Raw genomic sequence first — 115,343 nt, 5'->3', positions numbered from 1 at the left:
GTAATAATAATAGGTTTTAATTATTTTAAACTTGTACATATTGTATTCCGACCTTGCAATTTACTAGGTCCGCCTACCAATTTTGCAAGCGGGCCTTTGTTTTTGATAGGCGAGCCTATTATTTTTGAAGGTCCGCCTACCTGTTTTGTAGGCGAACCTATATTTTTTAGTAAGCCCGCCTATACTTTTCATAGGCCAGGCTACATTTTCAGTAGGCCGGGCTGAGATAACCGCAGGCTGACCTGTTAACTTGATAGGATCTCCTAAAGATTTGAAAGCCGGACTTCTGTTTAAATAACATTAAAGATTAAACTTGAAATAAATAAAACCATTAATTAATCGTTTTATTTAATGGTTTTTTTATTTTTGTCTAAATAATATATTTCCAATGTCAGAAATAGAAAAAACGACCACAGAAAATTCAATCAAAAATAGTCCGAAAATAATGAGGGCCTGGGCATTATATGATTGGGCAAACTCGGTTTATTCACTGGTAATCACCTCCACCATTTTTCCGATTTATTATGCCATCCTTACAACGGCAAGCGAGAAAAAAGAATTTGTAGCAGAAACCAACAGATGGATTGATGTTGCCATACCTCACATGATAACGATTTTTGGAAAGGAATATCATCCTGATACAGTGTATGGTTACTCTCTCACGCTTTCTTTCATCATAGTCGTTCTGCTTTCTCCGATTTTGTCTTCTTTGGCAGACACGATTGGGAATAAGAAATCGTTCCTTCAGTTTTTCTGTTATCTCGGTGCAACATCGTGTATGGGATTGGCAATGTTTACCGGAATGGGGACAGTCTGGCTCGGATTATTGTTCAGTGTGACGGCGAGTGTTGGTTTCTGGGGAAGTCTGGTTTTCTATAATTCCTTTTTACCCGATATTGCAACGCCTGACAAACAGGATGCGTTGTCTGCGAAAGGTTATGTTTACGGCTATATCGGTTCTGTGATTTTGGTTGTGGTCTGCCTGGTATTGATCCAGGTTTGTGCAAAAAACCCTGATCAGGCAAAGATTTATACACGTGTGTCTTTTCTTTTGACAGGAGCGTGGTGGTTTGGGTTTTCTCAGTATACCTTCAAACATTTGCCGCAATTTGGCCAGATTAAAGAGCAACTGCCCAAAGATCTGGTTTTGCTCAATTACAAAAACATCTTCAAAAGCCACTCTCAGCAAGGCGGTTTTCTTGAGGTTTTTAAAGATAACATCAGCTTCTATAAAGATATCGTAAAACAAAGTTTCAAAGAATTATTCAAAGTTGGGAATCACCTTTTCGGAGACAGGAATCTGAAATATTTCCTTTCCAGTTTTTTCTTTTACAGCGTTGGGATGCAGACGATTTTCCTGATGGCAACACTATTCGGAAAGAGAGAGATCAATATGGCTCAGGAAAAACTGATAATGACTCTATTACTGATCCAGATCGAAGCGATTATCGGAGCATTATTCTTCTCATGGTTATCAAAAAAAATAGGGAATAAGAATGTCATCAGCATTACGGTTGCCCTTTGGATTGGTGCATGTCTGTCGGCATATTACCTTAACAAAGAAAATCCGAACGTAGAATACCAGTTTTATGGAATAGCAGGTGTCATTGGTTTAGTAATGGGAGGTTTGCAGGCGATGTCCAGATCAACTTATTCCAAGCTGCTTCCGACTGATTCTATGGATAATACAACGTATTTCAGTTTTTATGATGTTTTGGAAAAAATAGCAATTATTTTGGGAACTTTCATATTTGCCACATTGATCGAGCATTACAACAATATGCGTTACGCAGCTTTGTCTATGACTATTTTCTTTGCAATCGGATTAGTACTGATCCGTTTTATGAAAGTGAAAAATAATACAAGATAATTATTAAAAAATAAATTTCGGTTCGTTTATTGATCATATCAGAGTAGTTTATTTTTTTGTAAATTTGCAACATTAAAACACTATATGAATAACCCTTTATTCTACGCAAAGATTCTTTTGTTCGGTGAGTATGGCATTATTGAGGATTCCCAAGGTCTTACATTGCCTTACAGTTTTTATAAAGGCACACTGAAATTTTCGGAGCTTGACAATGATTTTGAAAAAAAATCAAACCAATCTCTGGAAAAATATTCTGATTATCTTCTTGATTTGGAATTACCAAAAGAATATCAGCTGGATGTAGAATCTTTCAAAATTGATATTGCTAAAGGTTTGTTTTTCGATTCCAATATTCCGCAAGGTTATGGTGTTGGCAGTTCAGGAGCTTTGGTTGCAGCGATTTTCGAAAAATATTCGTTTACAAAAAGAGAACCTGAAACGATTTCAAAAAACGAACTCAAAGATCTTAAAATGATTTTCGGACTGCTGGAAAGTTACTTCCACGGAAAAAGTTCCGGTATCGACCCGCTGATCTGTTTTATGAATCTTCCGATCCTGATAGAAAGCAAGGAAAGTGTGGACAAAGTTGCTATACCAAAAGAAGAACTGGGCAAAGGTGCTATTTTTCTGATTGATTCAGGAATGACCGGTGAAACCGGGCCGATGATCCAGATTTTCTTTGAAAAACTGAAGAATGAAGGTTTTAGAAAAACTCTGAAAGAAGAGTTTATCCGTTACAACAATGCATGCATCGATACTTTTCTGAAAAAAGATATGAATCCGTTTTTTCGTAATCTGAAAAAATTATCAGTCTGGGCCTACGAACATTTCCGTCCGATGATTCCGGAAAATCTCTTCAATGTCTGGAAAAAAGGAATCGATTCCAATGCGTACTATCTGAAACTATGTGGCAGCGGCGGTGGCGGTTATATCCTGGGTTTCACGAAGGATTATGAAAAAGCCGATAAAATGCTTGAGGGATTTCATAAAGAAGTGATCTACAGATTTTAAAAATAAATATTTAAAGTAAAATAAGCCTTTCATCGTCTGACTTTGAAAGGTTTTTTATAAATAAATCGGAAAAATGAACAATGAAGCAAAACCGACTTCCCGAAATGCTCTTTACCGTATTTCTCAGTTGATGGGTTTTCTTTTGGGTGCACGCTTTTTCGTTGCAGTTTTGCTGACTTTTGCACTGTATGTTTCCACTTTTTTCCTGTTTAACAGAGAAGAAAGTTTCAGAAATTTTGTCTTTGATTACAAAGTGCATTTTATCATTGTCTGTTCCGTTTTCAGCATCTTGGCTGGCGGTATTATCAATAGGTTTTATGATAAAGAAAAAGATCAGCTGACACAGCCTTTCCGTTCCAGACTTCAAAGTTTCCTCAAAGAGAAGTACTTTCTTATAGCTTATGTACTTCTTAACACTTTGTCACTGGGAATGGCGTTCTTCGTGTCTCACCGGGTATTCGTTTTTTTCCTGATTTATCAGTTTCTCATGTGGTTTTACAGTCATAAACTGAGTAAAATTATTGTAATTAATAACGTCACTTTTGTGGCATTAACACTCTATCCGTTCTTTGGCATGTTGATTTATTACCAGACTTTTTCTCTTAAGATATTGTTCCTGGCAATTTTCCTTTTTCTGATGTTGTTCATTATAGATGTTATAAAAGATACATTGACGAAAAATGCAGATAGAATGTTCGGTTATGACACGATCGCAAACCGAATCGGATTCCGGAATACAAGATCAATTCTTTTAATCCTTTTGATGATTACTTTGACAATTTCTGTGATTCTGAGTGTCGGGATTGGATTCCGGAATATTATGTCATGGTATTTTTTGATAACGATAATTGTTATTATAACAACTGTTTTTATGCTTTTCCGAAACCAGAAAAATGATAAATTCAAATCGCTTAATCTTTTGAGACTTTGGATTTTCTTCGGGATTTTAGCAATGTTGTTGGATGGGATTTATCATAAATATCCTTGGTTGATTTAATGAAATTTAAGAAATGTCAGTAATTATCAGACAAAATAAATTAGAAGATAACGGGATTCTTGCAAAAATTGTCAGAGCTTCTTTTAATGATTTCAATGTAAAATGTACAGATGGAACGGTATATTCTGATCCGACAACCGATGACTTGTATAACTTATTTCAGACTGAAAAATCAGCTTTGTTTGTAGCCGAAGAAGACGGTTTAATTCTAGGCTGTTGCGGGATTTTCCCAACCGACAATTTACCGGAAGATACAACAGAACTTGTGAAATTCTATCTCTCAAAAGAAGCGAGAGGAAAAGGAATCGGAAGGTTGTTACTCGAGAATTGTCTGGAAAAAGCTGAAGAGATGGGATATAAAAAAGTTTATCTCGAGAGCATTCCGGAGTTTAGCAAAGCGGTTTCCATTTATGAAAAGCAAGGATTTCAATATTTAGAAAAACCATTGGGGAATTCCGGACATTCTGGTTGCAACCTGTGGATGATTAAAATATTGGAGTAGCATTTCACATTCTTATTAATAAATCATTAAAATAAAAAGTCCAATAACCTTCTGAAATTGGACTTTTTAAAGAATTAAAATTCTAATTTATTTTCTGGTTTTCTTATCCAAAAATCTCATTCAAAACCTTTGCTAATCTTAGTCCACCGTAAAGCAACTGTCTTTCCAGTGTAGATTCAAAACGATAATTGTATGCATAGCTCAATTTAGAATCTTTCGGCGTTTGATAATAGATTGAATTCGCAATTTTATGGCTGTCATACAACCAATCTTCCAATGTTCCGCTCTGGATTTGCTTCACTTCATCTTTGGATTTGATATCGAGAAGATTTGCAAATTCGGTGTAAGTATATTTTTGGTCATCCACCAATTTAGAATCCCAAAGCGAATGTAGATTTGTTTTCTGTCCAAAATAAGTAAGGTCAATTTTATTTCCACCCAAATCCTCAGCTCTTCCCACGTGCAAAGGCTGATGAAGGTCTCCAACCAAATGAATCAAGAACATCAAAGCTTCTTTTTTATCTTTCTCAGCAACATTTTTATCCTTGATTTTGGCAGAAAGAATTTTGATTTGAGTATAAAGATTCGGCGCTTTCTGAATGGATAATGAATCTTTGAACTGCTGAAAATTCTTTTGTGGATTCACATTCACATAGTGCCAGGCAGAAGTTTCTTTCCACACGCCGGTCGTATCAGATTTGATGAAATCTGGCCAGTTGGCATAATAAGCCATTTTCTGTTCTCCAAACAATTTTTTTATATTTCTTTGAGCTTTGGAACTCAAGTGATGTTGAGCAATTTCTGCTACAATCCTGTGTCCTGTCAATCCCCAGGCAAAAGAGTAGAATGATGACAAAATACAAACTGTGAACACAAATCTTGATAAAATATTTTTCATTTTTTAATTTATTCAGACTACAAAGATAGTTTTCGCTTAAGTTTTATCCCTTAAAAAACAATGTTAATTATTATTAAACTTGAATAATGTTCTTATCGCAAAGGCGCAATATTAAATCAAAAAACTTGCGCCTTTGCGATGATTAAAAACCAAGTTAATTTACGTAAATTTGCGTTTTCCCAGAATGAGACTTTTTAAATGAAGAATAATCAGGATTTTATCGAAATATATGGCGCCAGAGAACATAATCTCAAGAACATCAACGTCAAAATCCCAAGAAACGAATTGGTCGTTATCACAGGACTTTCAGGAAGTGGAAAATCCTCTTTGGCTTTTGATACGATTTTTGCTGAAGGACAACGCCGTTATATCGAAACGTTCTCGGCTTACGCAAGACAATTTTTGGGTGGATTAGAACGTCCGGATGTCGATAAAATTGAAGGTTTGTCTCCCGTTATTGCCATTGAGCAAAAAACAACAAACAAAAATCCACGTTCAACCGTGGGAACAATTACGGAATTATACGATTTCTTAAGGCTTTTATTTGCAAGAGTTTCTGATGCTTATTCATTGAGCTCAGGAAAACGTTTGGTAAGTTATACCGAAGACCAGATTCTGGAAACGATCAAAGAAAATTTCAAAGGCAAAAAAGTTTATTTGCTGGCACCGGTTGTACGTTCCAGAAAAGGACATTACCACGAGTTGTTCATCCATCTTTCCAAGAAAGGCTATTCACAAGCCAGAATCGATAGTGTTTTGCAGGATATCGAATATGATTTGAAATTAGACCGATACAAAACCCACGATATCGAGGTCGTAATTGACCGTTGGATTATTGGCGAGAATGCTTCTGAAGCCAGAATGCCACAATCTCTGAAAACTGCTTTGGAAATGGGAGAGGGTGTAATTGCGATTCAGGAGATGGGAAGCGACGATATCGATTTTTTCAGTAAAAATCTGATGGACGATTCCACGGGAGATTCTTTGGCTTTGCCGGAGCCGAACACATTTTCCTTCAACTCGCCGAAAGGAAGTTGCGAAACATGCAAAGGTCTGGGAACAGTCAAAAAAGTGAACACTGATTATTTTGTTGAGAATGATAAATTATCCATCAATCAAGGTGCACTTTTGCCTTTGGAACAAATAAAATCCAATAAATGGATTTTGTCTCAAATCAAATCGATTCTTGAAGTTTTTGAATTAAGTCTGACCACACCATTCAAAGATATTCCGAAAGAAGCGTTGGAATATATCTATTATGGTTACAGCAGCGATGTTACTAAGGAATTGAAACATGCCGGAATCTCGAAAAAGATCAAAATCAATTTTGAGGGACTCGTAAAGATCCTTGAAGAAATTGTTGACGAAAGAGAAAATTACGATGCTGTCATTGTAGAAAGAAATTTCACAACCGAAGAAACTTGCCCGACTTGTAGGGGTGCACGTCTTCGTCAGGAAAGTCTGAGTTTCAAAATCGACGGAAAAAATATTGCGGAAGTCAACGCTTTGTCTTTGCTGGATTTTAAAGATTGGTTGGCGGATGTGAAAGATAAATTCAGTGATAAAAATAAAATCATTGCACACGAAATTCTGAAAGAAATCGAAACCAGATTGCAATTCCTTCTGGATGTCGGTTTGGATTATCTGAGTCTCAGCAGAAGCTCAAAAACGCTTTCCGGTGGCGAATCTCAGAGAATACGTTTGGCAACCCAGATTGGTTCTCAGCTGGTTAATGTACTTTATATTCTGGATGAACCTTCCATCGGACTTCACCAGCGTGATAACGAAAGATTGATCACTTCTTTGAAACACCTTCGTGACATTGGGAATTCGGTTTTGGTGGTGGAACACGATAAAGATATGATTCTGGAAGCCGACCACGTTTTGGATATCGGTCCGAGAGCAGGAAAATTCGGTGGAGAAATTCTTTGGCAAGGTCATCCGAAAGACATCAAAAGTGCCAAAACAATTACGGCAGATTACATCACCGGAAAACGGAAAATCGAAATCCCTGCTGAAAGAAGAGCCGGAAACGGAAAATCAATTGTTCTGAAAGGTGCAACTGGGAATAACTTGAAGAATGTTAATCTGACGATTCCTTTAGGAAAACTGGTAGTTGTCTCCGGGATTTCCGGAAGTGGAAAATCATCTTTGATTAACGGAACTTTGTACCCGATTCTGAACCGTCATTTTTACAGAGCCATCCAGGAACCTTTGCCATACAAAAGTATCGAAGGCATTGATAATATCGACAAAATTGTAGATGTTGACCAAAGTCCGATCGGAAGAACGCCACGTTCCAATCCTGCGACTTACACAGGAATGTTCACCGATATCAGAAATCTCTTCGCCGAATTACCGGAAAGTAAAATCCGTGGTTATAAAGCCGGACGGTTTTCTTTCAATGTGAAAGGCGGAAGGTGTGAAACCTGCCAGGGTGGCGGTTTAAAAGTTATTGAAATGAATTTCCTTCCGGATGTTTACGTTCATTGCGAAACCTGCCACGGTAAACGTTTTAACCGCGAAACTCTGGAAGTCCGTTACAAAGGAAAATCGATTTCTGATGTTCTCGATATGACCATTAATGAAGCTGTAGAATTTTTCCAGCCGATTCCGAAAATCTTTAATAAAGTCAAGACTCTGAAAGATGTTGGTTTGGGTTATATCACGATTGGACAACAATCGACAACTTTGAGTGGAGGAGAAGCACAACGTGTAAAATTGGCAACTGAACTATCAAAAAAACAAACCGGAAATACACTTTATATTTTAGACGAACCAACGACAGGGCTTCATTTCGAAGATGTAAAAATTTTGATGGAAGCGATTACACAATTGGTGGAATTAGGAAATTCATTCATCATCATCGAACATAATATGGATGTGATAAAACTTGCTGACCATATTATTGATGTTGGACCAGAAGGTGGAAAACACGGCGGACAAATCATAGCAGAAGGTACGCCAGAAGAGATTATCAAATCTAAAAAGAGTTTGACCGCAAAGTTCTTAAAAAAGGAAATGTAATTGGTATCAGATTTGTGATTGAGTAAAGAAAAATTTTATGAAGTCGTTTAAAATCTATCTGTCAATGCTTGTTTTTTCGATGAGTTTTATGTCCTGCGAAGTCAGAACAACGAATAATGCAAGAGGTGTCGGTTCTAAATCAATACCGCCAGGACAAGCCAAAAAAAATTACGGAACGAAATCAGCAAAGCCTTTTGCTCCAGGACAAAATAAATGAATAGATATCAGGGGATTTTGAAATTTCAAAATCCTTTTTCTTTTCCAATATTAAATTTCCACCACTAATGTTAATTTAATATTAACCAAATGTAAATATTATGTAACTTTGTCGTAACATTAAATAAGTAATAACTTAAAATCAATTGATTATGAACAAGAAAATGCTAGCGTTATCAATATTTTTATTTGGAATTTTAGGAACGCTAAACTTAGCAAAAGCCCAAACGACAGACAACAAGATACAGGAAGTCTTCCTTAATTCAGGAGATGGTTTTGGAGAATTAAGAAAACTATTGAAAGATAATTTCGACTTTACTAATCAGGATTACAAGGAAGGCATCGTGAATTCCGACGTAAGATTCAGTCTTTCTGAAAACGGAAAAATCACGAATGTGCACGCAAAAGGCGACTGCAAAAACGTGAGCAAAGAAATCGAAAACGTTTTGTCACACCTTATCTATAAAGTGGATATGGACAAACTGAGCCAAAAAATGGTAGCAACATCTTACGTAATGCCCGTGAGCGTTACAATAGCCAACCGATAAAAGTTTAAATTGTTAGGAAAAAGTCATACATTTTTGGTGTATGGCTTTTTTTGTGACTAATAATTTGGGGCAGCTTAATCCGCCTTCCGCTCCTTATTTGTCATACTGAGGCTCTCGAAGTGTCCGCTCAAACCTAGCGAAGCGGTTCATCGATTCACATAAAAATAAATGAAAAATTAGAGATAAGTTGGGCTGCGTGCAATTCTCCGTTATAAATTCTATTCTTAAACACTTCGACTCCGCTCAGTGTGACATTTCTAATACTAACGAGGCAGACATTGCTTGAACGGATTGTCAGGCTGAGCGGAGTCGAAGCCTTTTTATAAAAGAGATTTGTTAATTAAGTAATCAATTCTTCTGTGGCTTTTGTGGTTTTTATTTCCAATAATATAGAGTCTCTCATCTTTTCTCTATTTTCTTTCGTCCAATAGACGGATTTTTTTATATTTATCAACCAACAATTGGAACAAAAGAAAACCCAGTTTTATGATTGATAAAAGAGTGAAAAATGCTCAGGAAGCGGTAAAAGATATAGAAAATGGAATGACAATAATGCTTGGCGGATTCGGGCTTTGCGGGATTCCTGAGAATTGTATTTCAGAATTGGTAAAGAAAAATGTCAACAATCTGACCTGCATTTCCAATAATGCCGGAGTTGACGATTTTGGTTTGGGATTATTGCTCCAGAAAAAACAAATCAAGAAAATGGTTTCTTCTTACGTTGGAGAAAACGCAGAATTCGAAAGGCAAATGTTGTCCGGAGAACTGGAAGTTGAACTCACGCCGCAAGGAACATTGGCCGAAAAATGCAGAGCCGCACAAGCCGGGATTCCGGCATTTTACACGCCAGCTGGCTATGGAACAGAAGTGGCGGAAGGTAAAGAAGTGAAGGAATTCAACGGAAAACCTCATATCTTAGAACACGCTTACAACGCAGAATTCTCCATCGTAAAAGCCTGGAAGGGCGATCACGCCGGAAATTTGATTTTCAAAGGTTCTGCTCGTAACTTTAATTTTCCAATGGCCGGAGCCGGAAAAATCACGATTGCAGAAGTGGAAGAATTGGTAGAACCAGGACAACTAGACCCGAACGAAATCCACATTCCCGGAATTATGGTTCAAAGGATTTTCCAAGGCGAGAATTATGAGAAAAGGATAGAGCAGAGGACTGTGAGAAAAAAATAAGAAATAGTTTTCAGTTCAATTTGAATTTTTTAAATTAAAATTGGGAAAAAATATAATCACTGAATTTTTCTACTGTTTTTTAATTCTTCTTTTATCTGTTTAAGCTTTTCTGGTTTGACAAAAATTTCAAAAATAATAATTAAGAATAAATCGTGTAGAGAGTTGACATCATTGCTAGAAAAGTTTTGTAATTCTATATCTTCTTCTGGATGAGCGCCTTGATTTCCAATATCTTTGATGAGTTTAGTGTGTTCGTGAAAGATTTCAGATAAATCAATTTTTAATTTATTTTCATTAATTTTTAACCATTCTAGTTGACCATATAAACTTTTTCCTTGAGCACCAAGAATTTCTTTTGCAATAATTTGAATAGCCCTTCTGAACATTATTGTAGCTGAAATATTTTTATTATGATTCATTGCAAATATAGCTTCAGAAACGCTATCTCTAAGTGATATGTATTTCTGAGGAATGTTTTCCAATGATTCTTCTATTTCAGAAGTTGGGATTGATAATATTTCGAAAATCAAATATTTATATTTTCTAATAAATTCTTCATTTTCATATTCTTCATCGTCAAAATTGATAGTTGATTCCATCAATTCATCTTTCGAATTATATATTTCTTCTAATTTTATTTTAACAGTTTGTTTGATTATAATTCTTAAGCATTTTGGACACTTTAACTGTAATGTATGAAAAATAGGAAATTCGTAAGAATCGTCAAAAATTCCATTCACATATCTTTTTGATATTATTTTAAAGAATACATCTTTTTTGCAATAATCACAAGTTCCATCAAATTCACCACTATATTCATAATCTTTGTAATCATTGTACAATAAATTATGATTGTTTTTTAAATATTGTAAGAAATCTATAGCATTAATATTTTTCATAAGAATTGTTTCAAAATATTGTATTAATATCAAATTTAATCAATTACAATCAAAATCAAATATTATTTTCCACTGACTTTCTTTCCCCAATCTGCTGTCTCCACATCGCATAATACAAACCTTTTTCAGCAATCAGGTTTTCGTGAGAGCCGGTTTCTATGACTTGTCCGCGTTCCAGAACATAAATTCTGTCGGCGTGCATTATGGTGCTTAATCTGTGAGCAATGAGAACGGTGATTTGTTCTTTTTCCTGAGAAATTTCCTTGATGGTTGAAGTGATTTCTTCTTCGGTTATACTGTCCAAAGCAGAAGTGGCTTCGTCAAAAATCAAAAGATGTGGTTTTCTGAGTAAAGCTCTGGCAATGGCAATTCTCTGCTTTTCGCCACCACTTAATTTCAGTCCGCCTTCGCCAATAACTGTTTCAATACCTTTTTCCGCACGTTCCAATAAATTTTTAGTGCTGGATTTTTTCAGGGCGAGTTCGATATCTTCTTCACTGGCGTTAGGATTGACGAAAAGTAGATTTTCTTTGATGGTTCCTGCAAAAAGCTGTGTGTCCTGAGTCACAAATCCGATTTGGTTTCTCAGCTCATCAAAGTCAAATTCTTTTCCGTTGATTTGATTATAGAAAATATCACCTTCCTGAGGTCTGTATAATCCGACAAGTAACTTAACCAAAGTACTTTTCCCGGAACCACTCGGGCCAACAAAGGCAATCGTTTCACCATTTTTGACATCAAATGAAATATTATTCAACGCCTTATATTGCGCCGACTGATGTTTGAAAGAAACGTGCTTGAATTCTAATTTTTCAATAGCCCCGATTTGTTTAGGTGTTTGTGGTTTTTCTTCCACAGGTTTTTTCATCAGATTGTCAAAATTTTTCAAAGATGCTTCGGCTTCACGATAAGAAATAATGATATTCCCGATTTCCTGCATCGGACCAAAAATGAAGAATCCGTAAAACATCAGTGACAGATATTGTCCCGGTGTCACAACATCTCTGAAAATCAAATATAAAAGGGTTAAAGTAATCAATTGCTGAAGAAAATTGACCATCGTTCCCTGAATAAAACTCAGTGAACGGATACTTTTTACCTTTTTCAATTCCAGACCAAGAATTTTGTAAGTATTGTTATTCAGACGTTTGATTTCCTGATTCGTTAGGCCTAAACTTTTTACAATTTCGATATTTCTCAAACTTTCGGTAGTGCTTCCGGCCAAACTGGTGGTTTCTCTAACAATCGTTTTCTGAATGTTTTTAATTTTCTTGCTTAATAAATTCGTCACAAATGCAATCAGGAAAATCCCGACGATATAAACCGGCATTATTGACCAATGCAGTCTTATCGCATAAACTGAAACGAAAATAATGCTTACCAAAATCCCAAAAAAGACATTGATAAAATTCGTAATAAACTTCACCGAATCTTCTCTTACTTTGGTTAGAATTGATAAGGTTTCGCCACTTCTCTGATCTTCAAATTCCTGATAAGGCAACGCCATAGAATGTTTCAGACCATCCGTGAAAATATTTGCCCCGAATTTTTGTGTAATGACATTCACCGCGTAATCCTGAAAAGCTTTTGCAATTCTACTGACCATCGCAGTTCCGATCAGTAAGCCTAAAAAGTAAAAAGCACCGTGATAAATATCGGTTCCGTAGAGAAATTGATTAAGATCTCTGGGCAATGTTTTTTCTTTATCAAAAAAATGCGGATGCGTTACCAATTGATCCAGAATATTTCCGGTGATTGCAGGCGCAAAAAGTGAAAACACCTGATTGACAGCGGCTAAAATGAGCGAAGTGATAATCAGCCATTTGTGAGGCTTGAGATAATTTAATAATGTTTTCATAATTGTGAGTACAAAAATACTGATATATATCCGATAGTCTGAATAATAATTTGTATCAGTAAAAAAGCATTTTTCTATAAGATGAAATAATGATATATTGCAACAACAATTTTTTACGATGCTAACAAAAGAACAAATCGCACAGCGCATATCAAGAGAAGTGAAAGACGGGATGTATGTAAACCTTGGAATCGGGATTCCGACTTTGGTGGCCAATTATGTTCCGGAGGATATTTTGGTAGAATTCCAGAGTGAAAATGGCGTTTTGGGAATGGGACCGTTTCCTTTCGAAGGTGAAGAAGATGCAGACTTGATTAACGCAGGAAAGCAGACGATAACGATTCTTCCCGGCGGTTCTTTTTTTGACTCAGCCTTCAGTTTCGGGATGATCAGAAGTCAAAAAGTGGATTTGACAATTTTAGGTGCAATGGAAGTTTCCGAAAACGGCGATATTGCCAACTGGAAAATCCCGGGGAAAATGGTAAAAGGAATGGGTGGTGCTATGGATTTGGTAGCATCGGCTGAAAATATCATCGTTGCAATGATGCACGTGAACAAAGCCGGAGAATCCAAAATTCTTAAACAATGTACGCTTCCGCTAACAGGTGTAAACTGTGTGAAAAAAGTCGTAACAGAGTTAGCCGTTATGGAAATCACGGATAAAGGTTTCAAACTGCTGGAAAGAGCGCCGGGAATTTCGGTTGAAGATATTATCAAAGCCACCGAAGCGGAATTGATTATTGAAGGAGAGATTCCGGAAATGCTTTTTTAGAGAAGGATTCAAAATTTTACGGTTTATAAGATGATTATTTAAAGTAATAAAACTTTAATGGCGTCTTCCTAAATGTAAAACGTAAAATTTTTAAAAAATGAAAAAAGGAATTTTAGCAATCGCAGGTTTAGCCGCCATTGCAATTATCGCAAAAAAAGCACAAAAAAGAAAAGCATTCGTAAGAGGGATTTTTGATGAGTATGATGTGAAGGAAAGAACACCGTTCGGGTTTGCAGACAGGATTAGAACGATGAGTGATGAAGATTACAATTCCCTGAAAGGCAAAGTAAGATCACACTTTGGACGTGGATGCTGCAAGCCAAGAACTGCGGAATAATTTTAGAAAAAATTAAATTTAATTGTTGAAAACGGGAAGTGTGAGCTTTCCGTTTTTTTATGGGTTTAAAATAACTGCGGTCAATAGTAACTTTTTCATTGTGAATAATTTTATTGATGTAAAGCTATCCAACAATGAAAAGAATCAATTGTAAAAGAATATGATAGTTTTTGTAATATTTTAATCAAATGAAAATCAGGGTTTTGAATTGATTTTACAAGTGATTTACAAGAGTTTTGAATGTTAATTTGTAAAAGGTAAAATGCCGATTATTGTTTCTTTGATTTTTGGAAATAATAATTTGGATGAGGCTAAGGATATTATTCTTTCTTTTCTAAAGAATCCAAATAAATTAAAAAGCTTTCAAATTCAAATTTATTCTTTAATAAATCATCAAACATAACACCAGTTTCTCGCATAAAATTTCGACTATTATAAGGTGATTGCTTTGCAGCAATTATGAAATTATACGGCGTAAGATGTCTTACTCTAAGTTCAGAATTTGATGCGTCAATAATTTTTCCATTGATTATTGCTGCACCATCATCATACTCTTGTCTAGTAATTATCCTTTTTCCCAACAACCCATATTCCTCAGTATAGTATCCCCACATTTCTTTATATAATTCAATATCATCTTTTTTTAAATCATATATTCCTACGGGTTCTTCTGCCTTTGCTTGAATATAAATAAAGGATTTATAGTATGAATCACTAACATAAACAGCCATTTTTTCAATTTCAATTTGTTCAATTCCCAATAAGATTTTAGTTTTACTTAATGGCTTAAATATATCAATAAACATTGCTCTTTGGCCTCTAAACCACCAAATTGGGTCTCCAGTTGCATAATTCCCTTTGGCTCTGAATCTTATAGGTTCTTTTAAAAGAATTTTTAATCTTTTATTTGCTTCTTCAGCATCATACCATCTTAAACCTCTTTGTCCAGGAAATGCTTTAGCTATTCTATAGGAAAAAAATGATGTAGAATGTTCCGTAATTAAAGGTAGATCTTCTTCAAAATTTCTATTATCTTTATTTTTATAAAGGGTAGATTTTAAGTATATTGACTTTGAAAAAAAGAATAATGCAACTAGAATTATTAATATGCATAAGCTAATTAGTGTATTATTAACTTTCGTACTTTCAGTAAAAAATAAAAGTGAATTTGAATACAAATCCCTAAATGGAATATTTAGAATTAAACTTTTACATAGTAAGAATATAGTTGCACAAAAGCTTCCTAAAACTGTAATGATTCCCGCAGATATAACTTTACTCCAAACTGCGTCAGTCCAAATATTTTTATAGAAGTTACTTTCTTTAAATACTTGATAATATTTTGAAATTTTGAAATTCATTAGTTAAAAATATTAATATTCAAATATAAATTATTCTTCTTAGAACATAATAACTATAAAAAAATCCGCAGAAAACTCTGCGGATTCAATATTCTAATGATGCTTAAATTCACTAATAAAATGCAGTTTCACATTCGGGAACTTTTCCTGAGTCATATGGATCGTGAAAGAAGAATCGGCGAGGAAAACCAGTTGGTCATATTTGTCTCTCGCTAAGAAACGTTGTTTCAATCTCGCAAATTCTTTGAACTCCTCAGACTTTTCATCTGCTTCCACCCAACACGCTTTATGGATGCTGATAGGTTCGTAAGAACATTTTGCGCCATATTCATGCTCCAGACGGTATTGGATAACCTCGTACTGAAGTGCACCAACTGTTCCGATGATTTTTCTGTTATTCATCTCCAGCGTAAAGAGCTGAGCAACACCTTCATCCATTAGCTGGTCAACACCTTTCGCCAACTGTTTTGCCTTCAACGGGTCATTGTTATTGATATAACGGAAATGTTCCGGGGAAAAACTTGGGATTCCTTTGAAACTCAATTTTTCGCCGGCTGTCAAAGTATCACCAATCCGGAAACTTCCTGTATCGTGAAGTCCTACGATATCGCCTGGGAAACTCTCGTCTACCACTTCTTTTTTATCTGCAAAGAAAGCGTTAGGAGAGGAGAATTTCATTTTTTTACCTTCTCTTACAAGCAGGTAGTTTTCATTCCTTTTGAATGTTCCGGACACGATTTTCACAAATGCCAGACGGTCTCTGTGTTTCGGATCCATATTGGCGTGGATTTTAAAAACGAATCCGGTGAAATTCTGTTCTTCAGGCTTTACCAATCTCGTTTCACTTTCCTTCGGTTGCGGCATTGGCGCAATGTCGATAAAAGCATTCAGTAACTCACGAACACCAAAATTATTAAGAGCAGAACCAAAGAAAACCGGCTGTAAATCGCCATTCATATAATCTTCTCGGTTAAACTCCGGATAAACCGACTGAATCAGATCCAATTCTTCACGCAGCGTGGTCGCCGCTTTTTCGCCAACCAATTCATCAATTTGAGGATCATTGATGTCATCAATTTTCAGAGATTCTCCAACTTTCTGTTTCTTCTCTTCCAAAAATAATTGGATGTTATTTTCCCAAATATTATAGATCCCCTGGAAGTCGCTTCCCATACCAATTGGCAGAGAAAGCGGGCAAACCGTCAAACCTAATTTCTGTTCCACTTCATCCAGCAAATCGAAAGCATCTTTTCCTTCACGATCCAATTTGTTGATGAAAACAATCATCGGAATGTTTCGCATTCTACAAACCTGAACCAGCTTTTCCGTCTGTTCCTCAACCCCTTTTGCAACATCAATTACCACAATTACGGAATCAACCGCAGTCAGTGTTCGGTAAGTATCTTCCGCAAAATCCTTGTGACCGGGCGTATCGAGAATATTGATTTTGTGGTCTCTGTATTCAAAAGCCAACACCGAAGTTGCCACAGAAATCCCTCTCTGACGCTCGATTTCCATAAAGTCGGAGGTTGCTCCTTTCTTGATTTTGTTAGATTTTACAGCACCGGCTTCCTGAATCGCCCCTCCAAAAAGCAGGAGTTTTTCTGTCAAAGTGGTTTTTCCCGCATCGGGGTGAGAGATGATTCCGAAGGTTTTTCTTTTGCTGATTTCTTGTTCTAAAGACATAATAAAATTTGAGATTGCAAAAATCGTGATTTTTATCGGATTCTGAAAATCGGGTTTGTATAAAAGATTTAGGAGCTTATTGACTTAGTCGAACAGTTGTTATTTACTTATTATTTGGAGCTGTTTCCCGCTTTCCACTCATACTCCTCGCGCCAAAGCTTTTCCATTGCCTGCTGCGGGGTAACCGTTGCAATCGGGGCTAAGGATTTTGTCTTCCAATCAACATAAGTATTTATTAAAAAGCCTTGGTTACAAAACTACCGTTGCGAAACCAAATAACTTTGGCGGAGGTTACAAAACTACCATTGCGAAACCAAATAACTTTGGCGGAGGTTACAAAACAATCGTGGGAAACCAAATAACTTTGACGGAGGTTACAAAACTACCGTTTTGGAACCAAATAACTTTTCCAAAAGTTACAAACGATCTAAAATTAAAATCCTTCCAAATTATTTAGATTGATTCACTTTTAGGTAACAAGCCAAAACTAACCCCAGCATTACAATCCCAATGCTGAAAGGAAAAATATAATTTAATCCGAAAGAATCTGCAACGCCGCCAATAAGTGGGCCGGTAATTCCCAAAGAAATATCGATGAACAACCCGTAACCTGCAAGAGCAGAACCTTGGTTGGAAGATGGTACTGTTTTCATTGCCATCACACCAAGAGCTGGAAATATCAGTGAGAATCCTAAGCCGGTGATGCCGGCCCCGATCAAAGCCAGATATGGATGTGTAGCAAGACAAATGATCGTTAGCCCCAGAGTTTCTACAGCCAGGCTTACTATCGCCACATTCAGTCCGCCATATTTATTGATAGCATGGCTGAACATCAATCTGGATACGACAAATAGAATCCCGAAAACCGAAAGGCATAGTGCGCCGTTTTGCCAGTGATGATAATCGTAATAAAGGGTGATAAATGTAGATATCGTAGCAAATCCAAGTCCTCCCAAAGCCAATCCGAAACCGTAAGGTGCAACCTTCGCAAGTACTTTCCAAAAAGATTTTCGTTCATCTTCACCTTCAGTTTTTTGACAGGATATATTGTCTTTGCCTCGTGCAAAAAGATAACCCAGGATCCCTAAAATGAAAATCAAGGCCCCCAATCCATAAAAATCAAAATGCTTCACAATGGTCACACCGAGCGATGCGCCAAGTGCCAGTGCACTGTAACAGGCCACACCATTATAAGAAATAATCTTGGCCATATGTTGTTTTCCAAGGCTCATAATGGCCCAGTTGATGGGACTTGCACCAATCATTCCTTCTGCAGAGCCAGTGAATAATCTTGTGATAATCAGAAGTCCCAGACTCACGATAGGAGAAAATTTGAAATAATAAGCAGCGATTAAAACAATTCCGGTCATGGAAAAACCAAACATGCTTGCAAGAACTGCAGGTTTGGGACCATGGTTATCAACGATTTTTCCTGAGTAGGCTCTCATCAGAAAAGTCATCACATATTGTAAACTGATGACCATCCCGGCAATCAGCATACTGAATCCCAAATCCTGATGAATGAAAACCGGTAAAACAGAAAGCGACAGCCCGATGATCAGATAGCCGATAAAAGTAAAAATTACATATGAAATAAGAGAAGTGGAACGGCTTTTTGAGTTGTCAATCGTTGCATCCATAGCTTAAAAAATAATATGCAAAAGTACTTCAGATATATTTACCAGTAAAAATTTGATGGTTAATTAAACTGTAATTTTTTATAGACAATATCAATAACCATCAGGAAATATGGTAAAAAAACTGTAACTTCGGCTTCTGATTTATAATAATTTCTACCATCGATGACGAAACTTCAGAAGATAAAAAAGACCATTCAACATATTTTAAAAGAACCGAGTCTGATCAATCTGATTCTGGATCAGAATGACATCAGGAAACAGGATTTCAAAAAAAAATATCCGGATTTTTTGAGTCTCCCTGAGATTTCTCTTGACGATATATCTGGTGGGAAATTTGAAGCGGATGTAGATCTGTTCATCCTTGATGGCGGTTCTCTTCCTACGGATCTAGCTCTTCTGAAAACCTTGGCAAAAGGAAAAAAATCCTATTTTGAGATTGGAACCTGGCGTGGCGAAAGTGTGTGGAACATCGCCAAAGAAATTGATGATTGCACAACGCTCAATCTTTCCAGAGCCGAAATGGAAGCAATGGGATGGAATAAAAAATATGCAGAACTGCATGGGATTTTGTCTAAGAAAAATAAAAAAATCCTGCATCTGGAAGGCAATACGAAAACCTATGATTTTGCAGGACTTGATAAGAAATACGATTTGATTTTCATAGACGGAGATCATTCCTACCAGATGGTAAAACACGATACAGAGTTGGTTTTCAAACATCTTGTTCATGATAATTCCGTTGTGGTCTGGCATGATTATGCTTATAATCCCGAGAAAATCCGTTACGAAGTTTTCCAGGCCATTCTGGATGGAACACCGAAGGAATTTCATAAAAATCTTTATCATCCGCAAAATACGATGTGTGCGGTCTTTACAAAAGAAAATTACAAAACATCAGTTTTTGAAAGTCCGAAAACACCGGGATTTTTGTTTGAAGTTAATTTAAAATCAAATCAGTTCTAATTGAAATTTCTCATCATCATTCCTACGCACAACGAGGAAAAAAATATTTCCCAATGTCTGGATTCTCTTAGAAATCAGACTTTCAGGGATTTTGTATGTGTAATTGTGAATGATGGTTCTACGGATAGAACATCTGAAATTATTAATGAATCTGCAATTCAGGATTCGAGGTTTCATGTTTTAAATCTGGAGACATCAGAACATCAGCCAGGCGCAAAAGTCGTGAGAACCTTTAATAAAGGGCTGTATTCTGTGGATCTAAAAGAATTTGATGTAATTTGTAAATACGATGCAGATATTGTTTTTCCTAAAAATTATCTGGAAAAAGTCAATAAGGTTTTTGAATTAAATCAAAAGGCGGGCATGGTTTCCGGTTTGGTTTATATCAGAAATTATAGGCAAAACCCTGAAATCAGGAATCTCAGAAATCCGAATGAAAATTGGCTGGACTTCAGCAATAAAAACCAAGATTGGGTCTTCGAAAATCTGTCTTCCAAAAATCACGTTCGCGGTCCGGTAAAAGCCTACAGAAAGGAATGTTTCCAGGATATGAACGGTTTACGTGCTGTTTTGGGATGGGACAATCTAGATGTTTTATTGGCTAAGAAAAATGATTGGGAAGTTGTGACAATAAAGGAACTTTGGGTCAAACATCTGCGCCCGACTGCCTACAAATATGCAGATCAAAAGGCAGAAAAACTCGGGCAATATTTTTATAATATCGGATTGAATCTTCCTTTAGCGATGATTTCTTCAGCAAAGTCAAGTTTTAAAAACCGTTCTCCGAAGGAATTTTTCATGACAATCAGTAGTTTTCTCAAGCAGAAAGAACAAAGGGATCTTAGTGATGAAGAAATCAGCTTCATCCGGAATCTGCGTTGGAAAGAAGCTTTGAAGAATATTTTTTAGATTTTACTTAGTACAGCAACAATCTGATCTCCTTTTTTCTGATTATTCAGTTCGATGGATTTCTCTGTGAATTTTTTCAGCTCTTCTTTTGTAAAGACAGCATTTGAGGTCTGATAGGAAAGTTTTCTCCTGTACTTTTCACTACCTGTAAACTGGAATTTATAGCTGTCATAATAATAATCGGATAATTGAAAATTGTTTTTTGCTGTTATGATCTCAAATGACTTTTTGGTTAATAACTGAAAATGTCTGGGCGCATCCCATTGAACCCAGTTTTCTTTATAAAATTCATAAGCGTAGGAATCTTTTACAGGAACTCTAATGATGATCTTGCCATTTTTTTTCAGAAGATCATAGCATGATCTCAAAGTCTCATTGACATTTTCTACATGTTCAAAAACATGGTTAAATGTGATGATGTCAAATTTTTCCGTGATGTCATACAATTGCTTTTTCCGGATAGGGAAAGGTTTTATCTGCTCCTTCAACGCAAAAGGCTCGATGCCGATTATATTTTTAAATCCCAGGTTGTAGATGCTTGTGAGGAATTTGCCTTCTCCACATCCCACGTCCAGTACTTTTACATTTTTTTCAGGCTTCAGTTTTAAGAAGGCTTCCAGGGAAAGATTAGACATTTTTATTTTTAGCTTCCGGACGAGAAAAACGGGAAAATTATAGTAAAAAATAAGATCTCTCAATCGGAAAAGTAATTTCTGACCGAAGCTTAATTTCGATTTTAAGCTGTAATAATTTTCAGGATAAAACCGGGACATATCCCCAGGTACAGAAGATATTTGCAAAGCGTCACAGTGGGTACATTCAAAATATTCAAAACTTTCATTTTCTTGGAACATTTTATCATTGACATAATATAATTTCTGATTATTGTTCTGATGTCCACAAATTCTACATATCATCGGATAGCTGCTATTGATTTTCCAAAATTACTTTATTTTTGCAGATAATAAGGATTAGATGAAAAAAATAGCGGTAATTATTGTAACATATAACGGGGAAAAGTGGATCACAAAATGTATGGACTGTCTCCTCGCATCAACTTATCCTGCTGATGTTTTTGTTGTTGATAATTGTTCCACGGATAGTACACTGTCCTTGCTGAAGGCTTATGATATTTTTGACCTGGAAGTTTCCCGGTCTAATCTGGGTTTTGGTGCTGCTAATAATGTGGCATTGAAAAAAGCATTGAAGTTGAATTATGACTATTTTTTTCTGATCAATCAGGATCTTTATATACAAAAAGACACCATAGAAAAACTAATTGAGTTTTCTGATATTCATCCGGAAGCAGGGATTATTGCTCCGGTTCAGTATGATGGTGACGGCAGGGAGGTTGATGCTAATTTCAAGCAATACATTACGCTTTCTCAGGAAAAAAAAGATGATTATGAAACGTCTTTTGTTAATGCGGCAGCCTGGCTGATATCACGTCAGTGCTTACAGACTACAGGTGGTTTTAGCTCTATGTTTCCTCATTATGGCGAGGACAGGGATTTTTGTAATCGTGTGAAATATCATGGTTTTTATATTTTAATTAAGAAAGACACCCATGTCATGCACGACAGATTGCAGAAAATGTCCCTGGAAAAAGCAATAAAACTATCCAAAATCAAGCTCCTTACCATTTTCCTGAATCCTAATTTTTCTAAAAATAAAAGCATCATGACCGCTCTGGTCAATGTTTTCGGAATGGGTAAGTATTTTATGAAAAAATACTATTCTGCGTCTGCATTCCTGCATTTTGTTCAGGAATTTATCAGGCTTTATAAACAAAGAGATGTTTTGGAAGCCGAAAAACGGAAGAGCCATGCTCTGTTTTGAAAATAGGTTATTTAAATACTTTGGCAAAATTTAATTTTTATTTTTAAATAATCATGTATTTTGTTTCAAGCTTTTCCTTAATGCGATTTTTGACTTTCTAAGATGTTTTACAGAATTGAATCTGACCCGTTCATTATACAGGAACCATCCGCCGATACAGCCGATCGTACTTCCTATCAGGATTTCCAATAGTCTCATTTTTAAAAGATAATCTGGATTAAGTGATGTGGAACTTCCCGTTTCGGCGAGCAGAATTCCCATTGGTGTAAGAAACATTACGGCCAATGCATAATGTCTGGTTATCAGCATTTCTACAATAATCTGAAGACAAATAATAGCGACACAAATCCACAAAATATCATGCACATAAGAAAAAATTATCCAGGCAATCCCTAACCCGATTATAGTTCCGATAATCCTGTGCAATCCGCGTTTCCATATATGATACTGATTCACACCCTGCAAAACCGCAAGACTGGAAATCGGAATCCAATAGGGATAATCCAGCTTGAAAATCTGCCCGACCAAAACCGAAGCAAACATGCAAATCCCGATGATATGAGATTCTACAAGATCAACATAAGGATTGATCCTTAATGCAGTTGAGGTTTTTATGGATTCTTTTTTCGATTTTAAAACACAATATATCAGACAGATTGTGCAGGCATTCAATGTTCCGATTGTAAAGATACCGACTTTTTGCGGTATGCTTTCCGGGTCATGCGGAATTCCAACGGCCATGGATGCAATCATTATAAAGAAAAAACTTCCCGGAGGTTTCAGGTTAAAATATTTCACGATGTAATAAGCTATCCCCGAAAAAATCCCGAAAGCTAAAGGTGCAATCCACATATTAAAACTGAAAACCAATCCGAAGATATAAGAAATAATTATCCCGAATGAGCATACAAACATTTTTGTCATGGTTTCAAAAATATCTTTTGTATTGGGAATATAAAGAATAACCAAGCCGGCCAGGCTGGCTGTGAGTGAAGATTTTACATTTCCGGAACAGTACCCGAATATTAACGGTATCCCTACAGATAGTCCGGCGAGAAACGGAATATGCCAACTTCTTGGCGAAGGTTTCAGTTTAAAAAAAGAGGAAATTTCTTTTTTTATAAAATTGATATTCAACAGATTGATTTTATTTTTATGATTATATCAAAAAAAAATAATGCAGAGATTATTCACAGTACAAAATTACCCATTAATGACCGAAATTCAAATTTTATGCAGCTGAGAAATTGCATAAAAAAAGCTATTTTTGTTATCTTAAAATTTTGAGAAAATAATGGATTATCTGAAAGGATTGAATGAAGCACAGTTTGAGGCAGTTACCACACTACAAGGACCCTTGATGGTTTTGGCAGGCGCAGGCTCCGGCAAAACCAGAGTTCTTACGATGCGGATTGCCCATCTTATCACCAATGGTGTCGACCCTTTCAATATTCTGGCTCTGACATTTACCAACAAAGCGGCAAAAGAAATGAAAGAACGTATTGCAAAAGTTGTAGGCGACAGCGATGCGCGTTCTCTCTGGATGGGGACTTTCCACTCTGTATTTGCAAGAATCCTGAGGAGCGAAGCCCATTATCTGGGTTTTTCTTCCAATTTTACAATTTATGATGCCCAGGATGCGCTGAATGTGATGAAAAAAGTCATCAAAGATCTGAGCATCGATGCGGAAGTTTATAAGCCAAAAAAAGTTCTGGCCAGAATTTCTCAATACAAAAATAATCTCATCACAGTCAATGCATATTTCAATAATCCGGAATTGCTGGAAGCTGATGAAAGAGCCAATATGAAAATGATTGGCGAAATCTACAGAAAGTATGTGGATATGTGTTTCCGGAATGGAGCAATGGATTTTGATGATCTGTTGCTGAAAACGAATGAATTATTAACCCGTTTTCCGGAAGTATTGGCCAAGTATCAGGACAGATTCAGATATATATTGGTAGATGAGTATCAGGATACGAATCATTCCCAGTATCTCATTGTCAAAGCATTGGCTTCCAAGTTTGAAAATATTTGTGTTGTGGGTGATGATGCACAATCGATTTATTCATTTCGGGGCGCTAATATTTATAATATTCTCAATTTCAAAAAAGATTATCCTGATGCGATGACTGTCTCGCTGGAGCAGAATTACCGTTCGACACAGAATATTGTAGACGCTGCCAATGTAGTGATTTCTAAAAACTTACAGCAATTCAAGAAAAATGTTTTTAGTGAGAATGAAGTCGGGGAAAAAATAAAAGTTTATCGCAGTCTCTCTGATGCGGATGAAGCGAATTTTGTCTCCGCCAATATTTTTGAATTGCATAACACACAACAACGAAAATTCTCTGACTTTGCGATTCTTTACAGAACCAATTCGCAGACAAGAGCATTCGAAGATGCACTAAGAAAAAAGAATATTCCTTACAGAGTATATGGCGGATTATCTTTCTATCAAAGGAAAGAAGTAAAGGATCTGCTCGCTTACTTAAGGATTCTCGTCAATGAAAATGATTCTGAAGCTTTATCCAGAATTATCAATTATCCGGCGAGAGGAATTGGCGAAACAACACAGAATAAGCTGATCGTTTTTGCAGATTCGCAGAATGTTCCGGTAACCCAGGTTTTGGACAATCTCGGTTTTTATGCACCACAATTGGGGCTGAATAATGGAATCATTACTAAATTGGGTGATTTCTGGGCGATGATCAAGGCTTTCCAGGTCATGCTGAAAACCGAAAATGTTTATGATGTGGCGATGGAAGTTGCGAAACGAAGCGGCTTAATCAGATTCCTGAAAGAAGATCAGACGCCGGAAGGCATTTCCAGAGTAGAAAATATCCAGGAATTACTGAACTCTATGCAGGGTTTCATTGAAGAACAGATTCAGGTTGAAGGTGGCGATCCCAGTTTGTCCAACTTTATGGAAAATATTGCACTGTCTGCAGATACGCAAAGTAATAAAGATGATGATACGGATAAGGTTTCTCTGATGACAATCCACCTTTCAAAAGGATTGGAATTCCCGGTTGTTCATCTCGTAGGACTGGAAGAAAATCTTTTTCCGAGTTTTATGAGCTCATCGACAAGAGAAGAACTGGAGGAGGAGAGACGTCTCTTTTATGTCGCCCTTACCAGAGCAGAGAAGCAGGCTTTTTTCACCTATGCAGTTTCCAGATTTCAATGGGGAAAAATTACGGATTCTGAACCGTCCCGTTTTTTGAGCGAGGTAGATTCCAAATATATAGAATTCATCAATCCAATGATGGAAGCCAGATTTGTGAATAATTCAGGTGTTAACTCAAATATTTTTGACGAAAGACCTTCTGAACCAAGATTTTTCAAAAAGAAAGATGAGAAAAAAACACTTGAACGTAATTTCAATACACCTCCTGCAAAGAAACTCAAGCCTATTGCAACAGCAAAAATTATCAACCCGAGTGGTTCATCTTCAGAAGATATTGAGGTGGGAGACAGAGTGAGACACGACCGTTTCGGTGTCGGCGAAGTGACCTTTTTGGACGGAACCGATCCTCAAAATATAAAAGCCAAAGTGATTTTTGCAAATGAAGGTGAGAAAAACCTTATCTTGAAATTTGCTAAATTGACAAAGATTTAAAAAGACCATAATCAGGCAAAAGATTCAAAAATCAAAATATGATTAGAGCCAAAAATATACATAAATTTTACGGAACGCTGGAAGTTCTGAAGGGCGTTGACATCCACATAAAAGCAAGTGAAGTGGTTTCGATTGTCGGGGAATCGGGCGCAGGAAAATCAACATTGCTTCAGATCCTCGGAACGCTGGATAAGCCTTCTGATATAGATAAATTCGGAACCGAAATTGCTCTGGATGGTAATTCTTATCTGCAAATGAAAGACAAAGAACTGTCAAAATTCAGAAACAGGAATATTGGTTTTGTTTTCCAGAATCATCAGCTTTTGCCCGAGTTTACAGCGCTTGAAAATGTTTTGTTGCCGACAAAAATTGCCGGAATTGCAGAAAGAGAGGTTATAGAAAAAGCGCATTCTCTTTTTGAAGATCTTAATATTGCCAGCAGGTTACATCACAAACCATCAGAGCTGTCAGGGGGTGAGGCTCAGAGAGTTGCAGTAGCAAGAGCGCTTATTAATTCTCCGAAAATTATCTTTGCGGATGAACCGACGGGAAATCTCGATTCCAAAAACGCAGATGCTTTGCATCAGTTATTTTTTGACCTGAGAGACAAATATCAGCAGACCTTCGTGATTGTGACACACAATCCTGTTTTGGCTGAGAGCACGGACAGAAAACTGGTGATGAAGGATGGGCAGATCGTTTTATAGATAATATAAAGATCATATTATTTTTCTAGATTAATCGTTTTGTAATAAAACATATCCATTGAGAAAACTTTTACTGATAATTTTATTATGTTTATTGATTTCCTGCGAAGTAAAATCTCAGGGAAGTGATTCTTTAAGGTCGGTTACATCACAAAATGAACTTTCTCAGAAAATTGAAGATTTAACATCGTTTATTAAAAATTCAGATTATAATCCTGACAAAGCATTCTTAATAGACTTCTCAATTCCATCATCAAAGTTCAGGTTTTTTGTCATTGATCTGAGATCCGGAAAGGTAATTCAAAAGGCTTTGGTTGCGCATGGTTCTGGCTCAGAATCAGGAAAACAGAAGGGACGGCTTACATTTAGCAATCAGAACAACTCCCGATGCTCATCATTGGGAAGATATGTAATTTCGGAGAAATATAAAGGTCAATTCGGCTTATCATACAGGCTGGACGGATTGGATGAAACCAACAGCAATGCCAGAAAGAGGGCAATTGTTCTTCACAGCCTGGATTGTGTGCCTGATACGGAACAAGCAGAGGACATCTGTCTCAGCTGGGGTTGTCCAATGGTTTCTGATGATTTTTTCAGAATTTTGGAACAGCATATTGACAGATCAGATAAAAAAATAATTCTTTACGCTTATCAGTAATGAGCATCAAATCGCTTGCGGAAGATGACCGCCCAAGAGAAAAATTCCTTTTGAAGGGGAAAGCTTCGGTTTCAGATTCGGAACTGCTGGCAATCATTATGGGAAGCGGTAGCAGAGAAGAATCCGCTGTCGAATTGGCTAGAAGAATATTGAATTCGGTAGAGAATAATTGGCACAGATTAAGTCAGTTATCAATCAAAGATTTGATGAAATTCAAAGGTGTTGGTGAAGCAAAAGCCATTTCCATAGCAACCGCCTTAGAAATCGGCAACAGAAAATCCCAGCAGGAAGTTCTGGAGAGACAAAAAATAAATGACAGCAAAGATGCTTTCGAGATTCTGCAGCCACATCTTTCTGATCTGCCAACAGAGGAGTTCTGGGTTATCTTTCTGAATCATCAGAACAAAATCCTTTATAAAAACTGTCTTTTTCGTGGTGGTATTGCTGGTTCTGTTGCGGATGTCAGAGTGATTTTTAAAATGGCACTGGAGCACTTTTCGACCAGAATAATTATCTCGCATAATCATCCGGCCGGAAGTCTTAAACCAAGCCAGGAAGATATCAACATAACCAAAAGAATAAATGAAGCTGGAAAATTACTTGACATAGAACTGCTGGATCACCTTATAATTGCTCAAAATAAATTTTACAGTTTCAAAGAAGAAGGGATTTTATGATAAACAAAGTTGAATACAAAGACATTGATTTTGAAAAATATAACCATTGCATAGAAAACTCTGTCCAGAAAAATTTCTACTGCAAAAAAGAAATGCTGGATTTTCTATGTAAAAATTGGGAACTTTTGGTTTATGGTGATTATCAGGCAGTGATGCCTGTTCCTTTTACCAAAAGAATTATGCTCAGATTGGCTAATATGCCTTTGTTCTGTCAACAGCTCGGCATTTTCAGTAAAGAAGATGATATTTTTGTCAATCAGAAATTTTTAGATTTCTTCAAAAAAAATTATTTGATCGTCAATTATCAGTTTAATTTTAATAATCATTTTGAAACAACCTTAACAACGAAGAAAAATTACATCATACCGGTTCAGGAATATGCATTTCTGAGACGAAAAAAATATTTCAAAGGAAGAAAATCTACAGTGAAAACTGCACAATACCTTGATTTCCGGGAGGTTTTTAAGGACACATATATTCTGGATTTTATTAAAAATAATTTTAAAGGTCTTCAAAAAGAAAAGGATATGGATCTTTTTATACAATATCTTTTCTTTTTAGAAAAATCCGGAAAACTTAGAATGTTCGGGAGTTATTATGAAGAAAATTTAACAAATCTGGCAATTCTGATAGATGATGGTGATTGTTACTCGCTTTTAGGTTTACTGAACAACGAAGAATTTAAGAGTCATAATGGTGCTTCGTTTCTGATAGACAGGATCTTAAAAACCAATATTGAAACTAAAGCTTTTAATTTTATGGGTGGCAGTATACGCGGTATTGAAGTTTTTTTCAAAAGTTTTGGCTCGGATTTGCAGGAATATCAGGTGATTCAGAATTCAAAAAAAGATATCGTCAGGAATTGGTTAAAAATTTCTTAATTTTGCAATCCGATTTCAGATATGTTTGACTCAGATTATTTGCCTTACGCTGTTGCAGTTATCATCGCATTGCCTTTTTTGGTATTTGCGAAACAATTCGTTAATGCTTTTGTAAGACTTAAAAAGCAGGAAATAAATTTCATTGCAACCAAATCCAATAACGAAATCAAGTTTCAGGCTCTGGAAAGAATGACATTGTTTCTGGAACGGCTGAAACCTTCTAATCTGGTCATGAAATTTGATAAAGATCTTCAGCCGCACGAGTTTGTTTTTCTGACAGAAAAGAATATTAACGAAGAATTCGAGTACAATTCTTCCCAACAGTTATACATTTCCAAATCCTCCTGGCAAGACATCCTTACGAGTAAAAACAATGTTCTAATACTTATGAGGAAAACTTATGAGGAAATGAATGAAAATTCGGGGCTGGAAGATTTTAAAACCATTTTTCTGATGAGTTACGTCAACTCAGAAGATTATATCTCGGACACGATCGAGAACCTGAGAAAAGAATTAAACAAAATAATATAAAAATAAACATGATTCCTAATTTTAAAGCACATCCTTGGCACGGGATTTCTGCCGGAGAAAAAGCTCCGGAAGTAGTCAACGTTTTTGTAGAGATCGTTCCTACAGACACTATAAAATATGAAGTAGATAAGGAAACAGGATATCTGAAAGTGGACCGTCCACAGAAGTTTTCCAACATCATCCCGGCTTTATACGGCTTTATCCCAAGAACATATTGCGAAGATGAAGTGAAGAATCTTGCCGTAGAAACCGGTGCAAAAGAAGTGACAGAAGGTGATCATGATCCTTTGGATATCTGTGTTCTCAGTTCGCACAACATTACATCCGGTAATATTCTGATGGAAGCTATTCCGATCGGTGGTTTCCAGATGATTGATAAAGGAGAGGCGGATGACAAGATTATCGCAGTATTGGTGGAAGATCAGGTGTACGGTCATATCAGAGATATATCTGAATTGCCAAAAGCGGAAGTCAACCGTCTGTTGCACTATTTCTTAAGTTACAAAAACCTTCCGACTGAGCCTGCAAAAGTGAAGATCGATTTGGTGTATGGTGCAGATCATGCCAGAAAGGTGATTGTGGCTTCTCAAAAAGATTATACAGATAATTTTGCTAAATAATTTATTAAAAAATAATTAATAAGATGCTGTCTCTTTTGGGATAGCATTTTTTGTTTTGTGAGGATGCTTATGTAAAAGCAAAATCACCGTCGCCATCAGTAAAGTCAAAACTGAAATCTTTTCCAAGCTTGCTTTTAAAATCTCTGTGGATCAGATATTCTCTTTGCAGTGGACGTTTGTAAATAGATTTTGGCGTGTTTGTTTTCCGGATCTCGCTATTTAGCTTTTCATCATAGACAGTCATCATTTTTACCTTATATTTTTTAATGATTTTTGGAAGAATATTAGAAATTCTATCTGCTTTTCCAAAATAATATAAAATCTTCAGATGACCGTTCCGAACAGAGCAAAGCATCGACGAAATGATTTCCCGATTTTCAAAAACCGAAACCCAGAACATCTCATAATTTCTGGCGAAGGAAGAGAAAAGATAATCAGGCTGTTCTTTTTCATTGGACAACCACGGATAATCTAATATCCACCGGAATTCTTCCGTGTTTCTTGCAATCGGATTTTTTCTTTGACTGGAAATGAACTTTTCCAGATTCTTATCGGCGGATTTTGAGATTTTATAGAGATCATTCTTATCATTACCGAGATAAGGGATAAAGCTATTCAGAAAATTATCCAAACGTTTTAGCCATCGTCTGTTCTTTTCAAAAAAAACTTTCTTAGCTGGTAATAGTTCGGAAAGGTTTGATTTGAAATAATAACGGATAGCTTTTTTTGATGTCAGGTCTTCAAATAAGCCGATTTTACGGTATAACCTTTCTGCACTTGGTGTGAATTCTGTAATCAATAGGTTTTTATCATAAGATTCTTCCGCAGCATAAAGGAGCTTTTGGGCAATTTGTTTCCCACGAAACTTCTCGCTCACCAATAAGGTCGACAGCCAGCCAAAATGAATTTTATTGCCCGAGCTGTCGGTCACATCATCGGGGAGCATTCCCAGATAACCTGCGAGCTGCTCATCTTCATAAGCTAAAAATAAAAGGACATCATTGTTGGCGGCCCGTGGATTATGAATATGGGAAATCTCCCGAAGTTCGGAAATAGGTGCAAAATCCAACTGCTTGAATTGCTCCGTTTTTGTAAATCCTTTTAATTGTGCTTTATTTAATCCAACGATCTTAATCACCTGTCATTAATTTTAAACAAATATAATAAACACATTATTTAAAGCATAATTTCAGCTTCTGTTAATGGTATTTTTATTGACTGATTTCAAAAGATAATAATAGATGATCTCATTTTTAAGAATGGCCTCTGCAGAATAAGTTCCGATCTCAATGGGGATTCTCTGTATATTCTTTGGATAAGAATCCTGCTTGAGTCCTGCGGCACCAAATGTGACCTTAAGGTCAGGATTCTGCCTGAAAACAGAATCGAAAAAATCATTTTTAATCAGATGATCTGTGAAAGGGAATGCAAAAGAGTCTTTCAGAAACTGATGCTCTTGCATGTAATCAAAAGATTTTTGAGTGTTTTCCAATTGACCGGCAAGCGATAACTGATTATAGAGCGGATGATCCCAGCCATGCGAGGCAAAGCCGAATCCGTCGGTCTTTAACCGGTTTAATTGCGAAGTCGTCAGATAAACAGGATTCTTTAAAAGGTAATTATCAAAATCTATTTCAAGGTGAATCGCAATGTCATCAAGTTTTTTACGGTTCTGATAATTGATTTTAAGAATTGAATTGGTATCATGATTCAGATCATTTCCGAAATCAGTATATTGAATTAACTTTCTCTGCAGACTTTCATTTTCAATAATTTCTGAAACAATCAGGCTCGCTTTATTCCGCCACATCATGTCTTTGTTATCAATGAATTTCGGATTGATATAATGGATGGCGAAAATTCCTTTTCGTAGAAGAATTGGTGCGATGACATCAGAAAACTCACTGTAGCCATCATCAAAAGTCAATAAGATGCCAGGTCTGGAAGTTTTCTTTCTGCTGAGATAATCTTCCCAGTTAATGAATTCAAAATTTTTCGAAAGAAAATCCAGATCCTTCTCAAACTGTGCAGCTGAACGATAAGGAAAAAGGTGCTTTGCATGTTTTACATCTTCATCAGAAACTAGGTGATAAACCAAAACCAGCTGGCCGGCTGGCAAAAAGCCGGAAAAACCACCAAAAGAAAAACACTTTGATATAGGATTGATAATCCGGAAAAATCTGGTTTTGAAACTCATCAGAAAAAAAACTTTGCCAAAGATAATGATCTCTGGCAAAGCTGTATTCAGTTTAGAATTAAAAATTTTACTTTACAATCTTCATTTCATTGATGAGCCATTTCGCATCCGCATATTTATCGATTACAAAAAGGATATATTTGGTGTCAACCATAATATTTCTGCAAAGCCTAGGGTCATAATTGATGTCGCTCATTGTTCCTTCCCATTGTCTGTCGAAGTTGAGACCGATCAGATTCCCGTAAGCATCCAGAGCCGGGCTTCCGGAGTTGCCGCCTGTCGTATGATTGGTCGCTGTGAAGTTCACAGGAACGTCTCCGGTCTTATCCTTATAGATACCATAATCTTTGGTGTTGTAAAGATTGATCAGCTTTTTAGGAAGATCAAATTCATAATCTCCGGGGATATATTTTTCCAGCACACCTGCCAGATGTGTCTGGTAACCATAGGTCACGGCATCTCTTGGATTTGAGCCTTTTACTTTTCCGTAAGTCACACGCAGGGTAGAGTTGGCATCTGGGAAGAATTTTCTGTCCTTATCGGTTTCCATCTGTTGTGCCATGAATTTTTTCTGCAAAACATCAATGTCTGCCTGCAGAGCGGTAACCTGCTTATCCGTAGTTTCCAGGTAAGACGTTTTAAACGTGCCGAACATCTGCACCAGCGGATCTTTCTTCAGGTTTTCCACTAATGTTTTTTGGTCGGCAAAAAGCTTATCCATGTTTTTAGCTACATTCTTATCATCTTTTGTTCTCCCGGTGATCATGGACATTTTGGAAACATTGTCCATCATGCCCAGGTTTTTACCTTCGTCTTTCAGAAGGTTAAAATCTCTCGGAAGAAAATTGGACGGCGTTTTGTTGGCATATAAAGCCAGCACTTTCGCCGTTACTTTCGCATCGAGTTCCGCATCATAGTCTTTGTAGATCTCTGTCAGTCTTTCTTTCAGAGCTTCTACGTTTTTATCGTCCATTTTACCGGCTTCATAGCTTTGGATATAGTTATTGAAGATGCCCGCCAGGGTATAGGTTTCGGAATTCCGCACGATTTCAGAATAATACGCTCTGTGCAATGCATAAGGTGCCTGTTCATTATACTTCAGATTGAGCTGGTCTATCGTTGTTTTGATAGCCGGGTTTTTGGAGATCAGTGTCTGCTCATATTGTTGTTTTTTGCCGACAGCATTGGATTTTTTCAGACCTTCGATCTCGCCCTGCCATTTTTTCCAGGCATTGGATATTCTGGCATATTTTGATGCGTATTTTATCCTTGTGGCGTTATCAGTACGCATTTTCTCATCCAGGGTTTTCAGAGCGATATTGCGCACGGCTATCATCGCAGGATCTATCTCGTTCATTATTTTTTCTACAGCAACTGCAGGAAGATATTCCGTAGTCCGGCCCGGAAATCCGAAAACAAAAGTGAAATCGTCCTCTTTTTTATCCTTGATAGATATTGGCAGGAAATGTTTCGGAACGTATGGGATATTATCTTTAGAATACTCTGCGGGCTTATTGTTCCTGTCTGCATAGATTCTGAACATGGAAAAATCGCCTGTATGCCTAGGCCAAACCCAGTTGTCCGTGTCAGAGCCGTATTTCCCGATCGAGGAAGGCGGTGCGCCAACCAGGCGGATGTCCTTGTAGGTTTCTATAACGTACGCATAATACTTGTTGCCGTAATACATCGGCTTCACAGAGATGGTTTGGTAAGATTCGGTTTTCTGAGCTTTTTTATAAGCTTCCGTATTGTCTGCTATTTTTTTAGAAAGATCAGCTCCTGTGAGTCCTTCTGTTCCTGCCAGGATATCTTTTGTCACTTCTTTGATATCCGTGATGAAATCTACGGTGACACCAGGATTTGGCAGTTCGCCAGTCATATCTTTTGCCCAGAATCCATTGGTCAGAAGGTCGTTTTCCACACTGGAATGGGACTGGATGTTGTCGTAGCCACAGTGGTGGTTGGTAAGCAGAAGTCCTTTTGGCGAAATGATTTCGGCAGTACATCCGCCGTCGAACTGTACCACGGCATCTTTGATGCTGGCTTTTGACGGGTCGAAGATATCTTTTGCAGTGATCTTCATTCCCAGATCTTTCATTTCCTTTTCATTGAGCTCCGTCGGGATCCACATCCCGCCATATTGCTGGCCAAATGCCATGACAGCCGGAAGAAGCAAGGCTGATAGAAGAATTTTTCTTTTCATAAACAGATTCTATTATTTTTTCAAAGGTCTTATTTGATCGCCCGGTATCATCGGTTTGGATTGATAAACAGTGGCGATTTTCATTATACCAATTAAACTTGACGAATTTAAAGAAAATTTTCTGAACGATGGGATGCTAAGAATAGGATCTCCTCCGGATTTGATGGATTGCCCTGGGATTTTACAGGTGAGCCTACCTTTTCGATATGTGAGCCTACCTTTCCGATAGGCAAGGCTATCTTTTTGATAGGCAAGCCTACCTTTCCGATAGGCGAGCCTACCTTTCCGATAGGCGAGCCTACCTTTTTGATAGGTGAGCCTACCTTTTTGATAGGTGAGCCTACCTTTTCGATAGGCAAGGCTAACCTTTAGATAGGTGATCTTGCCTTTTTTAACGTTCGCAGATATAGATTTTATAATTATGCTTATTAAAATATAAGCTAAACCTATTTATTTTCATGTAGAATATAATATCAGATTACCGAAGCTGATTTATTGATTTTATTCGGAAAGATTCTTGACACTCAGCCGGTCTTCGACATATTCAATTGTCGTTTTGCCATGTGGTTTTGGGTTGCCATCTTCACCAAGTGCCACAAAAACCAATTTGTCAATGGTAATGATTTTCTGGTGGGTCATTTTATTCCTTACTTCGCAACGCAGGGTCAATGATGTTTTCCCGAATTCCACAACTTCGATGCCTATTTCGATAATGTCGCCCTGTTTGGCAGAACTCACAAAGTTGATTTCTGAAATATACTTGGTTACCGTCCTGGAGTTTTCTAATTGAATGATCGCATACAAGGCTGCTTCCTCATCGATCCATTGCAGCAATCGTCCCCCGAAAAGAGAATGATTGGGATTCAGGTCTTCTGGTTTGATCCACTTTCTGGTGTGATAATTCATCATAATTCTGTACCATTTTAATTTGTTGCAAAGTTAAAGTTTCCCCGTCGATTTAACAGTTTCGGAAAATAGAAATTATAGATGGTCACATTAATTTTCTAAAATGTTGAGACATTTTTTTTGGTTGAATTTTTGATTCCCTAGATTCTTAGTATTTTTGTAAAAATTATTTTAAAAAATGTCAAAAGTAAAAATAGGTACAGTTCAGATGTCTTGTGTTGCAGACAAGCAGGCCAATCTGGACAAAGCCATTGAAAAAATAAAAGAAGCCGCTGCAAAAGGCGCACAGATCGTTTGTTTACAGGAGCTTTTCACATCCTTATATTTCTGTGATGTAGAAGATTACGACAACTTCGAATTAGCAGAACCAATTCCTGGTCCTTCGACCGATGCATTGTCTCCGGTTGCTAAAGAATTGGGCGTTGTGATTATCGCTTCATTATTCGAGAAAAGAGCACAGGGGCTTTACCATAATACCACTGCAGTTATAGATGCAGACGGGACATATCTCGGTAAATACCGTAAAATGCACATCCCTGATGATCCGGCTTTTTATGAAAAATTCTATTTCACGCCGGGAGATTTGGGTTATAAAATTTTCCCAACCAGATTTGGGAAAGTCGGCGTGTTGATTTGCTGGGATCAATGGTATCCGGAAGCATCCAGAATCACGGCTTTGATGGGTGCGGATATTATGTTCTACCCAACAGCAATCGGCTGGGCAACAGACCAGGATGAGGAAACCAATCAGGATCAATACAATGCCTGGCAAACCATTCAGCGTTCGCACTCGGTTGCGAATGGCGTTCCAGTAGTTTCTGTGAATAGAGTAGGCTTCGAACAAGATGGTGCCATGAAATTCTGGGGCGGAAGTTTTGTGACCAATGCTCAGGGAAAGCTTTTATATCTTGGTTCTCATGATAAAGAAGAAGTGGCAGTAACCGAAGTTGACCTTGCCCAAACAGACTATATGAGAAAACACTGGCCTTTCCTGAGAGACAGAAGAATCGAGACTTATTCGCCGATTACGAAACGTTTTATTGATGAGGATTAATGGTTATAGATAAAGATTTTAATCCTTTAGAAAATGGATATACCTTCCCCGCAGAATGGGAAGAACACGAAGCAACCTGGCTTTCCTGGCCTCACAAGGAAGAATCCTGGCCGGAAAGAATCGATTTGATTTATCCTGCTTATGCCAAATTTATCGCGGAATTGACAAAAGGCGAATTTGTTTGCATCAATGTCAAAGACCAAGAAATGCAGGCTTTCGCAATGGAACATATTTCAAAAGCCGGAGCAGATATTTCAAAAGTTGAGTTTTATTTTAATGAAACCAATGACGCCTGGTGCAGAGACCACGGACCCGCATTTTTAGTGAACAAAAACGGAGAAGAACCTCAAAAAATCATCGTAGATTGGGGTTTCAATGCTTGGGGAGGAAAGTATCCGCCATTCGAACTGGATGATGTCATTCCTACTAAAATTGCGGAAGAAAAAGGATTGCCGGTTTTGTATCCAGGAATTATTATGGAAGGCGGTTCAGTCGAATTCAACGGTGCCGGAACAGTTCTGACTTCCAAATCTTGTTTGCTTAATGAAAACAGGAATCCACATTTGTCTCAGGAAGAAGTGGAAGAGTTTTTGAAAAAATATTACGGACAAAAACAGGTTCTTTGGGTTGATGACGGAATTGTTGGTGATGATACAGACGGTCACGTGGATGATACTATTCGTTTTGTAAATGAAAATACAGTTTTGACAGTTATCGAAGATAATCCTGAAGATGACAATTACGAAATTCTTCAGACCAACCTTCGTCAACTACAGGAAATGACTTTGCAGAATGGCGAAAAACTGAACATTATTGAATTGCCGATGCCAGACCCGGTTTATTGTGACGGGCAAAGATTGCCAGCATCTTATGCTAATTTTTACATCGCCAATAAGTCAGTGATTGTGCCGACTTATCGATGTGACAAAGATGCAGTAGCTTTAGAAATCATTAAAAATTGTTTTCCTGACAGAGAAGTGGTTGGAATAGATTCTACTGATATTATCTGGGGATTGGGAAGTTTCCACTGTTTGAGCCAGCAAGAACCTTTGGTATAGATTTAGCCTGCAGAATTGCAGGTTTTTTTATTTGATAAATATGATTGAGAACATAACTAACGATTCTGTCAAAAAATTTCTTCCTTTGATTTTGGGGACAGCGATTTTTATGCAGATGCTGGATTCCACGATTCTGAATACGTCTTTGCCTTCCATCGCCAGAGATTTGCAGGAATCGCCTTTGGATATGCAGAATGCCATCATCAGTTACGTCTTGACTTTGGCTCTATTTATGCCGGTCAGCGGATTTTTGGCAGATAAATTTGGAACAAAAAAAATTTTTATTCTTTCGCTGATAGTTTTTTCGTTAGGTTCATTGTTTTGCTCACTATCACAAAATCTTACCGAATTGGTAATTTCAAGAGTGATTCAAGGGGTTGGTGGTAGTTTAATGACACCTGTAGGTAAATTAGCATTGATCCGGGCTTTCAGCAAAAATGAACTTCTGAAAGCTATGAATTTCGCCATCATTCCGGCTTTAATCGGTCCGGTTATGGGACCTGTCGTCGGCGGATATATGGTAGATTATCTCAGCTGGCACTGGATTTTTTTGATTAATATTCCCATCGGAATTTTAGGAATTGTTCTTAGTTTAAAATATATGCCCAACTACAAATCCCCTGTCATAGACTTTGATTTGAAGGGGTTTCTGATTTTTGCATTGGCTTCATTATTACTTTCGAGTGCGCTGGAAATATTAGGAAATGCTCAGAATCTAACGCCTGTTTTGTTGATATTTGCATTAGGATTTCTAATGCTCTATTTGTATTACAAACACGCCAAAACAGACAATAATCCTATTTTCCCCCTGAATCTTTTTAAAGTCAGAACGTTCAGAGTTGGGATTTTGGGAAATCTGGCAACGAGATTGGGAATCAGTTCCATTCCGTTGTTGGTCCCGTTGATGATTCAGATCGCTTATGGAAAATCGGCGTTGACTTCTGGTTGGATTGTTGCGCCAATGGCACTTACGGCAATGTTTGGGAAATCTTTTGTGATCGGAATTCTGGATAGATTTGGTTACCGCAAAACTTTGATGGTCAATACATTTATTATCGGGATTTTGATTTGTTGTTTGGCGATTCCCAGTGTTCAAAGTTCGATTTATTGGTTTGTTCCAATATTGTTGATTCTTGGATTTTTCAACTCGATCCAGTTTACATCGATGAATACTATTTCCATTGCCGATTTAAGACCCCATCAAAACAGCAGCGGGAATTCTTTGGTTTCTGTGAATCAGCAATTTGCGGTTGGATTTGGAATTGCGTTCGGTTTGATTGTTTTGAAATTGTTCGAAGGCGATACGACTTTTGTGAAGAATCAAGTACACACAGCTTTCCGGTATACTTTTTTGGTTGTAGGATTTCTCACGATACTTTCCGGTCTTGTTTTCCGTCGGCTTAATTTCCGTGATGGTGAGAATATGAAATCCGTTTAGGTACAAATTATTTTTAATCGATTATCTTTGTAAATCTTGGAATTCAATATTTTTAAATTCTAAGGATTGACTTCTGCTAAATTAATGAATTATTCTAAACTAATTTCTTCTGATATTCAATACTATATCGGTCAAAATATCAATTCTGATTTAAATAGATTATTATTGAAAAAATCGCCGTTTCCGGAAGTTTCGATGCAGCAAATTGTTCAACAAATCAAGGGTAAAAAAACAGCAGAAAAAAAGTTTCCATTTTTATTAAAAGAAGCAATTGTATTCCCACCAAATCTCAATCTGGAACAAGCTTCCTCACAATCAACAGCAGAATATAAAGCTCAAAATCTTAGTGGAAAATCTTTCCTCGATTTAACCTGCGGATTTGGGATTGATGCTTATTTTATGTCTCAAAATTTTGCTGAAGTAACATTAATCGAACAAAATCCAGAACTGATTTCCATCGTTGAGAATAATTGGAAAATATTGGACAGAAAGGCGAGTTTTATCAATGAAAGTTTAGAAAGATTCTTAGAAAATAATCAGCAAAGATTTGATGTCATTTATCTCGATCCGGCAAGACGAGACTTGCAAAATAAAAAAAAATTTCTGCTTGAAGATTTATCACCAAATCTTTTAGAGATAGAGAATAGCTTAAGTTCAATCTCTGATAAAATCATTGTGAAATTATCGCCGTTAATTGATATTTCTTATTTGATTTCAGAATTGAAAAATATAACTGAAATTCAGATTATTGCGGTTAGAAATGAAGTGAAAGAACTTTTATTAATTATTGACAATCAAGAAAAAAGAGAAAAGAACAAAGATGTCAAAATTCGTTGTACAAATTTAGAATCTGGCGAACAAGAATTTTCTTTCAATTTTAATGACGAAAAATCAGCAAAGTCAGAATTTTCAGAAAGTTTGAATTTCCTTTATATTCCTAATAATTCCATTTTGAAAGCTGGTGCATTTAATATTATTTCAGATAAATTCGGACTGAAAAAACTGCACCCGAACAGCCATTTTTATACTTCAGAGCATAAAATCGAAAATTTTACAGGACGCATTTTACAAATCGAAAAAATTGAGGCTAAAGATTTGAATAAAGGAGAGAAGTATAATATTGTTTGTAAGAATTATCCTTTAAAACCTGAAGAAATCAGGAAAAAATATAAACTGACTGATGGTGGAAATCAATATTTGATTTTCACGCAATCTATTAAAGGGAAAGAAATTCTTAAAAGTTTTTGATCCAGGTTTCTAAATCGATCTTTCTTAGATTGAACCAAATATTAATTTTGATGAAAATCTGTGATATTTTTAAAAATAATTTAATTCATATAATTAATAACAGTAAAAAATCACTACATTTGCACGCGTAAAAAATGGATATGCAAAACATTAGAAATATAGCGATTATCGCACACGTTGACCACGGAAAAACGACTTTGGTTGATAAGATTATTCATGCAACAAACATCTTCAGAGAGAATCAGGAGAGTGGTGAGTTGATTATGGATAACAACGATCTAGAGAGAGAAAGAGGAATTACGATTCTTTCAAAAAACATTTCTGTTAATTACAAAGACACAAAAATCAATGTAATCGATACACCTGGTCACGCAGATTTTGGTGGTGAAGTAGAAAGAGTTCTTAAAATGGCTGACGGTGTAATCTTATTGGTAGATGCATTCGAAGGACCAATGCCACAAACACGATTTGTACTTCAGAAGGCTTTGGAATTAGGTCTTAGACCTTTGGTTGTTATCAATAAAGTTGATAAGCCGAACTGTCGTCCGGACGAAGTTCATGATCAGGTTTTTGACTTGTTCTTTAATCTGGATGCAACTGAAGAGCAATTGGATTTCCCAACGTTCTACGGTTCTTCTAAACAAGGTTGGTTCAACACTTCATTAGAACAAACTGACAATATTTTCCCATTATTAGACGGGATTTTACAATACGTTCCGGAGCCGAAAGTTTCTAAAGGAACGTTGCAAATGCAGATCGTTTCTTTGGATTTCTCTTCTTTCTTAGGAAGAATCGCGATTGGAAAAGTAATCAGAGGCGAAATCAAAGAATCTCAATGGATCGGTTTGGCACAAGCTGACGGAAAAGTTGTGAAAGGAAAAGTGAAGGAGCTTTACGTTTTCGAAGGTCTTGGAAAGAAAAAAGTAACCGAAGTGAAAGCTGGAGATATCTGTGCTGTAGTAGGTTTTGACGCTTTCCAGATTGGAGATTCTTTCGTAGATCTAGAAAATCCAGAGCCATTGCCAAGAACAGCGATCGATGAGCCAACGTTGAATATGACGTTCTCTATCAACAATTCTCCTTTTTTTGGTAAGGATGGTAAATATGTAACTTCTAATCACCTTAAAGAAAGATTAACCAAAGAATTAGAGAAAAACTTGGCATTGAGAGTTCAGCAGACTGACGATGCAAATACTTTCCTGGTTTTTGGTAGAGGTATTCTTCACTTGTCAGTTTTGATTGAAACCATGAGAAGAGAAGGTTATGAGATGACAATCGGTCAGCCTCAAGTAATCCTGAGAGAAGACGAAAACGGTCAAAAACTAGAGCCATATGAGTCTTTGGTTGTTGATGTTCCTGAAGAATTTGCTTCCAGAGTTATTGATTTGGCGACTCAGAGAAAAGGTGACCTTCACATCATGGAAACTAAAGGTGAGATGCAGCATATGGAATTCGAGATTCCGTCCAGAGGATTGATCGGATTGCGTTCTCAGATGTTAACTGCTACTGCCGGTGAAGCTATTATGGCGCACCGTTTCACAGAATATAAGCCTTTCAAAGGTGCAATTCCTGGAAGAAACAATGGTGTTCTGATCAGTAAAACGCAAGGTCCTGCAACGGAATATTCTATTGCTAAATTACAAGACAGAGGTAAGTTCTTTGTTGATCCGGGTGAGGAAATCTACGCAGGTATGATCATCGGAGAGCAAAACAAGCCGGGAGATCTTGTCGTAAACATTGTTGAAGCAAAACAGTTGAATAACATGAGAGCTTCCGGAAAAGATAAAGACACCGGAGTTGCTCCGAAAATCTTATTCTCTCTTGAAGAATGTATGGAATATATCCAGGCTGATGAAGCGATCGAAGTAACTCCGAACTTCATCCGTATGAGAAAGAAAATCCTTTCTGAAGAGGAAAGAAAAAGAATGGAAAGAGGCGCAAAAGCATAATCATTCCAATCAAATATTAAAAGCATCCAATTTTTGGATGCTTTTTTTGTTATTAAAATATTATCGTTTAGTTTTGCAGGCTATGAAATCTAGATTATCATTCTTAAACATACTTTTACCCTTATTTTTAGTGGTTTCGTGTGCAACAAAAACTAAGAAACCAACATCTAAATCTGGTGTTAAAAAGCCAGTTGTTAAAACTGAAATCAATCTTCCGCCAAAACCAGTTGTTCAATTGAATAATATCAAATTACCGGAAATCAAAAGAGAATTCCGTTCAGTTTGGATTGCATCTGTGGCAAATATAAATTGGCCTTCCAGAAATAATCTTTCTGCAGATCAGCAAAAACAAGAAGCGATACAAATGTTGGATATGCTGGTTGATCTCAATTTCAATGCGGTGATTCTGCAGGTTCGTCCTTCAGCGGATGCTTTGTACAAAAGTTCTCACGAACCCTGGTCGCATTTCTTGACCGGACAAATCGGTTTGTCGCCTTATCCCGAATATGATCCAATGCAGTTTTGGATTGATGAATGTCATAAACGAGGTCTGGAGTTTCACGCTTGGTTGAATCCATTCCGAGCGCATCATTCCAATGGTGGTGTGATTTCGTCTGAATCAATGGTAAGAAAATCGCCCGAAAATGTAATCAAATTAAAAAACGGAATGTATTGGTTTGATCCTGCTGATGACAGAACGCAAGATCAGGCTTCGAAAGTCATTAAAGATATCATTTCGAGATACGATGTCGACGGGATTCATCTCGATGATTATTTTTATCCTTATGCCGAATATAATGGCGGAAAGGATTTTCCTGATAATAAAACGTGGTCGGTTTATAAGCAATCCGGCGGAACGCTTTCAAGAGCCGATTGGCGAAGAGGAAATGTCAATAAATTTGTGAAAAGAATCTATGACGAAATCAAAGCTCAGAAAAATGATGTGAAATTCGGAATCAGCCCTTTTGGAATTTGGAAACCTGGTTATCCTGCCGGAATCAAAGGTTCTTCTCAGTACGACGAGCTATATGCAGATGCCAAATTATGGCTGAACCAAGGTTGGGTAGATTATTTCACGCCTCAGTTGTATTGGCCTGTAGATTCGCCGGGACAGAGTTTTCCGCTTCTTTTGAAATGGTGGAATGACGAGAATACAAGAGCCCGTCATCTTTGGCCTGGCTTGAATACCGTTGCTGTAAAAGCTCCAAATAAAGCAACAGAAATTGCCCGCGAAATAGACGTTACTAGACAAATCCTGAAAAATAATGCAGGAGAAGTTCATTACAGTATCGCAGGAATCAGTAAAAATTACGAAATGCAGCAGGAATTAAAAACAAAATCCTATAAAGAGAAGGTCTTAATTCCTGAGTCAAATTGGCTGACAACAAACGTTTTAACAGAACTTAATGTAAATGTGAGAAAAGAATCCAGTAACTTTTTGATCAGCTGGAACAGACAAACAGAAGCTTTGTCTTATGTTATTTATCTGAAATATGGCGACAATTGGCAAACAGAAATCTTGTCTCCGCAAGGCATTAACAAAACAGTTCCTTCATTTTCAAATGGAAAAAAACTGACGACAATTGTAGTAAGATCTGTTGGAAAATTAGGAAAATTAAGTCCTTACAAAGTAATTTCTGCCAATTAAAAAAAAACTCAAAACACCGATAGAAACTATTCTATGATATCAGAGCTGCTTTCTATGTTTTTTATTTTTATTTATCGATGGGGTTTAAAAATATTGTAAGAAATTTAGTTAATTTAAAATATTACTAAACTCCTTCCGATACTGCGACGGACTTTTCTGTGTATGTTCTTTAAAAGTTTTGTTGAAATAACTGAAATTGTTAAATCCACTGTCAAAGCAAACTTCGGTAATGCTCATCGGCTGTTCTGCCAGGAGTTTTAGAGAATGTGTGATTCTGTATTCATTCACGAATTGTGTGAAGGTTTTGTTCGTGATTTTTTTAAAATATCTACAAAAAGATGGCACCGTCATATTGGATAATTCAGATACGGTTTCCAAAGTGATCTGCTCCTTGAAATGGTCTTTTACATAATTGAAAATCACACTGATTCGGTCATTGTCCTCTTTTTGTGTTTGCAGGTAATATTTTGAAGCATTCAGGATTTTATAATCCTGAGTCTGAGAAAGTTCGTCCAGAATCTCCACTAAAATCATCAATTTGGACAAAGAGGACGCTTGGGTCAACGCATCAATTTTAGGTTTTAATGCTTTTTTGACTTGTTCTCCGTAAACAATTCCGCTTTTTGCTTTTTCCAGTAATGCTAAAATCCGCATCATTTCCGGTGCTTTCCAGAACTGAGAACCGAGAAAATCCATCGAAAACTGTATCACGATCTCATAGTCGTTTTTCGTGTTTTCATTCGTCATTCCACAATGTGGAAGATTACTTCCGATAAGAATCAAATCGCCATCTGTGAAGTAAGAAATATTACTCCCAATCTGCCGTTTCCCGGAGCCTTTGTGCACAAAAATCAATTCAATCTCCGGATGGAAATGCCAGAAATTGGATTTGATGTTTTCATTTCTGTTATATTTTAAACAGGTAAAACTACTGCCTACATCAGGACTGACAGATTCTAAAACAGGATTGTAATGTTTCATGTGTACATTCTATTCTTTTAAATTTCAAATGTTGACGCAAATTTCTGATTGATTTTTTGCCATTTTAAAATGAGTTGCGATTTGATGATACAAAGATATTTAATATGTTTTAAATTACCATATTTTATCAATTAACATTTAGTTAATGTTAATATAGAACATATAAATGAAAATTGTCTTGTATTATTTAACAAATATCCATGATACATTTGCATAGTAAAAACAATTAAAAAGAAATTATTATGAAAAGTATATTAAAATTAAGCCTGATTATTGGATTTGTGTTTGTAACAATGAGTGTTTCTGCAAAAGACAGATTATTTTCAATCTCTTTGACAGAAGCCAGTTCCAAAACGTTGCGTTTTGAAATCTTCAATGCGGAAAATGTATCTCTTTATTTCTATAATGACAGGAAGGACGAAATCTATTCTGAAAACACTGGCAATAAAGAAAATGTAGAAAAATCTTACGACCTGTCAAGCCTTTCTGCTGGAGAATATTTTTTGGTGGCTGAATCTGATTTCAGAATCGAAAAATATAAAGTAACTATTGATAAGAATGGAAATGTTGAAGCCACGAAAACGCCTGTTATTGCATTCAACAAACCAGAATATACGATCGAAAATAACATCGTAAAATTGCATATCGATAATGTGGAAAGTGGTGTTAATGTTACAGTCTCCGACCTTTCTAATAACGAGTATTATAATAAAACGGTTAAAGCAAACAACGGCGAAATCAATTTGAAATTTGACTTGAACTCTAAAAATTCTCCTGCTTATATCATCAGTGTAGAAAAGAATGGTGATGTCTTCAACAGGATGATCACTTTGAGATAGTTTCTCTAGACCAAGGTTATATATTATTTTCAAAGGCTTCGTAATTGAAGCTTTTTTTATACCTATAAAAAAGCCCAATTTATACAATTGGGCTTTGTGTTTACAGCACTTCCTTGATGTGTTTATAATTACTGGCAATCGTATCTGCTACTTCTTTGAAATTCCCATCCAGCATCATTCTTGTCATCACAATTCCCATTCCTCTCATTTGATCCCAGCCAACTTTTGGTGGCATTGCCAGCGCATTTGGGTCTGTGAAAATATTGATCAGTACAGGTCCTTTGGTTTGTAAAGCATCATCAATGGCTTCTTCAACTTTTTCAGGGTCGGAGACATTGATGCCTTTGATTCCGAATGCCTGAGCCAACAATCCGAAGTCCGGATTTACCATATCAGTCTCATTATCAGGAATTCCATTGACTTCCATTTCCAGTTTTACCATTCCTAAAGAACGGTTGTTGAACACGATGATTTTTATTGGTAATTCATATTGTTTTATAGTTGCAATATCTCCCAATAACATAGAAATTCCACCGTCACCACAAAGCGAAATAACCTGTCTGTCAGGATATGATAATTGTGCGCCGATTGCCATTGGCATGGCGTTCGCCATCGTGCCGTGACTGAATGAGCCTAGTAGTTTTCTCTCGCCAGTTGCTTCCAGATATCTTGCGCCCCAAACACAGCACATTCCTGTATCTACGGTGAAAATAGTGTCTTTATTAGCTTTTTTGTTGATGGTTTCTGCGACAAATTCTGGCGAGATATAATTTTCTTTCCCTTTATCTTCTATATAAGATCGAAGGTTATTTTTTACTTTTTGATAGAATTCTAATTGTTTATTAAGGAAATTGCTGTCATCATTGACTTTGATCAAAGGCAAAAGGTGAATCAGTGAGTCTTTGATCTTTCCTGCAAAACCTCTAGTTAATTGTGCACGTCTTCCAAGACGCTCCGGTTTATCATCGATTTGAATAATGACTTTATCGACAGGCATAAATTTTACATACGGGAAATCTGTTCCGAGTAACAAAATAACGTCAGCCTCGTGCATCGCTTTGAAGGCAGAAGGTAATCCGAGAAGTCCAGTCATTCCCACTTCATAAGGATTATTATACTGAATTCCCATTTTTCCACGGAAAGAATATCCGATTGGTGCTTTCAGTTTTTCTGCTAAGGCAATCACTTCAGCGTGCGCATCCGAAGCGCCGATTCCACAGTATATGGCAACTTTCTTTTGAGAATTTAGGTGTTGCGCCATCCAGTTCAATTCCTCGTCTGATGGGATAATTCTTGGATTGGTTTTGAAGATAAGGTCGGAGCTTATATTTTTTACAGCTTTAGCCTCGAAAAGATCGCCAGGCATTCCCAATACCGAAACGCCTCTTTCAGAAATTGCGTGTTGTAAAGCGGCTTGCAACATTCTGGGTGCTTGTTCTGGCGTTGTGGCGATTTGGTTATAAATAGAGCAGTCATCAAATAATTTAATCGTATTCGTTTCCTGAAAATAAGAAGTTCCAAACTCCGTGCTTTCACAAGTTGAGGCAATTGCCAAAACGGGAACATTGCCGCGATTGGCTTCGTAAAGTCCGTTGATGAGATGCACATGACCAGGACCGGAACTTCCTGCACAAACGGCCAGACCTTCCAACTCAGCTTCGGCAGCCGCAGCAAAGGCACCAACTTCTTCGTGCCGTACATGAATCCACCGAATAGAACCTTCCCGTTTTATGGCATCGTTGAGAAAATTAAGACTGTCACCCGTGACAGCATACAAACGTTTAACTCCTGCTTGTACCAATATCTCAACGAATTGGTCTGCAATATTTTTTGACATAGTTCTTACGATTTTAGATTGACTTAAAATTCGTAAAAAAATGTTTTAAAATTAAATTTTCAACTATAAATATTTGTTAAATAAAATCAATGAAAATGTTTCGGAAAAGCTTCTTTCGGACTTTGCTTCATAATATTAAGAAGAAACCAGGATTTCAGGAAGCCGTAACCGTAAGAAAACATTTGGATATAAGTGGAAATAATGGCCATCCCGGCAATGCTGATATTTTTCGTCACTATCAAAGCGTGGAAGAAAACGAGAAATGTATAAAGTCCGTATAACGCTAGAATTAAACCATTTTCCCAAACGAAATAATGAATTATTCCCATCAGATATCCGATTAAAAATAGGCTTGGAAACCAGAATGTCGGTTTTACGTAATCAGGATGTCTTTGATTCAGAATCGGTCTTGCGCAGCCGAACTGATACACTTGTTTTGAGAATTTTCCAAAGTCGGTTCTTCGTTTGTGGTAAACACCAATATTATCGTAAAATCTAGTTGTAAAGCCATTTTCCCAAAGTGTCATTGACAAATCTGGATCTTCACCGATTCTCATTTCAGAAAAACCGTTGACTTCCAGAAAAATCTTTTTATTGACGCCCATATTGAAACTTCTGGGTTGGAATTTGGTGACGGCATTTTTATTTCCGCGGATTCCGCCGGTTGTGAAAACCGAAGTCATCGAGTAGGAGATTGCTTTTTGCATCAGATTAAATCCTTTGTGTGCTTTATCTGCGCCACCGAAAGCATCACAAGGATTTTGTGTCAGGTTTTTTTTGATATTTTCAATGTAATCTTTTTCGACGATCACGTCAGAATCTACAAAAACCAGCCAGTCATTTTTCGCACGTTTTGCGCCGTAATTCCGGCTTAGTCCTGGTCCTGAATTATCTTTCCTGAAAAACTGAATGTCCAGTTGTTCTTCAAATAATTGTACCGTCGGGAGCAGTGCGATTTTGGAACCGTCATCGACAATGATTACTTCGAAATTTTTATCTGTCTGATGAGAAAGAGAATTAAGAAGCTCGAATAATTCGTCTTTCCTGTTGAAGATTGCTATGATGATGGAGATGGTTGCCAATGTGAATTATGAAATTATTTCCAAAAATATTGAAAAAGCTTTTAAATTTGAAAAAAAGTGACCATGGATTTAAATATTTTCGAAAAAGAACATTTCAAGACTTTGATTCAATTCAAAGATTATTTTGCAGTTTGAAAATCTTCTTTCGGTAAACAGAATTCCTTTTTTTGTGGAAGAAATAAGTAATACGAATATTTCAGATGATCGAAGATATTATTTTCTCCAGGAGAATCGTGAGCAGATTAATCTGATACTAAAGGAAAACGCCATAATTCCTATGAATGAAAATTATGGCGTTTCTGATTTGCAACAATCCCGAAAGATTTATAAAATTTATGGAGTTGTCTTATTGTCAGTTTTTATAATACTTTTAGGCCTATTTTATATTTTTAAAATATTAACTGAGCTATAATTCTTTATCTATATATTTCCCTTTCTTAGAACCATCATACATTTCATACTGCAAAAATCTCGTTTCCAATTTTCCGTTGAATAACTTTATTTTTCTTGAAGGTCTAAGTCCGATTTTCTTCGGCGCATCCAGGTCTGCAGAGATCAGCCAGGCCAAAGTATTTGGATAATGTTGTTTGAAAGTATCTCCGATTTTTTTATAAAAGTCATCATCATTAATAGAGATTCTTTCGTCATAAGGCGGGTTAAAAACCATTAATAACGGGAACATATCTTTTTCAGACTCAAAGAAATCCTGCTTTCTTACTTCGATGACATCTTCCATTTCTGCAGCTTCAATATTGTTTCTCGCAGCATTCAGCGCTCTGGGATCCATATCATAACCGACAATTTTTCCCGTGAACTCTCTTACTCTGTTGATCCGGAATTCCTTGATTTTCAGGAATAATTCTTCGTCATAGTTTTTCCAGTTCTGGAATGCGAATTCTTTCCTGAAAATCTGAGCCGGAAGATCCATTGCAATCATTGCCGCTTCGATAAGTAATGTTCCTGAACCACACATTGGATCCAAAAAATTACCTTTTCCGTCCCAGCCTGCAAGCTGCAGCATTCCGCTGGCCAAAACTTCATTGATGGGCGCAACAGTCTGTTCTTTCCTGTAACCACGTTTGAAAAGCGGCTCGCCGGAACTGTCCAAAGAGATGGTTACCAACTCTCTGTCAATATGTAGGTGGAATTTGATGTCAGGATTATCTTTATTAACACTTGGTCTTATGTTATGTTTTTCCTGGAAATAATCCACAATAGCGTCTTTCATTTTCAGAGTCATGAACTGGGAATGACTGAATCTTTCAGAATTTACTGTCGCATCAATGGCAAATGACTGGTGTTTTTCCAGAAACTGATCCCACTCGAACTTAAACAATTTATCATAATATTTTCCTTCATTAAATGCCTTGAATTCCAAAACCGGAATGATGATCTTGAGAGCGGTTCTGCAGGAATAATTAAGTTTATAAAGAAAACCCAGGTCGCCTTCGCAGGTGACAGCACGGTTTTTAACTTCAACTTTTTTACCACCCAGTTTTTTTACTTCTTCCGCCAAAACCTGTTCTAATCCGAAAAAAGTTTTGATCTGTATTTGCAGATTGTCTGTATTCATCCCACAAAGATAATAGATATTTAGATGATAGATAATAGACTTTAAAACTTATGGAAAATCTGTTGTCTCCATTATGCTGATCTCAAGTCTATTTTCCTTATTTTTGCAGGATGCAATGGTTCGAAGAGTGGTTTGATACACCATATTATCATATTTTATACAGCAATCGGGATTATAAGGAAGCAGAAAATTTTCTGAATCTTCTGACTGATTTTCTGAATCTTGAAGAAAAATCAAAAATAATCGATCTGGCTTGCGGAAAAGGAAGACATTCTGTTTATCTCAATAAATTGGGTTATAAAGTTTTAGGTCTTGATCTTTCTGAGCAAAGTATCAATTATGATAAACAATTTGAGAATGAATCATTGAAATTCCGTGTTCATGATATGCGGGATGAAATAGAAAGTGGACCAGTAGATGCTGTTTTCAACCTGTTTACAAGCTTTGGTTACTTCGAGACAGAAGAAGAGGATAAAAGTGTTTTCCGGTCAGTGGCCGGGGTTCTCAAAAATGAAGGTTATTTCGTTTTGGATTTTCTGAATGCGGACTATGTGAAGAATATTATCGTACCGCAATCTTCTGTGGAAAAGGAAAATATTGTTTTCAATATCAAAAAGCATATTGAGGATGATTTTATCATAAAGGAAATCGATTTTGAAGATCAGGGAAAGCAATTTCACTTTTTTGAACGTGTGAAGCTCACATCTGCCGAAAAAATTCTGAAATTTGCTGATGAATTTGGTTTCGAACTGATTAAACGTTGGGGTGATTATCAGCTTAGCGATTTTGAGGAAAATTGTTCACCGCGTTGCATTAACTTATTCAGAGTCAGAAAATGATTATAGTTCTATTGATTTTAAGCGTTTTGGTTGGTGTTTTTCTCGGAAAATATTTCGGAAGTAAACAACAATTTGCCAAAAATCTTTTGATTCTCAGCGCCGGTTTTCTTATTACTATTTGCCTGAATGAGGTTTTTCCGGAAGTTTATCATTCTGAAGATCATAACATCGGGATTTTTGTGATTATTGGCGTCCTTATTCAGATGCTTTTGGAAAATCTTACGAAAGGCTTTGAGCACGGCCATTTGCACCATCATTCAGATGATCATTCTATTATTCCGTTTGCGTTAATTGTTGGACTTTTTGTACACGCCTTTATAGAAGGAATTCCTTTGTCTCACGAAAAGGAAACAATTTCTCCTTATTTATTAGGGATTTTGTTTCATAATATTCCTATTTCTTTTGTATTAGGAAGCTTCTTGGCTCACAGCAAAAATTTTTCCACAAAATTCTGGCTCATTGTCTTGATCTTTGCCCTGGCTTCACCTTTAGGAATGCTTCTCGGTAAATACTTCAATGAAAATCTTAAAATTTATTTTCTTGCTGTTGTCGGGGGTATATTCCTGCATATCTCATCAGTTATTATTTTTGAGAGTAACAAGAATCATAAGATGGACTGGCAAAAGATTGTGCTTGTGATCTGTGGTATAGCTCTTGCTTTAGTTGGTCATTTTTTTCACAGTCATTAATTTTTTGAGTTATTTTTTAAAAAAATATATTTATTATCATAAATAGAATATATTTGCCGATTAAATTCAAATAAAACAATACTATGAAAAAACTAACATTATTCTTTTTACTTATGTTGTCCACAATGTTTCTTGCTCAAGTGGATCAGATCTATAAACATAACGGGGAAATAATAAAGGGAACTGTGAAAAAACTTGAGGACTATTCCGTGGTTTTCACATATGAAAATGAAGATGCTGAAAATACAATCGGAAAGTATGCTGTAGAAAAAATCATATACGGGAAATCCGGAAGAACACAGGATGTTACAGAAAAAATTACAGTTAACGGAGAAGATGACTGGGATAATGTGGTGATACTGGAAGATAAATCCTATATTTCAGGACTTACTAAAAAAGGAGAGATCAAAGGAAAAACAGGTTTTGTGAGTCTTCATACAGGTAATTCTGCGGATAACAAGGCCAATAAGAAGCTTAAAATGGAAGCTGCTAAATTGAAATGTCCATTTGTGTTGCTAACTGCTGAGAAAGATATCAATCAGTCAGGAGCAAGCGGGCCTAGTTTTGGAGCTGTACAAGCGATACGGAGAGGTTTGGCTTATTCTTATTAATAAACCTTCTGAATAAACAAAATTGCACCTTCAACAGGTGCATTTTATTTTTGAAATTATACTTTATTACAGTTCGTAATTTTTTATCAAAATCCTTTTATAGTATAGCTATAATATTATAATTTTACTCAAATTAATCTTATGGGATTTTTAGACCAATTTTTTGGAAAAAAGGAAGAGCAGGATGAGAGCGTAAGTCTTTGGAATAAGCTGGAATCTGAGAAAGATCTTCAGTCGGCAATCGAAAAGTCTTCTCAGGGAAAAGTTCTGATCTTCAAGCATTCTACCAGATGCTTTATCAGCAAAACTATTCTGAAGTCTTTCGAAAGACAGATGCAGAATTCAGAGAAAAACTATACTTACTATTTTCTTGATTTGCTGGCTCACAGGAATTTATCAAACGATATTGAAACCCGTTTTGACATTGTACACCAGAGTCCGCAGCTGATTGTCCTGGATAGCGGCAAAGCAATATACAATGCTTCTCATCAGAATATTGATCTGGATAAAATTAATTAATCTCAGAAAACTTAATAATACCAATGGAATATCAGAATTTTCGGAATCACCTTTCTAAGATATTAGGCGTTCCTGTCGAAAGTTTGGAATTTTGTTCACCTTATTATGAGGTAAAGCACGCCAAGAAAAATGAAATCATCTTAAGGGAAGGCGAGATCTCCGATTCTACTTTTTTTGTGGAGAAAGGCTTGCTGAGAATGTATTCCATTGACAAAGCGGGTAAAGAGCATGTGATACAATTCGCACCGGAAAACTGGATCATTTCCGATACTACCAGCCAGTTGCTGAATGAAAAATCAAGATTCTATATCGAAGCTATTGAGGAGAGTATTATTGTTGTGACAAGGGAAGGTTTCTTTGAAAATCTGTCTAAAGTGTACCCTGCTGTCGCAGAAAAAAATCAGAAACTCATGTTCAATCATATCAAAAATCTCCAAAACAGGGTGAATGCTTTAATAAGCACAACGGCTGAAGAACGTTATCTGGAGTTTCTGAAAAAATATCCAAACCTGATGCTGAGAGTCCCGCAATGGATGGTTGCCTCTTATCTGGGAATCACCCCGGAAAGTCTTAGCCGCGTGAGAAAAGAATTGGCTAAAAAGAAATTTGAGATTTAGTATTTTGAATAAATTCTTAATATTCTTTCTTTTTTCGGTCTTTGCTTCTGCTCAAAATCAGTTTAAGGAAAATCTTAGCTACAAAACGTTTTCTGCGAAAGTCATCGGGATTTCTGACGGTGATACTATGGAAGTTCTTTACAAAAAAACACCTTTCAAAATTCGTCTTGCTCACATAGATGCCCCTGAAAAAAGAGGAAAACAACCCTTTGGTAATAATGCTAAAATGATTTTGTCTGATCTTTGTTTTGGAAAAATTGTTACAGAGAAAGCAGAGAAATATGACCGTTACAAACGGTTGATTGCTGTTATTTTTAATGATAAAGGCGAAAATGTTAATCATCAGATGATCATGCTAGGAATGGCCTGGCATTATAAAAAATATTCCGGCGATCCTGTTTACTCAAATTTAGAATCCGAAGCCAGGAAAAACAGAGTAGGACTCTGGCAAGGTAAAAATCCAATTGCACCCTGGCTATGGAGAGAAAATAAAAAGAAAAATGAATCACGAAATTTTAAAAGCCGAAATCTCCGATATTCCTGACCTGTGCGAGATGATGGAGGATTTTTATACGATTGACCTTTATCCTTTTGATGAACAAGTGACACAGGAGAATTTTGTAAAATTCATCAATAATGACAATTACGGACAATGTTTCAAGATTGCATCTGAAGGGAAGACCGCCGGTTACATCATTCTTGCGAAATATTTCAGTTTCGAATTCGGAGGTGAGATTTTGTTTTTAGATGAATTGTTTATTAAGCCAGAATTTCAAGGAAAATCTCTAGGCAAAAAAGCTTTGGAATTTGTGAAGAATTATTCTGTTGAAAATCAATTCAAAGTCGTACTTCTGGAAATAGAAAACCATAATGATAAAGCTAAAAAACTCTATGAACATTATGGTTTCCAAAATCATAAAAGGAGTCTGATGATTCTTAAGAATTGATTTGCCGTTTTATTTGGCAAACTCATTCACAACTTCATCTACTTTTTCCAGATAAGTTTTCTTTTGCTCATCAGTCGCAAAAGAATAATTGAAGGAATTTTTAACTAATGTAATGATATCTTCTTTTGAAAGATTTAAGGCTTCCTGAACCGCTTCAAAATTCGCATTCATATAGCCGCCGAAATAAGCGGGATCATCAGAATTGACCGTTGCTTTGATACCCTTGTCCAAAAGTTTTTTCAATGGATGGTTGGTCATCACATCCGTATTTCTCAATTCGAGATTGGAAAGTGGACAAACCGTTAGTGCCAGATCTCTTTTTACAATTTCCTGAACCAGATTTTCATCTTCCAGGCATCTGTTTCCATGATCTATTCTTGCAACTTTGAGAATATCAATAGCTTCCCGGATATAATCAGCCGGGCCTTCTTCCCCAGCGTGGGCAACCGGTATGTAACCCTCTTTTACAGATGCTTCGAATACATTTTTAAATTTAGCCGGAGGATTTCCCATCTCGGAAGAATCCAGGCCAACAGAGGTGATCAGATCTTTATAAGGAAGTGATTGTTTCAACGTTTCAAACGCAGATTCCTCGGAAAGATGACGGAGATAACTCATAATGAATAAGGAATTGATTCCCCATTTTTCTTTGGCGTCCAATCTTGCTTTTTGCAATCCATTGATGACGATTTCAAATGCAATTCCTCGTTGTGTATGTGTTTGAGGGTCGAACATGATTTCGGTATGGATTACATTATTCTCATAACATTTCTGATAATAAGCCATTGCCAGATCGTAAAAATCATTCTCATGAATCAAGACACCGGCACCGGCATAATAGATGTCTAAGAAATCCTGAAGACATGAAAACTGATAAGCTTTTTTAACTTCTTCAATTGTTTTGTAAGGAATCTCAATTTTATTTCGTTGAGCAATTTCGAACATCAGTTCCGGTTCGAAACTTCCTTCGATATGTAAATGTAATTCTGCTTTTGGAAGTGCAGCGATAAAATCTTGCATAGTTTTTTTTGATTTGTTCAAATATAATTAAAAAGGCTTTAGAAAATGATTCTAAAGCCTTGATATTGTATAAAAGATGACTTTTATTTGTCGATGGATCCCATTACTTTTTGAGCAAATGAGTTGAGTGCGTCTTTTTCGCTCATTCCGTTACGGACATTGGCGTGAACTTCCAAAGCACCACAGATATTTGTTATCAGTTCTCCTGCAACGTTCAGTTCTTCTTCAGAAATATTTCGGAATTCTGAAAAACTTTCCAAAACTTCCAAAGTTGCTTCCAGATTTTCAGGAGTTTGGTTCTGATAGAACTGTCTTATAATTGGTAATTTCATTATTTTGAATTTAAAGATTAAGAATTAGTTCAATAAAAATCAATGAATGATAAATTAATTCTTAATTTCTGAAAATAAATTGTTCAGACTTTCTGCCTGGTTTGTTTGAACTTGGTTTTTCAAAGCTCCGCCCTCGAACGCTGCAAATGTTGGCAAATTATCAACAGTTGCAAGTTTTCGACTTTCGGGTAATTTCTCTGCATCCACATAATAGAAAGGAATCTCATCATTTTCTGAAGCCAGTTTTTTGAATTTTGGTTTCATAATCCGGCAGTTTCCGCACCATGTTGCACCATACTGAACCATGACCTTGTCATTCTCACTTACAATCTTTTGTAAGTTATCTTCTGTTAGTTCTATGTACATTTTTACAATTATTAATGATTAATTATAAATAACAATCGATTATTATAATCAATTAGTTTTTGCTGAAATATTCTGCTACACCAGTTCTGTTCGCATTCATCGCTTCTTTGCCTTCTTCCCAGTTGGCAGGACAAACTTCTCCGTGTTTCTGAACATGCGCATAAGCATCGATCAGACGAAGATATTCTTTAACATTTCTTCCAAGCGGCATATCGTTGACAGACTCATGGAATATTTTTCCTGTTTCGTCGATCAGATAAGTTGCTCTGTATGTTACGTTAGAACCTGTGTAAACCTCGTTGCCTTCTTCATCATATTCCAGATCCTGGTCTACGATCCCGAGGATGTTTGCCAGCTGTCTGTGTGTATCTGCAAGAATCGGATAAGTAACACCCTCGATTCCGCCGTTCTCTTTTGGTGTGTTGAGCCATGCAAAGTGAACTTCGTTGGTATCACAAGAAGCACCGATTACTACAGTGTTTCTCTTTTGAAATTCGGGTAAAGCTTCCTGGAAAGCATGCAGTTCTGTGGGGCAGACAAAAGTGAAATCTTTTGGATACCAGAACAAAATTACTTTTTGCTGATTGTTTAAAGCTTCTTCAAAAACATTGATCTTAAGATCATCACCCATTTCGCTCATTGCATCGATTGCTACACTTGGGAATAATTTACCTACTAATGACATAATATTATAAGTTTAAATTGTTTTAAAAATTACAGATACAAAAATATAAAGATTTTGTGAATTGAATATTAATTTATGATTTATAAAATCTATTAATATAAATGATAAGTATTTCCTTCTATCTACGCTAATAATTAAGAACAATTGATAAATTATTAATGCAATGTTTTGAATAATCCTATAATTATCCTTCAAATTTCAAACATTTAATTAACAAAAACAATGAGCAAAATCACAAATTTGTAATTGATTTTATAAAAAAAACACTTCAGTATGATGGAATTTAAGAAATTATGTTTAGATCATTTAAATCCTTATAAAGTAATTAGTTAAGTCTGTATTTGAACTGTCAGAATCTTGTAATATTCATTAATTATGTTATTGCTTCATTATAATATGATTCTTCATGTTCCTAATTTTAGATTCGGAAAAAGGATAAAAAATCCAGCGAAGATTTGTTTGCCAGATATTTTATTTAGTTCTAAAGAAAAAACAAATTAAAATTAATCAATAATTACTCTATGAAAAAAATCAACTTTTTGGCTGTTTTGCTTGGCGGTTTTTTGTCTGCCCAAACTACTTTTACTATCGTCAAAGACATCTATCCTGGTGCTGTAGGTTCCAATCCTGTCAACTTTACTGTGTATAACGGCAAACTATATTTTGCGGCAAGCTCTACCGTCAACGGAACTTCTATCGGAAACGAGTTGTGGGAAAGTGACGGAACAGAAGCCGGAACAAAACTTGTTTCTGACATTATTCCGGGTCAATCGTCGTCGTCACCATCCAACCTGACAGTCTTTAATGATAAGATCTATTTTACAGCAAGCAATATGGTCAACGGTAGCAGTACAGCGGGATTATTGCTTTCTTATGATGCAACCAACGGCGTGAAAACAATATCAACAACAGTGAAATTTGGTGCAAATCTCACAACGGTTGGTAACAAATTATATTTAAAAGCCAGCAACACAGCTGTTACTCCGAATACCAACAGATTGTTTTCAGTAGATTCTAATGATCAGGTAACCCTGACAGATGATAATCTTAATGTGAACGTAATCGGATCAATAGGAAGTAAAGTGCTTGCTAATGCACAACTGGCAACTGCTCCAAATCCATTCTTGACACAGCTTTTCGGATTTGACGGAACATCTACCGATTTGATCAAAAATATCAATCCTTCCACATCTTCTTATCCAACGAACTTCTATTACAGCCCGGCTCTTGGGAAAACTTTTTTCAATGCTAATGGCGGAAACGGAGCGGAGCCCTGGATGACCGACGGCACCGAAGCGGGAACATCTATAGTAAAGGATATTAACGTATCTGGTCCTTCAGCCGGTTCCGGACCTCAGAATTTTATGGAGTATAAAGGAAAAGTTTATTTTTCTGCGTCCAGCGGTCTTGAATACGGAACAGAACTTTGGGTGACTGATGGAACAGAGTCAGGCACGATGATAGTAAAAGACATTGTACCGGATACTCCTGGTTCTTTCCCTGAAAAAATGGTGGTTTATAAAGACAAATTATATTTCATTATTACAAATGGCAGCATTAAGCAACTTTGGGAAAGCGACGGAACAGACGCAGGTACAAAAATTCTTTATACCGTTTCTTCAGTTAATGCACTGGTTGTTTATAATGATAATCTATACTTTGCAGGAAGAGTCAGTAATAGTGATGTAATTGGTTCTGAGCTATATAAGGTAAATTTGGATGATGCTAATCTGGCCGTTTCGGACGTTTCAAATTCTGGCGTTAAGATATATCCAAATCCTTCCAAAGGAACATTTTTAATCAATAATGTGAAAAAAGGGACATTTGAAATGTATGATTTCTCAGGCAGAAAGGTAGAAGACGGAAAGATAACTGATGGTAAAGTTTCAACGAATGTAAATTCTGGAAATTACATCTTAAGAATCAAGTCAGATGATAACAAGATTAATGAGACTGCAAAAGTTATAGTACAATAAAATTGTATTTATTATACAAAAAAACGGCTATCTTTTACAGGTAGCCGTTTTTTTTGATTTATTTTAAAACTGTCCCAGACAGTCTTTCATCCTTTTCATGGCTTCTCTCAGTTCTGCTTCCGAAGCAGCATATGAAAAACGGATACATTCTGGGCTGCCAAAGCTGACGCCGCCAACACAGGCGACCTTTGCATTCTCTAAAAGAAACATAGCAAAATCATCAGAATCTTTGATTTCTGTTCCGTTCAGGTTTTTTCCTATAAAATATGAAATGTCAGGGAAGAAATAAAAAGCACTTTTCGGAAGGTTACATTTAAAGCCTTTGATATCTTTCATCAGATCGAAGACAATATCACGTCTTTTATGAAACTCATCAATCATAAACTTCAATTCTGAAGGATCCATCTCCAAAGCAGTAATAGAAGCTCTCTGCGCTACTGTATTAGCGCCGCTTGTCATCTGACCCTGAACCTTGTCACAAGCTTTAGCCAACCAGTCAGGGCATGCAGAATAACCGATTCTCCAGCCTGTCATAGCATAAGCCTTACTCATTCCGTTGATTACTGCTGTTTGCTCATAAACCTGTGGGAAGCTTGCAATAGAAACGTGCTTGCCTTCATAGTTTATGAATTCGTAGATCTCGTCCGAGATGATGGTAATTTCGGGATATTTTGCAATAACGTTGGCGATGGCTTCCAGTTCTTCAACGGTATAGAAGCTTCCCGACGGGTTGCAAGGTGAGCTGTAAAGCAACGCTTTGGTTTTCGGTGTAATGGTTTTTTCCAGTTGTTCAGCCGTGATTTTAAATTCTGTATCGATAGATGTTTCAATGAAAACAGATGTTCCGCCAACCAGTTTTACCATTTCGTCGTAGCTTACCCAGTACGGAGCAGGAAGAATCACCTCGTCTCCATCATTGATGATCGCGGATAAAACATTGATAATGGATTGTTTTGCGCCGTTGGAAACGCAGATCTGGGTCGGTTTGTAATTGAGATGATTGTCTCTTTTGAGTTTGTCTGATATAGCTTGTCTCAGTTCCGGAAATCCAGGAACAGGAGAGTAGTGACTGTAATTTTCATTAATGGCGTCGAAAGCGGCTTGTTTTATTTTTTGAGGCACATCAAAATCCGGTTCTCCTAGTGTCAGGCTTATGACATCTATTCCTGCGGCCTTCATCTCGCGTGCTTTGTTGCTCATTACAAAAGTCTGAGAATAACTCAGTCTGTTCAGTCTGTCAGAAATTTTACTCATTATTAAATTTAATTGATTCAATGACAAATATAATTTTTATATCGATATGCAGAAAGGCTTTTCAGAGAATTTGGTTTAACAGATAAATATCATCCTTTATTATTTTAATAATAAATTTAACAATTCAAACAAATATCGTCAGGAATAATATCATAAAAGTTAAAAAAATATTCATGTAATTATATATTATATAAATATTTAATTATTTTTGCAGTCGCTTCTTGAAGTTTAATTGAGTTTTTCGAAGTATAAATCACAATATGAGATACACAGATGAATGATAGCTTTATTAAGTCCTTAATTGTTTTTTCGCTCTTTATTTCTGTTTTTTTCAGTGCTCAAAACCTGAATATGGATTCTGTGGAGGAGGAAGTTATTCAGAATAACCGTGCAGGTAATTACAGGCTTTCCCAAAAAAAGCTTTCTGATATTCTGTTGGCTGGAAAATTAACAAAACAAGAAAAAGCGTATATACTATTTTTCCTTGCAGGCACATATCGCAGTGTTGGAGATTATATGATGTGCATTGATAATCTGAATAAGTCCAGGGCGCTTTTAAAAGGATTTCCTGATGATAACGTTCTGAGAATGAGAATCGAGTATGAACTTGCTTTTGTTTATTTTGACAATAATGATTTCCAAAAATCCAAGCAGGTGATGGAACGTATTGCATCCCAGAAATATAAAAGTCCTATTCCCGAGGATCAGTCTTATATTCTGATGCAGGAAGGTTATCTTTTGCTGCTGCAAAACAAATTCGAAGCTGCAGAGATAAAGTATAAGCTCGCTCTGGACATTATGAAATCCGTAAGTCATTGCAATCTTCCGACGGTCTATGTCAAGATGATGACCCTTTACAGCAAAAAGAAAAACATACAGAAGGCTGAAGAGGTCTATCGTAAAAGCATGCAGATCTCTGACAGCTGTAATATTCTTAAGTATAAAATTTTTGCAGCGTCGGAAATGGAACGGATCTATAAAGAAAACAAACTGTTTGGTAAAGCTTACCTTATCAGTTCTGCATTAGATTCGCTAAGAAGGCTGGAGAATCTGAACACAACAGTTTCCGAAATGCATATTGTTGATAAAGTTTATACAGAAAAAGGGCAGGTGAAAAAAGAGGAGTCCGATATTCTGAGGAGAACAATATTGCTTGTTATGGTTATTTTTCTTAGCATTCTGATTGCATTTTATTTCTACAAAAAATCAAAACGTATAAAGAATGACAAGCTGAAAATACAGGAAGCGATGGATCAGATGAAATATGAAATAGGTTCCGCTAATAATATTTCCGAAAATAATTATTTCAATTCAAATCGATATTTTTTCCTGGATTCAGAGAATCTTACGGACCGTCAAAAAGAACTTTTGATCCACATGGCGGATGGTCTTTCTAATAAAGAAATTGCAGACAAACTTTTCATAAGTGAAAGTACCGTAAAATATCATATCAAAAATATTTATGCTATTTTAAATATCAGTGACAGGAAAGATTTTTTTAAAAAACTGACAGAAAAAATCTGAAAATTACCTACTACATTTCCCATACAACTCCGTAAAACTACCTACTACATCGCCCATACAGAGACTACCCCAAGGGGTAGTTTTTGCTTTAAACACAGGTGTTTAGCTGCATTAATTTTATTTTTCATGAGATAATTAATAATTTTGCATTGTCAAAAACGAACAAATAGTTTCAGACAAAAAAACGATAAGGAAATCATGTAAATGTCAGAACAATTAATGTTCTAATATTTAAAAAATCAAAACTGTTCTTAGCATAAGTTAACTATAAAGTTTTAATAATAATATAATTTTGCACGCTCAAAAAAACAAATTTAAGACGATGAGAAAACACTACTTTTTACTAGTTGTAATTCTTTTTGCAAACATGTTATTTGCACAGACGGAATTAGTGAGATGGGGTTTGACTTCCAGCGGAAACGTAGCTTATAATGATAGCCGAGTAAATGCAAGCGCCATCACAACCGACCAGAATCCGATTTCTTATGCAGCGCAGGGAATGACTGTAACGGGTTGGAATAATGGAAATATAGAGCATTACCGGTTTTTCGGATTTTCAGTAGGATCTTCCAATGGTGGCGCACTGAAAATTTCAAACCTTGCCTTCGAACAGGAAAAACTCAATCCGGGTCCTACTAACTATACAATAAAATATTACATCGCTCCGAATGCAAATAGCATTGGTACATTTGATTTTTTTAGTAATCCTAATACTGTTACGCTTATTGATAATGAATCCATTAGTTCAAATCCGGTTAAGAATATTCCTTTAAACATAACATTAACAGGAACCCAGACATTAGTTGTGCGTTTCTTTTCTTCTGGTAATAACTGGAGCGCAGGATGGAAAATCAAAGCCAATACTTTGAAGCTGACGGAAGCGCAGGCAGTTGCACCGGTAGCTAATAATGACAGCTATACAATCTATAAAAATACGGATACTAACTTCAATATTCTAAGTAATGATGTATCCGGAACCACTATCAGCAGTATCTCGATAACTCAGCAGCCAGTTCACGGAACATTGGTTGTAAACGGTGCTACGAATGTTACTTACAAACCTGCAACCGGATATACAGGTACAGATTCTTTCAAATACAAAGCGGGGAACAGCACAGGATTATCTAATGAGGCCACTGTTAGCATAAATATCATTGAAGACCCGAATACAGCTGTACCAGTTGCCAATAATGATTCTTATACTGTTTATAAAAATAATGAGGCAAATTTCAATGTCCTGAGTAATGATACTTCCGTTTTGGCTATAAGTGGGGTGACTGTCACTCAACAACCGGCTCACGGTACTGTTACTGTAAATGGAACTACAGATGTAACTTATAAGCCAGAAATAGGATATCTGGGTACAGATTCTTTCAAATACAAAGCCGCTAATTCTACAGGTTTATCCAATGAAGCTACTGTCAGCATTGATGTGATTGAGAATGTGACATCGGTGATAGCACGATGGAATAATTCCAACTATATACCGACAAAATATAACAATAAGGTTACCGTTGAAAAGATGACTTCTACGGCTGATCTTTCTTATGCTCAGTATCTTAATATACCAGGTTACAATGCTTTCCATACAACCGGATGGCCGGATAAGAATGTTGAAACTATTGATAAGTCAAAATATATCCAGTTTACAATCAGCCCGAAAAATGGATATAAATTATATTTATCCGATTTCAAATTTCTTTGCAGAACAGACGGAGGCGATGCTAGAATCAAAATTGATTACTCTCTGGACAATTTTGCCACAGCTTTCAATGTGCTGCCGGAAACAACAGTAACAAATGCTGTATCAACAATTCCGGTAACGAATTTTTCCAGACCTATAGCAACTGACGGACAGGTTGTATATCTGAGAATCTATGTATATAATACATGGAATGCTTTTGAAATCCTTCTCAACGATGGAGGCAGCGTTGGCCCTGCTTTCAGCGGTAATACCGAATACAGCTCTGCTGCGCCGATTGCATATAATGATACAGTTACTAATATCGTTAACAATGATATTGATATCAATGTGTTGATTAATGATGACTACAGTAACAAGGTTAACTCATTGACGTTCACACAGCCATCGCATGGCTTCACAAGTCTGAATGCTGATAAAACCATCAACTATATCCCTTCAAAAGATTATGTTGGTTCTGATTCTTTTTCATATTATATAACCAATGAATATGGTGTGTCAAATTCCGCAACTGTTAGTATTTCCAATAATCCAAATGCTACAACACCACTTATCCGTTGGGATCTGAATAACTTTAATGCCACTCCTTTCGAGTCATTCATCAATAGCACGCAGATGACAACTGCCGGTGGCGTAACAGTGAATGTTGGGGGAGAAACAAATCCCAAAGCCTATTACATCGTAAGCCAGAATAACGGAACAGGAAGTCCTATTAATACTGCAAAATATACACAGTTTATACTGGATAACATCAGTACAAATAAAACAATAGAGCCGAAAACATTCAGCTATATCGCAAAAGGTACCAACGGAGCAACATACGAGTTACGTTATTCCAAAAATGCTGATTTCTCTGCATATACAGTAATGGCAACCGGAACAGTGACCGATACATATACGCTGAAAACTTTCAACTTTGATAATACACTGAAAGTAGAACCGGGCGAAAAGGTCTATGTAAGGTTATACCTTTACAATACAGATTATGTACAATATGTTTTCCAATATCTTCCGGGTGGTTTAGGCCCAGAAATCGACGGAATATTCTATAACTATGTGTATGCAAGCAATGATACAATATGGACGAATCCTGCAAGCCCGCACTGGAGTAATGGGACGCCTACTGCAACTAAAAATGCAATTATTGAAACCGCATATAATACTACATCGTACGGGAATTTCGAAAGTCAGAACCTAACAATAAAAGCTGGCGGAACTTTGACCGTAAATACAGGTGGTTATATCACGGTTAATGGTCAGATAGCTAATAACAATACGACGGCGTCTTCTTTTGTAGTAGATCACAATGCAAACCTCTTGCAAAAAGGATCTGCACAGAATACAGGAAGCCTGACGGTAAAGAAATTGGCAATTATCCCTAAGAAGGGCTTCAATTACTGGTCATCTCCGGTTACAGGACAGAATCTTTATCAATTCTCTGATGGATACAACCCAGCTAATGGAGGAACAGGTACCGGTACTCCTTGGAATTTATTCTATGTTTACAATGAGGCTAAGGATACGTTTGTGTCATCCATTGCTAATGAAATTACATTGAACTCAGCTTCTGTTTTCGAACCTGCAAGAGGATATGCAATCCGTGGGAAAAATAGCTTCCCGGAGAATGTTACAGTTTCTACGCCGCCGGCATCATTCCAGTTTGTAGGAACACCACAAAATGGTGATATCAATTCTTATAACTTGAAGTGGACCAACGCACAGAAAGGGTACAATATGGTTGGTAATCCATATCCTTCCAATCTGAGTTTTGACGATTTTTATGAGTATAATAAATCAAAAATGTTTGGTATTGCCTATTTCTGGACAAATAATGACTCAAGCATAACTACTCAGCAAGGTAGTAACTATAGTGGTAACAATTATGCTATCTTAACATCGGTTGGTGGTGCTTCTGCAACATATTTCGGATACAATAACAAAAAGCCGAACGGTAACATCTCGGTTGGACAAGGATTTTTAATACAGGCAAAACAACAAGGGAAAAACCAGCCTCTGAATTTTACCAACGATATGAGAACACCTGATATTGCAAATTATTACAATAAAGGCGCTCAGAAAAACAGATTCTGGCTGGAGTTCAAGTCGCCGACAGATGTGAATAACGAAATCCTTATCGGCTATGTAGCCAATGCAACTGATGGGTTTGATGCGGATTATGATGCGGATCTTTTAGCCATCGGAAGCGATTCATTCTGGAGTATTCTTGATAATCATAAACTGGCTATACAGGCAAAACAGCCTCAGTTTAGTATTGAAGATATTTCTAAACTAGGTTTCAAAGCGTCGGTTTCCGGTAACTATACAATTACTATGACTGACAGAAACGGGATTTTTGATTCAAATCAGGCGGTTTATCTGAAGGACAAGTATCTGGACAAAACGGTCAATATTACAGATAACCCTTATGTATTCAGTACTAATGCGGGACAGTATGATGATAGATTCGAAGTGGTTTACAAATCTTCAGGAACATTAGGTGTAGACAACAATGTCAAAAAAGGAATCATTATCACAAAAGATACCGAGAACTTCATAGTGAAGTCAGAAGATAACCTGGATGAGGTGAGTCTTTACGATTCAGTAGGAAGATTATTATTCAACACAAAAAATGCTAAGAAAGAATTAAATATTAACAAAGTAAACCTTGCAGAAGGTATGTACATTATAAAAGTGATTTCTAAGAATACAACGATGACAAAAAAAGTTTTAAAATAGCACAAATTTGAAAAACTATTTTTAACCATCAAATTATTTTGATGGTTTTTTTGTGCCTGATAGTGAACGATTCAGAAATCTTTTTCATAATTTCGCCTTATGTCTTTAGATTTAATTTTAAAATATTTTCCGGATATTACCAGCGGACAGCAAAAACAATTCGAAGAACTGGAAACTTTGTATAAAGACTGGAATGAGAAAATCAATGTCATTTCCAGAAAAGATACAGACAGCCTTTATGAGAAGCATATTCTGCATTCTTTAGGAATTGCAAAAGTGATGGATTTCGCAGATGGTACCAAAGTCCTAGACATTGGAACCGGCGGTGGATTTCCCGGGATTCCGTTAGCGATTTTATTTCCACAGGTTCAGTTCACCCTTGTCGACAGCATCGGCAAAAAAATCACAGTAGTAAAAGGCGTAACGGAAAGCCTTGGCCTGCAGAATGTCACCGCACACCATATGAGAGCTGAACAGTTAAAAGAAAAATTCCATTTCGTAGTCAGCAGAGCCGTCACACAGATGCCGGTATTCCTGACCTGGCTGAGAGGGAAATTTGAAAAAGAACAGTTCAACCCGAAACATAACGGCGTTCTATATCTCAAAGGCGGCGAGCTGGCAGAAGAACTGGCTGGATTGAAATGCGAAATTTTCAACCTCAAAAACTACTTCGATGGCGAATTTTTTGATACAAAAAAAATAGTCTATTTGTCAAAAGGTAATTTTAACAACTAAAAAGAAACGATTATGAAGAATGTTTTTATTTTATCCGTTTTAACAGCATTATTGGCCATCTCTTGTAAGGACAATGATGACTATTCAGAAATTACAAGCGTCTATGCCGCCAAGATCGACAGCGTTCATATCCCGATGGATACAATGGCGCTGGGCGTGACCCAGGAGATGAAGCTCTATTCCACATTCACCCGGGCATGCGAAGGCATCTACAGCTACGATTATCAGTACACCAACGATTCTGTCAGAACTGTTGCCAATTTTGCATACAAAACAAACGATGCCTGTCTGGATGGGACATACGTAGACGGAAGCCGTGTAAACTTCAAACCGGAGAAAAAAGGAACCTACATTTTCAAATTTTTCACAGGAAAAGATTCAGCAGGAACCAACACCTTCCTCCAGAAAAAAGTGGTTGTAGAGTAAAATTTTTAGAAGCTATTTCCCGCTATCCGCTATATCTTTTTTGTTTGCGACCATTGTTCATCAATAGAAATTGAAAGAAAAACAAAAAAGGATGCCGCTGCTATCGGGGCTATGGATTTTGTTATCTTTACAATCATCAGAGAGATCAATACACATTTTGTCATTCCTCAGAATATGGAAAATATTCTGAGACAAAATAAAATTGAAACCGTAATTAAATTCAACAAAAATAATTAAATTGAGCCTTTAAGTTTTAAAGGCTTTTTTTATGCAGTTTCTTCATAAGATTATTTCGGAATTATTAGAAAATCATCAGGATATTTCCGGGCTGGACATCGTTTTGCCGGGAAAAAGACCAATGGTCTTCATCAAAAGAATCCTCAAAGAGAAACAATACGAAGGACTTTTACCCAATTTTGTCACCATAGACGAACTCATTGCAGAACTTTCAGAAAATATAGAAATAAAAGGTATTGCACTATGGTTATTCGCTTTTCGGATTTATAATAAGATAGATCCTTCTGAAGATTTCTCCGGTTTTCTCAAATGGTTTCCGACTCTGCAGAAAGACTGGGACGATATGATGAAATTCTCCGATGATGATCAGAAAATCCTGCTTTGGATGCTGGATGAAGAACGCATCAAAAACTGGGGCGAAAATCTCGGTGACGATGACAACCCCAGGAAAAGAAACCTGAACTTCTGGCGGAAAATGAACGAGTTCCTGCCACTATTGAAATCGGAATTGCAGATAGAAAACCTCGCCACTTCAGGAATGATCTACCAGGAAGCATTTTCAAAAATTGAAAACTTCGCCAAAGAAACCAATCGTCAATTTATTTTCTGCGGATTCAATGCTCTGTCAAGAGTAGAGGAACAGTTGGTAAGACAGCTCCTGCAGTGGAATAAAGCTGAGACTTATTTCCAGGCCGATCGATATTACATTGATGACGAAAGACAGGAAGCCGGAAAGTTCCTGCGCGAAACTTTGAAATGGAAAGAGTTCAATGACAGCCGGAATTTCAGATGGATTGAAAATCAGTTTTCTCAGTCCAAAAATATCAAAACCTACGAAGTTTCCGGGAACATCGTTCAGGCAAAATTCCTTCCTCAAATCCTGAAAAAAATCCCCAAAACAGAACTCTCACAAACCGCTTTGGTACTGTTGGATGAGAATCTTTTACCTGCGGTTTTAGACAGTTTAAATGTTGTTGACAGCGTGAACATCACTATGGGATTTCCATTGAAGAATCTATCTTTCAGCAATGCGGTTAAAAAGCTTTTCTATCTTCAGAAACAACAGGAAAAAAAATCATCCAGTTACTATTACGCGGACGTTCTGCCAATTCTGGAAGAATTGCCGAATGATGAAAATGATTCTGAAATTATCCGGAATTTTATCTTAGCAATAGAAGAACGAAACATTGTTTATATATCTAAATCCTTGTTACAGGAATTACTTGGAAACCTGAGTTATTTCCAGCTTCTGCAAAAACCTGAAAACTATCAGACATTTTTAGAACTGCTGATTAGGTTCTGTTACGAACTTAAGTTCAAAGAGCTGGATGATATTCAGTATGAAAATATTGCTTTGTTTGAGAATGTTTTCAAAGTTATCAGAAACCAGTTGCAGCCTTATCAGATTGATGTGAAAATAGAAACACTCGAGATTCTCATCAATCAGCTGGTCAATTCGGAAACTATTGATTTTGTGGGTGAACCGCTGGCCGGTTTCCAGATTATGGGACTGTTGGAAACTCGGCTTTCAAACTTCAAAAATATCATTCTGTTATCTGTTAACGAAGGGAAATTACCGTTAGGAAATACCCAGAATACCTATATTCCGTTTGATGTCCGCAAGAATTTTGGACTGAATACCTTCTTGGAAAATGACAGTATTTATGCTTATCATTTTTACAGATTAATCCAGAATTCGGAGAACGTGCATTTGCTTTACAATGCGTTGAGTTCCGGTGTCAATACAGGCGAAAAAAGCCGTTTCATTACACAACTGGAAATGGAAAGCCCGCACGATATCGAACATATCATTATCGAAAATTCCTCAGAACCGATTGCTCAGGAACTGATGAAAATCGAAAAAAATGAGGAGGTCATGCGCCTACTGAACGAATGGAAAAAACGTGTTTCGCCTTCGCATCTCGTGACTTATCTTTATAATCCGATCGATTTCTATCTTAATCATATTCTCAAAACCAGGGAAACCAGCGAGATCGAGGAAGAATTATCACAAAGAAATTATGGTAATTTGGTACATTATGCTTTGCAGTTTCTACATGATCCCATTACAGGTAAGGTATTAACGGTTAGTGATTTAGAAAATTTACTTCAACAGACAGATCCAGCGATCGACTTTGCTATTGAGAAGCTGAAACACCAGCAGGAGTTCTACCAACGGGGAATGAATTACATCCACAAAGAAATTGCCAAAAGAGTAGTGCGCAATATTGTAGAATATGATCTGGAAATGGTGAAGAATGGTGCTGCTCTACAGATTCTGGATCTGGAAAAAGAGATCAATTGCGATTTTTTTCTGGATGAAGCCCAAACCGACAAAATCAGTTTTTATGGTTTCATAGACAGGATCGACAGACTGGACGGGATTACCAGGGTTATCGACTATAAAACGGCAAAGCCGAAAAACCTGACCATCAATCTAGGAAAAAACAAAGAAGAAAAATTACCGGAATTATTCTTTCGGGATGATTATAAACAAGCGTTACAATTATCAATTTATAAATTCTGCATCACCAATTCATTAAATATAAAACCGGAAAATGTACAAACTGCGATCTGGTCTTTTGCAGAAGTCAATAATGGTCCGCAAACGCTGAATTTCATGGATATTGAAGATCCGGAAGTGGAAGACGCTGTCAGAAACCTGATTTTTGAAATCCTGAATCCTGAGATTCCGTTTGAGGAAAAAGAAAAAGTGAGTTGGTAAGAATATGACTCTAAAGGCTTTAACTTCGCACAGCCTGACATACTGTAAATACACTATGTTAGTATTAAAATTATCGCACTGAGCGGAGTCGAAGTATCTCTCTGTAGTTTTCCATATACAGATTATTGAAATACTTAAAATTAGATTCAGTCCTTAAAATGAAGGACAATGATTTTCATCGTGATAGTCGGGGTTTTCTGGATCAGGTCGTGACGATCTCTCATATAATCCATGCCCGGCTTCATTAAGTCTTTCTTTAGAATTATCAATCGGTTTCTGAATGATTAGGATTACTAATATTTAACTCAATTTTTTTATATTAAAAGTAAATCTCTAAGGGCTTAGATTCTTGCTCCGTAGGAGCGACCTGTTGATTACATTTTTTTAATGAACGAAATTGGTTTATGTTTAAAACGAAAAAACCTGCGGAATTATTCCGCAGGTTTTTGTTAAAATATATAAGATCGATTTGACTTATCCGAAGGCATTGATGCCGGTAATGTCCATCCCGGTAATCAAAAGATGGATGTCATGCGTTCCTTCATAAGTAATCACAGACTCCAGGTTGGCAGCGTGACGCATCATCGGGAACTCGCCCATGATTCCCATTCCGCCCAGCATCTGTCGGGATTCTCTGGCGATATCGATGGCCATTTTCACATTGTTTCTTTTCGCCATAGAGATTTGTGCCGGCGTAGCTTTATGTACATTTTTAAGATTACCTAACTGCAGGCAAAGCAGTTGCGCTTTGGTGATCTCTGTCAAAAATTCTGCTAATTTCTTTTGCTGAAGCTGGAAAGAAGCAATCGGTTTCCCGAATTGTTTCCGCTCCTTGGTATATTGGACAGCGGTGCAATAGCAGTCCATCGCCGCACCAATTACGCCCCACGAAATACCATATCGTGCCGAGTTAAGACAAGACAACGGTCCTTTCAATCCTTCAACACCAGGGAGTAAATTCTCTTTCGGAACTTTCACATTATTGAAAACCAGTTCGCCGGTTTTGGAAGCTCTCAGGCTCCATTTGTTATGCGTAGTTGGCGTGGTAAAACCTTCCATGCCTCGTTCCAGGATCATGCCGCGCACTTTTCCGTCTTCGCCTTTTGCCCACACTACGGCAATATCTGCCACAGGGGCGTTGGTGATCCACATCTTGGCACCATTCAGAAGATAATGGTCGCCCTGATCCGTGAATCTGGATTCCATAGAAGAAGGGTCGGAGCCATGGTTAGGCTCTGTAAGGCCAAAACATCCGATCATATCGCCGGAAGCCAATTGGGGTAAATATTTTCTTTTCTGATCCTCAGAACCGTATTCAAAAATCGGGAACATCACCAGGGAAGACTGTACAGACGCCGCCGAACGAACCGCCGAATCGCCTCTTTCCAGTTCCTGCATGATCAATCCATAAGAAATCTGATCCAGTCCGGGACCGCCGTATTCTTCCGGAATGTACGGACCCAACGCGCCGATATTTCCCAATTCCTTCATCAATCCCGGAATATCGGTGTGATTTTGTGCCGCTTCATCGATCTGTGGCATTACAAAACTCTCCACCCAGCTTCTTACAGAATCGCGGATAAGCTTGTGTTCTTCGGTCAAAAGAGCGTCTATTGAATAATAATCTGGTATGCTTGTTAACGGGTAATATGACATTATTTTTGTTTTGCCTAAAAATAAAGCTTTTCCTGAATTGGCGAAAAATAATATTAACAAATAATTCATTTTGTGATTTTTTACTTTTTTTCTCAGGGAAAAGATAACCGTAAGCTGCTGCAATGCCCATCAATACTTATATTGCTTACAAGACTAAATTTTATACAGGGGGGTGCAGGAGGGGGTACCCCTGGTTCCGAACCACCCTTAGCCTGGTTATGAAATGGTCGCAACCGGTCTTGAAGTGCTTGCGACCAGTTGCATAAGTGGTCAAGACCATTTTACCAACCGCTTTTAGGTGGTCCTCAACCGCCCGATACCATTTAGGTGACCGCCTGCGACCAGTTACTGAAGTGGTCATAGGCGGTTCTGAAACGGTTGCGACTACTTGACCAACCAGCTTTTACCACTTCGTAAGGGGGGGTGGGTGGTTTTTGTGGGATGGTATTGGAATTAATGTTATTTTTATCAGTAGAAATCTCTGGATTAATAAAGATATCAGCACTATATGTCAGAAAATTATAAAATAAAACGTCTTTATAACTTAATCTTAAATAAAGAATTTGAGGATAGTGACTATTGGTATTGTACCGGTAAAACTTATGTGATAAATATTTTAAAAGATTTCGATGATAATGATATGATTGAATTAGAATCACAAATTTTAAGCTGGCAACTTGATAAAATTCAAATATTAAGTGAATGTTTGATATATGGTTTTACAAATGAAAGTACATTTAATAATCAAAGTAAAATTCTCACTTTTTTATTAGCTAATCTAGAAGATGAATCTGAGAAGTTAGATATTCTTGAAAACGCTTCCGATGTAATATTAAAAGGAGCGTATAAATCAATTGAACTTTTAGATTTGATTATAGAATGGTTTGAAAATAAAGGGTATGATAAAACTCCATATTATAATTTGCATTGTTTAAGGATTTATGAAGCTAAAAAAATCGCTATAAGAAATAACTTAATAAAACAGAAAATAAATGAGTTACGAAAGGAGATTCTTTCGTTGACTAAATCAATGCAAGCTTTTGATGAAATTGATGGAATTCAAGATGCTTCAATTAAGATATTGATGGATTTTGATGATGAAGATTTTGAGCAGTTAAAAATCGAATTGCTATTATGGAATGATAACGAATTGGAAATATTGGCAAAAGTCTTTTCAAGAGGCGATATAAATGGAAATTTAATAGATGATAATTATTTTTATGGCTTTTTATTTGTGATATTACCTACTCAAAAATCGGTATTATTGTTAGATGATATGTTTTACTTTTTTGAAAATCAAAAGATAGATTTTTGTTTGTTACAACAAATTAAAAATAAATTGAATGAACTTATAGCAAAGAGATATATAGAAAGGAGTACGTACGAATTTTGGTCTAAAGAAATATCTGTAAAAGAAAAAGACTGTATTTAATCTCCACGCTGGCGTAAGCATTTTACTTGTATCCCAAAAAAGACACCAGCAATCCAAAACAAAAAAAGCTCCAATCAATTGGAGCTCTACTTTTATTTCTTCTTCAAATCTTTATCAACCTGCTTTTCGGCATTCTCGGCTTTCTTTTCTTGGGCACGTTGATCTTCCCGCTGTTGTACCCGCGATTTTTTTTCAGCCCGTTTTTCTTCCCGGATGACTTTGTTGGATTTGGTATTATATAACGCTTCGATGATGCCCTGTCCGGTTTTGCTGAAGATCTTGATTTTCGGTTTTTCATGCGTTCCTGTTACCACAATCGGGAATCCGATCCAGCCGCCTGGCGGCAACCCGACTCTAACTCTAAAGTCGAGTAAACCATTAAAGCTAGTTGTTCCGCTGATCGTTGGCCGCAGAACAGAAACTTTGAAGGTAAACGGTTCTACATGAATCAGATTATTGTTGATGCTCGTCTTGATATCCACACCTTTCATATCAGGATTATCAAAGGCATTCGCACCAATATTATCGCCAACTGCAGAAAGCATTTTCAGGTTTTTGACTTCTACATCTTTTAAGTTGACATTCCCGCCGCCTTCCAGTGACGGATAGATAGGCTTCATATTGTTGTCAAAATCGCCTTTCAGCTTATAATCCAGAGAGACAATGCCTTTCACATTTTTCGCTGCCGTGGCCATTTCCCGGACCATATCTATTTCCTTATAAGCCCTCTGGACATTGAAGTTATCGACTTTCAATGCTACATCGTAGTTGGCTGTAACAGGCGATTCGTCCTGGTACCTGGCATCGATTTGCATCCGGCTGCCGATGATGTCGAAGGTTGTATTTTTCAGGTACACCTGCCCCGTGTTGACAGAGGCAGTGCTGGCCAGATTGTTTAACACCAGGCCTTTGAAGTTAACCTTTTTGGCATGGGCTTCCAGTGCGACATCCAGGTTTTTCGGGACGATGACTACGCCGCTGCTTTTAGGGTGTTCTTCTTTGGCATACTCCACGGCGAGGGATTTATCGCGGTTGTCGCCCTCTTTCAGAGCCATAAATTCATCCACCAAAATATAATTGGATCTCAGCACGAATTTCCCGTGAAGTGTTCCTTTTCTCTCGATGAAATAATTGATGGTATTCAGCAGGTAGCCATTAAGCGTATAATCGGATTTTCCGTAGTTGCCATAGAATTTCTGAAACCACATTTTCTCATTTTCGAACTTGAAGTTTCCTTCTTTGATATAAAATGATTTCGGAAGAAATTCGGTGGTGGCTTTGATATTTTTGAGGATCAGATTGCCCCTGTTGTCAAGCTTGGCATACTGGCCTGTTGTCGCATAACTCTGTCGGCCGTTCAGAGATAGGTCAGCCATGATCAGTCCGCTGATATCCATGCCTTCTTTCCTGAATACTTTGTAGATTCTGCCGACATTCAGAACACCTTTGGCGCGCACTTTATACAGCAGGTCTTCAAAATCCTGCAGATCGGCATTGACAAAGACAGGGTTGCCTTCAAAATCAAATTTGAAGGGGTCAAGCTTGACACCCAAACTTTTAAAAGTCCCGTCCGTATTATGGATCTTCGCCAGGATATTGATATCCAGGATAGGGTTGGGATAATATTTTGTTTTCAGCCAGCCGTTTTTCAGATTGAAATAGCCGTCCGTTTTCGGGAATAATTTTTTGTCCAGACTGAAGATACCGTTGGACTGGATATCCGTGTTCATCAGTCCTTTCAGTTCGATATCTTTTAGTCCCAGTGCAGCATCCAGCGTTGCGAGATCGACCGCACCTTTGATATTGGCATTGACTTTCATTTCGTTCTGACCCTGAGTTCTGACCTTTGCACGGAACTGGTTATTTTTTCCGAGATCGAAGCTGAGTGTTTTCAGATCGAGCAGAAGTTTCTCAGTATCCAGCGAAGGTAAATCAACACTAAGATCCATATTCAGATTATTCATTGGTACAGGTGCGCCGCTGTTGGAAACGAAACCGTTATTGACTTTCAGTTTTGCACTCAGGTTTGGCTTCAGATTTTTCGGTTCGCTGAAACGTCCTTTCAGGCTGAAGAACAGATCGCTGTTACCTTCGATCTTTGTGTCCTTGGCCCATTCCAGATATTGCGGCGGCAAAACCGAAATCATATCCCGGATAGTCGTTTTTTCAGATGCTGCGTTGATATTCAGATGGTAACCATCTTTCAGGATGCTCACAAACCCTGTGAATTTCAAAGGCAGCTCATTGATCCGCAACTCATTTTTTCTTAAGACAAATGTCAGGGCATTCGTATTGATTCTGGTGATCAGATCGGCGTGCAAAGTCTTTTGCTGTGCATACCAGATTCTGTTCAGTGCAAAATCCAGTTGGTCAATATCCAGGTCGGTTTCCAGATCGAAAATATCTTCGCTCAGGCCGCCTTTTCCGGTATAGTTCAGACCTTTTGCTTTCACCAGGATATTGGCAGCATGGTCATTATACTTGATATTCCAGTTTTTAAGCTTGATCAGATCCAGCTTTATGGATGCGCCGGCTTTGGTGGTATCTTTTGGTTTCTCAGAGGGTTTGGAAACATAGACATTATAGTTTGCTTCTCCTTTGGAGTTAACAAAAACATTGGCTGTGGCGTCATTTACATAGATCTCGTCAATTTTGATCTCTCTGTCAAAAATCAGATTTTTCAGATTGATCCCGGCTGCGACTTCCCGTGCCGCAAGGAGTGTATCCTGTTCAAATGGTCTGGAGCCTTTCAATACAAAATCGTCCACGGACACCGTGAGTGAAGGGAAGTGACGGAAAAATGTGAGGTGCGTCTTTTTGTAATTCAGTTCTCCCGCAAGATGTTTATTCGCAAAAATCTTCACCTGCTGAGAAATAGTTCCGGGAAACAAAATAGGAATAATAAACATGAGAAACAGGATAGAAGCGATCACAATTCCTGCCCATTTTAATATTTTCAATATCGTTGTTTTTACCTTTTCCATAGCTGTATCTGATTTGACGGAGTAATTCAAAGATTGTGCTAAAAGCGTTCTGGTAATAATTTTGCCTGTCGCTTTGGAACGATTAATTATCAAAAACATAATTGATCGTTGTGGATTTTAGACTGAAAAAAGGAGAGCAAAATGAGCTCTCCCTTTCAAAAAAGTGTTAATAAAATTACAGTCTGTTCTGTTCATCGGTTTTGTTTCCGGCTTTGGCATCTTTTACTTTCTGATTTCCAAAATTATATTTCAGATTGATCATAACATACTGCGTGTCTCTGTAGTCCTTGAAATACTGATTCTGGTCAGCATATCTTGTTGAGATCACATTTTTGTCGGTCCGGAAAATATCATTGAAGACCAATCCCGCTTCCAGGCGTTTGGTTAACATTTTTTTGTTGATGATAACGCTGGTCTTTTGAGAAGAGCTGATATCAAAGGAACCCTGGATCGTTTTGGAATTATAGACATATGATAAGTTCAGATCCCATGTTTTGGCTTTGTCCAGTGTGATCTGGGTTGATAAGTTGCTATTATAGAAAAAGACGTCATTTTTATAAAGGGTCTTGTCGGTCCCGAAGAAATAGTTTTCCTGATATTCGCCCATAGCAAAAAGGTTAACTTTCCAGGATGGATTTATGGAGAAACTTTTTGAAACGTTAGCTCCAATATTTTTTCCATGGTCGATATTGGTGTAGTTGTAAACCGTTTCAAAAGTCTGTGGATTCTGAACGGATATTTCCATAGAAGGATCTTTGATATAGCTGAAGTAGGTTTCAAAATTCCAGTCTTTGACAGTGTAGGTAAGACTCAGGTTATGGATAATGGTCGATTTCAGATAGGCATCGCCCTGGAAATAAGAATATAGATTGTAATAGGATTTGGAAGGGTTCAGGAAATCATAATTCGGACGGTCAATTCTCTTTCCGTAGGAGAATCCAAGTTGCTGGTCATCTTTCAGGTTATACATCAGGTAAAAAGTAGGGAACAGGCCTGTTTTGGTCGTCTTGTTTTCCACCGTCGGATTATCGGAATCGGTTTTGATTAAAGTGGTTTCGGATCTCAGGCCGGCTTTCATTTCCCATTTGTTCCATTTATATTCGGAGGATATGTAGGCTGCGAAGATATTCTCTTTATAATTGAATAAATTGCTTTTGCTTACATCGGCTATAAGGCTTCCGCTGGTTCCGTCAAAGAAGTCAAGATCATTCCGGTTTTTCACGAAGCTGTATTTCAGGCCGCTTTCCACGGTCAGCTTGTCATCCGAGTAACGGTAATCCAGCTGTGTGGCAATGAGCGAAATATCCTGAATGCTTTTGTTGGCAAACCGGTTTCTGCTCTCAGGCTGACCTTCAAAATTGAGAAGGGTTTCCACTTCCTGGTTATCCTTGAATCTCTTCAGGCTGGAGTTATTGGTCCAGGTCAGATTATGGTTCCCGGATTTTTTATCATAAACCAGATAAGCATTGAAGCTGTTGTCATACAGTCTTCTTTGGTTGGAGGTGTGGTAATAAGACTGCAGCAGGCCGTTATCTGTATTGAAAATGCTGGTCGGGATGCGATAATGACCGTTATTGTTTGGTGCATTATAGCCATCAAACCCAAACTGTACTGTCGATAAGCTGTCCACGGCATATTGTGCAGAAAAATTGTAAACATGCTGCTCATGGGCATGCGTTTTCCGCACCATATCGCTTTCCCACCGTGTTTTGTCTTTATCAAAGGTGACGACGTCGAAGTTGTACCGCACATAATCCCCGGTTACGAAATTATAGTTGCCCGTCAGCTGCCATTGGTCTGTGTTGTAGGACTGTGATGTCCCGATCAGGCCTTTGGCATAGGTGGCCTGGGTATATCTTGTCGAGATCCTGCCTTTGTAGCCGGACAGTACGTTCTGCTTCATTTTTATATTGATAATAGCGCTTCCCTGTGCTTCATATTTTGCCGGCGGATTGGTGATGACCTCCACGGAAGAGACATTGTTTCCGTCGGTATTCTCAAGAAGCTGCTTCAGTTGCTCCTGTGTCATGAGTGTTTTTTTATCATTGATGGTCACAATGATCTGTGAGTTGCCGCGGACGCTCAGTTCTTCATTTTTAACCAGAATGTTGGGCGTACTTTTCAGGATGTCCCAGGCATTCAGATTCTGGAGCGGTGTTTTGTCGATATTGAATTCCAGACGGTCAATTTTCCTTTTTAGCAAAGGTTTGTTCGCTTTTAGACGTACGGTTTCTATGGATTTTACGGTGTCTCTTTTCAGGATGATATTCAGCGGCTCGTTATTTTCCAGAATGATCTCATAATCCTTGTAATCTTGTTTTTTGATGACAATTGATACGGGGAATTTTGCAACATCATCAAGGCTGAAGTTACCTTCTTTATCAGAATAGAACAGGGTTGTATTGTTATTAATTTCAATACTGGATTCGGATAGAGGTTCCTGCTTTTCATTCTCGATGTGTCCGTTGATCGTCTGGCTCCAGATAAAAACCGGAAGCAGAAATGCGATTGCAATGTAAAATTTCATTTCAATAATTTTGACAAAGTTGGGACGGAACACTGGATAGTTTTGTTAATGAACGGTTAATGGAAGGTTAATGTCTGTTTTGAAAGAAAATTGATTGTATTTTTGAAACAATAAATAAAGGCTTCGATTCCGTTCAGGGTGACAATATCATACTGAGCAGAGTCAAGGGTTTTTAAGCAAACTGGAACTTTACATCTGTAAAATCTGTATGAATCGGAAGAGAAAGACCACGATTATTTTGTTCACCTTCAGCCTCATTGTGTTGCTTGTTCTGCAGGGCTATTACATTTATAATTCTTACCGCCTGGAGGAAAAAGAGCTGATCAGGCAGGCCAGAACCATTGCAGACAAAACGCTTGAGACAATGGAGAAGTATGAAAATGATACGAGCGAGGAAAAGCTTGTAGGCGATTTCGAAAGACTGAAAAAAGGAATAACCATTCAGAAAGAAAAAATAATACATCCCGAACTTCTGTATTCATCGGAACCTTATTATAACAAAAAACTGGAAAGGATTCTCAAAGAAAATATAGGGGAATCGGGTTTTGAGATAGCGATGAAAAGCGAGATCTATTCGATAGTGGATGAAGTTCAGAAAAAAGAGCTTTTGCCGGTCAATCGTTCTCTGGTTTTGTACCAGAGTGTAAGACAGATGACCAAGCCCTTGGTTATCAACGAGGGCAAATGGTCCAGCCGGCAATCCAGGGAAAACACAGATCTGAAGATGAATGAGAAGGACTATTACCTAGTAAAGTCAAAATCGACTTTTCAGCTGCTGAATATTCAGCTGCTGGTAGTGAAGAAAATGATACCGCTGGTTATAATCAGCTTGCTCATCGTTATTCTGATTGTCATTCTGTTCCGGAACAGCATCCGAAATCTGAACCGTCAGGAAAAGAAAATCTCACAGCTCCACACGACTATCGATTCTATCGCACACGAACTGAATACGCCGATCACAACTTTGAAATTCTCCATTGCCCGGTCGTCCGATACAGAGTCTAAAGCTTTGCTGGACCGCCAGATAAGGCGTCTGGAAAATATTGTGTCATCCATCCATGCCCATCATGATGCCGGGATTTTGGTGACTAAAAATGATGTGGAAAGCTACTGTGCCGATATTAAGAGGTCTTTTGATAAAATCGGTTTTAAGATCAGTATCCGTTTTGATGCCAACAAGGTTTTGTACCTGAATGATTTTAGGCAGATCATGGACAACCTGATCGACAACGCTTCAAAATATGGTGCGGGTGAAATTGGTTTGCTGATAAGCGTGAAGGGATCTGTCGTCATAGAAGTCTCTGATGATGGCATGGGTATCCCGATAATGGAAAAGAAAAATATTTTTGAGAAGTATTACCGCATCACGAGAGAAAACAATCTCCATATCAATGGATTAGGGGTCGGTCTTTTTCTGGTGAAGAAAATAGTTGACAAATACAAAGGCGATATCGAAGTGATTACAAAAAGTAAGGGGGTTTCATTTAAAATAACGATTCCGGATGAAGCCTAGGATTCTGCTGGTGGAAGATGATCGGGATCTGGGGATGGTTCTGAAACAATATCTGGAATTTGCTGATTTTGAGGTTGGTTGGTTCTCAGATCCCCAGGATATCCTTACCGATAAGACTATAATAGACCGTTACCAGCTGGCGATTCTGGATGTCATGCTGCCGGTGATGGATGGTTTCGAGCTGTCCAGGGTGATCAGGAAAACATCTGGTATCCCGTTTTTATTTCTGACGGCAAAAGGTCAGAGCATCGACCGTATTCTGGGGCTGAAACTGGGTGCGGATGATTACATCACAAAACCCTGCGAACCGGAAGAATTGATACTGCGGATCAAAAATATTCTCAGGAGGCACCAGGCCGCTGTGGATACTGTGATTAAGATGGGGCTTTATTGTTTCATACCTTCACAGTTTCAGTTGCTCTTTCAGAATGAGACGATCCAGCTGACTGAGAAAGAGGCGGAGCTGTTGCTTCTGCTTTCCAGGAATAACCGGAAGATTGTCAGCAGGAAAGACATTCTGGAATCGCTTTGGGGCGGGAACGATTATTTCTTTGGCAGGAGTCTGGATGTTTTTATGACCAGGCTGAGAAAGTATTTTCATAATGACGAAAGAATACGCTTTGATGCCATCCGCGGAATCGGATTCAGGGTGGAGTATCCCGATTGATATATGATCATAAGGGACATTATCACACCCGCTTTACCCGGGCATTCTGATTGCCGTTTTCGGAACCATTCTTATTCTGCTACTGCTTTTAACAAAAGGCATTCCGGAGCCGGAACGGACTGGCACACATTATAGCCAGACTGGAGATTCCTGTTCCCATTCTCTCCGCAATTTTTATCCTGAAAAAAACGCTGGACCCAGTCCGGTGGACCGGCGTTGTGGTTATGTTAATGGCTTTGGTAACAATTAACCCGAAAAGCCGTGGATTCTTAGCAGTTTATCATTATTGATGAAAGATTTGACTGCGTTAGTTTTTGAAATAATGATGACAGGAAAAATAGATTTCAAATTAATTATAATAATGTATTACAATTGTATTAAGAATAAGTTTTTATTAATAGTTGAATAAATATTTTAAAAAAGGATTGTATTTAATTTAAAATAATTAAATTGCGCCCCCTTGTTGATATGGGGGCTTTATAAACAATAATAATGATCAGAAAAGGCCAGATAGTTGAAATACCTGCAAGTGCTGCTGTTTACAGCAGAGAATTGCCTGTTTTTCACTCGAAGAGGGATGAACTCATCTGGAAATCAGGGAAAAAGCAGTATTCGCTGTTTGATGGCTTTTTGGTTGGCGAACATCAGGGACTGGAAAATTTCAGGCTGGGGCAGAGAAAAGGCATCAGTGTCGGCGGAAAAAAAGAGCCTCTGTACGTCATTGGTATGGATGAAAAGGAAAACAGGCTTTTTGTTGGTGCAGGTGAGGCACATCCAGGGCTTTGGGAAGAGGCTGTCAGCCTCGGAGATGCTGAATGGCATACTGGGCTGAGTTTCTCCGGAGAGAAACTGGAGAAAGGTGTGGATGTGGAGATAGTGACGCAGTCTGGGGGGCATAACATTCCGGCTAAGCTTTATGGATTTGAGGGAAGCTTTTTTCTGGAATTTAAGAATAAGATGCCGCTAACTGCTGTGGGCGCTACATTCGGCCTTATGTATCAGGATAAAATGATTATGAACATTACAAAAAATTAAATATTTTCGAAATGAAGTTAAAAATTTCTTTTTTAGCAGGTATGATTTCGTTTATGGGTTTTGCACAGTCGGCACCGGCTTATTATTCGGGTGTCAATTTCAGCAAAACTAAGAACGAACTGAAGAGTGAGCTTGCTACGTTGATTACAACAACACACACCAAAGTGATTTCTTACAGCGAGTTGCAAACGCTGATGAAGAGCAGTGATGTGGATCCTCAGAACCCGTCAAATCTGTTGCTGATTTACGGATCACAGAGTTCCGGGACACACCAGAGAAGCAGGCCGATAGGCGGCTCTTGGAACCGTGAGCACGTGTATGCAAAGTCAAAAGGAACACCCAACCTGGGAACTTCTGGCCCCGGTGCGGATGGTCACCACCTTCGTCCTGCAGACAATACTCTGAACAGCACAAGGGGAAGTCTCCTGTTTGATGACGGAACGGGTGCTACAGCTTACAAGACAAGCCGAGGCGGATGGTTTCCGGGTGAGGAATGGCGGGGAGATGTGGCCAGGATCCTGATGTACATGTATGTCAGATACAACACAAGATGTCTTCCTCTGAACATCACCATGAATCCGGCAACTTATTCTTCTGATTTCCCGGATATCCTTTTGAAGTGGAATGTGGAAGATCCTGTTTCTGACTTCGAAAGACAAAGAAACAATGTGGTAGCTAACACACAAAAGAACAGAAACCCATTTATTGATAATCCATATTTGGCGACTGTAATTTGGGGAGGACCTGCTGCGCAAAATACTTGGCCAGATACTTTCAATGGAGGAACAACTGTCGATACAGAAGCGCCAACTGTGCCAACAAACGTAACCGTTTCTGGAAAAACTTCTTCAAGCATTGCTTTATCTTGGACAGCGTCAATGGATAATGTTGGTGTAAACAGCTATGATATCTATATGAACAATACCTATAAGATGTCTGTTTCTACAAATAGTGGAACTGTTACAGGTTTAGCGCCTGCTACAACATATTCTTTCTATGTAGTGGCTAAAGATTATGCAGGAAACAAATCTGCGAATAGTACATCTGTAGAGGGTACAACAGAAAGCGGAACGACTCCGGGAACTGGAACATCTTGTGGAACAGAAGATTTTGAAAATGTTGGAGCAAGCGGTTCTTCTTATACAAATTTTGAATGGTCTAATCAAAATATTCTTTGGAATGTAACCAAAGGTAGAGCTGATAAGGCGGTTTACATTGGTGGAGATACTAATAAAGCAATTTGTATCAGACAAGGTTCATTGAAATCTTCTACAATTGCAGGAGGTATCGGTTCATTAACGGTTAAAACATATTTACCTTTCAGTGATTCTGCAGGTAACTTGACTTTAAAAGTGAATGGTGTTGCGAAAGGACAAATTCCTTATTCTAAAACAGCGGGAACATTCACGGTTTCTAATATTGATGTAGAAGGAGACGTGGTGATAGAGTTGGTAGAAGAAAACGATAAGAGAGTTTCTATTGACGACCTTTCGTGGACTTGCTACACTAAATTAGCTGTTGTAGAATCTGGAGCTAAAAGTCAAAAATTGACTGTCTATCCTAATCCAGTTAGAAACAGCGAATTATTCATCAGCGGAATTTCTAAGAACGAAACAGTTCAGATTTACAGCGCTAACGGTCAATTGGTTCAAACAATCAATAACGTTAACAACAACGAGAAGATTAACTTGAAAAAATTGTCTAAAGGTGTTTATTTTGTGAAAACAAAATCTAGCAGCACGAAAGTGATTGTTGATTAATCAGTTTCAGATAATAACAATAAAGGTCAGGGGTTTTCTTCTGGCCTTTTTGTTTTTTAATCTGGAATGCCAGAAGCTGGGTACGGGCGACCTGTTAATAGCAGAGAAGATTAAAGATAAACAATAGTGCAGTAGGTACGACCTTAAAATAGGTCATATCTGATATTCTGTTGTCAAATCATTGTGGAGTGCCAGAAGCTGGGTACGGGCGACCTGTTAATAGCAAAGAAGATTAATGATAAACAAAAATGCCGTAGGTACGACCTTAAAATAGGTCATATCTGATCTTCTGTTGTAAAATCATTGTGGAGTGTCAGAAGCTCGGTACGGGCGACCTGTTAATAGCAAAGAAGATTAATAATCAAAATGCCCTAGTTAAAATAGGTCATATCTGAACTTCTGTTGTCAAATCATTGTGGAGTGCCAGAAGCTCGGTACGGGCGAACTGTTAATAGCAAAGAAGATTAAAGATAAACAAAAGTGCCGTAGGTACGACCTTAAAATAGGTCATATCTGAACTTCTGTTGTCAAATCATTGTGGAGTGCCAGAAGCTCGGTACGAGCGACCAGTTAATAGCAAAGAAGATTAAAGATAAACAAAAGTGCCGTAGGTACGAGCTTAAAATAGGTCATATCTGATATTCTGCTGTCAAATATCATTGGATATTTGAAACTAATGCTTTACTTTTGTAGGGTTGAAAGCATCTGTTTTTATATTCATCATCTTCATGATAGCGTTGCGCCCGGTAATGCCACTGATAGATTATGCCGTGAATTACAATTATATCACCAAAAATCTTTGCGAAAACAGGGCAAAAAAGGAAATGGATTGTAAAGGCAAATGTTACTTGGCCAAAGAACTTTCCAAATCCTCACAAAACTCTGCAAAACAAGACCAGTTGAAGCTTTCCGTATTCTCAGAATTGTTTACTGTTGGAGATGTTTTTATTGTTTTAAATAATATTAATTTTAATCTGAAAAATCTAAAACAGGATTCTTTTCTATCTCAGTTCTATACATTCTCATTAACCTCCAGAATATTCCGTCCGCCGCTGGTTTAAAAAAATAGTCTTTAATTGAGCAAAGCTCCCACCGTGCCTTAAAACATTTAGTAAAGAATAACATTGTGCGCTTTGTGTTTGATTAAGAAAATGACCAGAATTAACTGAGTGGTTACTATTTGCGCCTTTGCAACAGTTAATAGCTAGAAAATCTTTGCGCCTTTGCGTTAAAATTTATTATTAATTCAACTTTAAAAAAAAATGAAATCCAATATATTAATGATACTGCTTTCGGTATCTGCATTGTCTTGTGCACAGGAAACTCCCCAGGTAAAGCAGGTTTCCAAAATGAAACCCAAGACCGGCCTCAAAGGTATAAAAGTGGTAAATACAGACGATCCGGTATGCCACATGAGCACAGCACAGTACCTTAAGGATACAGCGGTGTATAAAGGGAAAACCTATGGCTTCTGCAGCGACCTCTGCAAAAAAGAGTTCAGAAAGAATCCTGTCAAATATGCGCTGAAATAGATGAAGAAGAAAAAGCAGCCTTTCAGCAAAAGCAGGCTGATCCTGCCTCTGATTATTTTTGCGGTACTGTTTTTGGTGATAGGAATTGGGATGGGCTACTTCAAAAAAAGCCTTTACACGGTAATGAAAGTCCCGGATTTTGAGCTGACAGACCAGAATTCCAAAACGATTACCAATAAGGATATGCTGGGAAAAGTTTATCTCGTGGAGTTCTTTTACAGCCGCTGTCCTACAATTTGCCCTGTGATGAATTCGAATATGAAATACATCGATGAGCAGATCAGTGATCCGGATTTCGGGATTATCTCCATCAGCATAGACCCGGCCAATGATACGCCACAGGTGCTGAAGAACCATGCCCGGATGATCGGTGCCACCTCACCGGATTGGCATTTTCTGTCGGGCGACAGGGATTATATTGGTAATCTTGCGGACAGGTTCGATATCTATGTGGGGGATAAGGAAGATGATTCGGAGAGTCTCAACCACAGCGGGATGATTGCTTTGGTAGATAAGGAAGGAAACCTGCGTTGCCGATTTGATGAGAACAATAGGCCGGTTCTTTATTATTCTGGACTGAATTACGAAGATGAAGCGGGAACCAAAGCCAATCTGAGAGGAAAGTACCATCCGGACAGGGAAAAATTGATAGAAGATATCAGGAAATTATTAAAATAATAAATGTCTAATTATTAAAAAAGTTATTATGAAAATCAAGAAAATATTTCTGGCAGGTGCTATATCTGCAGCGACTTTTGCAGCAGCACAGTTCAGGCAGACGCCGCTTCCTTATGCTTACAATGCTTTGGAAGGTTCTGTAGATGCGCAGACAATGGAGATCCATTATACCAAACACGCTGCAGCTTATGTGGCTAATTTGAACAAAGCTATTGCAGGGACACCATTGGAAAAAGAAAGCCTGGAAAAGATTCTTTCCCACATTTCCAAAGAAAGTCCGGCTGTCAGAAACAATGCCGGTGGACATTATAACCACGAGTTGTTCTGGACGGTGTTGACGCCAGAGAAGAACACGCAGCCTTCTCCCGGATTAGCAAAGGCGATCAACGATTCTTTCGGGAGTCTGGATGCTTTGAAGGAGAAACTCAGCAAAGCCGGTGCCGACCGTTTCGGTTCGGGTTGGGCCTGGCTGGTCGTGACGGCAGACAAAAAACTGGCGGTCACTTCTACCGCTAATCAGGACAATCCTCTGATGGATATTGCTGAGGTGAAAGGGACGCCGATCTTTGGAATTGATGTTTGGGAGCACGCTTATTATCTTAAATATCAGAACAAAAGAGCGGATTATCTGGCTGCACTTTGGAATGTGACCAACTGGAAAGAGATCAGCAGAAGATACGGGGAAACTATCAAATAACAACCTCAATACATCAGAAAAGCACAGCTTGTCTGTGCTTTTTAAACCCTCAAAACAGATTCTTGAAATTAATCATTAACCTTTTACTCGTCTTTTATTTGGTGCTCAGACCTGTGATGCCATTGGTAGAGTATGTGGTTAACTATGATTATATTTCGGATGTTTTGTGTATCAACAAGAAAAAACCGGAGCTGCATTGCAACGGCAAATGTTACCTTGGAAAAGAGCTCGCTAAAAGCAGCTCGGAAGATTCCAAATCCAAAAATCCGGCACAGAAGATTATCGACTGTTACATTCCCGTTGAGATCTCTGTCGTCAAAACAGTGGGGCAAAGACTCTTGTCCGGCCTTACTTTCACACACACCACAGATTATTCCTATCTGTATCTCAAACACATTTTCAGACCTCCTATTGTCTAGATAATACTGGTAATTAGGGCGATTCCCTCTCCGACGCTGAAGCAGTAACTCGGCCCGGGCTGTGGAATTTATCCTGAGCTTGTCGAGGGGCTCGTATCTTTTTGTCTTATGATGATTAGACTTCATCACGAACGTTTCAGTCAGGACAAAAAGGATAACCGTTACCATCCTTATCGCAGCGGAGCACAAAACTCATATTTCAGCAAAAAATAACAGTTTTTATCAATTTTGGCGAAGTCAGACTTTGCGCCTTAAAAACAAAGAATTGCTCAAAAAACTTTTGTGCCTTTGCGTTAACAAAATTTATAAACACAAAGACTAGCTCAAAACAAAATATTGACGAAGTTAAACGTTGCGCCTTAGAAATGAAGAATTGCTCAAAATACTTTGTGACTTTGTGTTTCAGAAACTTTAAAATTATCAAACATAATATCTGAACAAATGAAAATTTATAAACTTTTATCATTATTATTCATCACAATACTAACTCTTTCATCGTGCAGTAACAACGATGATGACGATATCCAGGATACTACACCGGGAAATCTCCAGGTCAAGTTCGAGAACGGTTTCGGAAACCTGGGCGATATCGTTTTGGATCAGACCACCCAGACCTCAGCAAACGGGCAGAAACATCAGTTTTCTACACTGAAATACATCGTCAGTAATATTGCATTGATTGATGAGAACGGAACTGAATTCAAGTATAATTACAACAATCCGGACAAAGGTGCTTTCATCATCAGCCAGTCAGAGGCCAAAGGGGGCATCGTGTATATCAACCTTACTGAGATTCCGAAAGGGAACTACAGGAAGATCAAATTAGGCTTAGGCATCAGTCCCACGGCTTACCTCATTGGTCAGGATGGACAAGGCCTGTTCTGGGAAAAAGCCAAACAGCAGGGCATGGCCTGGTCATGGGCTGCCGGGTACATCTTCACCAAGCTGGAAGGCAAATACGGGACTTCAGCACCGGACACGGAGTTTATGAACCATTGTGGCAATATGGGCGATACAACAGCGAACGGCACGCCGGATTTGTACAGGGAAGTCGTTTTGGATTTGCCCACTATGGCTAGAGTCAGTAAGGATATTACACCTTCTGTCCACATCCTGGCAGATTTCAACCAGTACCTGAGCGGGAAAAAAGCCCTGACTTTGGATGCCAATAACAACATGGCGATGGGCAGCAGCCAGCATCTGGTGGATGTCAGCAGCAACCTTATCAATATGTTCAGAGTAGACCATGTTCATAATGATTAGTTTGATTAAACATTTCCAAAGAGAGCGATTGCGTTCTCTTTGGATTTTCTTCATTGCACTTTCTGGGATATTGATCTCTTGTTCCAACGAATATGAAGGAGAGGTTTTCGAAGAAGACAAAGCGTACAATCTGGAAGTTCCTGCTAATTTTCCTGCGTTGGCATTTGATAGAGATAAAAATCCCGTAACTGTGAATGGAGTAGCATTGGGCAAAAAACTGTTTTACGAAGGCAGGTTATCCCGCAACAATACCATTTCCTGCGGATTCTGCCATATCCAGGAGTATGCGTTCACACACCACGGGCACCCGGTGAGCCATGGGATTGATGACAAGTTGGGCATCCGCAATGCACCGCCGATCCAGAATATGGCATTCCTCAGAAACTACACCTGGGATGGTGTGAGCCACAATCTCGATGAGCGCTCTTTGGTTCCCATCACCACAGATTTCGAGATGGACAGTTCTTTGCCCGAAGTCGTTTCAAAACTTAGTAAAGATGCGAATTATAAAAAGTTATTCAAAGCGGCTTATGGCGATGATAACATTACAGGAGAGAGAATATTAAAAGCTTTATCTCAGTTTATGGTCACAATGATTTCATCTGATTCCAAATATGATAAGATGAAAAAAGGAAAAGCCTCTTTCACCAATGAAGAATCTCAAGGAATGGCATTATTTCAAACCAGGTGTGCCAGCTGTCATTCAGGAGAGTTATTTACCGATGAAAGTTACCGGAATACCGGGATGTATTACAATGCCTCGTATGACGACAGGGGAAGGTATCGCGTGACATTGGACTGGAAGGATAATATGAAATTCCGTGTACCAAGTCTCCGGAATGTAGAATATACCGCCCCGTATATGCACGACGGGCGCTTTTCTTCCCTGGAGGCGGTGCTCGGTTTCTATTCGGATAATGTAGAGGATCAGGCCAATCTGGATCCGCTGCTGAAACAGAACGGACACATCGGTATCCCGATGAGCGCTTTGGAAAAACAGTACATCATCGCTTTCCTGAAAACCCTCAGTGATCCTCAGTTTATTACCAACAAACAGTTTGCGGAATAATTATAAAACCACTTAAATAATGATTAATCACAAATCGCAGATTCTACGAAGTCAAAAGATACAAAAGGAAATAAATAATAAGTTTTCATAACACAGACCCATCTGAGCGAAGCACCTTTGTGAGCCTTAATAAGTATAATAAAAAAATCCTTGTGCGCTTTGTGTTCAAATAAAACAATTCATCTCGCAGATTTAGCAGATCAGACGGATTTAATGATCTGCAAGATCCAAACGATCTGCGGGAAATAAGATCGACCTTATCCAATTAAGCGCCTTTGTGCTTCTGACAAATAAAGATCCTTGTGAACTTTGTGTTCAAAAACCTTTGTGTTTAAAATAAAATCAAAAATGAAAAAATCAGTCATAGTTCTACTACTGTTCATTCTGTCTCAGCAAATAAAAGCCAACCGGGACAGTCTCTATATTCCTCAATATGAAAACCGGCTAAAGCATTTGTCAGGATACGAAGAATTCTTCTGCGATGCCTGCGGTTGTGCGGCAGGTAATGGCTCATCAGGCTTCGAATCCTTGCTTAATCCCCAATTCATCGGCGTCAAATATTTTGCACAGGATTACAAAGCCAGAGAGAATCTCTTCACACAGGATCTGACACAGGATCAGTATTTCAATACCATTCAGATATGGGGCAAGATCCCGGTCACCCGCAAGCTGAGTATCTACGGAAGCATTCCGTTTCAGTTTCATGATAAGAAAACCTTGCAGGGCGACATTAAGATCAGCGGAATAGGGGATGCTGCCGTGATGGGCATCTACGAGATCCTCAGATCCAAAAACGAATACCATCAGCTCAATGGCGGCGCAGGCGTTAAGATTCCGTTAGGCAGGTTTGATGAAAAAGGGATCACAGGTGTCAATCCGAGTTTCCAATTGGGGACGGGAAGCTGGGATTACCAGCTGGCACTGAGCTACAAATTCCAGAAAAACCTTTTCGCCTTGATGCTGAACACAGATTACACCATCAAAACAGAAAACAAAAAGAATTACCGGTTCGGTAACCAGTGGAACTATTCGGCGACAGGCTTTTATACCCTTTGGCGTAGCAGCAACAGCACCGTTTCCGGGAAGCTCGGGCTTCAGGGAGAGGTGTATGATGCGAACAGGCAGTTTGGTGAAGTGATGCCCAGAACTGCGGGCAGTGCATTGTATAGTAAACTTGGATTCGAAGTGTCTTACAAAAAGTTCAGCCTCGGAAGTGAACTGATGTTGCCTGCTTATACCCGTTTGGCAGGCGGAGATATCGAGGCCGGATCCAGGTTCAGCCTATTCATCAACTTCGGGATATAAAACACAGTTTAATTTCGCTCGTCAGTTCAAGTAGTTAACAATGTGGTTTTTTGGTTATATTTGACTTTGAAAACTTTAACTAATGATTATTAATAACCAAGATAAAATATTTTTAAACGAACTAATTCAAAATATTGATTCGAATTCGAGAATAAAGTTATGTGTTAATAACTTTACTTATAATTCAATATTTGATTTGCTTGAGAAGTTGCGAGAAGTCGAATCAATTCAGATAATTATTCAGCAAACTGATTTAGATTTTCAGAAACCATTTTTTGTTAATGATGTTACTGAGAATGAAACTAATTCAAAACTCCAAACATATTATCGACTTCAGCAAGTTCTAAATTTTGTTGATGATTCTGTATCAATCAGAAAAGGAATTACTGGAGGTAATAGTTTTATAATTATTGATGATAAGGCATTTCAATTTGCACCTAATAATTTTAATGAAACTACATTAGGAATCATAAAGGATGGTAAACCTTATATGATTTTTGAAATTGATGACACTTCAAAGTCTTTACAACAGGCGTTTGACTATATTTGGAATGGAGCTAAAGATTGTAAAGATGAACTTATCAATCTGTACAAAAACGCCAATGTTCTGAAATTTCCCGAACTCAACTATAAATTTAGCATTTCAAAGATTTTCGCGGACAAGACAACTGAAGATATCAACGAAGAAAGACTTGTTAAGACAGGATTTAAAAGTTCTGTTGTTTGGAATAAGCTTTTCAATTTTCAAAAGGATGCTGTGTTAGGAGCAATTGATAAGATTGAGAAATTCAACGGTTGTATTATTGCTGATTCTGTTGGATTGGGAAAGACTTTTGAAGCGTTGGCTATTATCAAATATTATGAACTTCGCAATGATAGGGTTTTAGTTTTAGCACCTAAAAAATTACGGGATAACTGGGTAACGTACCGATTAAATGATAAGCGTAATATTTTGGTAGGAGATAGACTAAACTTTGATGTACTAAATCATACCGATCTTTCTCGTGAAAAAGGACTGTCAGGAGATGTGAATCTTGAAACTGTGCATTGGGGAAATTATGATTTAATTGTGATTGATGAATCTCATAATTTCAGAAATAATAACCCATCAAATACTACCATTTCTCGATATGAGAAATTGATGCGTGATGTTATAAAATCAGGAGTGCGAACAAAAGTTCTACTATTATCCGCAACGCCTGTAAACACACGTTTAAATGATTTAAAAAATCAATTGTCTTTTATAACTGAAACTAATGACCACGCTCTCGCTGGTGAAGGTATAACAAGTATTGATCTTACCTTGACTCAGGCGCAGAGAAAGTTTAATAATTGGATGAAACAGCCAAATCCAACTCGTGAAGATCTAGTTGATAAATTAGATGGTGATTATTTTAAATTACTAGACATTTTTACAATTTCACGCTCTAGAAAACATATTGAGAAATATTATGATGTAGCGGATATAGGTAAATTTCCCACAAGATTAAAACCAATATCAATGTTTAGCGACTTTGATACCGAGAATAAAACTTTCTCCATTACACACATCAATGATTTTTTACAATCACTAAATCTGAAGTTTTATTCTCCTATGTATTTTGTTTTTGATCATAAAAGAGAAGCTTATGCTGATGTTTATGACACGAAGACAAGGACAGGAGCAGTATTTAGTCAGTTGGATCGAGAGGAAAGCATCATTACATTGATGCGTGTCAATCTTTTGAAACGATTAGAGTCTTCCATCCATTCATTTTGCTTGACCTTAGAAAAACTGTTGAATCACACTGATATCTTACTGGAAAAAATTACCAACCACCGTGAGTTTCTGAACGATATAGATATTCGAGAATTTGATTTTGAAGATGACCAGCTGTCTGATCTCTTTATAGGTGGGAAAGTAAAAGTTCTGCTACAGGATATGGATTTGATTAAATTTAAAGAATATCTGAATGCTGACAGAGAGATTCTTTCTGATTTACTTACAAAATGTAGAGTTATCAATGTGGAAAGAGATCAGAAATTAAAAGATCTTAAAAATCTGATTATAGAAAAAATTGAGAACCCAATTAATAAAGCCAATAAAAAAGTCATAATTTTTTCTGCTTTTGCAGATACGGTCAAGTATCTTTATGAACATTGCTCAGCAGAATTTGATGATAAATACAATATTAAATCAGCTTTGGTTTCCGGAAGTGATACCAACAAAACCAATTTGAAAGACTGTAAAACTAATCTGCAGAATATCCTAATCAATTTTTCTCCTATTTCTAAATCCAGAGAAAGTGTTTTTCCTGATCAGAAAGAAGAGATTGATCTGCTTTTCTGTACTGATTGTATATCTGAAGGTCAGAATCTGCAAGATTGTGATTATCTCGTAAACTACGATATCCACTGGAATCCCGTTAGGATTATCCAGCGGTTTGGGCGTATAGATCGTATCGGTTCAAAAAATGACCAGATTCAACTGGTTAATTTTTATCCTGATATTGAGTTAGACCAATACATTGATCTGATTAAGAGGGTAAAGGGAAGAATGCAAATTCTTGATATTTCTGCTACCGGAGATGATAATGTGATAGATGATCGTGAAGGACAATCTAAAGAACTGGATTATCGCAAAAAGCAACTTGAGAAGATGAAAGATTCTGTTGTGGATCTGGAAGATCTGGAAGGTGGTATTTCGATTTCTGATCTTACATTTAATGATTTTAAAGTAGATGCGGAAAGAGTAAAGGAAGAAGATTTGAAACAATACGAATTGTTTGCAAGCGGAATATTTTCTTTAGTAGAAAATAATCTGATAGATCATCCTACTGGTGTTTTGTTCTGTTTAAAAGATTTAGACAACAATAACTTTGATGATAAACTGAAATCCAATTTACTGCATCCTTACTCTCTAGTGTATGTTACTTATGATGGAGAGATACAAGTTCCAATGAAAATGGGAAAACGGGCTTTAGATTTATTTAAGAAATTGTCCTACGGCAAATTATCAATTAAGGAAGAATTGCTAAAGCAATTTAATGTCAAAACCAAATCTGGCAAACATATGAATCAATATGTTGATTTATTAGATATCGTCAGAAATCATTTATCTGGTGAAGAAAAAACAATGGAGCTCAATTCTATCTTTAATCCAAATGGATCACTGATGGGTAAAACTTCTAGAAAGTCTGAATATGAGGTCATCAGTTATCTAATTGTTTCATAGCTATGGATTGGAAAGAGATTTTTAACTTACCATCTGCTTGCCAGATGAATGTTCCAATCACCAAAGCGTCGCTAAAATCTCAGGATCACATCACTTTGAGTGAAGCAAAGCTACTAGACGGGAGCGACATCCAGAGCATCAGACTATTCGGAATAGTCAGCAAAGGTAACGCCAATATTTCAGAGTTTATAGAGGAACAAATCTCATTCGTAGAGGTTTATTTTATCCAGGTGAATATCAGGAGTGAGGTTTATGAGAAGTATTACAAACCCATTTCTCGTTTGATTCACAAATTGATTCCGCACCATTGTCTCATTATCACACAATCGGATGACGAGCTCAGCGAGAACATTAGCCTCAGTTCTAAAAATATTAATAAGAACGATGTCAGACTACGGGTTTTATCAGAAGAACTGTTTTCTGTTTCTTTGAGTGATCGGTACAAAGAATTTTTAGAAGCATTATCTTTCTCTAACGCCAATACTTTAAATCTAAAAGCATTTTACGATTACTACCTCCAAATTGTAAAGAACTATAACTTGATTGATTTGACTAAAGAATTCAAAATAAGGACTTACGAAGTGACGGACGAGTTATTAGGAATCAGTGAATCAGTCGCTAACTATCAGAGCAACATAGATTATTATCAAAAGCAACTACAGGATGCTACCCAAATGAGTGAAAAAGTCAGGATAAATTCCGATATTCACGACCTCAAAGAAAAAATACAAGAACTAAAATACAAGATAGACCAATATGGAAAAGATCACTGAGCTAACTTCTGAAGATATCGTAACACAAAATATTGAAAGACTGAAAGAGATCTTTCCAACAGCTTTTAGTGAAGGTAAATTGGTGGTAGATGAGTTGGAGGCTTTGGTAGGAGAATACATCCAAAAAGACAAAGAATTCTATCAAATGACTTGGGCAGGGAAAACCGAAGCCCAAAAAGAAGCCAACAAAGTCTCTACCGGAACTTTGCGCCCGAGCAAAGAGGAAAGCAAAGATTGGGATACTACTGGAAATATTTTTATAGAAGGCGATAATCTGGAGGTATTGAAACTGTTGCAAAAATCTTACAGCAACAAAATCAAGATGATCTATATAGATCCGCCATACAATACGGGAAAAGATTTTGTTTATAAAGATAATTACAAAGACAACCTTTCCAATTATCTTGAGCTGACTGGTCAAACCGATGAAGAAGGTAAAAAGCTGAGTACAAATACTGATAGCGATGGTAGATACCATAGCAATTGGCTGAATATGATGTATCCTCGTTTAAAATTGGCTAGAAATCTAATGGCAGATGATGGTGTAATTTTTCTTTCTATTGATGATAATGAACAGTCTAATTTAAAGAAATTATGTGACGAAATTTTTGGTGACGAAAATTTTATAACTAATGTGATTTGGCATAAAAAATATGGTGCTGCTAATGATGCACAATATTTCTCTGATGTTCACGATTTTATTTTGGTTTACTGCAAAAATAAAACTTTTTGGAAACCAAATTTAATGGAAAGACCAGATGAGTTAAATGCTAAATATAAAAATCCTGATAATGATTCAAGAGGACCTTGGATTGCAACTAATTTGTCAGTTAAAACTTATTCAAAGAATAATGATTATATAATCACTGGACCTAATGGCCAAAAATACACTCCGCCACCTTCAAGAGCTTGGGTTGTTTCGCAGGAAAAATACTCTGAACTTCTACGCGATAATAGAATAACATTTGGAAAAGATGGAAATTCTAGACCCTATTCTAAAACATTTTTAAGTGAAGTTCAAAATGGAATAGTTCCAATTACTATATGGAATTACAATGATTTCGGACATAACATTGGTGCTAAATCGGAAATTAGAGATTTGTTCAAGGAAACGACTGTTCCTTTTGATACACCTAAACCAACTAAGTTATTAAAGCAAATAATAAAAATTGCAGAGCGGAGTAAGAATGACATAATATTAGATTTTTTCTCTGGTTCAGGAACCACTGCACACGCAGTTATGGCTCTCAATGCGGAAGATGAAGGCAATAGAAAATGTATCTCAGTGCAATTGCCAGAACCAACTGATGAAAGATCTGAAGCCTACAAAGCGGGATATAAAACCATTGCAGAAATTACAAAAGAACGCATACGCAGAGCAGGAGAACTTATAAAAAAAGAAAATAAAGATAAAGAAGGTATCGAAAATCTAGATACTGGTTTCCGTGTTTTCAAATTAGATTCTTCCAATATCAATGCTTGGGATACCTCAGTAGATGAGTTTGAAGGGCAATTAGATTTATATGCAGAAAACAATGGTGATCACATCAAAACCAATAGAACAGAAGAAGATGTGTTGTTTGAGATTCTTTTAAAATATGGTCTAGAGCTGACTTTGCCAATACAGGAAAAACAGATTGGTGATAACACAATCTATAACATTGGTTTTGGGTCTATGTATATCTGCTTAAGTGATCATATTACAATAGAAGTTGCTAAAACTATTGGCGAGTGGCACAAAGAATCGGCTGATGCTAACCCAGCCGTGATTTTCAAAGATTCAGGTTTTGCATCTGATGCAGATAAAACCAATACCATCCAGACGCTGAGACAAGTTGGTATCGAAAATGTGAAATCTATATAACATTGTTTCTATGAAAATACAATTTGAAGGTAATCTGGCTTATCAGCAAGATGCCATAGAAGCGGTGGTAGATGTTTTTAAAGGACAGGAAAAGCTACAATCCAATTTTACAGTTCTTGCACCCAAAGACCAGTCTATTGATTATGATGCAGATTTGGGCTATGGTAATAAAGTCAATTTGTTACCCAAACAATTGATAGAAAATGTACAAACCATTCAAATGAAAAATGGTTTGCGCATATCAGACCCCAATAAAATAGACAAAAACGATTTGCAATTTTCCATTGAGATGGAAACAGGAACAGGTAAAACCTACGTTTTCACACGTTCTATTATGGAGATGAATCGTAAGTATGGTTTTAAGAAGTTTATTATTGTAGTGCCATCAGTTTCTATCCGTGAAGGGATCGATAGTTCACTGAAGTTGACGGATGAGCATTTCAAAACTGTTTTTGAAAATACGCCATATATACATTTTGTTTATAATAGTTCAAATCTAGGTCAAGTTAGGGATTTTGCCACTTCTGATCAGGTGAGAATTATGATTATCAATATTCAGGCGTTTTCTCAGGATATCGATGCTTCAAAAGGAACAAAACGTATTTTGCTGGATTATAATGATAAGTTAGGCGCAAAACCAATCAGTTTACTACAAGATACCAATCCCATTGTGATTGTAGATGAACCACAAACGACAATAGAGTCTGAATTAAGGAAAAAGTCAATTCAAAATCTAAATCCATTGGCTATATTTCGATTCTCAGCAACACACAGAGACAAAATAAACTTACTTTATAAATTTGATTCCATAGATGCATACAATGATGGTAAAGTCAAAAAGATTGAGGTGGCATCTGTAACTGCAAAAGATCAAGTGAGTGATGGGGCGTACATTCAGGTTTTGAGCGTAAGTAATAAAAATGGATTTAAAGCCAAACTAAATATTGATGTTAAAGGAAAAAATGGAAAAGTAACAAGATCTTCAAAAGAAGTGAAATTGGGTGATGACCTTTATCAGATTACCAAGCTAGATCAATATTACGGTTTCAACGTAAGTGAGATAAGTGTTGAGCCAGCTTTTGTAGAGTTTTCTAACGGACAGTTTTTACAAGTGGGTCAAACTCTAGGAGGCATCAATGATAGTGATATCAAAAGAAAACTAATTGCAAAAACCATTCAGGAACACCTTGATAAAGAAGTGAAACTAAACCCAAAGGGTATCAAGGTTTTAAGTCTGTTTTTCATAGATAGAGTTTCCAGATATAGAGAATATGATGAAGAAGGAAACCCAATCAATGGAGAGTATGCGCAAATCTTTGAAGAAGAATATAACAGGATTATTCAGTCGCCGAAATACAAATTATCCTTGTTCAAAGAGGTTAAAGACTTAGAGATAAACGTTTCTGATGTACACAAAGGTTACTTTTCCAGTGATAAAAAAGCAAAAAAATCCAATTCAAAAGATAAGTTTGAATACTTCAAAGATACTAGTGGATCAGTAAAGGCTGATGAAGATACCTATCACCTGATTATGAAAGATAAGGAAAAGCTTTTGAGTTTTGAATCTTCTGTACGCTTCATATTTTCACATACTGCCTTGAAAGAGGGTTGGGATAATCCTAATGTTTTCCAAATTTGTTTGTTGAAAGAGATGGGTAATTCCGAAATTAATCGAAGACAAGAAATCGGTCGTGGTTTGAGAATTCCTGTAGATCAATCTGGAAACAGGGTTTATGATGAAAATGTAAATATACTAACAACAGTAGTCAATGAAAGTTTTAAAGATTTTGTAGAAGGCTATCAAAAGGAATTAACAGAAGATACAGGAATTAAATTCGGACATTTAGCGATAGAATCATTTAATACTGTTGTAACATCTTTGGATGAAAATGATGAGCCTGTTTATTTAGGTCAGGAAGTTTCCAATCAGATTTATCAGACTTTTATAGAATTAGGCTACATCAATAAAACAGGAAAAATTCTTGATAATTTGAAGACTCATATCAAAGAAGAAAGAGTTGACCTTGGACAAGAATTTGATGAAACCGTGTCGAAGCAAATCTATAATATCCTAAAACAAGTTGCAGGATCACTGGAAATAAAAAATAGTGATAACAAAGTAGATATCAAGGTTAACAAAGAGGTTTATCTGTCAGAAGATTTTAAAAACCTTTGGGATACTATCAAGTATAAAACGGTTTATCAGGTAGAGTTTGACTCAGAAAAATTAATTGAAAACTGTATCAAATCAATCAATGCCAACGTACTAAATCAGCAATCCAAAATAGAGTTTGTAAAAGGAAAACTGGCAGTGGGTAAAGGCGGTATCGCAACTGATGGAGATTTGAAAACTTATGTTGAACATCTGGATGTGGAAGTCAGAAGCCTGCCAGATATTATCACTTATTTGCAAAATGAAACAGATCTTACCCGCAAAACAATTGTTTTTATCTTGAAAGGTCTGGAACCAAGAATTTTAAAATATTTCAAAACCAATCCGCAAGCATTTATAGAAAGTTGCATAGAGGTCATTAATCTACAGAAAAGACTTTTCATAGTAGAGGGTATCAAATATCAGAAGATTGGTGACCACGATTTCTACGAACAGAAAAGACTTGAAGAAACAGATGCCATCGGTTATCTTAGCAAATATATGGTAGAAGCCTCCAAATCAGCATTTGATTACACATTGTGTGATTCGGATATTGAGCTTAATCTTGCAAGAGAGTTTGAGAGTAGTGAAAATGTAAGTTTATATACCAAGCTTCCCGGCTGGTTTAAGATTGCAACACCTTTGGGTTCATATAATCCAGACTGGGCAATCTTGTACAATAAGGGAGAAGGAGAAAAGCTTTATTTTGTTACAGAATCAAAAGGAACTATTTTCGATGCAGGTCTAAAACCTATAGAAAGTGGAAAAATAAAATGTGGTAAAGCCCACTTCGAAGCCATTGGAAGCAGAATGATTGTTGCGCATAATATGGATGATGTTAATAATCAGGTGTAAAGTTTAAGCTATGGATTCTAATCTTTCTTTTTCTAGAGAATTGTTTATCACTTATCTAAAAACATTAGATGTAAGTAAACAGAAAAGAATGCTTTTTATGATTGAGGCAAGCTTAACGCTGTACAATGATCCAGAATACGATACCAACTTTGGAACTTATGTGGATTATAATAATTTGATTTTTGATAAGATGATTAGAAACCCTTTTTATAAGCATTATTTCAGGCTTTATTTTCATTTACTCAATAAACTGCTGTTTCCTAGACAAAATGAACTTAAAAAATGGGAATCATTTTAAAAGTCAATTTTAAAAGATTTACAAATTGATTCTGATATTTTTACTTCAGACTATGAATCTTTCAAATTTGGTTTGCAGTTAAAAGCAATTCGCAATCTTTCTAAGAAGAAATTTTCAGAAAAAACAGGACTTAGCTTTAATAAAATTACTCAAATTGAGGATTACGGATTTTTATCTAAAGTAAGTGATATTAGTACATATATAAAAAGAGGACTTGATAAAGATTTTATACTGAATATAAAAACGCAAAAGAACCTATAATAAAATGAACAAGACTGTAGCTATAATAAATCATTTTATCAAAACTCAGATTGCTGTCGATAGAATTGAAAAATATTCAAAACTACCAGGAATTTATGCGATTTTCTTTATTGGTAAAGAATTTCCTATCAAAGGCTTTTCCCTGCCAGATAATAAATTGATTTATATCGGAAAAACAGAAAGCAGTCAGCAATCGAGAGATGCCAATACTCATTTTAAAACAGGTAAGACAGGAAGTTCTACAGCTAGGAAAAGTATCGGAGCATTGTTATCTCAATCAGAAAAGATAATTCCAGTCGTCAGAAGTACTTCTGACTTTATCAAAGGAAGAACAAGTCATTTTAAATTTGATGAGGTTTCTGAAGAAAGAATTACAGATTGGATGTTTAAAAATTTGGCCGTAGCTTTTTACGAATATCCAGAAGGAAAAGAAGCAATTTGTAATTTGGAAACAGAGTTGATTCAATATTTAAATCCAGTTTTGAATATTGATTCTAAAAGTATAGATAATCCCTATAAATCTTTTATTCGAAAATTAAGAAAACAGTTAGGTTTAACTGCTCATACTAACTATATGAGAGAGCATTTAACTTTAGGAGTGAGATTAACAAATGAAGTATTACCGTCCAAAAAAGAAATAACTCCCGACAGTATTTCAGTTGGTAAGTATGTTCACATTTGGCAACAATATTCAGATGAAATTCATAAAGCTCTTAAAAGTAATATTATTCAGAATACGATTCAGTTAGATAGAGGTCTATTTGAAAAAGTAGGAAATAGGAAAAGCTATAGCTTTCGACTTCAATATAGTGAAGGTAAAGTCTCTAACAATATTGGGGGAAGTGCAGTTGCGCGTGATTTAGATTACTTTCTAACTAGGAGCAAAATAGAGACGAAGACCGTCATAATTAAGCTTAGAAAAGACTTTGTTTTAACCATTACAAAAATTTAACAAATGTTTTCAATGGGAGTTATTTATGGATAATAACAACAAATGAATGTTACTTATGAAATAAAATTATACTAATTAAAAAAAACTATATTAATGGATAACCAAATTACTCTGATGACAATCAATGATTTGCTAGGTAAACAATATTTTATACCTTACTATCAAAGAGGTTACAGATGGACAGAACATCATGTAGAAGATTTACTTGAAGATATTTTCAGTTTTTCTAAAGCGCAAAATATTAATGAAAAAGACTTCTACTGTCTACAACCAATTGTGGTTAAAAATATCAATTTAGATTCTACTGGGGCATCACAGTCTTATGAGATCGTTGATGGGCAACAACGGTTAACGACAATCTACATTATTTTACAATATTTAATGCGCGAATTCCTAAAAGTTGACTCGCTAGAAGAAGAATATTCAAAGGAGATATATACGATTCAGTATGAGACACGTATAAAGAGTCATGATTTTTTAAAAGAAATAAAAGATGATAAATCCAATATTGATTTTTTTCATATCTCGCAAGCATACAAAACAGTTAAAGAATGGTTCGAAAATGATAAAAAACAATTGAATAGAAAAGATAAGAATGACTTTTTAGATACTTTATTAGGGCGAAAAGATGATAATAAATCTGTTCAAGTAATTTGGTATACTGCTGACAAGGATCTTGATAGCGTTGAGCTATTTAATCGTCTAAACATGGGTAAAATTCCATTGACAAACGCAGAATTGATAAAAGCAATTTTTTTATCTTCATCAAGTTTTAAAGATGATTTTTTAGAAGTTGCAAATAGAAAAAAAATTGTCATATCTCAACTTTGGGATATTATAGAGCAACAACTTAATGATGATGATTTTTGGTCATTTATTACAAATATTAGAAAAGAAAAATATGATACTAAAATAGAATTGCTTTTTGACATAATTTCTAAAAAACAAAAAAGTGATATCGACCCTCTTTTTACCTTTTTATACTTTATTAAGGATTCTAAAAAAGAAAATTATAGTTTATGGGATTTGTGGTTAACAGTTGAAAAATATTATTATACATTATTGGAGTGGTATAAAAGTAAAAACTTGTATCACAAGATAGGATATTTGATTGCGATTAATAAAGATTTAAATGAACTAGTAGAATTGTCTGTAACCGTCAACAAATCCTATTTTGAGGAACAACTTAATTCAATGATTTCTGATAGTTTGGAGAAAGATATTGATTCTTTAAACTATAATCAGAGTGGCGATTATAAAAAAATTGAGAGGATATTGATGTTGTTTAATATCGAAGCCATAAGGACAAATGAGAAAATAACCGAATTTTATCCATTTAAATTTCATAAAAATCAAAAATGGAGTTTAGAACATATACATGCACAAAATTCAGAATTTTTGGATAAAAATAAGCGTGAACAATGGTTGAAATGGTTAGATTATCATAAAAAACTAATCAAAGATATTCTCGACGATACGCCTGAAGAGAATGAAAAATCTGATTTACAAAAACTTTTAAATGAGGTTGAGTCACTTAGCGATGATAAAATTACTTGGGAAATTTTTGAAAAATTAGCACAAAATGTAATTCGTAAATTTTCTGAAGAAAATCAAGATATTAATACTGATTCTCATAATATTTCAAATTTAGCTTTATTAGGTCATAATGAAAATGCAGTATTAAGTAATTCTGTATTTGAAGTTAAACGACGTGAAATAATTAATTTAGATAAAATTGGAAGTTATATTCCTGTCTGTACAAAGAGAGTTTTTCTGAAGTATTATGACAAAAAAAATACATCGCAACAATATTATTTTTGGGGACAAAATGACCGAGAAGCTTATTTAGAGGAAATAAAAAAAGTGTTGCTTCCATATATAAACTAATAACTATAAGATATAATTAATGACAACAAGTTTTTGGAATTTAATATCCAGATATAAAATTGTAATTCCATTAATTCAAAGGGATTATGCTCAAGGTAGAAAATCAGAAAAGATTACTGCCATACGAACTAAATTTTTAAACTCCATAAAATCTGCTTTGCAAGATGAGAATGGAAATTTAGAATTAGATTTTATTTATGGATACGTTAAAACGTATAGCAAAGAAAGTGTTGATGTGGAGCACTTTATTCCGCTTGATGGTCAACAGCGCTTAACAACTCTATTTCTTCTGCATTATATTTTGGCAGTAAAAGAGGGAAGATTAGAAGAGCTTAAACCATTGTTTAGGCAATTTTCATATGAAACTAGACATTCCTCGAATGTTTTTTGTGAAAAATTGGTTGAATTTGATCCAGGTAAGCATTTTTCTAATATTGCTAAAAATATTACTGATCAGCCTTGGTTTTTTACATCATGGAATAATGATCCTACTATTTTTTCAATACTTACAGTACTTGATGCTTTGGAATGCATTTTTAAAGATTCTCAAATTTCCATTGATACATTAATTGGACATAATTCACGAATTGTTTTTCATTTGTTGCCGATGGATAAATTAGGTCTTCCTGATGATCTCTATATAAAAATGAATTCTAGGGGAAAAGAATTAAATACTTTTGAATATTTTAAATCTCAATTTTCAGAAATTATTCCAACAACATTTGTGGGTAAATTTAAGAATGATGTTGATCAAAAATGGTCTGACTTATTTTGGGATATGCATAAAAATTTGGAAGGTTCTGATTTAGCACTCCTGTCAGATAAAGCATTTCTTCGTTTTTATTATTATATATCGGATATTCTTTGTTTAAAAAATAATGTAGAAAAATCAAATGTTGTCGATAAACTTTTATATGATGATTTATATAATAATTCAGAAAATGTTTCTTTTCTTTTTAAATCTTTTGATGTACTTTGTGATAAACCAGTAGTATTTGAATCATTATTTTATGTAGATGAATTAGATTATCACGATTCGAAAGTAAGAATCTTTTTTGACAAGCCAGATGTTAATTTATTTTACAAATGCTCTACTTTGTATAGTCCAGATGAAAGAGTTAATCCATTTTCTTTAGGGGAGCAAATATTACTGTTTGCTTATTTAATACATTTGATAAATGATACAGAAGACTTTTCAGCAAGGTTGAGGATGCTACGAAATTTAGTTGCAAATTCTGAAGATACTGTTCGTTTTGATAATTTGAGCTTGTTGTTATCAGATACCGAACTTTTGATTACAACAGGTAATATTAATCAGGAATCAAAATTCAATACAAGACAAATAATTGAAGAAAAGCTTAAGCAACAGATTATTGAAAATCATTTTGAGAATAGAGATGAAATTTATAAAACAGAGGATCACAAACTTCTGCGTGGTTCTTTAGCATTATTTGATTTTGATAATAATTTTAATCAGTACACTACTAACTTTAGAAATCTTTTTTCGGATGTTGTGGATTATAAGTTGATGTCATATGCACTATTAGCTACAATTGATTATACACAACTTTATAACTGGAGATGGAGATTAGGCACGAGAAATGATTCAAGTTGGCGTGAGTTATTTACTCCCAGTAATAGTAGGAAGTTTTTTGAAAAAACTCAGAAATCCGTATACAGTTTAATAGAAAATCTTTTAGCAGATAATAGTAAATCAATTGAGTCAATAGTTAATGATTATAAGGTTAATTTTCAAAATAATCCAGATTATCCAAAAGATTGGATTTATTATTATATTAACTATGATATGTTTGAAATTAATCAGGATGGATTTTTATATTGGCCAGTTTCTGATGAAGATTTGAATTACTATGTAATGAAAAAAACATCTTTAGGAGGGTCTCATTGGAGTCCATTTTTATATGCTTTAAGTTCTAAATATAATACTAAAGTTAGTTTGGGTATTTACGGAGACTCATTGGTATTAACAAAAAAGAATATTTCAGTAAAATTGAGAGCTAATAATCAAGGATTTTATATTGAAGAAAAAGTGACAAAGAAAACTCATGAATATTTGGAAAAATTAATTAATGATGGTAAGCTTACCGAAAATTATGAGATTTTAATAAATAGAAATGTCGATGGATTAGATATAGAAGATAGAGTAGTTGTTGGAGGTAATTTTATAGAAGAATTTTTTAAAGGAATTTAACAAATTTGCTCATCATGCCCCACACCTTCCGCATCGCCATCCTTGAAGACAACCAAAAGCAACTGGATAAGTTAGAAGCTTATCTAAGTCAAATCCCGAATGTACAAATCGTGCTGAAAAGCAGAGATTCTGAGCATTTTTTCCAAAAGCTTCCCAACATTAATGCAGATATATTGGTGGCAGACCTTGATCTCGGACATGACAGCATGACCGGAATGGAAGTGGCTCAGGAAGTGAAAATCCCTGTGTTTTTTGCCAGTGTTAATACAAAAGAATATGTAAAAGATATTGAAAACCTGAAACGAGATGAAGAAATCTGTGTGGATCATATTACCAAACCTTTCCGTGAGGAGCATTTTGTCAAAAGTTTTAAACGCTTTTTGCAGGAAGTCAGTTTCTTTTCGCCTCCGCAGTATGTGACTTTGGATTTCAATAAAAACAAGAACAAAATTCTTATTGATGATATTGTCTATCTCTGTGCCAACAAAAACGAGTCTAATAACAAGAAAATCTATTTTATCAACGCCGCGCCTGCCAGTTTGGTAGATTTTTCATTTACCAGAATGGAAGAGAGTGGCTTATTGAAATCTCAGTTTATCACGGTTCATAAATCTTTTCGGGTGAACAGGAAACATATCAAATGTTACCATCCCAAAACTGAAAAGATAGAAGTAAGCATTTTTGACGGTCAGGGTAAAACTAAATCCGACTACATAAAAGTATCCGAAAATTATCAGCCGGGCGTTAGAAAAGCCTTTAGCTGACCGCTTTCATTACTCAAAAAATAGCTGTTGTTCCTGCGCTTCCGATGTTGTTTTCGGAAGCGTATTTTTTTTGATTTTTGGATTTGAGTTTGATGGATAATTAATGTCGACGAATTTTAAATGCGATATCCGAAAAGCAAATAGAGTAGGAAAATTTTAAAAAACAACAATTTAATTATTATGAGTCAATTTCTAAACTTAGACTCGGAAAAGTCAAAAAAAATACATCCTGCTATTTATAAGGATGCACTTAGAAAAAAGAAAGATGCCAATTTACTGGCACAAAATAAATCATTTAGTACCGCAAATTCGATACTGATTCTAAGCTCGGAAGAAGCGGTCAAAGCGTTAATGATCTTCTTGCACAGTGAGGGTTTTCATATCTATAAACTTGAAGACTCAAAAAAAATATTTAGCGATCATAAGATGAGACATAATATAGCAAAGCTAATTGAAGCTATATATGGTTTAGCAGATAGTTTCCTTGAATTTGAAAAAATTGAAAAATCAAATAAGTCGTTTTCTGATGATGAAAACATTAATGCAATTGTGAATATCGTTTTAGATTTTAAAGAAGCGGGAAAGCCTTTTATAAATTCCATGGACAGGACTGAGATTCTTGAAAACTTTAATGATGATAAGAACAAAGGTCTTTATACAGATTACAGGAAAAATTTGCAGGTGTCTTCCGAAATCATTACAGAAGAAAAATATATAGAGACATTAGAAACTGTAGAAAAAATTTTTAGGATTTACAGAATCATTAACGTGAGTTTTAATCCAAAGGCTAATCATCATAAAAAACTGATAAAAAATAGTTTTGAAAAAGATATGCTTCTTACCATGTTTAATTCTGGTATAGTCCTATTGGATTTATTTAAAAAAGGTTATTTTAAATAAAATGGTTCACTCATAATTTATTCCACAAAAGCACATTTTATTTGACTGTTCTGCACAAAACATTCCCCTCCTCCGGAGGGGTGCCCGCAGGGCGGGGTGGCACAAAAAAGCGCAATATCACCAGACATCGCGCTCAGTTTCAAAATTAAACATTTCAGCAGTCCATACACAGATCCGCCTTCCTAGCTGATCACCACATTCCCCGCATAATCAGAGATCGACACCTTCGTCCCGTCAGCCTTTACCAGGCAAAGCCAGACATGTATGGTCTTGCCCGTATATTTATTGAGCAGGGTGACGGTCGTGGCACCATCGGTCCGTGTGGCAATATGCCGCAGCAGTTTCGGTCGGTTCTCGTCTTCTGCGCAATAGAGGATGTACACCTCATCGGTCGCCAGCGCATCAGTGCCGTCGCTGTTATCTTCCCACGTTACCGTGAAGGTAGAGGCAGTGGTGGAGATAAGACTGCTGAGTGTCACCTCCGGCAGGTCACCTTTGGAGAAAATGATTTCCTCATTGGCACGGTCAATACTGAATGTCGTAAAGTCAATATGGTACGCATTCATAATGTTGGTCATAGCCTGGTTATAACGGGACCGGAGTCCGGATCGCTCCCCGAAATACTGGCTCGCAAAGGCCTTATAGCTTGAGATGAACAGTGCTGCAAGTCTCATACGTTCTTTCACAAGGGCCTGCTTCGGCGTGGCTGGCTTGTCATTTTTCTTTGGTCGGATCCTGGATATTTCGGTTCCGAAAACATTGGCGATCACAACACGGCCGGTACGGCCTGTGGTTCCGCCCAGGATGGAGTCTGTAACTTTTCCCATGGTATTTATTTTTAGGATTAGAAAGTAAAGTTGGATAAAAAAGGAATGGCCTCGTTTTTCTTTACCCAATTTTACCCAACTTTACCCAAAGGCCTTATTTTCTGTATCGGTTCTGTATCTGGTGTGTATCAGTGCTGTATGCATCCTGTATCCGTTCTGTATCCCTTGGCTATGGTTCCCGTATCGTTCCTGTATACGGCAGATGACCCGGAATCATGCCCACTGGCTGAAAAACATCCGTATCGACAGGCTGCCGCTCATTGGTTGGAGGTCTGGGATTTAAAATATTTGAGGCAGGCCACAAAAAAAAGACAGGCTCCGGGCCTGTCTTTTGTAATCCGCAATGCGATATTCGCATGATCTTTTACCGCTTCTTACGCTTTTTCATCACATGTTTCCGGTTGAGGGCCAGCAGGTCGGCAACCAGGTAAGGGATAAAGGTAAGATAGCGTCCTTCTAAAGCGATGTAAGAGAGATAGCCGGCCTGGCGGTAATTGTAAAGGCTCTTTCGGCTGAATCCGAAGCGCGCCCGCAGCACCTCATCGGGAATAAACAGATCCAGGTAATCTCTGATTTCAATAGGTTCTGCATTAGGATTAAGGAGATGAAGGGCATGTTTAAGCGCATTGATCTGCACTTCTGAAAGTGAAAATATATTTTTCATACTATTATGTTTTTGTTGAGGTAAATGTAATAAAAAAATACAATCAGGATAAAATAATAATTGTTTTTATTATTTGTTGCATAAAATATAAACGGAAATGATGCCTCAGATGGCTGTCAGACGCAGTTGAAAGTTTTTTGCTTTTACTGTTATAAGATTCACCGGTAATAACATCGGGTTTACAGTAAAATGATAATGCATGGGCTTCCTTTTTATCGCATTGTATCATTTAGAACAATGTGTTCCGTATCCTTTTATGATCCTCATTGCCCGTACTGTCCGGAACATCGATTGAAGGTATTCAATAGGCATATAATCAATGATTCGGAGAAGGAATTGTAACTGCTGTATTATTAATTAACAGTGGCTAATGGGTGCTGGGTTAAAGTATTACTGATCTGGATCAGTGCAGAAGACCGGCTGCCGGGATCCGGACGCAGCGCTCACTGCCGAGGTAAAGCGGGTTTCCGTGCTTCTCAGACCAGAAGCCGTCCAGCGTGTTGGAATTAAGACACCGGTACACTGCTACGCCTTTATAGATTTTCATGTCATCGCCTTGGTAACGGAAGTTGACCACCAGGATCTGGTCTTTATAAAAGCCGGTACCGTGCTGGACATGATCCCCCATGGTCCAGCGTGCGATGACACGGTTGTTGCCATCTGCGGTCAGGCTGAGAATGCCGTGGTAAATGCTGCTTTCTGCTTCCTGGTTGGTGCCTTCTATGCTGTAGTGTCCTGCAATGTCCTGTACTGTCATCCTCTGGGTTTAGATTGATTTGAATTGGTTTTAACACCTCAAATTTAAAGATCATTGCCAGAACCTGCAACCGCCGTTTTATAACCTGTTAAGATCTTGATCCCGCTATTTTAACAAACTTTAAAACCTTCCGGGCCGCTCTCGGCATTATATTTTCTTTTAAACAGCCATATTAACACCAAAAAAATAAATATTATGTCAAAGAAAGTAGCCATAGTGGCAACCCACGGATTCGAGGAAAGTGAATTAAGTTCGCCGAAACAGCATTTGGAACAGCAGGGCTGGACCGCCCATATCGTAAGCCCGGAAGCTGGAACCATCAGGGCATGGGCTGGAAAGGACTGGGGAAAGGAATATGATGTGGACAGAACCCTGGACGAGGTGTCGGCATCGGATTATGATGCCCTGGTGCTTCCGGGCGGTGTCATCAACCCGGATCAGCTCAGAACCAATAAGAAAGCAATTGCATTGGTACAGGAATTTTTTGAGCAGCATAAGCCGGTAGCAGCCATTTGCCACGGCCCGCAGGTTTTGATCAGTGCCGGTGCTGTCAGGGGCAGGAAGATGACTTCGGTACAGTCTGTCAGCATCGACCTGAAAAATGCTGGTGCCGACTGGGAAGACAGCGAGGTGGTAGTGGACCACGGATTGGTCACCAGCCGTACACCGGAAGATCTCCCTGCCTTTAATGCCAAATTGGTAGAAGAGATCAGAGAGGGCAGGCACCAGGAGCAGACCCTTTAAATACAAGTGATCAAACAGAAAGAGACCTGAGTGGAATCACTCAGGTCTCTCTTATTTTTGTAATAGATGATAAAATAAATCTGCAGAATCAGCGAGCTTTCTTTATAAAAATTGCCGCCATCAACAACTCATTTAGATTCGCACCTCGTTAACCCCAAGTTGATCGATGAGGTTCTGAAGATGCTCCAGATCTTTAAGGACCTTTTGATAAGAGGATTTGGCATAAGCTGCAAAGCTGTTGGGCTGAGGCTGCAAATCATTGTCAAAAACATGGTTCATCTGTGGGTGCTCTACGATCTGGTCTTTGTAATCATCCAGGCACGAGTCGATCACAGATTGTTTCTTCTTACAGCTGATGCGGTTCTTCAGCTTCTGCAGAGAGCTGATCATATAAGGATTGTCATTATAAGGATTCACGAAGCTGCTGTTGCCTTGATCCTCCTGGAAGATAAAAAAGCCGTCTTCGCCGGATGATTTCAAAAAGTTCTTATCAAATATCATGGTGTGAAAGGGTGTTAAGTTAGAATCAAATAGTAATTGTTATTTCAGATTCAATATCAATTTTAAGACCATAAATCGTTTCTAATGCGATTTAAGAAAGAAAAGGTGATATTAATTGCAAATCATATGAATGGCATCAGGGGTTGGTGATTAGCTGGTACAGGGGCTTTCAGAAGGGCCTAATGATTTGGCAGACAAATTGTTACCTCTGTAGGCAACACACCAAAATACTTACTCTTATGAAAAATTCAGTTTTAAGCCTCTTGGCTGCTGCGGCTTTGATGGCCTGCAGCAAAAATGAAAAAACAACATTCAGCACAGACATGGACAGCACTACCATGGCAGTCCCGGACGATTCAGCCACAATGAATGATACTGCCGGAATGCCTGCGGCAGACTCGGCCGCTGCTGCAAAAGCGGGAAGAACAGATAAAGATCTAAGCATGCAGGATAAGCAGTTCGCAGATGCCGCGGCAAAAGGCGGTATGATGGAGGTGATGATGGGCGGTTTGGCTGCTGCCAATGCAAACAGTACCGCTGTCAAAGCTCTGGGGGCTATGATGGTAAAGGATCACAGCAAAGCGAATGATGAACTCAAAAAGTGGGCGGCAGCAGTAGGCTACACTTTACCGGCAGCCATGGATGCTGATCAGCAGAAAAAATATGATGCACTGAAGGCTAAGAAAGGGGCTGACTTTGATCGTGCCTATGCAGATCTTATGGTAACCGACCACAAAAAAGACATATCCGGATTTAAAGTGCAGGCTGCCAAAGGAACAGAAGTTTCTTTAAAATCATTTGCATCTGAAACGCTTCCGACATTGGAGCATCACCTGAAGGAATCGGAAAAAACAAAAGCGGCGGTTAAGTAATCCGTGGCATACAATTAAGTTGAAAATTGAGCACCTGTTGCTCAATTTTTTTTGTTATACCCTTTAAAAAGCCTGATGATAATCTTTTATTTCACCAGATCCAGGTCAGGCTGCGCATATTTATGCACCTTCATATAAAGCGTGGTCTTCGTCTGGAACACACCTTCTATCTTGGCGATTTTCTGGTTCACGAGCTGATGGAGCTGTTCATTGTTCTTGCTCATAATATCAACCTCGATATCAAATTCCCCTGCTGTATTGGCAAGAAAGCTGACTTCAGGCATTTTCATAAGGGTATCGATAACATTGGGGATCAGTTTGGCTGGGCGCACGGATACTGCAATATTGGCATAAGCATTAAACCCCACATTCTGCGGATTGATTCTCCCCACTATCTGGATGGTCTTGTCTTCAATAAGTTTTGTAACACGGCTTCGGACATTGCTGATAGAGACTTTGAGCCTGTCGGCGATTTCGGTAAAGGAGGCGCGGCCGTCTTTCTGTAGTTCTTTTAGGATCATAAAGTCGATATCGTCCAGTTTGTTTTCCATCTGAAAATAAATTTTACACAAAACTATCAAAATTTTGCAAATTTTTTAGAATGATTATAAATTATTGTAAAAATTGCAGATTATTGGGAATTGTTTTTTAGATTAGCTTTTGTTAAAATCATTAAAAATTCAATAATAAAAATGTCAAATAAATACGGAAAAGCTAAAAATTACATCAATGGACGCTTAGTGGAAACAATGACCGATCGGTGGATGCCAGTGGAATCGCCGCTGACAGGCGAAGTGATTGCCGAGGTCGCAGTCTCTTCTAAGGAAGATCTGGACAAAGCGGTTTCGGCAGCAAAAGAAGCTTTTAAAACATGGTCCAAAACGCCCATCAAGGATAGGGTCCAGGTATTTTTCAGATACAAGACTCTTCTGGAACAGAATATGGCAGAGCTGTCTGCACTGATTCAGGAAGAGAACGGAAAGACTCTCGATGAAGCGAGAGCGGAGATAGAAAAAAGCATTGAACTGACCGAATTTGCGGTGTCGCTCCCGCAGCTTACACAGGGCGAAATCCTCGAGGTCAGCAAAGGCGTAGAATGCCGGACAGAGCATTCGGCTCTGGGCGTAGTGGCCTCTATCGTTCCTTTCAATTTTCCGTCAATGGTACCCAACTGGACCATCCCGAATGCCATTGCATTAGGCAATACAATGATACTGAAGACCTCGGAACTGGTACCGTTAAGTGCCTTGAAAATTGCAGATCTTCTGAAGCAGGCAGGTCTTCCAGACGGTGTTCTGAACATCGTCCACGGTGAAAAGGAAATTGTAGAAGCCATCTGCGATCATCCCGATATAGAAGCGGTGTCGTTTGTAGGTTCTACCAAAGTGGCGAAGATTGTCTATCAGCGTGCAACTTCCAATCTCAAAAGATGTTTGGCACTGGGTGGTGCAAAAAACCACCTGCTGGTCCTGCCGGATGCTAATCCTGAAATGACCGCCGCCAACGTAACCGCATCGATGTCGGGGTGTGCGGGTCAGCGTTGTATGGCAGCTTCTGCAATGGTCGCAGTAGGGCAGACAGACCATATTATAGAGAAAATGGTGCAGGAAGCCAGGAATGTTGTTCCCGGCAAAAACCTGGGTTCCGTGATTTCTAAAGCAGCAAAAGAAAGAATCGAAGGCTACATAACCCAGGCCGAGAAAGATGGGGCAAAAATACTTTTAGATGGAAGAAATTACCAGGTCGAAGGAAAGGAAAACGGCTACTATGTAGGCCCGACTATTATTGACTTTGTAACACCCGAAATGTCTGTTGCCAGAGAAGAAATCTTCGGGCCTGTTATTTCCATCATCAGAAGCAGAAGCCTGGAAGAGGCTATGAAAATAGAAAATGCCAATCCTTACGGTAACGCAGCTTCTGTTTTCACACAAAGCGGAGGACTTGCCAGATATGTGATGGAAAATGCTTCGGCTGGGATGATCGGGGTAAACATTGGTGTTCCGGTTCCAAGAGAGCCATTCTCTTTTGGAGGTTGGAATGAGTCGAGATTCGGAGTGGGTGATATAACAGGTAAAAGTTCCATCGAGTTCTGGACCAAGCTGAAAAAAATGACTACCAAATGGAATCCTGAAGCTGGCATCAACTGGATGAGTTAATATAATTTCAAATTTCAAATTAAAAATGTCAGATACATTAAAACATAAAATCAACAGACAGGAAGTTATAGATAATGCACTAGATTACACCATAATGTCCTGGTCCAAACAGAAAGGTATTGATCCGTTTGCGATTGAAAGGGCGGAAGGTGTTTATCTGTATGATTACAGCGGTCAGAAAATCATTGATTTTTCATCGGGATTGATGAATTCCAATATTGGATATGGTGATCAGAGAGTAACGGCAGCAGTCGTAAAACAAATGCAGGAAGTGGCGTTTATTTCACCAAGCTGTGTTTCCAAAGTCCGTGGAGATTTAGGAAAAAAACTGGCAGAGATCTGTCCGGGCGATCTTAACCGTGCTTTTTTCACTGTTTGTGGTGCAACTTCCAATGAAAATGCGATTAAATTAGCAAGGCTTTATACCGGCAGGCACAAGATTTTCACAAGATATCAGTCATATCACGGTGCTACCATTGGTGCTATTTCCGCAGGTGGCGATCCAAGGAAAATTCCTGTAGATGCTCAGCAGGCACCTAATTTTGTTCATTTCGATTTACCTAATGCCTATCGTTATGAATACGGCGAAGAAAATCTTCTGAAAGATTCGGTTGCTTCTCTGGAAAGACAAATCGAATATGAAGGACCAAATACCATTGCAGCTATTCTTCTCGAAGGCGAATCCGGAACTTCCGGCTGCCTGCAATACCCAAATGGCTATCTTAAAAAAGTAAGAGAAATCTGCAACAAACACGGGATTTTGTTAATAATGGATGAAGTGATGTCTGGCTTTGGGAGAACCGGGAAATGGTTCGGTTTCCAGAATCATGATATTATCCCTGATATGATTGTAATGGCTAAAGGTCTTACTTGTGGCTATTTGCCTTTGGGATGTGTGATGATTTCGGAAAAGATTGCTTCCAAATACGATGATAATGTTTTGCCCTTAGGTTTGACGTATTCTGCACACGCAGTTTCCTGTGCTGCTGCAATGGAGGTCATCAGAATCTATGAAGAAGATAACCTTATAGAAAGAGCTGCTGAAATGGGGAAATACCTAGAGTCTCGAATTGAGGATATGAAGAAAATTCATCCTTCAATCGGTGATTTCCGAAATACAGGATTGCTTGGTTGCCTGGAATTGGTGAAAAATAGGGAAACCAAAGAACCAATGGCACCCTTCAATGCAAAACCAGACCAAATGGAGGTGATGAATAAAGTAGCAGCTAAAATCAAAGGGCTTGGAATGTACACTTTCGTAAGATGGGGATACATTTTCATCGCACCACCATTGATCATTACAAAAGAAGAGATGGAAGAGGGTTTGGCAATCATATCGGAAGCACTCAAAATTGCTGACGAAGCGACTTACTAGTAATTCAAAATTGAATAATGTCAGATATTAATCAGAATCCTGTTTTTGACCCGGAACTTTATAATGAAGATTTGGCGCCGGTTTCTCCAAACAAAAGAACCTGGGGAACCTGGAACTATGCTTCGTTATGGATCAGTATGTCTATGTGTATCCCAACTTATATGTTGGCAAGTTCCCTTATAGAAGGCGGAATGAACTGGTGGCAATCTGTACTGACCATATTTTTGGGCAATCTTATTGTTCTGATTCCGATGATCCTCAACGGTCACGCCGGAACAAAATACGGGATTCCGTTTCCGGTTTTTGCAAGAGCAAGTTTTGGAACGACGGGTGCTAATATTCCGGCATTATTGAGAGCGATTGTAGCCTGTGGCTGGTTTGGAATTCAGACTTGGATTGGCGGTGTTTCGCTTTATCAAATCTTGAGGGTTTGGATTCCGTCACTTTCTGAGCCAATGATTACCGGATTTTTTCCTCCGGTACTGGAGATGATTTGCTTTCTAATGTTCCTGATAGTCAATATGATTGTAGTTTATTTCGGGGTGGATAGTATTCGTAAATTGTTAGTTTTTAAAGCGGTATTTCTTCCGGCTGCGGCTTTTGCGCTGTTA

Annotated in this window: 98 protein-coding genes (1 of these 98 only partly in view); 68 read left to right on the top strand and 30 right to left on the bottom strand. The window is 37.2% G+C overall.

The features are described from left to right. Positions 1-388 precede the first annotated feature (388 nt). From BUA97_RS00775 to BUA97_RS00760, 4 genes are all read left to right on the top strand, one after another. Positions 389-1,870: an MFS transporter gene (locus tag BUA97_RS00775; RefSeq protein ID WP_072995880.1), complete on the top strand. Its 1,482-nt coding sequence runs from the start codon at positions 389-391 to the stop codon at positions 1,868-1,870. Between the two features lie 84 nt (positions 1,871-1,954). Continuing rightward, positions 1,955-2,881, top strand: a complete 927-nt coding sequence (locus BUA97_RS00770; RefSeq protein ID WP_072995878.1) for a mevalonate kinase family protein — start codon at positions 1,955-1,957, stop codon at positions 2,879-2,881. Between the two features lie 73 nt (positions 2,882-2,954). Then, the gene (locus BUA97_RS00765; RefSeq protein ID WP_072995876.1) at positions 2,955-3,878 is read left to right on the top strand and encodes a UbiA family prenyltransferase; all 924 of its coding nucleotides are present in this window, start codon (positions 2,955-2,957) and stop codon (positions 3,876-3,878) included. 13 nt (positions 3,879-3,891) lie between these two features. Beyond that, complete coding sequence (locus BUA97_RS00760) at positions 3,892-4,380, top strand: GNAT family N-acetyltransferase (RefSeq protein ID WP_072995873.1); 489 nt, start codon at positions 3,892-3,894, stop codon at positions 4,378-4,380. Between the two features lie 103 nt (positions 4,381-4,483). Here BUA97_RS00760 and BUA97_RS00755 read toward each other — a convergent pair whose 3' ends face one another. Next, positions 4,484-5,278 carry a S1/P1 nuclease gene (locus BUA97_RS00755; protein WP_072995871.1) on the bottom strand — a complete coding sequence of 265 codons (795 nt, stop codon included), beginning with the start codon at positions 5,276-5,278 and terminating at the stop codon, positions 4,484-4,486. A 198-nt stretch (positions 5,279-5,476) separates the two neighbouring features. On the opposite strand from BUA97_RS00755, the gene uvrA reads away from it, so the two are divergent. The 4 genes from uvrA to BUA97_RS00735 all read left to right on the top strand — a co-directional run bounded on the left by uvrA (position 5,477) and on the right by BUA97_RS00735 (position 10,254). Beyond that, positions 5,477-8,305 carry an excinuclease ABC subunit UvrA gene (gene uvrA / locus BUA97_RS00750; RefSeq protein ID WP_072995869.1) on the top strand — a complete coding sequence of 943 codons (2,829 nt, stop codon included), beginning with the start codon at positions 5,477-5,479 and terminating at the stop codon, positions 8,303-8,305. A 37-nt stretch (positions 8,306-8,342) separates the two neighbouring features. Then, entirely contained in the window at positions 8,343-8,522 is a 180-nt protein-coding gene (locus BUA97_RS00745; RefSeq protein ID WP_072995866.1) for a hypothetical protein, read from the top strand. 151 nt (positions 8,523-8,673) lie between these two features. Beyond that, positions 8,674-9,069: a hypothetical protein gene (locus BUA97_RS00740; protein WP_245795775.1), complete on the top strand. Its 396-nt coding sequence runs from the start codon at positions 8,674-8,676 to the stop codon at positions 9,067-9,069. A 486-nt stretch (positions 9,070-9,555) separates the two neighbouring features. Then, a complete protein-coding gene (locus BUA97_RS00735) occupies positions 9,556-10,254 on the top strand; it encodes a CoA transferase subunit A (protein WP_072995864.1) in 699 nt (232 codons plus the stop codon). A 56-nt stretch (positions 10,255-10,310) separates the two neighbouring features. Here BUA97_RS00735 and BUA97_RS00730 read toward each other — a convergent pair whose 3' ends face one another. Together BUA97_RS00730 and BUA97_RS00725 are read right to left on the bottom strand one after the other, a co-directional pair. Further along, positions 10,311-11,153, bottom strand: coding sequence for a DUF4145 domain-containing protein (locus BUA97_RS00730; RefSeq protein WP_072995861.1), 843 nt, complete (start codon positions 11,151-11,153; stop codon positions 10,311-10,313). Positions 11,154-11,208: 55 nt separating this feature from the next. After that, a complete protein-coding gene (locus tag BUA97_RS00725) occupies positions 11,209-13,011 on the bottom strand; it encodes an ABC transporter ATP-binding protein (RefSeq protein ID WP_072995858.1) in 1,803 nt (600 codons plus the stop codon). 118 nt (positions 13,012-13,129) lie between these two features. On the opposite strand from BUA97_RS00725, the gene BUA97_RS00720 reads away from it, so the two are divergent. Together BUA97_RS00720 and BUA97_RS00715 are read left to right on the top strand one after the other, a co-directional pair. Next, positions 13,130-13,783: a CoA transferase subunit B gene (locus BUA97_RS00720; protein ID WP_072995855.1), complete on the top strand. Its 654-nt coding sequence runs from the start codon at positions 13,130-13,132 to the stop codon at positions 13,781-13,783. Between the two features lie 97 nt (positions 13,784-13,880). Next, positions 13,881-14,120: a hypothetical protein gene (locus BUA97_RS00715; protein WP_072995853.1), complete on the top strand. Its 240-nt coding sequence runs from the start codon at positions 13,881-13,883 to the stop codon at positions 14,118-14,120. A gap of 320 nt (positions 14,121-14,440) precedes the next feature. On the opposite strand, the gene BUA97_RS00710 is transcribed toward BUA97_RS00715, so the two are convergent. The 3 genes from BUA97_RS00710 to BUA97_RS00695 all read right to left on the bottom strand — a co-directional run bounded on the left by BUA97_RS00710 (position 14,441) and on the right by BUA97_RS00695 (position 18,807). Beyond that, the gene (locus BUA97_RS00710; RefSeq protein ID WP_072995851.1) at positions 14,441-15,481 is read right to left on the bottom strand and encodes a hypothetical protein; all 1,041 of its coding nucleotides are present in this window, start codon (positions 15,479-15,481) and stop codon (positions 14,441-14,443) included. Positions 15,482-15,574: 93 nt separating this feature from the next. Then, positions 15,575-17,167, bottom strand: coding sequence for a peptide chain release factor 3 (locus BUA97_RS00705; RefSeq protein WP_072995849.1), 1,593 nt, complete (start codon positions 17,165-17,167; stop codon positions 15,575-15,577). A 449-nt stretch (positions 17,168-17,616) separates the two neighbouring features. After that, complete coding sequence (locus BUA97_RS00695; RefSeq protein WP_072995844.1) at positions 17,617-18,807, bottom strand: MFS transporter; 1,191 nt, start codon at positions 18,805-18,807, stop codon at positions 17,617-17,619. A 162-nt stretch (positions 18,808-18,969) separates the two neighbouring features. Here BUA97_RS00695 and BUA97_RS00690 point away from each other — a divergent pair, with 162 nt between their 5' ends. Then, positions 18,970-19,770: a class I SAM-dependent methyltransferase gene (locus BUA97_RS00690; protein ID WP_072995842.1), complete on the top strand. Its 801-nt coding sequence runs from the start codon at positions 18,970-18,972 to the stop codon at positions 19,768-19,770. Further along, the gene (locus BUA97_RS00685; RefSeq protein ID WP_072995840.1) at positions 19,771-20,679 is read left to right on the top strand and encodes a glycosyltransferase family 2 protein; all 909 of its coding nucleotides are present in this window, start codon (positions 19,771-19,773) and stop codon (positions 20,677-20,679) included. Here the strand turns inward: BUA97_RS00685 and BUA97_RS00680 are convergent. Beyond that, a complete protein-coding gene (locus BUA97_RS00680; RefSeq protein WP_175546159.1) occupies positions 20,676-21,314 on the bottom strand; it encodes a class I SAM-dependent methyltransferase in 639 nt (212 codons plus the stop codon). The two genes, BUA97_RS00685 and BUA97_RS00680, sit on opposite strands and share 4 nt — an antisense overlap. 340 nt (positions 21,315-21,654) lie before the next feature. Here BUA97_RS00680 and BUA97_RS00675 point away from each other — a divergent pair, with 340 nt between their 5' ends. Continuing rightward, positions 21,655-22,518: a glycosyltransferase family 2 protein gene (locus BUA97_RS00675; protein ID WP_072995836.1), complete on the top strand. Its 864-nt coding sequence runs from the start codon at positions 21,655-21,657 to the stop codon at positions 22,516-22,518. Positions 22,519-22,569: 51 nt separating this feature from the next. On the opposite strand, the gene BUA97_RS00670 is transcribed toward BUA97_RS00675, so the two are convergent. Next, a complete protein-coding gene (locus BUA97_RS00670; RefSeq protein ID WP_084081226.1) occupies positions 22,570-23,655 on the bottom strand; it encodes an FUSC family protein in 1,086 nt (361 codons plus the stop codon). Between the two features lie 157 nt (positions 23,656-23,812). Here BUA97_RS00670 and BUA97_RS00665 point away from each other — a divergent pair, with 157 nt between their 5' ends. The 7 genes from BUA97_RS00665 to BUA97_RS00635 are packed head-to-tail and all read left to right on the top strand — an operon-like array spanning position 23,813 to position 30,214. Beyond that, positions 23,813-26,140, top strand: a complete 2,328-nt coding sequence (locus BUA97_RS00665) for an ATP-dependent helicase (protein WP_072995832.1) — start codon at positions 23,813-23,815, stop codon at positions 26,138-26,140. Between the two features lie 38 nt (positions 26,141-26,178). Next, a complete protein-coding gene (locus tag BUA97_RS00660; protein ID WP_072995829.1) occupies positions 26,179-26,847 on the top strand; it encodes an ABC transporter ATP-binding protein in 669 nt (222 codons plus the stop codon). A gap of 58 nt (positions 26,848-26,905) precedes the next feature. Continuing rightward, positions 26,906-27,505: a murein L,D-transpeptidase catalytic domain-containing protein gene (locus BUA97_RS00655; protein WP_072995827.1), complete on the top strand. Its 600-nt coding sequence runs from the start codon at positions 26,906-26,908 to the stop codon at positions 27,503-27,505. Continuing rightward, entirely contained in the window at positions 27,505-28,182 is a 678-nt protein-coding gene (gene radC, locus BUA97_RS00650; protein ID WP_072995825.1) for a RadC family protein, read from the top strand. Before BUA97_RS00655 ends, radC begins: the two co-directional genes overlap by 1 nt. Continuing rightward, positions 28,179-29,063, top strand: coding sequence for a hypothetical protein (locus tag BUA97_RS00645; protein ID WP_072995823.1), 885 nt, complete (start codon positions 28,179-28,181; stop codon positions 29,061-29,063). Before radC ends, BUA97_RS00645 begins: the two co-directional genes overlap by 4 nt. Positions 29,064-29,084: 21 nt before the next feature. Next, on the top strand, positions 29,085-29,594 hold the full coding sequence (locus tag BUA97_RS00640) for a DUF7935 family protein (RefSeq protein ID WP_072995821.1): 510 nt from the start codon (positions 29,085-29,087) through the stop codon (positions 29,592-29,594). An 8-nt stretch (positions 29,595-29,602) separates the two neighbouring features. Then, positions 29,603-30,214 carry an inorganic pyrophosphatase gene (locus tag BUA97_RS00635; protein ID WP_072995819.1) on the top strand — a complete coding sequence of 204 codons (612 nt, stop codon included), beginning with the start codon at positions 29,603-29,605 and terminating at the stop codon, positions 30,212-30,214. A gap of 67 nt (positions 30,215-30,281) precedes the next feature. On the opposite strand, the gene BUA97_RS00630 is transcribed toward BUA97_RS00635, so the two are convergent. The 5 genes from BUA97_RS00630 to BUA97_RS00610 all read right to left on the bottom strand — a co-directional run bounded on the left by BUA97_RS00630 (position 30,282) and on the right by BUA97_RS00610 (position 35,520). Further along, on the bottom strand, positions 30,282-31,352 hold the full coding sequence (locus tag BUA97_RS00630; RefSeq protein WP_072995817.1) for a GNAT family N-acetyltransferase: 1,071 nt from the start codon (positions 31,350-31,352) through the stop codon (positions 30,282-30,284). Positions 31,353-31,403: 51 nt separating this feature from the next. Continuing rightward, positions 31,404-32,411 carry a polysaccharide deacetylase family protein gene (locus BUA97_RS00625; protein WP_139258170.1) on the bottom strand — a complete coding sequence of 336 codons (1,008 nt, stop codon included), beginning with the start codon at positions 32,409-32,411 and terminating at the stop codon, positions 31,404-31,406. 67 nt (positions 32,412-32,478) lie between these two features. Next, the gene (locus BUA97_RS00620) at positions 32,479-34,614 is read right to left on the bottom strand and encodes a S46 family peptidase (RefSeq protein WP_072995813.1); all 2,136 of its coding nucleotides are present in this window, start codon (positions 34,612-34,614) and stop codon (positions 32,479-32,481) included. 107 nt (positions 34,615-34,721) lie between these two features. Beyond that, entirely contained in the window at positions 34,722-34,973 is a 252-nt protein-coding gene (locus BUA97_RS00615; RefSeq protein ID WP_072995811.1) for a hypothetical protein, read from the bottom strand. Positions 34,974-35,115: 142 nt separating this feature from the next. Beyond that, positions 35,116-35,520 carry an acyl-CoA thioesterase gene (locus BUA97_RS00610; RefSeq protein WP_072997161.1) on the bottom strand — a complete coding sequence of 135 codons (405 nt, stop codon included), beginning with the start codon at positions 35,518-35,520 and terminating at the stop codon, positions 35,116-35,118. A gap of 178 nt (positions 35,521-35,698) precedes the next feature. On the opposite strand from BUA97_RS00610, the gene BUA97_RS00605 reads away from it, so the two are divergent. The 6 genes from BUA97_RS00605 to BUA97_RS00580 all read left to right on the top strand — a co-directional run bounded on the left by BUA97_RS00605 (position 35,699) and on the right by BUA97_RS00580 (position 43,915). After that, on the top strand, positions 35,699-36,574 hold the full coding sequence (locus tag BUA97_RS00605) for a carbon-nitrogen hydrolase (protein WP_072995809.1): 876 nt from the start codon (positions 35,699-35,701) through the stop codon (positions 36,572-36,574). Then, positions 36,574-37,632 (top strand): agmatine deiminase family protein, encoded by a 1,059-nt coding sequence (locus tag BUA97_RS00600; RefSeq protein ID WP_072995807.1) that lies wholly within the window; start codon positions 36,574-36,576, stop codon positions 37,630-37,632. The genes BUA97_RS00605 and BUA97_RS00600 overlap by 1 nt, the downstream gene beginning before the upstream one ends. A gap of 40 nt (positions 37,633-37,672) precedes the next feature. Then, a complete protein-coding gene (locus BUA97_RS00595) occupies positions 37,673-39,070 on the top strand; it encodes an MFS transporter (protein ID WP_072995805.1) in 1,398 nt (465 codons plus the stop codon). An 84-nt stretch (positions 39,071-39,154) separates the two neighbouring features. Continuing rightward, positions 39,155-40,318: a class I SAM-dependent methyltransferase gene (locus tag BUA97_RS00590; protein ID WP_072995803.1), complete on the top strand. Its 1,164-nt coding sequence runs from the start codon at positions 39,155-39,157 to the stop codon at positions 40,316-40,318. 140 nt (positions 40,319-40,458) lie between these two features. Then, a complete protein-coding gene (typA, locus tag BUA97_RS00585; RefSeq protein ID WP_072997160.1) occupies positions 40,459-42,267 on the top strand; it encodes a translational GTPase TypA in 1,809 nt (602 codons plus the stop codon). 82 nt (positions 42,268-42,349) lie between these two features. Continuing rightward, on the top strand, positions 42,350-43,915 hold the full coding sequence (locus tag BUA97_RS00580; protein ID WP_072995801.1) for a glycoside hydrolase family 10 protein: 1,566 nt from the start codon (positions 42,350-42,352) through the stop codon (positions 43,913-43,915). A gap of 108 nt (positions 43,916-44,023) precedes the next feature. On the opposite strand, the gene BUA97_RS00575 is transcribed toward BUA97_RS00580, so the two are convergent. Then, positions 44,024-44,896, bottom strand: a complete 873-nt coding sequence (locus tag BUA97_RS00575; RefSeq protein ID WP_072995799.1) for an AraC family transcriptional regulator — start codon at positions 44,894-44,896, stop codon at positions 44,024-44,026. A gap of 242 nt (positions 44,897-45,138) precedes the next feature. Between BUA97_RS00575 and BUA97_RS00570 the strand changes: the two genes are divergently transcribed. Further along, positions 45,139-45,735 carry a DUF3244 domain-containing protein gene (locus BUA97_RS00570; RefSeq protein WP_072995797.1) on the top strand — a complete coding sequence of 199 codons (597 nt, stop codon included), beginning with the start codon at positions 45,139-45,141 and terminating at the stop codon, positions 45,733-45,735. A 100-nt stretch (positions 45,736-45,835) separates the two neighbouring features. Here the strand turns inward: BUA97_RS00570 and BUA97_RS00565 are convergent, their stop codons facing one another. The 3 genes from BUA97_RS00565 to BUA97_RS00550 form a co-directional block, all read right to left on the bottom strand. Beyond that, the gene (locus BUA97_RS00565; RefSeq protein ID WP_072995795.1) at positions 45,836-47,572 is read right to left on the bottom strand and encodes a thiamine pyrophosphate-dependent enzyme; all 1,737 of its coding nucleotides are present in this window, start codon (positions 47,570-47,572) and stop codon (positions 45,836-45,838) included. An 86-nt stretch (positions 47,573-47,658) separates the two neighbouring features. Next, entirely contained in the window at positions 47,659-48,654 is a 996-nt protein-coding gene (locus tag BUA97_RS00560; RefSeq protein WP_072995793.1) for a glycosyltransferase, read from the bottom strand. Positions 48,655-49,060: 406 nt separating this feature from the next. After that, a complete protein-coding gene (locus BUA97_RS00550; RefSeq protein WP_072995789.1) occupies positions 49,061-50,227 on the bottom strand; it encodes a THUMP domain-containing class I SAM-dependent RNA methyltransferase in 1,167 nt (388 codons plus the stop codon). 110 nt (positions 50,228-50,337) lie between these two features. Here BUA97_RS00550 and BUA97_RS00545 point away from each other — a divergent pair, with 110 nt between their 5' ends. The 7 genes from BUA97_RS00545 (at position 50,338) to BUA97_RS00515 (ending at position 54,449) form a co-directional block, all read left to right on the top strand. Beyond that, on the top strand, positions 50,338-51,066 hold the full coding sequence (locus tag BUA97_RS00545; protein ID WP_072995787.1) for an SAM-dependent methyltransferase: 729 nt from the start codon (positions 50,338-50,340) through the stop codon (positions 51,064-51,066). After that, the gene (locus BUA97_RS00540) at positions 51,063-51,755 is read left to right on the top strand and encodes a ZIP family metal transporter (RefSeq protein ID WP_072995785.1); all 693 of its coding nucleotides are present in this window, start codon (positions 51,063-51,065) and stop codon (positions 51,753-51,755) included. Before BUA97_RS00545 ends, BUA97_RS00540 begins: the two co-directional genes overlap by 4 nt. An 83-nt stretch (positions 51,756-51,838) precedes the next feature. Beyond that, the gene (locus BUA97_RS00535; protein ID WP_072995782.1) at positions 51,839-52,366 is read left to right on the top strand and encodes a hypothetical protein; all 528 of its coding nucleotides are present in this window, start codon (positions 51,839-51,841) and stop codon (positions 52,364-52,366) included. 141 nt (positions 52,367-52,507) lie between these two features. Beyond that, on the top strand, positions 52,508-52,885 hold the full coding sequence (ytxJ, locus tag BUA97_RS00530) for a bacillithiol system redox-active protein YtxJ (protein ID WP_072995780.1): 378 nt from the start codon (positions 52,508-52,510) through the stop codon (positions 52,883-52,885). A 23-nt stretch (positions 52,886-52,908) separates the two neighbouring features. After that, positions 52,909-53,502, top strand: coding sequence for a Crp/Fnr family transcriptional regulator (locus tag BUA97_RS00525; RefSeq protein ID WP_072995778.1), 594 nt, complete (start codon positions 52,909-52,911; stop codon positions 53,500-53,502). Between the two features lie 4 nt (positions 53,503-53,506). Continuing rightward, positions 53,507-54,046, top strand: coding sequence for a thermonuclease family protein (locus BUA97_RS00520; protein ID WP_072995776.1), 540 nt, complete (start codon positions 53,507-53,509; stop codon positions 54,044-54,046). Further along, positions 54,003-54,449: a GNAT family N-acetyltransferase gene (locus BUA97_RS00515; RefSeq protein ID WP_072995774.1), complete on the top strand. Its 447-nt coding sequence runs from the start codon at positions 54,003-54,005 to the stop codon at positions 54,447-54,449. The genes BUA97_RS00520 and BUA97_RS00515 overlap by 44 nt, the downstream gene beginning before the upstream one ends. 9 nt (positions 54,450-54,458) lie before the next feature. On the opposite strand, the gene BUA97_RS00510 is transcribed toward BUA97_RS00515, so the two are convergent. The 4 genes from BUA97_RS00510 to BUA97_RS00495 all read right to left on the bottom strand — a co-directional run bounded on the left by BUA97_RS00510 (position 54,459) and on the right by BUA97_RS00495 (position 56,852). Beyond that, complete coding sequence (locus tag BUA97_RS00510) at positions 54,459-55,469, bottom strand: adenosine deaminase (RefSeq protein ID WP_072995772.1); 1,011 nt, start codon at positions 55,467-55,469, stop codon at positions 54,459-54,461. Between the two features lie 83 nt (positions 55,470-55,552). Continuing rightward, positions 55,553-55,801, bottom strand: coding sequence for a DUF6952 family protein (locus tag BUA97_RS00505; protein WP_072995770.1), 249 nt, complete (start codon positions 55,799-55,801; stop codon positions 55,553-55,555). A 54-nt stretch (positions 55,802-55,855) separates the two neighbouring features. Further along, a complete protein-coding gene (locus BUA97_RS00500) occupies positions 55,856-56,167 on the bottom strand; it encodes a thioredoxin family protein (protein ID WP_072995768.1) in 312 nt (103 codons plus the stop codon). 52 nt (positions 56,168-56,219) lie between these two features. Next, on the bottom strand, positions 56,220-56,852 hold the full coding sequence (locus BUA97_RS00495) for a peroxiredoxin (protein ID WP_072995766.1): 633 nt from the start codon (positions 56,850-56,852) through the stop codon (positions 56,220-56,222). 521 nt (positions 56,853-57,373) lie between these two features. Here BUA97_RS00495 and BUA97_RS00490 point away from each other — a divergent pair. Further along, positions 57,374-58,828: an ELWxxDGT repeat protein gene (locus tag BUA97_RS00490; protein ID WP_072995764.1), complete on the top strand. Its 1,455-nt coding sequence runs from the start codon at positions 57,374-57,376 to the stop codon at positions 58,826-58,828. 63 nt (positions 58,829-58,891) lie between these two features. Here BUA97_RS00490 and BUA97_RS00485 read toward each other — a convergent pair whose 3' ends face one another. Further along, entirely contained in the window at positions 58,892-60,082 is a 1,191-nt protein-coding gene (locus tag BUA97_RS00485; protein WP_072995762.1) for a pyridoxal phosphate-dependent aminotransferase, read from the bottom strand. A 351-nt stretch (positions 60,083-60,433) separates the two neighbouring features. On the opposite strand from BUA97_RS00485, the gene BUA97_RS17240 reads away from it, so the two are divergent. The 5 genes from BUA97_RS17240 to BUA97_RS00460 all read left to right on the top strand — a co-directional run bounded on the left by BUA97_RS17240 (position 60,434) and on the right by BUA97_RS00460 (position 70,167). Then, entirely contained in the window at positions 60,434-61,606 is a 1,173-nt protein-coding gene (locus BUA97_RS17240; RefSeq protein WP_221405643.1) for a LuxR C-terminal-related transcriptional regulator, read from the top strand. A 322-nt stretch (positions 61,607-61,928) separates the two neighbouring features. Further along, complete coding sequence (locus tag BUA97_RS00475; protein ID WP_084081225.1) at positions 61,929-66,044, top strand: Ig-like domain-containing protein; 4,116 nt, start codon at positions 61,929-61,931, stop codon at positions 66,042-66,044. 99 nt (positions 66,045-66,143) lie between these two features. After that, a complete protein-coding gene (rsmG, locus tag BUA97_RS00470; RefSeq protein WP_072995756.1) occupies positions 66,144-66,779 on the top strand; it encodes a 16S rRNA (guanine(527)-N(7))-methyltransferase RsmG in 636 nt (211 codons plus the stop codon). A 12-nt stretch (positions 66,780-66,791) separates the two neighbouring features. Continuing rightward, a complete protein-coding gene (locus BUA97_RS00465; protein WP_072995754.1) occupies positions 66,792-67,205 on the top strand; it encodes a hypothetical protein in 414 nt (137 codons plus the stop codon). 268 nt (positions 67,206-67,473) lie between these two features. After that, the gene (locus BUA97_RS00460; protein WP_072995752.1) at positions 67,474-70,167 is read left to right on the top strand and encodes a PD-(D/E)XK nuclease family protein; all 2,694 of its coding nucleotides are present in this window, start codon (positions 67,474-67,476) and stop codon (positions 70,165-70,167) included. A gap of 474 nt (positions 70,168-70,641) precedes the next feature. On the opposite strand, the gene BUA97_RS00455 is transcribed toward BUA97_RS00460, so the two are convergent. Beyond that, positions 70,642-71,823, bottom strand: a complete 1,182-nt coding sequence (locus tag BUA97_RS00455; RefSeq protein WP_072997159.1) for an acyl-CoA dehydrogenase family protein — start codon at positions 71,821-71,823, stop codon at positions 70,642-70,644. 508 nt (positions 71,824-72,331) lie between these two features. Here BUA97_RS00455 and BUA97_RS00450 point away from each other — a divergent pair. Next, on the top strand, positions 72,332-73,255 hold the full coding sequence (locus BUA97_RS00450; protein ID WP_072995750.1) for a hypothetical protein: 924 nt from the start codon (positions 72,332-72,334) through the stop codon (positions 73,253-73,255). A 92-nt stretch (positions 73,256-73,347) separates the two neighbouring features. Here the strand turns inward: BUA97_RS00450 and BUA97_RS00445 are convergent, their stop codons facing one another. Then, complete coding sequence (locus BUA97_RS00445; protein ID WP_245795772.1) at positions 73,348-76,338, bottom strand: AsmA-like C-terminal region-containing protein; 2,991 nt, start codon at positions 76,336-76,338, stop codon at positions 73,348-73,350. A gap of 76 nt (positions 76,339-76,414) precedes the next feature. Beyond that, positions 76,415-78,766: an outer membrane beta-barrel family protein gene (locus BUA97_RS00440; protein WP_072995748.1), complete on the bottom strand. Its 2,352-nt coding sequence runs from the start codon at positions 78,764-78,766 to the stop codon at positions 76,415-76,417. Positions 78,767-78,974: 208 nt separating this feature from the next. On the opposite strand from BUA97_RS00440, the gene BUA97_RS00435 reads away from it, so the two are divergent. From BUA97_RS00435 to BUA97_RS00320, 22 genes are all read left to right on the top strand, one after another. Next, the gene (locus tag BUA97_RS00435) at positions 78,975-80,279 is read left to right on the top strand and encodes a sensor histidine kinase (protein WP_072995746.1); all 1,305 of its coding nucleotides are present in this window, start codon (positions 78,975-78,977) and stop codon (positions 80,277-80,279) included. Then, positions 80,269-80,946: a response regulator transcription factor gene (locus BUA97_RS00430; RefSeq protein WP_072995744.1), complete on the top strand. Its 678-nt coding sequence runs from the start codon at positions 80,269-80,271 to the stop codon at positions 80,944-80,946. Before BUA97_RS00435 ends, BUA97_RS00430 begins: the two co-directional genes overlap by 11 nt. A gap of 492 nt (positions 80,947-81,438) precedes the next feature. After that, entirely contained in the window at positions 81,439-81,981 is a 543-nt protein-coding gene (locus BUA97_RS00425; RefSeq protein WP_072995742.1) for a tRNA methyl transferase PRC-barrel domain-containing protein, read from the top strand. Between the two features lie 11 nt (positions 81,982-81,992). Further along, positions 81,993-83,741, top strand: coding sequence for an endonuclease (locus BUA97_RS00420; RefSeq protein ID WP_072995740.1), 1,749 nt, complete (start codon positions 81,993-81,995; stop codon positions 83,739-83,741). 695 nt (positions 83,742-84,436) lie between these two features. Next, the gene (locus BUA97_RS00415) at positions 84,437-84,802 is read left to right on the top strand and encodes a hypothetical protein (protein ID WP_072995737.1); all 366 of its coding nucleotides are present in this window, start codon (positions 84,437-84,439) and stop codon (positions 84,800-84,802) included. Positions 84,803-85,003: 201 nt separating this feature from the next. After that, positions 85,004-85,273 carry a YHS domain-containing protein gene (locus BUA97_RS00410; RefSeq protein ID WP_072995734.1) on the top strand — a complete coding sequence of 90 codons (270 nt, stop codon included), beginning with the start codon at positions 85,004-85,006 and terminating at the stop codon, positions 85,271-85,273. Beyond that, complete coding sequence (locus BUA97_RS00405; protein ID WP_072995732.1) at positions 85,274-85,951, top strand: SCO family protein; 678 nt, start codon at positions 85,274-85,276, stop codon at positions 85,949-85,951. It begins immediately after the preceding gene. A gap of 28 nt (positions 85,952-85,979) precedes the next feature. Next, positions 85,980-86,648 carry a superoxide dismutase gene (locus BUA97_RS00400; RefSeq protein ID WP_072995730.1) on the top strand — a complete coding sequence of 223 codons (669 nt, stop codon included), beginning with the start codon at positions 85,980-85,982 and terminating at the stop codon, positions 86,646-86,648. Positions 86,649-86,710: 62 nt separating this feature from the next. Further along, positions 86,711-87,067, top strand: a complete 357-nt coding sequence (locus BUA97_RS00395) for a hypothetical protein (protein ID WP_072995728.1) — start codon at positions 86,711-86,713, stop codon at positions 87,065-87,067. A 441-nt stretch (positions 87,068-87,508) separates the two neighbouring features. Further along, on the top strand, positions 87,509-88,330 hold the full coding sequence (locus BUA97_RS00385) for an MbnP family protein (protein WP_072995725.1): 822 nt from the start codon (positions 87,509-87,511) through the stop codon (positions 88,328-88,330). Next, entirely contained in the window at positions 88,323-89,399 is a 1,077-nt protein-coding gene (locus tag BUA97_RS00380) for a cytochrome-c peroxidase (protein WP_394332920.1), read from the top strand. Before BUA97_RS00385 ends, BUA97_RS00380 begins: the two co-directional genes overlap by 8 nt. Before the next feature lie 348 nt (positions 89,400-89,747). After that, complete coding sequence (locus BUA97_RS00375; RefSeq protein ID WP_072995721.1) at positions 89,748-90,704, top strand: transporter; 957 nt, start codon at positions 89,748-89,750, stop codon at positions 90,702-90,704. An 82-nt stretch (positions 90,705-90,786) separates the two neighbouring features. Then, positions 90,787-93,918, top strand: a complete 3,132-nt coding sequence (locus BUA97_RS00370) for a DEAD/DEAH box helicase (RefSeq protein WP_072995719.1) — start codon at positions 90,787-90,789, stop codon at positions 93,916-93,918. A gap of 2 nt (positions 93,919-93,920) precedes the next feature. Then, a complete protein-coding gene (locus BUA97_RS00365) occupies positions 93,921-94,691 on the top strand; it encodes a DUF4391 domain-containing protein (protein ID WP_072995718.1) in 771 nt (256 codons plus the stop codon). Further along, the gene (locus tag BUA97_RS00360; RefSeq protein WP_072995715.1) at positions 94,675-96,555 is read left to right on the top strand and encodes a site-specific DNA-methyltransferase; all 1,881 of its coding nucleotides are present in this window, start codon (positions 94,675-94,677) and stop codon (positions 96,553-96,555) included. Before BUA97_RS00365 ends, BUA97_RS00360 begins: the two co-directional genes overlap by 17 nt. Before the next feature lie 10 nt (positions 96,556-96,565). Then, positions 96,566-99,562 (top strand): restriction endonuclease, encoded by a 2,997-nt coding sequence (locus BUA97_RS00355; RefSeq protein WP_072995713.1) that lies wholly within the window; start codon positions 96,566-96,568, stop codon positions 99,560-99,562. Positions 99,563-99,572: 10 nt separating this feature from the next. Beyond that, positions 99,573-99,860, top strand: a complete 288-nt coding sequence (locus BUA97_RS00350; RefSeq protein WP_072995711.1) for a hypothetical protein — start codon at positions 99,573-99,575, stop codon at positions 99,858-99,860. Positions 99,861-100,125: 265 nt separating this feature from the next. After that, complete coding sequence (locus tag BUA97_RS00340; RefSeq protein ID WP_072995707.1) at positions 100,126-101,073, top strand: GIY-YIG nuclease family protein; 948 nt, start codon at positions 100,126-100,128, stop codon at positions 101,071-101,073. 93 nt (positions 101,074-101,166) lie between these two features. Further along, positions 101,167-102,960, top strand: coding sequence for a DUF262 domain-containing protein (locus tag BUA97_RS00335; protein WP_072995705.1), 1,794 nt, complete (start codon positions 101,167-101,169; stop codon positions 102,958-102,960). 19 nt (positions 102,961-102,979) lie between these two features. Beyond that, positions 102,980-105,172, top strand: coding sequence for a DUF262 domain-containing protein (locus tag BUA97_RS00330; protein ID WP_072995703.1), 2,193 nt, complete (start codon positions 102,980-102,982; stop codon positions 105,170-105,172). 14 nt (positions 105,173-105,186) lie between these two features. After that, positions 105,187-105,936, top strand: coding sequence for a LytR/AlgR family response regulator transcription factor (locus tag BUA97_RS00325; RefSeq protein WP_072995701.1), 750 nt, complete (start codon positions 105,187-105,189; stop codon positions 105,934-105,936). 180 nt (positions 105,937-106,116) lie between these two features. After that, positions 106,117-106,836, top strand: coding sequence for an AbiV family abortive infection protein (locus BUA97_RS00320; protein WP_072995699.1), 720 nt, complete (start codon positions 106,117-106,119; stop codon positions 106,834-106,836). 182 nt (positions 106,837-107,018) lie between these two features. Here BUA97_RS00320 and BUA97_RS00315 read toward each other — a convergent pair whose 3' ends face one another. The 3 genes from BUA97_RS00315 to BUA97_RS00300 all read right to left on the bottom strand — a co-directional run bounded on the left by BUA97_RS00315 (position 107,019) and on the right by BUA97_RS00300 (position 109,084). After that, positions 107,019-107,663: a DUF6266 family protein gene (locus tag BUA97_RS00315; protein WP_072995697.1), complete on the bottom strand. Its 645-nt coding sequence runs from the start codon at positions 107,661-107,663 to the stop codon at positions 107,019-107,021. A gap of 364 nt (positions 107,664-108,027) precedes the next feature. After that, positions 108,028-108,327 (bottom strand): hypothetical protein, encoded by a 300-nt coding sequence (locus BUA97_RS00305; protein WP_072995693.1) that lies wholly within the window; start codon positions 108,325-108,327, stop codon positions 108,028-108,030. Positions 108,328-108,730: 403 nt separating this feature from the next. Continuing rightward, positions 108,731-109,084, bottom strand: a complete 354-nt coding sequence (locus tag BUA97_RS00300; RefSeq protein WP_072995691.1) for a hypothetical protein — start codon at positions 109,082-109,084, stop codon at positions 108,731-108,733. A gap of 195 nt (positions 109,085-109,279) precedes the next feature. Between BUA97_RS00300 and BUA97_RS00295 the strand changes: the two genes are divergently transcribed. Then, positions 109,280-109,828 carry a type 1 glutamine amidotransferase domain-containing protein gene (locus tag BUA97_RS00295; protein ID WP_072995689.1) on the top strand — a complete coding sequence of 183 codons (549 nt, stop codon included), beginning with the start codon at positions 109,280-109,282 and terminating at the stop codon, positions 109,826-109,828. Between the two features lie 132 nt (positions 109,829-109,960). Here BUA97_RS00295 and BUA97_RS00290 read toward each other — a convergent pair whose 3' ends face one another. After that, on the bottom strand, positions 109,961-110,329 hold the full coding sequence (locus BUA97_RS00290; protein WP_072995687.1) for a hypothetical protein: 369 nt from the start codon (positions 110,327-110,329) through the stop codon (positions 109,961-109,963). Between the two features lie 239 nt (positions 110,330-110,568). Between BUA97_RS00290 and BUA97_RS00285 the strand changes: the two genes are divergently transcribed. Then, entirely contained in the window at positions 110,569-111,201 is a 633-nt protein-coding gene (locus tag BUA97_RS00285) for a DUF4142 domain-containing protein (protein WP_072995685.1), read from the top strand. An 86-nt stretch (positions 111,202-111,287) separates the two neighbouring features. On the opposite strand, the gene BUA97_RS00280 is transcribed toward BUA97_RS00285, so the two are convergent. After that, positions 111,288-111,773: an Lrp/AsnC family transcriptional regulator gene (locus tag BUA97_RS00280; RefSeq protein WP_221405642.1), complete on the bottom strand. Its 486-nt coding sequence runs from the start codon at positions 111,771-111,773 to the stop codon at positions 111,288-111,290. Between the two features lie 120 nt (positions 111,774-111,893). On the opposite strand from BUA97_RS00280, the gene BUA97_RS00275 reads away from it, so the two are divergent. The 3 genes in view from BUA97_RS00275 to BUA97_RS00265 are tightly spaced (at most 25 nt apart) and all read left to right on the top strand, a layout consistent with a single transcriptional unit that may run on beyond the window. Then, positions 111,894-113,357, top strand: a complete 1,464-nt coding sequence (locus BUA97_RS00275) for a CoA-acylating methylmalonate-semialdehyde dehydrogenase (RefSeq protein WP_072995681.1) — start codon at positions 111,894-111,896, stop codon at positions 113,355-113,357. Between the two features lie 25 nt (positions 113,358-113,382). Then, on the top strand, positions 113,383-114,732 hold the full coding sequence (locus BUA97_RS00270; protein ID WP_072995679.1) for an aminotransferase class III-fold pyridoxal phosphate-dependent enzyme: 1,350 nt from the start codon (positions 113,383-113,385) through the stop codon (positions 114,730-114,732). Between the two features lie 17 nt (positions 114,733-114,749). Next, positions 114,750-115,343, top strand: partial view of an NCS1 family nucleobase:cation symporter-1 gene (locus BUA97_RS00265; RefSeq protein ID WP_072995677.1) — the 5' end (the start) only. The gene runs 858 nt beyond the window's last position; only the first 594 of its 1,452 coding nucleotides appear in the window; the start codon lies at positions 114,750-114,752; its stop codon lies beyond the right edge, outside the window.

It is taken from the genome of Epilithonimonas mollis, from assembly GCF_900142325.1.
In the GTDB taxonomy this organism is placed as follows: Bacteria; Bacteroidota; Bacteroidia; order Flavobacteriales; family Weeksellaceae; genus Epilithonimonas; species Epilithonimonas mollis.
The sequence above is the reverse complement of the archived record's forward strand: the minus strand, read 5'-3'. Positions and strand labels throughout refer to the sequence as shown.

Bases quoted from the DNA above. Each gene is read 5' to 3' on its own strand.
- BUA97_RS00400 (WP_072995730.1), top strand. From the start codon at position 85,980: ATGAAAATCAAGAAAATATTTCTGGCAGGTGCTATATCTGCAGCGACT.
- BUA97_RS00620 (WP_072995813.1), bottom strand. From the start codon at position 34,614: ATGAAAAGAAAAATTCTTCTATCAGCCTTGCTTCTTCCGGCTGTCATG.
- uvrA (WP_072995869.1), top strand. From the start codon at position 5,477: ATGAAGAATAATCAGGATTTTATCGAAATATATGGCGCCAGAGAACAT.
- BUA97_RS00425 (WP_072995742.1), top strand. From the start codon at position 81,439: ATGATCAGAAAAGGCCAGATAGTTGAAATACCTGCAAGTGCTGCTGTT.
- BUA97_RS00735 (WP_072995864.1), top strand. From the start codon at position 9,556: ATGATTGATAAAAGAGTGAAAAATGCTCAGGAAGCGGTAAAAGATATA.
- BUA97_RS17240 (WP_221405643.1), top strand. From the start codon at position 60,434: ATGGATTCTGTGGAGGAGGAAGTTATTCAGAATAACCGTGCAGGTAAT.
- BUA97_RS00285 (WP_072995685.1), top strand. From the start codon at position 110,569: ATGAAAAATTCAGTTTTAAGCCTCTTGGCTGCTGCGGCTTTGATGGCC.
- BUA97_RS00290 (WP_072995687.1), bottom strand. From the start codon at position 110,329: ATGATATTTGATAAGAACTTTTTGAAATCATCCGGCGAAGACGGCTTT.
- BUA97_RS00515 (WP_072995774.1), top strand. From the start codon at position 54,003: ATGAATCACGAAATTTTAAAAGCCGAAATCTCCGATATTCCTGACCTG.
- BUA97_RS00475 (WP_084081225.1), top strand. From the start codon at position 61,929: ATGAGAAAACACTACTTTTTACTAGTTGTAATTCTTTTTGCAAACATG.
- BUA97_RS00485 (WP_072995762.1), bottom strand. From the start codon at position 60,082: ATGAGTAAAATTTCTGACAGACTGAACAGACTGAGTTATTCTCAGACT.
- BUA97_RS00305 (WP_072995693.1), bottom strand. From the start codon at position 108,327: ATGAAAAATATATTTTCACTTTCAGAAGTGCAGATCAATGCGCTTAAA.
- BUA97_RS00495 (WP_072995766.1), bottom strand. From the start codon at position 56,852: ATGTCATTAGTAGGTAAATTATTCCCAAGTGTAGCAATCGATGCAATG.
- BUA97_RS00590 (WP_072995803.1), top strand. From the start codon at position 39,155: ATGAATTATTCTAAACTAATTTCTTCTGATATTCAATACTATATCGGT.
- BUA97_RS00535 (WP_072995782.1), top strand. From the start codon at position 51,839: ATGAAAAAACTAACATTATTCTTTTTACTTATGTTGTCCACAATGTTT.
- BUA97_RS00730 (WP_072995861.1), bottom strand. From the start codon at position 11,153: ATGAAAAATATTAATGCTATAGATTTCTTACAATATTTAAAAAACAAT.
- BUA97_RS00505 (WP_072995770.1), bottom strand. From the start codon at position 55,801: ATGAAATTACCAATTATAAGACAGTTCTATCAGAACCAAACTCCTGAA.
- BUA97_RS00460 (WP_072995752.1), top strand. From the start codon at position 67,474: ATGCAGTTTCTTCATAAGATTATTTCGGAATTATTAGAAAATCATCAG.
- BUA97_RS00525 (WP_072995778.1), top strand. From the start codon at position 52,909: ATGGAATATCAGAATTTTCGGAATCACCTTTCTAAGATATTAGGCGTT.
- BUA97_RS00490 (WP_072995764.1), top strand. From the start codon at position 57,374: ATGAAAAAAATCAACTTTTTGGCTGTTTTGCTTGGCGGTTTTTTGTCT.
- BUA97_RS00565 (WP_072995795.1), bottom strand. From the start codon at position 47,572: ATGTCAAAAAATATTGCAGACCAATTCGTTGAGATATTGGTACAAGCA.
- BUA97_RS00660 (WP_072995829.1), top strand. From the start codon at position 26,179: ATGATTAGAGCCAAAAATATACATAAATTTTACGGAACGCTGGAAGTT.
- BUA97_RS00705 (WP_072995849.1), bottom strand. From the start codon at position 17,167: ATGTCTTTAGAACAAGAAATCAGCAAAAGAAAAACCTTCGGAATCATC.
- ytxJ (WP_072995780.1), top strand. From the start codon at position 52,508: ATGGGATTTTTAGACCAATTTTTTGGAAAAAAGGAAGAGCAGGATGAG.
- BUA97_RS00595 (WP_072995805.1), top strand. From the start codon at position 37,673: ATGATTGAGAACATAACTAACGATTCTGTCAAAAAATTTCTTCCTTTG.
- BUA97_RS00740 (WP_245795775.1), top strand. From the start codon at position 8,674: ATGAACAAGAAAATGCTAGCGTTATCAATATTTTTATTTGGAATTTTA.
- BUA97_RS00570 (WP_072995797.1), top strand. From the start codon at position 45,139: ATGAAAAGTATATTAAAATTAAGCCTGATTATTGGATTTGTGTTTGTA.
- BUA97_RS00770 (WP_072995878.1), top strand. From the start codon at position 1,955: ATGAATAACCCTTTATTCTACGCAAAGATTCTTTTGTTCGGTGAGTAT.
- BUA97_RS00435 (WP_072995746.1), top strand. From the start codon at position 78,975: ATGAATCGGAAGAGAAAGACCACGATTATTTTGTTCACCTTCAGCCTC.
- BUA97_RS00440 (WP_072995748.1), bottom strand. From the start codon at position 78,766: ATGAAATTTTACATTGCAATCGCATTTCTGCTTCCGGTTTTTATCTGG.
- BUA97_RS00295 (WP_072995689.1), top strand. From the start codon at position 109,280: ATGTCAAAGAAAGTAGCCATAGTGGCAACCCACGGATTCGAGGAAAGT.
- BUA97_RS00545 (WP_072995787.1), top strand. From the start codon at position 50,338: ATGCAATGGTTCGAAGAGTGGTTTGATACACCATATTATCATATTTTA.
- BUA97_RS00315 (WP_072995697.1), bottom strand. From the start codon at position 107,663: ATGGGAAAAGTTACAGACTCCATCCTGGGCGGAACCACAGGCCGTACC.
- BUA97_RS00575 (WP_072995799.1), bottom strand. From the start codon at position 44,896: ATGAAACATTACAATCCTGTTTTAGAATCTGTCAGTCCTGATGTAGGC.
- BUA97_RS00445 (WP_245795772.1), bottom strand. From the start codon at position 76,338: ATGTTTTTGATAATTAATCGTTCCAAAGCGACAGGCAAAATTATTACC.
- BUA97_RS00335 (WP_072995705.1), top strand. From the start codon at position 101,167: ATGGATAACCAAATTACTCTGATGACAATCAATGATTTGCTAGGTAAA.
- BUA97_RS00465 (WP_072995754.1), top strand. From the start codon at position 66,792: ATGAAGAATGTTTTTATTTTATCCGTTTTAACAGCATTATTGGCCATC.
- BUA97_RS00270 (WP_072995679.1), top strand. From the start codon at position 113,383: ATGTCAGATACATTAAAACATAAAATCAACAGACAGGAAGTTATAGAT.
- BUA97_RS00760 (WP_072995873.1), top strand. From the start codon at position 3,892: ATGTCAGTAATTATCAGACAAAATAAATTAGAAGATAACGGGATTCTT.
- BUA97_RS00510 (WP_072995772.1), bottom strand. From the start codon at position 55,469: ATGCAAGATTTTATCGCTGCACTTCCAAAAGCAGAATTACATTTACAT.
- BUA97_RS00420 (WP_072995740.1), top strand. From the start codon at position 81,993: ATGAAGTTAAAAATTTCTTTTTTAGCAGGTATGATTTCGTTTATGGGT.
- BUA97_RS00675 (WP_072995836.1), top strand. From the start codon at position 21,655: ATGAAAAAAATAGCGGTAATTATTGTAACATATAACGGGGAAAAGTGG.
- BUA97_RS00340 (WP_072995707.1), top strand. From the start codon at position 100,126: ATGAACAAGACTGTAGCTATAATAAATCATTTTATCAAAACTCAGATT.
- BUA97_RS00450 (WP_072995750.1), top strand. From the start codon at position 72,332: ATGTCAGAAAATTATAAAATAAAACGTCTTTATAACTTAATCTTAAAT.
- BUA97_RS00330 (WP_072995703.1), top strand. From the start codon at position 102,980: ATGACAACAAGTTTTTGGAATTTAATATCCAGATATAAAATTGTAATT.
- BUA97_RS00370 (WP_072995719.1), top strand. From the start codon at position 90,787: ATGATTATTAATAACCAAGATAAAATATTTTTAAACGAACTAATTCAA.
- BUA97_RS00580 (WP_072995801.1), top strand. From the start codon at position 42,350: ATGAAATCTAGATTATCATTCTTAAACATACTTTTACCCTTATTTTTA.
- BUA97_RS00375 (WP_072995721.1), top strand. From the start codon at position 89,748: ATGAAAAAATCAGTCATAGTTCTACTACTGTTCATTCTGTCTCAGCAA.
- BUA97_RS00365 (WP_072995718.1), top strand. From the start codon at position 93,921: ATGGATTGGAAAGAGATTTTTAACTTACCATCTGCTTGCCAGATGAAT.
- BUA97_RS00635 (WP_072995819.1), top strand. From the start codon at position 29,603: ATGATTCCTAATTTTAAAGCACATCCTTGGCACGGGATTTCTGCCGGA.
- BUA97_RS00755 (WP_072995871.1), bottom strand. From the start codon at position 5,278: ATGAAAAATATTTTATCAAGATTTGTGTTCACAGTTTGTATTTTGTCA.
- BUA97_RS00710 (WP_072995851.1), bottom strand. From the start codon at position 15,481: ATGAATTTCAAAATTTCAAAATATTATCAAGTATTTAAAGAAAGTAAC.
- BUA97_RS00540 (WP_072995785.1), top strand. From the start codon at position 51,063: ATGATTATAGTTCTATTGATTTTAAGCGTTTTGGTTGGTGTTTTTCTC.
- BUA97_RS00325 (WP_072995701.1), top strand. From the start codon at position 105,187: ATGCCCCACACCTTCCGCATCGCCATCCTTGAAGACAACCAAAAGCAA.
- BUA97_RS00680 (WP_175546159.1), bottom strand. From the start codon at position 21,314: ATGTCTAATCTTTCCCTGGAAGCCTTCTTAAAACTGAAGCCTGAAAAA.
- radC (WP_072995825.1), top strand. From the start codon at position 27,505: ATGAGCATCAAATCGCTTGCGGAAGATGACCGCCCAAGAGAAAAATTC.
- rsmG (WP_072995756.1), top strand. From the start codon at position 66,144: ATGTCTTTAGATTTAATTTTAAAATATTTTCCGGATATTACCAGCGGA.
- BUA97_RS00385 (WP_072995725.1), top strand. From the start codon at position 87,509: ATGAAAATTTATAAACTTTTATCATTATTATTCATCACAATACTAACT.
- typA (WP_072997160.1), top strand. From the start codon at position 40,459: ATGCAAAACATTAGAAATATAGCGATTATCGCACACGTTGACCACGGA.
- BUA97_RS00380 (WP_394332920.1), top strand. From the start codon at position 88,323: ATGATTAGTTTGATTAAACATTTCCAAAGAGAGCGATTGCGTTCTCTT.
- BUA97_RS00610 (WP_072997161.1), bottom strand. From the start codon at position 35,520: ATGAATTATCACACCAGAAAGTGGATCAAACCAGAAGACCTGAATCCC.
- BUA97_RS00455 (WP_072997159.1), bottom strand. From the start codon at position 71,823: ATGTCATATTACCCGTTAACAAGCATACCAGATTATTATTCAATAGAC.
- BUA97_RS00360 (WP_072995715.1), top strand. From the start codon at position 94,675: ATGGAAAAGATCACTGAGCTAACTTCTGAAGATATCGTAACACAAAAT.
- BUA97_RS00275 (WP_072995681.1), top strand. From the start codon at position 111,894: ATGTCAAATAAATACGGAAAAGCTAAAAATTACATCAATGGACGCTTA.
- BUA97_RS00725 (WP_072995858.1), bottom strand. From the start codon at position 13,011: ATGAAAACATTATTAAATTATCTCAAGCCTCACAAATGGCTGATTATC.
- BUA97_RS00715 (WP_072995853.1), top strand. From the start codon at position 13,881: ATGAAAAAAGGAATTTTAGCAATCGCAGGTTTAGCCGCCATTGCAATT.
- BUA97_RS00350 (WP_072995711.1), top strand. From the start codon at position 99,573: ATGGATTCTAATCTTTCTTTTTCTAGAGAATTGTTTATCACTTATCTA.
- BUA97_RS00550 (WP_072995789.1), bottom strand. From the start codon at position 50,227: ATGAATACAGACAATCTGCAAATACAGATCAAAACTTTTTTCGGATTA.
- BUA97_RS00500 (WP_072995768.1), bottom strand. From the start codon at position 56,167: ATGTACATAGAACTAACAGAAGATAACTTACAAAAGATTGTAAGTGAG.
- BUA97_RS00690 (WP_072995842.1), top strand. From the start codon at position 18,970: ATGACGAAACTTCAGAAGATAAAAAAGACCATTCAACATATTTTAAAA.
- BUA97_RS00605 (WP_072995809.1), top strand. From the start codon at position 35,699: ATGTCAAAAGTAAAAATAGGTACAGTTCAGATGTCTTGTGTTGCAGAC.
- BUA97_RS00775 (WP_072995880.1), top strand. From the start codon at position 389: ATGTCAGAAATAGAAAAAACGACCACAGAAAATTCAATCAAAAATAGT.
- BUA97_RS00640 (WP_072995821.1), top strand. From the start codon at position 29,085: ATGTTTGACTCAGATTATTTGCCTTACGCTGTTGCAGTTATCATCGCA.
- BUA97_RS00355 (WP_072995713.1), top strand. From the start codon at position 96,566: ATGAAAATACAATTTGAAGGTAATCTGGCTTATCAGCAAGATGCCATA.
- BUA97_RS00410 (WP_072995734.1), top strand. From the start codon at position 85,004: ATGAAATCCAATATATTAATGATACTGCTTTCGGTATCTGCATTGTCT.
- BUA97_RS00765 (WP_072995876.1), top strand. From the start codon at position 2,955: ATGAACAATGAAGCAAAACCGACTTCCCGAAATGCTCTTTACCGTATT.
- BUA97_RS00320 (WP_072995699.1), top strand. From the start codon at position 106,117: ATGAGTCAATTTCTAAACTTAGACTCGGAAAAGTCAAAAAAAATACAT.
- BUA97_RS00665 (WP_072995832.1), top strand. From the start codon at position 23,813: ATGGATTATCTGAAAGGATTGAATGAAGCACAGTTTGAGGCAGTTACC.
- BUA97_RS00405 (WP_072995732.1), top strand. From the start codon at position 85,274: ATGAAGAAGAAAAAGCAGCCTTTCAGCAAAAGCAGGCTGATCCTGCCT.
- BUA97_RS00430 (WP_072995744.1), top strand. From the start codon at position 80,269: ATGAAGCCTAGGATTCTGCTGGTGGAAGATGATCGGGATCTGGGGATG.
- BUA97_RS00300 (WP_072995691.1), bottom strand. From the start codon at position 109,084: ATGACAGTACAGGACATTGCAGGACACTACAGCATAGAAGGCACCAAC.
- BUA97_RS00625 (WP_139258170.1), bottom strand. From the start codon at position 32,411: ATGAGTTTCAAAACCAGATTTTTCCGGATTATCAATCCTATATCAAAG.
- BUA97_RS00695 (WP_072995844.1), bottom strand. From the start codon at position 18,807: ATGGATGCAACGATTGACAACTCAAAAAGCCGTTCCACTTCTCTTATT.
- BUA97_RS00720 (WP_072995855.1), top strand. From the start codon at position 13,130: ATGCTAACAAAAGAACAAATCGCACAGCGCATATCAAGAGAAGTGAAA.
- BUA97_RS00600 (WP_072995807.1), top strand. From the start codon at position 36,574: ATGGTTATAGATAAAGATTTTAATCCTTTAGAAAATGGATATACCTTC.
- BUA97_RS00745 (WP_072995866.1), top strand. From the start codon at position 8,343: ATGAAGTCGTTTAAAATCTATCTGTCAATGCTTGTTTTTTCGATGAGT.
- BUA97_RS00645 (WP_072995823.1), top strand. From the start codon at position 28,179: ATGATAAACAAAGTTGAATACAAAGACATTGATTTTGAAAAATATAAC.